Source organism: Phenylobacterium zucineum HLK1 (assembly GCF_000017265.1).
In the GTDB taxonomy this organism is placed as follows: Bacteria; Pseudomonadota; Alphaproteobacteria; order Caulobacterales; family Caulobacteraceae; genus Phenylobacterium; species Phenylobacterium zucineum.
On record NC_011144.1, the window covers coordinates 709095 to 820556 of the forward strand.

106 protein-coding genes and 1 tRNA gene (2 of these 107 running past the window's edge) are annotated in these 111462 nt (G+C 72.6%); 67 read left to right on the top strand and 40 right to left on the bottom strand.

The annotated features are described in order from the left end of the window. The 10 genes in view from gspE to gspN are tightly spaced (at most 11 nt apart) and all read left to right on the top strand, a layout consistent with a single transcriptional unit that may run on beyond the window. Positions 1–260, top strand: the 3' end of a protein-coding gene (gene gspE / locus PHZ_RS03540) for a type II secretion system ATPase GspE (protein WP_012521217.1). Its footprint begins 1222 nt before the window's first position; the window shows 260 of its 1482 coding nt (coding positions 1223–1482); its start codon lies off the left edge, out of view; it ends in the stop codon at positions 258–260. Further along, positions 247–1455 carry a type II secretion system inner membrane protein GspF gene (gspF, locus tag PHZ_RS03545; RefSeq protein ID WP_012521218.1) on the top strand — a complete coding sequence of 403 codons (1209 nt, stop codon included), beginning with the start codon at positions 247–249 and terminating at the stop codon, positions 1453–1455. The genes gspE and gspF overlap by 14 nt, the downstream gene beginning before the upstream one ends. 11 nt (positions 1456–1466) lie before the next feature. Beyond that, on the top strand, positions 1467–1931 hold the full coding sequence (gene gspG, locus PHZ_RS03550) for a type II secretion system major pseudopilin GspG (protein ID WP_012521219.1): 465 nt from the start codon (positions 1467–1469) through the stop codon (positions 1929–1931). Then, positions 1903–2397 carry a GspH/FimT family pseudopilin gene (locus tag PHZ_RS03555; protein ID WP_012521220.1) on the top strand — a complete coding sequence of 165 codons (495 nt, stop codon included), beginning with the start codon at positions 1903–1905 and terminating at the stop codon, positions 2395–2397. The genes gspG and PHZ_RS03555 overlap by 29 nt, the downstream gene beginning before the upstream one ends. After that, positions 2381–2743, top strand: coding sequence for a type II secretion system minor pseudopilin GspI (gene gspI / locus PHZ_RS03560; RefSeq protein WP_012521221.1), 363 nt, complete (start codon positions 2381–2383; stop codon positions 2741–2743). The genes PHZ_RS03555 and gspI overlap by 17 nt, the downstream gene beginning before the upstream one ends. Then, positions 2740–3327, top strand: a complete 588-nt coding sequence (gene gspJ / locus PHZ_RS03565; RefSeq protein ID WP_012521222.1) for a type II secretion system minor pseudopilin GspJ — start codon at positions 2740–2742, stop codon at positions 3325–3327. The genes gspI and gspJ overlap by 4 nt, the downstream gene beginning before the upstream one ends. Continuing rightward, positions 3324–4274, top strand: a complete 951-nt coding sequence (gene gspK, locus PHZ_RS03570; protein ID WP_012521223.1) for a type II secretion system minor pseudopilin GspK — start codon at positions 3324–3326, stop codon at positions 4272–4274. Before gspJ ends, gspK begins: the two co-directional genes overlap by 4 nt. After that, positions 4271–5386 carry a type II secretion system protein GspL gene (gene gspL, locus PHZ_RS03575; RefSeq protein ID WP_049758125.1) on the top strand — a complete coding sequence of 372 codons (1116 nt, stop codon included), beginning with the start codon at positions 4271–4273 and terminating at the stop codon, positions 5384–5386. Before gspK ends, gspL begins: the two co-directional genes overlap by 4 nt. Beyond that, a complete protein-coding gene (gspM, locus tag PHZ_RS21465) occupies positions 5383–5871 on the top strand; it encodes a type II secretion system protein GspM (protein ID WP_049758126.1) in 489 nt (162 codons plus the stop codon). The genes gspL and gspM overlap by 4 nt, the downstream gene beginning before the upstream one ends. Then, a complete protein-coding gene (gene gspN / locus PHZ_RS03585; protein ID WP_041373102.1) occupies positions 5871–6539 on the top strand; it encodes a type II secretion system protein N in 669 nt (222 codons plus the stop codon). Before gspM ends, gspN begins: the two co-directional genes overlap by 1 nt. Here the strand turns inward: gspN and PHZ_RS03590 are convergent. Continuing rightward, entirely contained in the window at positions 6536–7165 is a 630-nt protein-coding gene (locus tag PHZ_RS03590) for a prepilin peptidase (RefSeq protein ID WP_012521226.1), read from the bottom strand. The genes gspN and PHZ_RS03590 overlap by 4 nt on opposite strands. Continuing rightward, positions 7162–7698 carry a recombinase family protein gene (locus tag PHZ_RS03595; protein ID WP_012521227.1) on the bottom strand — a complete coding sequence of 179 codons (537 nt, stop codon included), beginning with the start codon at positions 7696–7698 and terminating at the stop codon, positions 7162–7164. Before PHZ_RS03595 ends, PHZ_RS03590 begins: the two co-directional genes overlap by 4 nt. A 245-nt stretch (positions 7699–7943) precedes the next feature. Between PHZ_RS03595 and PHZ_RS03600 the strand changes: the two genes are divergently transcribed. Together PHZ_RS03600 and PHZ_RS03605 are read left to right on the top strand one after the other, a co-directional pair. Further along, on the top strand, positions 7944–8255 hold the full coding sequence (locus PHZ_RS03600; protein WP_041373103.1) for a hypothetical protein: 312 nt from the start codon (positions 7944–7946) through the stop codon (positions 8253–8255). Positions 8256–8435: 180 nt separating this feature from the next. Beyond that, positions 8436–8660 carry a hypothetical protein gene (locus PHZ_RS03605; protein WP_041373104.1) on the top strand — a complete coding sequence of 75 codons (225 nt, stop codon included), beginning with the start codon at positions 8436–8438 and terminating at the stop codon, positions 8658–8660. Here the strand turns inward: PHZ_RS03605 and PHZ_RS03610 are convergent. Further along, positions 8647–10263, bottom strand: a complete 1617-nt coding sequence (locus tag PHZ_RS03610) for an ATP-binding protein (RefSeq protein ID WP_012521228.1) — start codon at positions 10261–10263, stop codon at positions 8647–8649. The two genes, PHZ_RS03605 and PHZ_RS03610, sit on opposite strands and share 14 nt — an antisense overlap. Positions 10264–10494: 231 nt before the next feature. Here PHZ_RS03610 and PHZ_RS03615 point away from each other — a divergent pair, with 231 nt between their 5' ends. Then, the gene (locus PHZ_RS03615; protein ID WP_041373105.1) at positions 10495–10845 is read left to right on the top strand and encodes a hypothetical protein; all 351 of its coding nucleotides are present in this window, start codon (positions 10495–10497) and stop codon (positions 10843–10845) included. Between the two features lie 15 nt (positions 10846–10860). Here PHZ_RS03615 and PHZ_RS03620 read toward each other — a convergent pair whose 3' ends face one another. Continuing rightward, positions 10861–11862, bottom strand: a complete 1002-nt coding sequence (locus PHZ_RS03620; RefSeq protein ID WP_012521229.1) for an endonuclease/exonuclease/phosphatase family protein — start codon at positions 11860–11862, stop codon at positions 10861–10863. Positions 11863–12053: 191 nt separating this feature from the next. On the opposite strand from PHZ_RS03620, the gene PHZ_RS03625 reads away from it, so the two are divergent. The 6 genes from PHZ_RS03625 (at position 12054) to PHZ_RS03650 (ending at position 22834) form a co-directional block, all read left to right on the top strand. Further along, complete coding sequence (locus tag PHZ_RS03625; RefSeq protein WP_012521230.1) at positions 12054–14330, top strand: TonB-dependent receptor; 2277 nt, start codon at positions 12054–12056, stop codon at positions 14328–14330. A gap of 3 nt (positions 14331–14333) precedes the next feature. Continuing rightward, positions 14334–15662 (top strand): spinster family MFS transporter, encoded by a 1329-nt coding sequence (locus PHZ_RS03630; protein WP_012521231.1) that lies wholly within the window; start codon positions 14334–14336, stop codon positions 15660–15662. After that, entirely contained in the window at positions 15659–17338 is a 1680-nt protein-coding gene (locus tag PHZ_RS03635) for a carboxylesterase/lipase family protein (protein ID WP_012521232.1), read from the top strand. The genes PHZ_RS03630 and PHZ_RS03635 overlap by 4 nt, the downstream gene beginning before the upstream one ends. Next, positions 17335–18918 (top strand): AMP-binding protein, encoded by a 1584-nt coding sequence (locus PHZ_RS03640; protein WP_012521233.1) that lies wholly within the window; start codon positions 17335–17337, stop codon positions 18916–18918. Before PHZ_RS03635 ends, PHZ_RS03640 begins: the two co-directional genes overlap by 4 nt. 32 nt (positions 18919–18950) lie before the next feature. Next, positions 18951–19646 (top strand): TetR/AcrR family transcriptional regulator, encoded by a 696-nt coding sequence (locus PHZ_RS03645; protein ID WP_041373859.1) that lies wholly within the window; start codon positions 18951–18953, stop codon positions 19644–19646. 164 nt (positions 19647–19810) lie between these two features. Next, complete coding sequence (locus PHZ_RS03650; RefSeq protein WP_012521235.1) at positions 19811–22834, top strand: TonB-dependent receptor domain-containing protein; 3024 nt, start codon at positions 19811–19813, stop codon at positions 22832–22834. A 73-nt stretch (positions 22835–22907) separates the two neighbouring features. Here PHZ_RS03650 and PHZ_RS03655 read toward each other — a convergent pair whose 3' ends face one another. Beyond that, positions 22908–23945, bottom strand: coding sequence for a serine hydrolase domain-containing protein (locus PHZ_RS03655; RefSeq protein WP_012521236.1), 1038 nt, complete (start codon positions 23943–23945; stop codon positions 22908–22910). A 104-nt stretch (positions 23946–24049) separates the two neighbouring features. Here PHZ_RS03655 and PHZ_RS03660 point away from each other — a divergent pair, with 104 nt between their 5' ends. The 3 genes from PHZ_RS03660 (at position 24050) to PHZ_RS21470 (ending at position 27253) form a co-directional block, all read left to right on the top strand. After that, entirely contained in the window at positions 24050–25399 is a 1350-nt protein-coding gene (locus PHZ_RS03660; protein WP_012521237.1) for a M28 family peptidase, read from the top strand. Positions 25400–25484: 85 nt separating this feature from the next. Then, positions 25485–26378 (top strand): SDR family NAD(P)-dependent oxidoreductase, encoded by an 894-nt coding sequence (locus PHZ_RS03665; RefSeq protein ID WP_012521238.1) that lies wholly within the window; start codon positions 25485–25487, stop codon positions 26376–26378. A gap of 221 nt (positions 26379–26599) precedes the next feature. Then, complete coding sequence (locus tag PHZ_RS21470; protein ID WP_012521239.1) at positions 26600–27253, top strand: TetR/AcrR family transcriptional regulator; 654 nt, start codon at positions 26600–26602, stop codon at positions 27251–27253. On the opposite strand, the gene PHZ_RS03675 is transcribed toward PHZ_RS21470, so the two are convergent. From PHZ_RS03675 to PHZ_RS03700, 6 genes are all read right to left on the bottom strand, one after another. Further along, positions 27205–28341: an NAD(P)/FAD-dependent oxidoreductase gene (locus tag PHZ_RS03675; protein ID WP_041373106.1), complete on the bottom strand. Its 1137-nt coding sequence runs from the start codon at positions 28339–28341 to the stop codon at positions 27205–27207. The two genes, PHZ_RS21470 and PHZ_RS03675, sit on opposite strands and share 49 nt — an antisense overlap. Then, the gene (ubiV, locus tag PHZ_RS03680) at positions 28341–29255 is read right to left on the bottom strand and encodes a ubiquinone anaerobic biosynthesis protein UbiV (RefSeq protein ID WP_012521241.1); all 915 of its coding nucleotides are present in this window, start codon (positions 29253–29255) and stop codon (positions 28341–28343) included. The genes PHZ_RS03675 and ubiV overlap by 1 nt, the downstream gene beginning before the upstream one ends. Further along, positions 29252–30244, bottom strand: a complete 993-nt coding sequence (gene ubiU / locus PHZ_RS03685) for a ubiquinone anaerobic biosynthesis protein UbiU (protein ID WP_012521242.1) — start codon at positions 30242–30244, stop codon at positions 29252–29254. The genes ubiV and ubiU overlap by 4 nt, the downstream gene beginning before the upstream one ends. Position 30245: 1 nt before the next feature. Next, positions 30246–30779, bottom strand: a complete 534-nt coding sequence (ubiT, locus tag PHZ_RS03690) for a ubiquinone anaerobic biosynthesis accessory factor UbiT (RefSeq protein WP_012521243.1) — start codon at positions 30777–30779, stop codon at positions 30246–30248. A 115-nt stretch (positions 30780–30894) separates the two neighbouring features. Continuing rightward, positions 30895–31470: a molybdenum cofactor biosynthesis protein B gene (moaB, locus tag PHZ_RS03695; RefSeq protein WP_012521244.1), complete on the bottom strand. Its 576-nt coding sequence runs from the start codon at positions 31468–31470 to the stop codon at positions 30895–30897. 85 nt (positions 31471–31555) lie between these two features. Next, positions 31556–32923: an FAD-binding oxidoreductase gene (locus PHZ_RS03700; RefSeq protein ID WP_012521245.1), complete on the bottom strand. Its 1368-nt coding sequence runs from the start codon at positions 32921–32923 to the stop codon at positions 31556–31558. Between the two features lie 200 nt (positions 32924–33123). Between PHZ_RS03700 and PHZ_RS03705 the strand changes: the two genes are divergently transcribed. Genes PHZ_RS03705 through PHZ_RS03780 form a run of 16 tightly spaced genes read left to right on the top strand, consistent with a single transcriptional unit; the run spans position 33124 to position 55129 of the window. After that, the gene (locus tag PHZ_RS03705; protein WP_012521246.1) at positions 33124–35871 is read left to right on the top strand and encodes a nitrate/nitrite transporter; all 2748 of its coding nucleotides are present in this window, start codon (positions 33124–33126) and stop codon (positions 35869–35871) included. Beyond that, a complete protein-coding gene (locus PHZ_RS03710; RefSeq protein ID WP_012521247.1) occupies positions 35868–39605 on the top strand; it encodes a nitrate reductase subunit alpha in 3738 nt (1245 codons plus the stop codon). The genes PHZ_RS03705 and PHZ_RS03710 overlap by 4 nt, the downstream gene beginning before the upstream one ends. Further along, a complete protein-coding gene (gene narH, locus PHZ_RS03715; RefSeq protein WP_012521248.1) occupies positions 39605–41131 on the top strand; it encodes a nitrate reductase subunit beta in 1527 nt (508 codons plus the stop codon). Before PHZ_RS03710 ends, narH begins: the two co-directional genes overlap by 1 nt. Then, the gene (narJ, locus tag PHZ_RS03720) at positions 41128–41826 is read left to right on the top strand and encodes a nitrate reductase molybdenum cofactor assembly chaperone (RefSeq protein ID WP_012521249.1); all 699 of its coding nucleotides are present in this window, start codon (positions 41128–41130) and stop codon (positions 41824–41826) included. The genes narH and narJ overlap by 4 nt, the downstream gene beginning before the upstream one ends. 12 nt (positions 41827–41838) lie before the next feature. Then, complete coding sequence (gene narI / locus PHZ_RS03725) at positions 41839–42630, top strand: respiratory nitrate reductase subunit gamma (protein ID WP_012521250.1); 792 nt, start codon at positions 41839–41841, stop codon at positions 42628–42630. Then, positions 42627–43625 carry a peptidylprolyl isomerase gene (locus PHZ_RS03730; RefSeq protein ID WP_049758127.1) on the top strand — a complete coding sequence of 333 codons (999 nt, stop codon included), beginning with the start codon at positions 42627–42629 and terminating at the stop codon, positions 43623–43625. Before narI ends, PHZ_RS03730 begins: the two co-directional genes overlap by 4 nt. Beyond that, entirely contained in the window at positions 43619–43924 is a 306-nt protein-coding gene (locus PHZ_RS03735) for a hypothetical protein (protein ID WP_041373107.1), read from the top strand. Before PHZ_RS03730 ends, PHZ_RS03735 begins: the two co-directional genes overlap by 7 nt. Further along, positions 43917–44132, top strand: coding sequence for a hypothetical protein (locus PHZ_RS03740; RefSeq protein WP_041373108.1), 216 nt, complete (start codon positions 43917–43919; stop codon positions 44130–44132). The genes PHZ_RS03735 and PHZ_RS03740 overlap by 8 nt, the downstream gene beginning before the upstream one ends. A gap of 43 nt (positions 44133–44175) precedes the next feature. Continuing rightward, positions 44176–44721: a chemotaxis protein CheW gene (locus PHZ_RS03745; protein WP_012521252.1), complete on the top strand. Its 546-nt coding sequence runs from the start codon at positions 44176–44178 to the stop codon at positions 44719–44721. Continuing rightward, on the top strand, positions 44718–46127 hold the full coding sequence (locus PHZ_RS03750) for a CheR family methyltransferase (protein ID WP_012521253.1): 1410 nt from the start codon (positions 44718–44720) through the stop codon (positions 46125–46127). The genes PHZ_RS03745 and PHZ_RS03750 overlap by 4 nt, the downstream gene beginning before the upstream one ends. Positions 46128–46145: 18 nt before the next feature. After that, positions 46146–46745 (top strand): chemotaxis protein CheW, encoded by a 600-nt coding sequence (locus PHZ_RS21475; RefSeq protein WP_012521254.1) that lies wholly within the window; start codon positions 46146–46148, stop codon positions 46743–46745. Beyond that, on the top strand, positions 46742–48397 hold the full coding sequence (locus PHZ_RS03760) for a methyl-accepting chemotaxis protein (protein WP_012521255.1): 1656 nt from the start codon (positions 46742–46744) through the stop codon (positions 48395–48397). Before PHZ_RS21475 ends, PHZ_RS03760 begins: the two co-directional genes overlap by 4 nt. Before the next feature lie 9 nt (positions 48398–48406). Further along, positions 48407–50551 carry a hybrid sensor histidine kinase/response regulator gene (locus tag PHZ_RS03765; protein ID WP_012521256.1) on the top strand — a complete coding sequence of 715 codons (2145 nt, stop codon included), beginning with the start codon at positions 48407–48409 and terminating at the stop codon, positions 50549–50551. A gap of 26 nt (positions 50552–50577) precedes the next feature. Then, positions 50578–51618, top strand: coding sequence for a chemotaxis-specific protein-glutamate methyltransferase CheB (gene cheB, locus PHZ_RS03770; RefSeq protein WP_041373110.1), 1041 nt, complete (start codon positions 50578–50580; stop codon positions 51616–51618). Further along, positions 51615–53237, top strand: a complete 1623-nt coding sequence (locus PHZ_RS03775; protein WP_012521258.1) for a response regulator — start codon at positions 51615–51617, stop codon at positions 53235–53237. Before cheB ends, PHZ_RS03775 begins: the two co-directional genes overlap by 4 nt. Continuing rightward, entirely contained in the window at positions 53234–55129 is a 1896-nt protein-coding gene (locus tag PHZ_RS03780) for a response regulator (RefSeq protein ID WP_012521259.1), read from the top strand. Before PHZ_RS03775 ends, PHZ_RS03780 begins: the two co-directional genes overlap by 4 nt. Here the strand turns inward: PHZ_RS03780 and PHZ_RS03785 are convergent. After that, positions 55126–56883: a pyridoxal phosphate-dependent decarboxylase family protein gene (locus PHZ_RS03785; protein WP_012521260.1), complete on the bottom strand. Its 1758-nt coding sequence runs from the start codon at positions 56881–56883 to the stop codon at positions 55126–55128. The genes PHZ_RS03780 and PHZ_RS03785 overlap by 4 nt on opposite strands. A gap of 155 nt (positions 56884–57038) precedes the next feature. On the opposite strand from PHZ_RS03785, the gene PHZ_RS03790 reads away from it, so the two are divergent. From PHZ_RS03790 to PHZ_RS03805, 4 genes are all read left to right on the top strand, one after another. Further along, a complete protein-coding gene (locus PHZ_RS03790) occupies positions 57039–57395 on the top strand; it encodes a hypothetical protein (RefSeq protein ID WP_041373111.1) in 357 nt (118 codons plus the stop codon). 81 nt (positions 57396–57476) lie between these two features. Continuing rightward, positions 57477–57734: a DUF2249 domain-containing protein gene (locus PHZ_RS03795; RefSeq protein WP_012521261.1), complete on the top strand. Its 258-nt coding sequence runs from the start codon at positions 57477–57479 to the stop codon at positions 57732–57734. A gap of 13 nt (positions 57735–57747) precedes the next feature. After that, entirely contained in the window at positions 57748–58260 is a 513-nt protein-coding gene (locus PHZ_RS03800) for a 6-pyruvoyl trahydropterin synthase family protein (RefSeq protein ID WP_012521262.1), read from the top strand. A gap of 33 nt (positions 58261–58293) precedes the next feature. Continuing rightward, positions 58294–58770, top strand: a complete 477-nt coding sequence (locus tag PHZ_RS03805; protein ID WP_012521263.1) for a membrane protein — start codon at positions 58294–58296, stop codon at positions 58768–58770. 157 nt (positions 58771–58927) lie between these two features. On the opposite strand, the gene mobA is transcribed toward PHZ_RS03805, so the two are convergent. After that, positions 58928–59509 (bottom strand): molybdenum cofactor guanylyltransferase, encoded by a 582-nt coding sequence (gene mobA / locus PHZ_RS03810; RefSeq protein WP_012521264.1) that lies wholly within the window; start codon positions 59507–59509, stop codon positions 58928–58930. A 24-nt stretch (positions 59510–59533) separates the two neighbouring features. Further along, positions 59534–60082 carry a hemerythrin domain-containing protein gene (locus tag PHZ_RS03815; RefSeq protein ID WP_012521265.1) on the bottom strand — a complete coding sequence of 183 codons (549 nt, stop codon included), beginning with the start codon at positions 60080–60082 and terminating at the stop codon, positions 59534–59536. Between the two features lie 344 nt (positions 60083–60426). Between PHZ_RS03815 and ftrB the strand changes: the two genes are divergently transcribed. Next, complete coding sequence (ftrB, locus tag PHZ_RS03820) at positions 60427–61194, top strand: transcriptional activator FtrB (RefSeq protein ID WP_012521266.1); 768 nt, start codon at positions 60427–60429, stop codon at positions 61192–61194. 37 nt (positions 61195–61231) lie between these two features. On the opposite strand, the gene PHZ_RS03825 is transcribed toward ftrB, so the two are convergent. The 8 genes from PHZ_RS03825 to PHZ_RS03855 form a co-directional block, all read right to left on the bottom strand. Continuing rightward, positions 61232–63487: a TonB-dependent receptor gene (locus PHZ_RS03825; protein ID WP_012521267.1), complete on the bottom strand. Its 2256-nt coding sequence runs from the start codon at positions 63485–63487 to the stop codon at positions 61232–61234. Between the two features lie 302 nt (positions 63488–63789). Beyond that, a complete protein-coding gene (locus PHZ_RS03830; RefSeq protein WP_049758129.1) occupies positions 63790–65352 on the bottom strand; it encodes a flavin-containing monooxygenase in 1563 nt (520 codons plus the stop codon). 318 nt (positions 65353–65670) lie between these two features. Continuing rightward, positions 65671–65747, bottom strand: a tRNA-Arg gene (locus PHZ_RS03835). A gap of 71 nt (positions 65748–65818) precedes the next feature. Next, complete coding sequence (locus PHZ_RS22980; RefSeq protein WP_187149097.1) at positions 65819–65959, bottom strand: hypothetical protein; 141 nt, start codon at positions 65957–65959, stop codon at positions 65819–65821. A 116-nt stretch (positions 65960–66075) separates the two neighbouring features. Beyond that, positions 66076–66591, bottom strand: a complete 516-nt coding sequence (locus PHZ_RS03840) for a CarD family transcriptional regulator (protein ID WP_012521269.1) — start codon at positions 66589–66591, stop codon at positions 66076–66078. A 296-nt stretch (positions 66592–66887) separates the two neighbouring features. After that, positions 66888–67229: a ferredoxin FdxA gene (fdxA, locus tag PHZ_RS03845; RefSeq protein ID WP_012521270.1), complete on the bottom strand. Its 342-nt coding sequence runs from the start codon at positions 67227–67229 to the stop codon at positions 66888–66890. Positions 67230–67357: 128 nt separating this feature from the next. Then, positions 67358–67663, bottom strand: coding sequence for an RNA-binding S4 domain-containing protein (locus PHZ_RS03850; RefSeq protein ID WP_012521271.1), 306 nt, complete (start codon positions 67661–67663; stop codon positions 67358–67360). Beyond that, entirely contained in the window at positions 67660–70212 is a 2553-nt protein-coding gene (locus PHZ_RS03855) for a helicase-related protein (RefSeq protein ID WP_012521272.1), read from the bottom strand. The genes PHZ_RS03850 and PHZ_RS03855 overlap by 4 nt, the downstream gene beginning before the upstream one ends. Before the next feature lie 271 nt (positions 70213–70483). Between PHZ_RS03855 and PHZ_RS03860 the strand changes: the two genes are divergently transcribed. The 3 genes from PHZ_RS03860 (at position 70484) to PHZ_RS22985 (ending at position 72092) form a co-directional block, all read left to right on the top strand. Further along, on the top strand, positions 70484–70843 hold the full coding sequence (locus PHZ_RS03860) for a UrcA family protein (RefSeq protein WP_041373114.1): 360 nt from the start codon (positions 70484–70486) through the stop codon (positions 70841–70843). 74 nt (positions 70844–70917) lie between these two features. Next, positions 70918–71613: a Crp/Fnr family transcriptional regulator gene (locus PHZ_RS03865; RefSeq protein WP_012521273.1), complete on the top strand. Its 696-nt coding sequence runs from the start codon at positions 70918–70920 to the stop codon at positions 71611–71613. Between the two features lie 80 nt (positions 71614–71693). After that, positions 71694–72092 carry a hypothetical protein gene (locus PHZ_RS22985; protein ID WP_041373117.1) on the top strand — a complete coding sequence of 133 codons (399 nt, stop codon included), beginning with the start codon at positions 71694–71696 and terminating at the stop codon, positions 72090–72092. On the opposite strand, the gene PHZ_RS03875 is transcribed toward PHZ_RS22985, so the two are convergent. Beyond that, the gene (locus PHZ_RS03875) at positions 72089–73870 is read right to left on the bottom strand and encodes an adenylate/guanylate cyclase domain-containing protein (protein WP_049758131.1); all 1782 of its coding nucleotides are present in this window, start codon (positions 73868–73870) and stop codon (positions 72089–72091) included. The genes PHZ_RS22985 and PHZ_RS03875 overlap by 4 nt on opposite strands. Positions 73871–74356: 486 nt before the next feature. Between PHZ_RS03875 and PHZ_RS03880 the strand changes: the two genes are divergently transcribed. The 3 genes from PHZ_RS03880 to PHZ_RS03890 all read left to right on the top strand — a co-directional run bounded on the left by PHZ_RS03880 (position 74357) and on the right by PHZ_RS03890 (position 77324). Further along, a complete protein-coding gene (locus PHZ_RS03880) occupies positions 74357–74725 on the top strand; it encodes a hypothetical protein (RefSeq protein ID WP_041373119.1) in 369 nt (122 codons plus the stop codon). Between the two features lie 72 nt (positions 74726–74797). Beyond that, positions 74798–75415, top strand: a complete 618-nt coding sequence (locus tag PHZ_RS03885; RefSeq protein WP_041373120.1) for a hypothetical protein — start codon at positions 74798–74800, stop codon at positions 75413–75415. Positions 75416–75497: 82 nt separating this feature from the next. Next, positions 75498–77324 carry a DUF885 domain-containing protein gene (locus PHZ_RS03890; RefSeq protein WP_012521275.1) on the top strand — a complete coding sequence of 609 codons (1827 nt, stop codon included), beginning with the start codon at positions 75498–75500 and terminating at the stop codon, positions 77322–77324. Between the two features lie 22 nt (positions 77325–77346). Here the strand turns inward: PHZ_RS03890 and mtnN are convergent, their stop codons facing one another. The 5 genes from mtnN to PHZ_RS03915 are packed head-to-tail and all read right to left on the bottom strand — an operon-like array spanning position 77347 to position 81720. Beyond that, positions 77347–78057: a 5'-methylthioadenosine/S-adenosylhomocysteine nucleosidase gene (mtnN, locus tag PHZ_RS03895; protein WP_012521276.1), complete on the bottom strand. Its 711-nt coding sequence runs from the start codon at positions 78055–78057 to the stop codon at positions 77347–77349. 15 nt (positions 78058–78072) lie between these two features. Next, on the bottom strand, positions 78073–79206 hold the full coding sequence (locus PHZ_RS03900) for an ABC transporter permease (RefSeq protein ID WP_012521277.1): 1134 nt from the start codon (positions 79204–79206) through the stop codon (positions 78073–78075). Then, positions 79203–80120 carry an ABC transporter ATP-binding protein gene (locus PHZ_RS03905; RefSeq protein WP_012521278.1) on the bottom strand — a complete coding sequence of 306 codons (918 nt, stop codon included), beginning with the start codon at positions 80118–80120 and terminating at the stop codon, positions 79203–79205. Before PHZ_RS03905 ends, PHZ_RS03900 begins: the two co-directional genes overlap by 4 nt. Beyond that, entirely contained in the window at positions 80117–81082 is a 966-nt protein-coding gene (locus PHZ_RS23355; RefSeq protein WP_012521279.1) for an HlyD family secretion protein, read from the bottom strand. Before PHZ_RS23355 ends, PHZ_RS03905 begins: the two co-directional genes overlap by 4 nt. After that, the gene (locus PHZ_RS03915; RefSeq protein ID WP_012521280.1) at positions 81079–81720 is read right to left on the bottom strand and encodes a TetR/AcrR family transcriptional regulator; all 642 of its coding nucleotides are present in this window, start codon (positions 81718–81720) and stop codon (positions 81079–81081) included. The genes PHZ_RS23355 and PHZ_RS03915 overlap by 4 nt, the downstream gene beginning before the upstream one ends. 212 nt (positions 81721–81932) lie before the next feature. Between PHZ_RS03915 and PHZ_RS22555 the strand changes: the two genes are divergently transcribed. The 4 genes from PHZ_RS22555 to rpmB all read left to right on the top strand — a co-directional run bounded on the left by PHZ_RS22555 (position 81933) and on the right by rpmB (position 84523). Next, positions 81933–82628, top strand: coding sequence for a M23 family metallopeptidase (locus PHZ_RS22555; protein WP_236611866.1), 696 nt, complete (start codon positions 81933–81935; stop codon positions 82626–82628). Positions 82629–82697: 69 nt separating this feature from the next. Further along, on the top strand, positions 82698–83066 hold the full coding sequence (locus PHZ_RS03925) for a BlaI/MecI/CopY family transcriptional regulator (RefSeq protein ID WP_041373874.1): 369 nt from the start codon (positions 82698–82700) through the stop codon (positions 83064–83066). Beyond that, positions 83056–83964, top strand: coding sequence for a M56 family metallopeptidase (locus PHZ_RS03930; RefSeq protein ID WP_012521283.1), 909 nt, complete (start codon positions 83056–83058; stop codon positions 83962–83964). Before PHZ_RS03925 ends, PHZ_RS03930 begins: the two co-directional genes overlap by 11 nt. 262 nt (positions 83965–84226) lie before the next feature. Continuing rightward, positions 84227–84523: a 50S ribosomal protein L28 gene (gene rpmB, locus PHZ_RS03935; protein ID WP_012521284.1), complete on the top strand. Its 297-nt coding sequence runs from the start codon at positions 84227–84229 to the stop codon at positions 84521–84523. Between the two features lie 51 nt (positions 84524–84574). Here rpmB and PHZ_RS03940 read toward each other — a convergent pair whose 3' ends face one another. Both PHZ_RS03940 and cobT read right to left on the bottom strand, forming a co-directional pair. Then, positions 84575–85555 (bottom strand): esterase-like activity of phytase family protein, encoded by a 981-nt coding sequence (locus PHZ_RS03940; protein ID WP_012521285.1) that lies wholly within the window; start codon positions 85553–85555, stop codon positions 84575–84577. Next, entirely contained in the window at positions 85552–87501 is a 1950-nt protein-coding gene (cobT, locus tag PHZ_RS03945) for a cobaltochelatase subunit CobT (protein ID WP_012521286.1), read from the bottom strand. Before cobT ends, PHZ_RS03940 begins: the two co-directional genes overlap by 4 nt. A gap of 141 nt (positions 87502–87642) precedes the next feature. On the opposite strand from cobT, the gene PHZ_RS22030 reads away from it, so the two are divergent. Further along, positions 87643–87819 (top strand): DUF1328 family protein, encoded by a 177-nt coding sequence (locus tag PHZ_RS22030; protein ID WP_012521287.1) that lies wholly within the window; start codon positions 87643–87645, stop codon positions 87817–87819. 61 nt (positions 87820–87880) lie between these two features. On the opposite strand, the gene PHZ_RS03955 is transcribed toward PHZ_RS22030, so the two are convergent. Together PHZ_RS03955 and cobS are read right to left on the bottom strand one after the other, a co-directional pair. Then, a complete protein-coding gene (locus PHZ_RS03955; protein ID WP_012521288.1) occupies positions 87881–89083 on the bottom strand; it encodes a DUF3089 domain-containing protein in 1203 nt (400 codons plus the stop codon). 74 nt (positions 89084–89157) lie between these two features. Next, positions 89158–90159, bottom strand: a complete 1002-nt coding sequence (gene cobS, locus PHZ_RS03960; RefSeq protein ID WP_012521289.1) for a cobaltochelatase subunit CobS — start codon at positions 90157–90159, stop codon at positions 89158–89160. A 102-nt stretch (positions 90160–90261) separates the two neighbouring features. Between cobS and PHZ_RS03965 the strand changes: the two genes are divergently transcribed. Continuing rightward, complete coding sequence (locus PHZ_RS03965; RefSeq protein WP_041373124.1) at positions 90262–90654, top strand: SgcJ/EcaC family oxidoreductase; 393 nt, start codon at positions 90262–90264, stop codon at positions 90652–90654. Continuing rightward, the gene (locus tag PHZ_RS03970) at positions 90651–91511 is read left to right on the top strand and encodes a TauD/TfdA dioxygenase family protein (protein ID WP_012521291.1); all 861 of its coding nucleotides are present in this window, start codon (positions 90651–90653) and stop codon (positions 91509–91511) included. Before PHZ_RS03965 ends, PHZ_RS03970 begins: the two co-directional genes overlap by 4 nt. A 129-nt stretch (positions 91512–91640) precedes the next feature. On the opposite strand, the gene PHZ_RS03975 is transcribed toward PHZ_RS03970, so the two are convergent. Then, positions 91641–92921 (bottom strand): MFS transporter, encoded by a 1281-nt coding sequence (locus PHZ_RS03975; protein ID WP_012521292.1) that lies wholly within the window; start codon positions 92919–92921, stop codon positions 91641–91643. 92 nt (positions 92922–93013) lie between these two features. Here PHZ_RS03975 and PHZ_RS03980 point away from each other — a divergent pair, with 92 nt between their 5' ends. After that, a complete protein-coding gene (locus PHZ_RS03980; protein WP_012521293.1) occupies positions 93014–94159 on the top strand; it encodes an aminotransferase class I/II-fold pyridoxal phosphate-dependent enzyme in 1146 nt (381 codons plus the stop codon). Between the two features lie 129 nt (positions 94160–94288). Continuing rightward, entirely contained in the window at positions 94289–95785 is a 1497-nt protein-coding gene (locus PHZ_RS03985) for a globin-coupled sensor protein (RefSeq protein ID WP_012521294.1), read from the top strand. A 22-nt stretch (positions 95786–95807) separates the two neighbouring features. Here PHZ_RS03985 and PHZ_RS03990 read toward each other — a convergent pair whose 3' ends face one another. Next, positions 95808–97538, bottom strand: coding sequence for an acyl-CoA synthetase (locus PHZ_RS03990; protein ID WP_083770813.1), 1731 nt, complete (start codon positions 97536–97538; stop codon positions 95808–95810). On the opposite strand from PHZ_RS03990, the gene PHZ_RS03995 reads away from it, so the two are divergent. Further along, positions 97537–98397 (top strand): MBL fold metallo-hydrolase, encoded by an 861-nt coding sequence (locus PHZ_RS03995; protein WP_012521296.1) that lies wholly within the window; start codon positions 97537–97539, stop codon positions 98395–98397. The two genes, PHZ_RS03990 and PHZ_RS03995, sit on opposite strands and share 2 nt — an antisense overlap. Before the next feature lies 1 nt (position 98398). Beyond that, the gene (locus tag PHZ_RS04000; protein WP_012521297.1) at positions 98399–99175 is read left to right on the top strand and encodes a sulfite exporter TauE/SafE family protein; all 777 of its coding nucleotides are present in this window, start codon (positions 98399–98401) and stop codon (positions 99173–99175) included. On the opposite strand, the gene PHZ_RS04005 is transcribed toward PHZ_RS04000, so the two are convergent. Next, on the bottom strand, positions 99172–99840 hold the full coding sequence (locus tag PHZ_RS04005) for a J domain-containing protein (RefSeq protein ID WP_012521298.1): 669 nt from the start codon (positions 99838–99840) through the stop codon (positions 99172–99174). The genes PHZ_RS04000 and PHZ_RS04005 overlap by 4 nt on opposite strands. Before the next feature lie 52 nt (positions 99841–99892). Between PHZ_RS04005 and PHZ_RS04010 the strand changes: the two genes are divergently transcribed. From PHZ_RS04010 to PHZ_RS04025, 4 genes are all read left to right on the top strand, one after another. Continuing rightward, complete coding sequence (locus PHZ_RS04010) at positions 99893–100171, top strand: BolA family protein (protein ID WP_012521299.1); 279 nt, start codon at positions 99893–99895, stop codon at positions 100169–100171. Positions 100172–100294: 123 nt separating this feature from the next. Further along, positions 100295–100792 (top strand): 2Fe-2S iron-sulfur cluster-binding protein, encoded by a 498-nt coding sequence (locus tag PHZ_RS04015; RefSeq protein WP_012521300.1) that lies wholly within the window; start codon positions 100295–100297, stop codon positions 100790–100792. Further along, on the top strand, positions 100789–101739 hold the full coding sequence (locus PHZ_RS04020; RefSeq protein ID WP_012521301.1) for an FAD binding domain-containing protein: 951 nt from the start codon (positions 100789–100791) through the stop codon (positions 101737–101739). The genes PHZ_RS04015 and PHZ_RS04020 overlap by 4 nt, the downstream gene beginning before the upstream one ends. Beyond that, positions 101736–104000 (top strand): xanthine dehydrogenase family protein molybdopterin-binding subunit, encoded by a 2265-nt coding sequence (locus PHZ_RS04025; RefSeq protein ID WP_012521302.1) that lies wholly within the window; start codon positions 101736–101738, stop codon positions 103998–104000. The genes PHZ_RS04020 and PHZ_RS04025 overlap by 4 nt, the downstream gene beginning before the upstream one ends. A 167-nt stretch (positions 104001–104167) precedes the next feature. Here PHZ_RS04025 and PHZ_RS04030 read toward each other — a convergent pair whose 3' ends face one another. From PHZ_RS04030 to PHZ_RS04045, 4 genes are all read right to left on the bottom strand, one after another. Next, positions 104168–104545: a response regulator gene (locus tag PHZ_RS04030; RefSeq protein WP_012521303.1), complete on the bottom strand. Its 378-nt coding sequence runs from the start codon at positions 104543–104545 to the stop codon at positions 104168–104170. Positions 104546–104738: 193 nt separating this feature from the next. After that, positions 104739–106025: an HlyC/CorC family transporter gene (locus PHZ_RS04035; protein WP_012521304.1), complete on the bottom strand. Its 1287-nt coding sequence runs from the start codon at positions 106023–106025 to the stop codon at positions 104739–104741. After that, positions 106022–107134 carry a 3-dehydroquinate synthase gene (gene aroB / locus PHZ_RS04040; protein ID WP_012521305.1) on the bottom strand — a complete coding sequence of 371 codons (1113 nt, stop codon included), beginning with the start codon at positions 107132–107134 and terminating at the stop codon, positions 106022–106024. Before aroB ends, PHZ_RS04035 begins: the two co-directional genes overlap by 4 nt. Then, positions 107131–107748 (bottom strand): shikimate kinase, encoded by a 618-nt coding sequence (locus tag PHZ_RS04045; protein WP_407946747.1) that lies wholly within the window; start codon positions 107746–107748, stop codon positions 107131–107133. Before PHZ_RS04045 ends, aroB begins: the two co-directional genes overlap by 4 nt. Here PHZ_RS04045 and PHZ_RS04050 point away from each other — a divergent pair. After that, the gene (locus PHZ_RS04050; protein WP_148216778.1) at positions 107747–108943 is read left to right on the top strand and encodes a hypothetical protein; all 1197 of its coding nucleotides are present in this window, start codon (positions 107747–107749) and stop codon (positions 108941–108943) included. The two genes, PHZ_RS04045 and PHZ_RS04050, sit on opposite strands and share 2 nt — an antisense overlap. After that, complete coding sequence (locus PHZ_RS04055; RefSeq protein WP_012521308.1) at positions 108940–109857, top strand: site-specific tyrosine recombinase XerD; 918 nt, start codon at positions 108940–108942, stop codon at positions 109855–109857. The genes PHZ_RS04050 and PHZ_RS04055 overlap by 4 nt, the downstream gene beginning before the upstream one ends. A gap of 33 nt (positions 109858–109890) precedes the next feature. On the opposite strand, the gene PHZ_RS04060 is transcribed toward PHZ_RS04055, so the two are convergent. Beyond that, positions 109891–110637: a glycine zipper 2TM domain-containing protein gene (locus PHZ_RS04060; protein WP_012521309.1), complete on the bottom strand. Its 747-nt coding sequence runs from the start codon at positions 110635–110637 to the stop codon at positions 109891–109893. Between the two features lie 306 nt (positions 110638–110943). Here PHZ_RS04060 and PHZ_RS04065 point away from each other — a divergent pair, with 306 nt between their 5' ends. Continuing rightward, a protein-coding gene (locus PHZ_RS04065; RefSeq protein ID WP_012521310.1) for an acetyl-CoA carboxylase carboxyltransferase subunit alpha crosses the window boundary here: on the top strand, positions 110944–111462 show its 5' portion. It continues 444 nt past the right edge of the window; only the first 519 of its 963 coding nucleotides appear in the window; the start codon lies at positions 110944–110946; its stop codon lies off the right edge, out of view.

The following is a 111462-nucleotide window of genomic DNA, read 5'->3' on the forward strand; positions in this document are numbered from 1 at the left end:
TCCGCCCCGGGGGCTGCCCGGCGTGCGGGAACACCGGCTACGTCGGCCGGGTCGGGATCTACGAGGCGTTGCGCGTGGACGAGCGCATCCGCCGGCTGATCGCCGAGGACGCGGGCGAGGACGCCATCGCGCGGGCCGCGTTCCCGGGCGGCGGCACGCTGCAGGCCGAGGCCCGGCGCTACGTGGCCGAGGGGATCACCTCGGTCGAGGAGGCGATCCGGGTCAGCCGCCAGGAAGGCGCCGAGCATGCCGGCGTTTGAATATGTCGCCCTCGACGGCGGCGGGCGCGCCCGCCGCGGCCTCGTCCAGGCGGCCAGCGAGCGCGCGGCCCGCGACCAGCTTCAGGGCCGCAGGCTCACGCCCCTGAAGCTGGCCCCGGCGGCGGAGCGGACGGGCCTGCGCCAGCGGCTGCTGCCCGACCGGGTGGGGCCGCGCCAGCTCGCCCTCGTCACCCGCCAGCTCGCCACCCTGATCGCGGTCGCCCCGCTGGAAGAGGCCCTGCGGACCCTGGCCCTGCAGGCCGAGCGTCCGGGCGTCCGCCGCGTGCTGCTGGCCACCCACGCCGCCGTGCTGGAGGGCTATCGGCTGTCGGACGCGATGGCGCGCCAGGGCGAGGCGTTCCCCCGGCTCTACCGGGCGATGGTGGCGGCGGGCGAGAGCTCGGGCGCGCTGCCCGAGATCCTGGAGCGGCTGGCCGACCTGCTGGAGCGGGACGAGGCCGCGCGCAGCCGGCTGCTGGTCGCGCTGATCTATCCCATGGCGCTGGCCGCCACGGCGCTCGCGGTGATCGCCGCGCTGATCGCGTTCGTGGTGCCGAAGGTGGTCGAGCAGTTCGACAGCATGGGCCAGCGGCTGCCCTGGCTGACCCGGGCGATCATCGGCCTGTCGGACGCGGTGCGAGACTGGGGCTGGCTGATCCTGGTGCTGGCCGTGCTGGCGGCCGCCGGCGCCGTCCAGGCGCTGCGCCGGCCGGACCTGCGGCTGAGGTTCGACGCCGCGCTCCTGAAGGCGCCCCTCCTGGGGCGGCTGATCCGGGACCTGCACGCCGCCCGGCTCGCCCGCACGCTGTCGACCATGATCGCCAGCGGCGTGCCGGTGCTGGAGGGCCTGCTGCTGACCGCCCCCACCGTGCACAACCGCGCCCAGCGGGCGGCGGTGGCCGAGATGGCCACCGTCGTGCGCGAGGGCGGCAGCCTGTCGGGCGCCATGCGCAGGGCCGGGCTGTTCCCGCCGATCCTCGTCTACATGGCCGCCAGCGGCGAGAACGCCGGCCGGGTGGACGTCATGCTGGGCCGCGCCGCCGAGTACCTGGAGCGCGAGTTCAACGCCGTGGTCGCCGTGGCGCTGAGCCTGCTCGAGCCGGCCATCATCATCGTCATGGGCCTGATCGTGACCGTGATCGTGCTCTCGATCCTCCTGCCCATCCTGCAGATCAACACCCTCGCCTACCGCTGAAGAGACCCGCGATGACCGACTCCGTCCAGGACCAGACCCGCCCGCGCCCGCGCCGCCGCCGCGCCGAGGCCGGCTTCACCCTCGTCGAGGTGATGGTGGTGATCGTCATCATCGGCCTGCTGGCCACGGTGGTGATGATCAACGTCCTGCCCAGCCAGGACCGGGCCATGAAGGAGAAGGCCCGCGCCGACGTGGCCGTGCTGGAGCAGGCGGTGGAGACCTTCCGGCTGGAGAACCTCTCGTTCCCGACGAGCGAGCAGGGCCTGCAGGCGCTGGTCAGCCCGCCGCCGGGCCTGTCGCGTCCGGACCGCTACCGCGACGGCGGCTACGTGCGCCGCCTGCCGCAGGACCCCTGGGGCAACCCCTACCAGTACCGCTATCCCGGCGAGCACGGACGCTTCGACGTCTGGTCGTTCGGGGCCGACGGCCGACAGGGCGGCGAGGGCGATGACGCCGACATCGGCAACTGGAGCTAGGCGGCCAGGCCACCTCCGGGCCGAGCGCGGCTTCTCGCTGGTCGAGATGATGGTCGCGCTGGCGGTCCTGGGGCTGCTCACGGGGGCGATCCTGATGACCCTGCCCGATCCCGGCCCCCGCCTGTCCGACGAGGCCGAGCGCCTGGCCGCGCGGCTGGAGCACGCCCGCGAGGAGGCGCTGGCGACCAACCGTCCGGTGGAGGTGGCGATCGCGCCCGACGGCTACCGCTTCCGGGTGCTGCGCAAGGGCGCCTGGACGGCGCTGGACGAGGGGCCGTTCGCGCCCCGGGCATGGCCCGAAGGGCTGACCGTCAGCGTGGCGGCGGCGGATGGCCGCGAGGCTGTCCGCTTCGACGTCACCGGCGCGGCCGGGCCCACCGAGATCCGACTGTCGAACGGGACGCGCAGCGTGCGCGTCGTGGTGGACGCTGCGGGCGAGAGCCAGATCCATGCCGGCGCGCGCTGAACAGGGCTTCACCCTGCTGGAGATGCTGGTCGCCATGGCGGTGCTGAGCCTCGGCGCGCTCGCCCTGCTGAACCTCGCCGGGGAGAACACGCGGACGGCGGGGGCGCTGGAGCAGCGCTTCTTCGCCTCTGTGGTGGCCGAGAACCGGGCCGTCGAGGCCCTGACGGCGCCCGCCCCGCCGGCGCTGGGCGAGGAGCGCGGGGCCGACCGGGCGGGACGCGAGACCTGGCGCTGGACACGGCGGGTGAGCGCGGCGGGGGAGGGGATGCTGCGGGTGGACGTCCGCGTCGCAGGTCCCGGCGACCGCACGGCGGGCGAGGTCACCGCCTTCCGGGGGCCGCCATGAAGGGCTTCACCCTTGTCGAGATGATGGTCGCGCTGCTGATCTTCGGCCTGGTCGCGGCGGCGGGCGTCGCGATCATGCGTTTCAGCGTCGACAACCAGCAGGTCGTCCGCGCCCACACGCACCGGCTGGCCGAGCTGCAGCGCGCGCGGGCGATGCTGAAGGCCGACCTCGCCCAGGCGGCGCAGCGGCCGGTGCGCGATGCGGCCGGCCGGCCGGCCCTGCGCAGCTTCTCGGGCGGCGAGCAGCGGACGGGCGGGCCCCTCCTGGCGCTGGTCCGGCGCGGCTGGGACAATCCCGACGCCGATCCGCGCGCCTCGCTGCAGACGGTCGAGTACCGGCTGAACGGCGGCCGGCTGGAACGCCGCGCGCGGCCGGCCCTGGACGGCGCCGAGCTCGGCCCGCCGCAGGTCCTGCTGAGCGGGGTGCGGGACGCCCGGGTGGCGTTCCTCGTCCGCGGACAGTGGATCGAGGCCCTGCCGAACGGGCCGCGCCAGCCGCTGCCCCAGGCGGTGCGCCTGGACCTGACGCTGGAGGACTACGGCGAGCTCTCGCAGCTCTTCCTGGTGACGGGAGAGCCGGCATGAGGCGGCGGAGTGAGGAGCGGGGCGTGGCGCTGCTGTCGGTGCTGCTGCTGGTGGCGGTGATGTCGGTGATGGCGGTGACGGTGCTGGACGAGATCCGCTTCGGCGTACGCCGTGCGGCCAACGCCGAGGCGGTCGGGCAGGCGCGCTGGTACGCCCTGGGGGCCGAGGCCCTGGCGCGCTCGCGCATCGGCGCCCTCGTCCGCTCGGACGCGGTCCTGACGGGCTGGAGCGGGCGGGCCGTCAGCTACCCGGTCGAGGGCGGGCTGATCCAGGCGCGCCTGACCGACGCCGGCAACTGCCTCAACCTCAACAGCCTGGTGCAGGGGCCGCCCGAAGGGCTGCGCCGCAGCGACGCGGGCGTCGAGCAGTTCCTGGCCCTGGCGCAGGCGCTGGGCCTCGCCCCCCGCGAGGCCGAAATGCTGGCCGCGGCCCTGGTGGACTGGATGGACGCCGATCCCCTGCGCGAGAGCGGCGGCGCCGAGGACGAGGCCTATGACGGCTACCGCACGGGCGGAACGCTGCTGGCCGAGCCCAGCGAGCTGCGGGCGATCCAGGGCTTCACGCCGCAGGTCTACGCTCGCCTGCGGCCCTACGTCTGCGCGCTGCCGACGGCGGACCCCGCTGCGATCAACATCAACACCCTGACCGAGGACCAGGCGCCCCTGCTGGCCATGCTGGCGCGCGAGCCGCTGTCGGCGGCGGCGGCGCGGCGGGTGATCGCGGCCCGGCCCGCGACGGGCTGGGCCGAGGTGGCCGACTTCGCCGCGCTGCCGGCGGTGCAGGCGGCGGACATCGATACCGGGCGACTGAGCGTGCGTCCGCGCTACTTCGGCCTGCAGACCGAGGTGACGTTCGGCGAGGCCGAGGCCTTCGCCAGCGCGCTCATGGAAACGGATTCCGCCGGCCGGGTGCGGCTCGCGGCGCGGCGATGGGGACCCGAGGAATGAGACGCACACGCCTGGTCTTCGCGCCGAGTGATCCGCAGGCGCCGCCCGCCTATCTGCTGCTGGACGCGTTCGGCGAGGTGGTCGGCCGCGGCGAGCAGCCGCTGCGGGCCGAGGCCCCGGCCGCACCGACCACGGTCGTGCTGGTGGTCCCGGGCGTGGAGGCGACCGCCCGCTGGCTGCGCCTGCCGGCCCGCGGCGAGGCCCAGGCCCGCGCCGCCGCGGCCCTGCTGCTGGAGGGCGAGCAGGCGTTGGAGGACGAGCCCGTCCACCTGGCGCTCGGGCCGCTCGAGGCGGACGGCTGCCGGCTGGCGGTCACCGTCGCCCGCTCACGGATGCAGGGGTGGCTGGACCTCGCTCGCCTGCACGGGATCTCGCCCGACGTGGTCGCGCCGGACTGCCTGCTCCTTCCCGAGCCCGAGGGCGAGCGGCCGGTGGCGGCGCGGATCGGCGGGGCGCTGGCGGTGCGCGGGCGGCGGCTGGCCTTCGCCTGCGATCCCGACCTCGCGCCGGTCCTGCTGCAGGACCGCGATCCCGAGCTGGCCTCGGACGCCGAGGCGGTCGAGCGGCTGCTGGCGCAGGGCGCCGGCCGGCCGGCGATCAACCTGCTGCAGGGCGAGTTCGCTCCCGCCGACGGGCGGCGGATCGCCCCGCGCGACCTGCGCCGGGCGGGCGTGCTCGCCGCGCTGCTGCTGGCGAGCCCCATGGCGCTGGAGGGCGCCGAGGCGCTGCGGCTGTCGTTCGCCGCCGACAGGGCCGAGGCCGCCGCGCGGCAGGACGCCGCCGCGGTCCTGCCGAAGGGGACCGTGGTGCGCGATCCGGCGGCCCAGGTCGCCGCCCGGCTGGAGCGCCTGGAGCTGGCGGCCGGCGGCGGGCCCGCCGGTCTCGCGGCCCGGCTGTTCGCGGCGCTGTCCGGGATCGAGGGCGCCCAGGTGGAAAGCCTGATCGTCTCGCCCGACGGCGCCCTGCGCGCCTCCATCACCCACGCCAACTACTCAGACATGGAGCTGCTGGGCGGGGCGCTGCGCGGGGACGGGATCGCCTTCAAGGAGGAGGGGACCCGCGACGAGGCCGGAGGGATCGTGAGCGAAGTGATGCTGGGGGTGCGCCGATGATCGCTTCACCGGTGATCGCCTGGTGGGAGGCGCGCACGCGCCGCGAGCAGGTCCTGCTGGCCGTCCTGGCGGCGGGGCTGGGGCTCTTCATCCTGTGGTTCGGCGTCCACCGGCCGCTCGCCCAGGCGCGGGCGGACGCCGCGCTGCGCTACGACCGGGCGCTGCGGGACGAGGCCGTAGTGCGCGCGGCCGCCCTCGGCATCCGGGCGCTGGAGCGCGGGGCGCCGGCCCCCAAGGCGGCGGCCTCGCCGGCCGAGGCGGTGAGCGCGTCGGCCGCCGCCGCGGGCCTCACCTTGGGCCGGGTCGAGCCCGACCCCGGCGGCGGGGTGCGGGTGGCGGTCGGCGGCGTCTCGCCTGGGCAGCTCTTCCCATGGCTCGCGGCCCTTCAGCAGGACTACGGCGTGACGCCGGCGCACCTTGCGGTCGTCAAGGACGCGCAGGGGACGCTGTCGGCGGACGCCACCTTCGGCGGGACCGGACGCTGATGGGTCGGATCCTCACGGCCGGGGCCCTGGTCTTTCTGGCGGCCCTCGTCCTGCTGGCGCCGCTGAGGGTGGCGCTGGGCTGGATGGACCTGGACAGCCTGTCGGCCCGACGCGCGGAGGGGACCATCTGGTCCGGCCGGCTGACGGCGGCGAGCTGGAGAGGGCTCGGACTTGGCGATCCGCAGGTCGGCCTCGATCCGCTGCGCGGCGGCGTTCGGGTGCGGGCGGACGGGGAGGTGCGCGGAACCGCCGTGCTGCGGCCGGGCGGCCTGGCCGACGCCGACGCCGTGCTGCCCCTGGCGCGGATCGCGCCGGGCCTGCCGCTGCGAGGCGAGCTGGCCCTGGCGGACGCCGATGTCCGGATGGACGCGGGGCGGTGCGGGTCGGCCCGCGGGCGGGTCGAGGTGCGGGGCGCCCGGTTCGGCCCCGCGGCCGTAACCCTGGCCGGGCCGCTGGCGTGCCGGGAGGGGCGGCTGGTCGCGCCGCTCGCGGGCGAGGCGGCGGGCGTGGTCGTCGAGGTGACGCTGAGCCTCGACGGGGCGGGCCGCTATGAGGCGGTCACGCGGCTGCGGGCGACCGATCCGGCCGTGCTGGCGGCGGCGGGCGCGGCGGGGTTCGAGCGGGGGCTGGACGGCTTCGCCCGCACCGACCGCGGCGTCCTGCGCTAGATCCGGCCGATCGGTCCGTAGAGCCAGGCGAGCCAGACGCCGAGCGCGAGGGCGACGCCGAACGGCAGCTCGCGGGTGCGGGCCACGGGCCGTCCCGCAAAGGCGAGGACGGCGACGGCGGAGAGGCCCGCCAGCGCCGCCCAGACGAGGATGGTGGGCAGGGCCGCCCAGCCGGCCCAGGCGCCCCCGCCGGCCAGCAGCACGGCGTCGCCGCCGCCCAGCCCCTCCCGGCCGCGGAGCCGGCGGTAGGCGGCCGCGAGGCCCGCGAGCGCGATCCACCCGAGCCCGGCGCCGGCCGCGCGCGCGGCAAGCTCGTCCGGGCCCAGCGCCGCCGCCGCCAGCAGCCCGGTGGCGATCAGCGAGAGGGTGGCCGGCAGGGGCAGCCACAGGTGCTCGGCGTCGAGAACGGCGAGCAGCAGGAGCTGCCAGGCCAGCAGGGCGCCCAGGACGCCCGCAGCGCCCGGGTGGGCCGCCTGCGCCCAGACGGCGAGCGCCGGGGCGGCGAGCGCGAAGGCCGCCAGACGCCGCGGCGTCGGCGCCTCATCGCCCGCGCGGGCCGAGAGCCGGGCCAGGAGGAGGCCGACGGGGATCCCCAGCGCGACGGCCGCGAGGCCCAGCAGGTTCACGCCTGGTCGCCGATCGCGGCCCAGACCTCGTTGGGCGAGACCTGGAACAGCAGGCCGATCGAGCGCAGGGACGCGCCCTCGCGGTAGAGCTTGCGGGCGTAGTCGACCTGGTACTTCGAGAGGGCGTTGCGGCTGCCGCTGTTGAAGCGGGAGCCGGCGCCCGGCGGAGTGCGGCTGGGCCTGCGGCTCTCGTGCTCCGCCAGCAGGGAGAGCACCTTCAGCACGTTCTGCTCCGGCTTCAGCGCCTCGCCCTCGGCGCGGTCGCCGACGATGCGCAGGCTCACGCCCACCTCGAGGAAGTTGCGGATGAGCTGGGCCAGCTCGCCGGTGGAGCGCTGGAAGACGTCCAGGCTGTGCACCAGCACCTCGTCGCCGGGCTTCAGGCCGAAGAGCAGGCGGGCCAGGCGACGCTGGGCCTCCGGTGTCGGCTGCCCCTCCTGGAGGACCACGTCGCAGGCGGCCCCGTCGAGGAGTCGTCGCTGGACCGCAGGCGGGGGCAGGCTCGGGCTCTCCCGGACGACGCCATAGCGCACTGCTGGCCTTCCCCCCTCGATCCGCAACGCAGGGCCGCGGTCGCCCGCCCCTGTCTCGGGCGGGACTATCGGCGGGGCGTGCGACATCCGGGTGACGCTTCGATGATGTAACCGCGAACCCGGCGCGGGCGCGCGAAGGTGCGTGTGGCGAATATTGTCATAAAACTTTCGCAGAGCCCGGCTATACGATAAGGTTCTCCTCCAATCGGCGGCGGGAGTCCGCCGAGACTTGAGGAGGAAGATCCATGCGCATCGCGATCTGCGCCGCCGCCCTTGTCGCTCTCGGCGCCGGCGCCGCCCTGGCCAAGGAGCCGCCGAACGCCCGATCGGCGGCGAAGGATGCTGTCGCCACCGAGACGTCGGGCGCGCCGAAAACCCTTTATGTCTGCGAGGATAACGCCCTGACGCGGCGGGGTTTCGCCCGCGAGTTCGGGCAGGTGGAGTTCGTCACGGCGAAGGACGCCCGCGCCGACGGGGAGGCCTGGTCCGCGCCCAAGTGCATCACCGGCGCCGAGGCGCGTAAGCTGAAGGCGCTGCGCCTCTCCAACACGCGGTAGAATATTCGTTCGGATGCGGACGAATAACGAATCATCCGTACAAGGACAAATTGACTGAGGGAAAGCTCAGTCTTGCGTGAATACGCTTCTCTGAGTTAGCAGTCGGCTCCGTGGCGGCGGGGGCCTGGCGGGCGACGATGCGCGCCCGCGTTCCCGCGCGGAAGACAGCCGAGGTGTCGTTTGCTGACCTCTGAAGGCCTGGCCCTGCTGCGGGACGTGGAGCGTGAAGGCGTGCTGACCGTCGCGCGCGCCTCTCCCGAGGACGCCCTGGCCGAACGACTGGAAGGCGAGGGGCTGGTGCGGCGCGCCGGACCTGCCGAGGGCGCCGCGGGCCGCCGCTACGTGCTGTCGGGCCGCGGCGTGCGGCTGATCCGCAACGGCGGGGCGCTCGTCAGCACGCGGTGACGGCGTCCGACTCGGCGGCGACCAGGTTCAGCACCGCCGTCATGGCGGCCAGCAGGCGATCGGGCCGGATGGGCTTTTCCACCACTCCGTTTACGCCGCAGCGGCGGTAGAAGGCCGCGTCCGCCGGATCGGCGTTGGCGGTCAGCGCCAGGATCGGCGTCCGCGAGCCCGCCCCGGCGCCCGAGCGGATTCGGCGGGTCGCTTCGGCGCCGTCCATCACCGGCATCTTGATGTCCATGAGGATCAGGTCGAAGCGGCCGGAGGCGGCGGCCTCGACGGCGGCCGCGCCGTCCTCGACGCATTCGCTGGTGCAGCCGAAGGTCTCGCAGAGGCTGGCCGCGACCAGCCGGTTGGTCGCGTTGTCGTCGGCGATCAGCACGTGGACGCGGCCCTCGACGCCGGGCGGCGGCTCGGCCGTCGCTCCGCCAACGGAGCTTGGCGCCGGCACGCGGAAGAGCGGCGTCTCGAACGCGAACTCCGCGCCGCCTTCCGGCCGGTTGCGGGCCTGGATGGTTCCGTCCATCCGCTGGACGATTTGGCGGCAGACCGCCAGGCCGAGGCCCGCGCCGCCCCGTCGGACGCCCTCCTCCGTCTGCTGGAAGGGCTGGAAGATGGTCTCCAGCCGCTCGGGGGGAACGCCTGGCCCTGAGTCCGATACAGCGCCGGCCAGCCGCACGCAGTCGCCCTCGGTCCGCGCCGTCAGGCGCACGTGGACGCCGCCGGCGCCGGTGAACTTCAGCCCGTTCCCCACCAGGTTGTTGAGGATCTGGCGCAGGCGGACCCGGTCTCCGAGAACCCAGAGGTCCTGCGGGCCGTCGTAGGCGCCGGTGAGCGGAACGCCCCTGATGTCGGCCTGCGGCGTCCAGAGCGCGAGCACGTCGTCCAGGAGTTCGGCGACGGGCAGCGGCGCCTCGTCCAGTTCCAGCCCCGCCGCCTCGGCGCGCGAGAGGTCGAGCGCATCGTTCAGCAGGCGGAGCAGCACGCCGCCGGACTCGATGATGGTGTTGACCAGGGGCGCGAGCTCGGCGTCCGGCAGCTTGCGCCGCAGGATCTCGGCGACGCCAAGCACGCCGTTCAGCGGCGTGCGGATCTCGTGGCTCATCACCGCCAGGAAGCGGGCCTTGGCGGCCAGCGCCTCGTGGGCCTGGGCGCTGGACGCCCGGGCGGCCTCGGCCAGGCGGGTCATCTCTCCGGCGTGGGACGCGGTCTCGGCGGCGGACGCCTGCAACAGGGCCAGCATGGTGCCGACTCCGGCGTAGCGCCCGCCGCAGGTGACGATGAAGCCGTGCAGCAGCTCGGACGGGCGCTCCTCGAGGATCCGGCCGCAGAACTCCGAGACCGTGACGTCGCCGTCGGCCACCAGCGGGTCGGTCTTCATCCAGCCGGCGATCGGCCGCCGCGACCACAGGGCGTGGCCGTACTGGGCGGCCATGCGGACCAGGAAGCTGTTGCGCTCGACGATGCCGATCGGCCGGCCCGCGGCGTCCACGACCGCGATGGCCAGGGTGTCCGGCTCGGACTCGAAGCGCCGGTAGAGCTCGCCGCCGGTGGCGGTGGAGAAGACCGGCGGGACGCAGGGGGCGATGTCGAGCAGCAGGGCCATGGGGAGCGCGTTCGGGAAAGCCCCGCCGTTCTCCCCGGGCGCGGCTAACGAGCGGTTAGGGCCGGGCCCCGATTTCATGAATGTTTTGCGAAACTTATGTGTCCGCAGGGGCGGCCGGCCCCGCCTCGGGTCGCCGTCAAGAAACTGACGCCGGACGGTGACGCGGCCGACGTCAGTCCCGCGTATCCGGCCCCCAAGAAAGATTCGGGGAGAGATTGGGGAGTGATTCGGATGCGTGTCGTCTGGATCGCGGCCACGGGCTTCGGCGCCGCCGGGCTGGCCGTCGCAGGGCCCGCCGCCGGCCAGGGGCCTGGGGAACGGCAGGGGCTGACCTACCGGCCGTCCGAGCGGCTGATCTCGGAGGCGCCGCCTCTGCGGCTGGAGCTCGCCCGCGACCGCTCGGAACGCTCCCGCTCGGCGAAGATCAGCTATGCCGTGGGCGGCGGGCTGGAGCTGTTCGTGGACCTGCAGAGGGCCCGGGGCCGCTTCCACCGGGACGCCGACGGCGCTGTCCGCGACTGGACCGCCTTCCAGGACCGCAACCGCAAGGCCTATGCGGTGGGTTTCAGCAAGCGCTGGTGAGCGCCGGCGGGCGGATCAGCGATCGGCCGCGGCCATCACCTGCGCCCCCGTCTCGCGCGGCGTCCGCCCCCTGAAGCTCAGCCTGTAGCGGACGAGGTAGCCGGCGTGATCCGACAGCGACGGGGTCTCGCCGCCGTCGAACAGCGTCTCCACCCCGACCGGCCGCAGGTCGATGCCCGCGGGGCTCGCGAAGGCCTGTAGATCCTGCGACTTCAGCCAGGGCTGGTTTTGCGCGGCGTGCGGCGAGGCGCACTGGGCGGCGTGCCGATGGCAGAACTCGGCGACGACGACATAGGGCCGCGCCTCGGCCCGGTATTTGTAGCGGTCGGGGGCGTTCCGGACGTTGAAGTCGCCGCCGACCACCAGCGGGCGGTCCGGCGCGGCGTGGTCGGCGATGAAGGCCAGCAGCTCGTCCGTCTGCCGGTGGTGCGCCTGGAGCGTGCGGGGCTTGGGGGCGCGGCTGGCGCGGCGCGCGTTCAGGTGCGTGTTGATCACGTCGACCTCGGTCCCGTCGTCCAGTCGCACCCGGACCAGCATCACGCCCTTGGCCGCGAGGCAGTCGAGACCCGCGCAGGCGCTGTAGGCCGCCGCGCGCACGTCACGGATCGGCAGGTCCGACAGCACGTGCAGGCCCCCGCCCGCGAGCGTCCCCCATCCCTCGCCGCGGAGCAGGCCGGGAAGGGCGGGAAGGCCGCCGGCGCGCCGGTCGCCTCGGCCGGGCCCGCGCGCCCAGTGGGCGTAGCCGCTGGCGCGGACCAGGTCCTCCACCTCGCCGCGGAAGCCTTCCTGGATCAGCACCAGGTCCGGCTCGCGGCCCGCCCGGCGCAGCGCCGCCAGCTCCTCGCCGATGGCGCGCAGGGCCGCGCCCCGCCCGCGGGCGACCGGCCAGGGCAGCCCGCGCACATTGTAGGTGAGGACGCTGATCTCCCGCTCCCGCGGCCCTTGGGACGGCGGCTCGACGGGCGGCGCCTGCGGCGCGCCCGCGACCACGGAAGCAGCGAGAATCGCCAGCAGCATGACGGCGCTCCAGCCCCTGAGCGCCGCCGGGATGCCTTGCTTCGGTGACCCGCCCGTGACCGCACTGCGACGGTTCGGCCACAGATATTCACGCGCGTGAGAGTGAGTATTGACATGGCGAGGCGGCCCGACGCATCGTCCGCCCAGACGCCCGGCGTGAATGACCGGGCATGCAAGGGAGGGAAGGGAACATGAGGTCGCTTCTATTGGGGTCGGCTTGCGCCGCGACCCTCGCCGCCGCTTCGCCGGCGCTGGCCCAGACCGCGCCGCAGGCCACGCAGGCCACGGACGTGGGCGAGGTGATCGTCACGGCCACCCGCCGCGCCGAGCGCCTGCAGGACGTGCCGCTGAGCGTCACCGCCTATTCGCAGGAGGCGCTCACCGCCAAGGGCATCGTGGGCTACGAGGGCCTGGCGGTGGAGACGCCCGGCGTGGTGCTGAACCGGCCGACGGCCAACTTCAACAACTTCACCGCGCGCGGGATCGCCACCAACGGCTACGGCGCGAACCTGCAGAGCACGGTGGCGGTCTATATCGACGAGCTGCCGATCTCGACCATCGGCAACACGACGGTGCTCGATCCCAACCTCTATGACGTCGAGCGCGTGGAGTTCCTGCGCGGTCCCCAGGGCACGCTGTTCGGCTCGGGCTCGCTGTCGGGCGCCCTGCGCATCCTCACCAAGAAGCCGGATTCGTCGGCCTTCGACGCCTCGGTTCTCGTCGACTACGGCATGGTGGGGTCGGACTCGCTGCGCCAGCGCTACAACGCCATGGTCAACGTGCCGCTCGTCCAGGACAAGCTGGCGATCCGCGCGGTCGGCTTCCTCCGCAAGGAGGAGGGCTACGTCGACAACGTGGGCCTGGCCAACCGGAAGAACTCGAACGATCTCGACTATGCGGGCGGGCGGGTCAGCCTGCTGTGGGAGCCGACCGACCGGACGTCGGTCAAACTCCTGGTCTCGCGCGAGGTCAGCAAGCCCAGGGATTCCTCGACGGTCAGCCCCGCGCTGGGCCACGACCGGCGGGTGTCGGACCGGCCCGACCTCTTCCAGGGCTGGCTGACGAGCTACAACGCCACCATCGAGCACCAGTTCGACGGCGCCCAGTTCACCAGCTCGACGACCTGGTCCGAGTTCGACCAGAAGTTCTACGTCGACCTCGCGGGCACGTTCCTGCCGCAGGGCGCGGTTCCCGGCCCCACCAGCATCGCCTTCGGCCTCGACGCCGACGCCTACCAGGACACCTTCGTGCAGGAAGCGCGGCTGGCTTCGGATCCCGGGGGCCGGTGGGACTGGGTGGTCGGCGGCTTCTTCCTCGATCGCCGCTGGGACGTGGACTACAACTACCGCTCCCGGCCGGACTACCTCGCCTTCCGCGGCTTCACCGGGCTGTCGGACGAGTACTACCAGCGCCAGTTCAACCACACGAACTCGCAGGAGCTCGCCGGCTTCGGCAACGTGACCTACCGGTTCAGCGAGAACTTCTGGGTCACCGGCGGGCTGCGTTACGGCGGCTTCGAAGCGCAGTCCCACGTCGAGGGCGGCTACAACAGCAACTACCTGGCCGCGGCCCTGACCCCCGGCTTCAGCGGACCGCTGACGATCGTCCCCATCGCCCCCGTCACCGGGGTGAAGGCCAAGGAGACGGGACCGTCCTACAAGATCAGCCTCTCCTACAAGCCGACGCCGAACCTCACCACCTACGCCACGGTGTCGACGGGCTTCCGGACGCCGATCGTCAACGGCTTCGCGGGCCGTCCGAGCGTGGTCGATCCGACCGACATCATCATCCCGCCCGGCGCCGACTCCGACGACCTGACCAACTACGAGATCGGCCTGAAGGGACGTTGGCTGAACGGCCGGCTGACCACCAACCTGGCCGCCTACTGGATCGACTGGAAGAACATCCAGGTGCAGGCCAACCGCGTGTCGGACTCGGTGCAGTTCGCCACCAACATCGGCCAGGCGTACAGCCGCGGCCTGGAATTCGAGATCATCGCCCTGCCCATGGAAGGGCTGACGGTGGGGGCCAACGGCGCCTTCAACGAGGCCGAGGTGAGCAAGCTGTCTCCCACCGAGGCGGCCATCTCGGGCGCCGGCGAGGGCGTGCGGCTGGCCTCGCCCCGGTTCCAGGGCGCGGCCTACGTCAACTACGGCTTCGACCTGACGCCGGAGGCGCGGGCGAACTTCTCGGCCGTGGTCCAGCGGGTCGGCAAGTATCCGGGGCTGTTCCCGTACATCCCGGGCCGGCCGGGCGTGCTGCAGCCGACCTACGACTACACCGAGGCCTACACCAACGTGAACGCCACGTTCGCGGTCGCCTTCGACACCTGGACGGTCGCGGCCTACGTCGAGAACCTCTTCGACAGCCGCAAGATCACCTACGTGCATCCGGAGGCGTTCCTCGCCAGCCGGTACGCCGAGCAGCGTCCGCGCACCTTCGGGGTGCGGGTCGGCTACGACTTCTAGGCCATGGCGTCCTCCTCCCCGACGCCGGCCGCGGCCGACTCCTCCGCGAGTCCGGCCGCGGCCCTGCGGCCCGCCAAGGGCGCCTGGCCCGTCCTGGCGATCCTCTGCTTCGTCTACGTGCTGAACTTCCTGGACCGGCAGCTGCTGTCGATCCTGGCCAAGCCGATCCAGGACGACCTCGGGGTCACCGACGGCCAGCTCGGGCTGATCAGCGGCCTCTACTTCGCGCTGTTCTACTGCCTGATCTCGATCCCGGTGGGCTGGCTGGCCGACCGGACCAACCGAGTGCGGGTGCTGGCCTTCGCCTGCGGCCTGTGGAGCGCGGCCACCGTGGCCTGCGGCCTGTCGGCGAACTATCCGCAGCTCGTCCTCGCCCGGATGACGGTCGGCGTCGGCGAAGCGGGCGGGGTGCCGCCGTCCTACGCCATCATCACCGACTACTTCCCGCCCGGGCAGCGGGGCACGGCGCTCGGCCTGTTCAACCTCGGACCGCCCATCGGCCAGGCCCTGGGCGTGGCCTTCGGCGCGGCCATCGCGGCGGCCTACAGCTGGCGGATGGCCTTCATCCTGCTGGGCGCCGTCGGCATCGTCACGGCCATCGCCGTCCTGGCGGGCGTGCGCGAGCCCGAGCGGGGCGCCCTGGACCGTGCGGCGGGGCAGGCGCCCAAGCTGCAGGCCGGGCCGGCGAAGTTCTGGCCCACGGTGCGGATGTTCTTCTCGACGCCCGCCCTGGCCCTCGTCGCCTCGGCCAGCGCGGCGACCCAGATCATCACCTACGGCGCGGGCAACTTCACCGTCCTGTTCCTGATGCGCGAGAAGGGCATGACTCTCGAGGACGTGTCGCTCTGGTACGCCCTGGTGGTCGCCGTCGGCATGGGCGGCGGGATCTTCGTCTCGGGCCGGGTGATCGACAAGTACACCCGTCGCACGAAGGCGGCCTACGCCCTGGCGCCGGCGGTGTCGCTGGCGCTCGCGGTGCCGGCGTACCTGGCCTTCGTCTGGGCGCCGTCGTGGCCGCTGGCCCTGGCGTTCCTGCTGTTCCCGACGTTCCTGAACTACTTCTACCTGTCATCCGCCGTGGCGCTGGTGCAGGAGGAGGTGGCGCCCGAGCAGCGCGTGCTGTCCGGCGCCCTGCTGCTGCTGGTGATGAACCTGATCGGGATGGGCGTGGGCCCGACGTTCGTCGGGGCGGTGAGCGACCTCGTCCGGGCCGCCCATCCGGAGAATTCGCTTCAGATCGCGTTCTATGCGCTGGCGCCGATGTACCTCGTCGCCGTGGGGCTGTTCGTGGCGCTGGCGCGGGTGCTGAGGCGCGAGGAGACCGGCGCGTGAGGGCCCGGGTCGGCACGCTGCGGGGTCTGGGCCTGGCTCTGGGCCTGGCTCTGGGCCTCGCCCTGGCGCTGGGCGCCGGGCCGGCCCTGGCGCGGTCGGCGCCGGTGGTCGAGGCGCCCGCCGGCGCGGTGCGGGGCGAGGCCTTGGGCGAGGTGGCCGCCTTCCGGGGCATCCCCTACGCCGCCCCGCCGGTCGGCCAGAGGCGCTGGCGCCCGCCCGCGCCGCTCGCCCCCTGGGCGGGGGTGCGCGAGGCCAAGGACTTCGGACCCGCCTGCCTGCAGCCGCGCATGCCGCCGGGCTTCATCTATGCGAGCGAGCTGCCGCAGCTCAGCGAGGACTGCCTGACGCTGAACGTCTGGGCGCCGAAGGACGCGGCCAGGACGCCCAGCGGCGCGCCGGTCATGGTCTGGATCCACGGCGGTTCGCTGACGACCGGCTCCAGCCGCGAGGCGATGTACGACGGCGCGGCGCTGGCGCGGCGCGGGATCGTGGTGGTCTCGATCAACTACCGGCTGGGCGTGCTGGGCTGGCTGGCCCATCCCGCGCTGACCGCCGAGAGCCCGGACAAGGTCTCGGGCAACTACGGGCTGCTGGACCAGATCGCAGCCCTGACCTGGGTGAAGCGCAACATCGCCGCGTTCGGCGGCGACCCCGCGAACGTCACCGTCGCCGGCGAGTCCGCCGGTGGGTTGAGCGTCCTGTACCTGATGGCCTCGCCGCTGGCGCGCGGCCTGTTCCACAAGGCGATCTTGCAGAGCGCCTACATGGTTTCGACGCCCGAACTGGGGGAGAACAGGTTCGGGCACGAGGGGGCGGAGGCCGCCGGCGCCCGGCTTGCCGAGAGGCTCGGCGCCGGCGGCCTCGCGGACCTGCGGGCCATGGACGCCGCGGCGCTGGTGGACAAGGCGCCCAAGGCAGGCTTCGCCCCGTTCGGCGCCATCGACGGCAAGGTGCTGCCGCGCCAGATCGTGGAGGTGTTCGACCGCGGCGAGCAGGCGCCCGTTCCGGTGCTGGCCGGGTTCAACGAGGGCGAGATCCGCTCGCTGCGCCGGCTGGCGCCGCCGAAGCCCGCGAGCGCGGCGGCCTACGAGGCGGCGATCCGCGAGCGCTACGGCGACCTCGCCGACGACTTCCTTAGGCTCTATCCGTCGAGCGACCTGGGTGAGAGCGTGATCGCCACGACCCGGGACGCGCTCTACGGCTGGACGGCCGAACGGCTGGCGCGCAAGCAGACCGAGCTGGGCCAGCCGGCCTTCCTCTACCTGTTCGACCACGGCTATCCGGCGGCCGATGCGCTGGACCTGCACGCCTTCCACGCCAGCGAGATCCCCTATGTGTTCGGCACGCGCGACCGCACGCCGGCGGGCTGGCCGAAGCCGCCGCTCTCCAGCCTGGAGACCCGGCTGGGCCAGGCGATCCAGGGCTACTGGGCCGCGTTCGTGAAGACGGGCCGGCCGGCCGCGGCGGACCAGCCGGCGTGGCCGCCCTATGGCGAGAGCCGCGCCTACATGGCCTTCGAGGACGCCCCGCGCCCCAAGACCGGCCTGATGCCCGGCATGTACGAGCTGCACGAGGACGTCGTCGGCCGCCGCCGGGCGCAAGGCGACACCCCCTGGAACTGGAACGTCGGCGTGGTTTCGCCGGTCCTGCCGCCCAAGAGTACGGAGCGCCGATGATCGACGGAGCCATGCAGCCTTTCGCGCTGACGCTCGACAAGTTCCTGGAGCACGCCGCCAAGTGGCGTCCGACTTCGGAAGTGGTCACGGCCCGGGAAGGCGGAAAGGTCGACCGGATCGGCTATGCGGACCTGAAGGCGCGCAGCCAGAAGGTCTCGGCCGTGCTGGCCGGGCTGGGCGTCGGCCTCGGCTGCCGGGTGGCCACGCTCGCCTGGAACACCCAGGCCCACGTGGAGGCCTGGTACGGGGTCATGGGCATGGGGGCGGTCTGCCACACGCTGAACCCGCGCCTGACGCCCAACGACCTGGCGGCCATGGTGGAGCGCTCGGCCGCGCGGATCCTGATCGCCAGCGCCGACCTGCTGCCGCTGGCCCGCGAGATCGCCGAGCGCGTCTCGGCCCCGCCACGGCTGCTGGTCATCGACGGGGAGGGCGAGGGCGACGCGGCCGCCCTGGAGCCGATGATCGCCGGTGCGGCCGAGGGGCTGGCCTGGGGCGGCTTCGACGAGACCGCGCCGTGCGGCCTGTGCTTCACCTCGGGGACGACGGGCGCCCCCAAGGGCGTGACCTACACCCACCGCGCCAGCTACCTGCACACCCTGCGCTCGCTGCAGGTGGACACCATGGCCCTGGCGGGGGGCGATGCGGTGCTGACCGTGGTGCCGATGTTCCACGCCAACGCCTGGGGCCTGCCGTTCGCCGCCCCGGCGGTGGGGGCCAAGCTGGTCCTGCCGGGCCGGAACGCCGACGGCGCCAGCCTCGCCCGGCTGATCCGGGCCGAGGACGTGACGGTGGCGGTGGGCGTGCCGACCGTCTGGCTGGGCCTTCTGGAGCACCTAGAGGCCGAGGGCGGCGAGGTCCCGAGCCTGAAGCGGATCCTGGTGGGCGGGGCGCCCATGCCCCCGGCCCTGATGGCCCGGCTGGAGGCGCGGCTGGGCGTGGTCGTCCAGACCAGCTGGGGGATGACCGAGCTGTCGCCGTCGGGGACGGTGATGTCGGCCGCCGACCCCGGGCGCACCGCCGCCCAGGCCGGCCGTCCGGCGGTGGGCGTGGACCTGATGGTCGCCGATTCCGAGGGCCGGCCGCTGCCCGAGCAGCGCAACGTCGAGGGCCACCTGCACGTGCGCGGCGCGGCGGTGATCGAGCGCTACTTCGGCGAGACGAAGCCGGCCGTGGACGCCGAGGGATGGTTCGCCACGGGCGACCTTGCGCGTATCGACGAGGCCGGCAACCTCTACATCACCGGCCGGGCCAAGGACCTCATCAAATCGGGCGGCGAGTGGATCAACCCCGCAGAGATCGAGGCGGTGGTCAGCGCGCTGCCCGAGGTGTCCCTGGCGGCGGTCATCGGGCGCCAGGATCCGAAGTGGGGCGAGCGGCCGATCCTGCTGGTCGAGCTGCGCGAGCCGAAGGCGAGCGACGCGGCCCTGCTGGAGCCGCTGAAGGGCAAGGTGGCGAGCTGGTGGATTCCCGACGAGGTTGTCCGCCTGAAGAGCATGCCGCTGGCCGCGACGGGCAAGATCGACAAGCTGAAGCTCAGGGCCGAGTACGGCGCGGGCGCCGCGGAGGCGGCGACTTGACGGCGCCGGCGGGCGGCCCGAAACAGCCCGGCATGCCGGAGAGCGCCAAACCGCGTCGACGCACGAAGAAGGCCGAGCAGCGCGCCGAGTCGATGGAGCAGATCCTCGACGCGGCCGAGGAGCTGTTCTCGAAGCACGGCCTCTACGGCGTGACGCTGAAGGACGTGGCCAAGCAGGTGGGCGTGCACCACACGCTGCTGAACTACTACTTCGAGGACAAGAAGAAGCTCTTCGACGCGGTGTTCGCCCGCCGGGCGGCGGTGACCAGCGAGCGGCGGATCAAGGCGCTCGACGAATACGACGCGCAGTCGAACGGCAAGCCCACGGTGGAAGGGGCGCTGCGCGCCTTCCTCGACACCGACCTCGACCTCTACATCCAGGGCGGCGAGGGCTGGAAGAACTACGGGGCCCTGGGGGCGCTGGTCTCGAACACCCCCGAGTGGGGCGCCGAGCTGATGGACCAGCACTTCGATCCCGTGGTGCTCCGGCTGATCGAGCTCCTGAAGAAGGCCCTGCCGGACTGCGCCGAAGAGGATATCTTCTGGGGCTATCACTTCGTGACCGGCGCCCTGATGGTGACGCTGGCGCGCACGGGCCGGATCGACAAGCTGTCGGGCGGCATGTGCCGCTCGGACGATTTCGTGGCCATCAAACAGCGCATGGCCCGGTTCATGGCGGCCGGATTCCTCGAAATCTGCGAGGCGCGGACGGCGGCCCGCCGCGGCTGAGGCCGGGCGTCCCTTCGATCCCTCCCTGACCTGAAGGCGGCGCCCGAAGCGCCTGCGCAATTATGTTCACTCGCGTGCGCGTGAACATCTTGACGAACCCCGTTCGGCGGCGCCAACATTCACTCACACAAGAGTGAGCATCCAAGCTCATACGGGAGGAAGCCATGAAATCCGCGTTCAACGGCGCGTCAGCCGCTGCGATTCTCGCGTGCCTGGCGGCGTCGCCCGCCTGGAGCCAGCAACCCGCGCAGGTCGAGGAGGTGGTGGTCACAGGCTCCCACATCCGCGGCACGCCGGAGGACGCCGCCCTGCCGGTCGAGGTGTTCACCCAGGCGGACCTGGAGGCGCGGGGCGCGCCGACCGCCCTGGAGTTCGCCAAGAGCCTGACCATCTCGGGCCCGACGACCGGCGAGTCCTACTATTTCGGCGGCCCGGCCCTCACCGGCTCGGTGACCTACAACCTGCGCGGCCTCGGGTCGGACAAGACGCTGGTCCTGCTGAACGGCCGGCGGATGGACATCAACACCGCGAACATCCCGTCCATCGCCCTGTCCCGGACCGAGGTGCTGAAGGACGGCGCGGCGGTGATCTACGGCGCCGACGCCACCGGCGGGGTGGTCAACTTCATCACCCGCGAGCGGTTCGTCGGCCTCGAGGCCCAGGCCCAGTACAAGTACATCGACGGCTCGAAGGGCGACTATTCGGTCGGCGTGATGGGCGGCGTCGGCGAGGGCGACGTCAACTTCCTCTGGTCGGCCGAGTACGAGCACCGCTCGCGGCTGCACGCCCTGGAGCGCGGGTTCACCCACGACTCGCTGGACCCCATGCGGACCGGCTACAACCCCGCCCCCTGGTCGACGCTGACGAACCTGGCCGGATGGCAGCCGCGTGGCGCCCTGCCGGCGATCCCCACCGCCACGGCGAACGGCGAGTTCGGGGCGCCGGTGGGCGGCATCGTCTCGGACTTCACGCCCGCCAGCTGCGCGGCGGTGGGCGGCCGCTACGACAACAATTTCACCTGCGCCTACAACTACATCCCCTACTACAACCTGGTCGAGAACACCGACACCTACCGGGTCTACGCCCAGCTGAACGCCCGCCTCACCGAGGACATGGAGTTCCACGCGGACTTCTCGTACGGCCAGGTGACCGTGCCGCAGGTGTTCGGCTCGCCCGCCCAGCCGATGGTGCGCGGGCCGGCGATGGCGACCGGTTCGGTGTTCCAGTTCTACGTGCCGATCTCCAACCCCCATGCGGCGGCCTTCGCCGCGCGGAACGGGATCGTGGGCGCGGAAGGCTTCACGCCCGTCACCTGGCGGCTGCTGGGCCACGGCGGCAACCTGGCCCTGGGCGACGGCGAAGGCTTCGGCGTCCCGGACAAGATCGACAACCAGGTCTGGCGCGTCTCGGCGGGCCTGAAGGGCGAGTTCGGCGACTGGGCGGGCCCGGCCAGCGGGATCGGCTACGACTTCGCCGTCACCTACAACCAGTCGACCCTCTTCAACACCCACCCGGACACCATCGGCTACCGGGTGCAGCAGGCGCTGAACGGCTTCGGCGGCCCGGGCTGCAACGCGCCGGACCTCGACCCGGCCCGCTTCGGCACCCAGAACCCCGGCGCCGCCGGCCAGAACGGCTGCATGTGGTGGAACCCCTTCTCCACCGGCTTCGCCGAGCAGCCGGTGCGGGGCTTGGCCAATCCCAACCACGTCGCCGGGACCGAGAACCCCGCCGAGCTGGTCCGCTGGATGTTCGATCCGCGGGCGGCCGAGACGGTGAACCACAGCGTGACGGCGGACCTGGTGTTCAACGGCCGCACCGGGATCAGCCTGCCGGGCGGCGAGATCGGCTGGGCGGCCGGCGCGCAGCTGCGGTACTTCGAGACCCGCCAGACGATCGACAGCCCGCTGTTCAACGGCTCCACCCCCTGCGAGTGGCCGAGCGGGACCACCAGCGCCAACGGCCCGGGCTCGCCCAACCTGGAAGCCAATCCGCTGCCGACCACGGACCCGAACTTCCGCGGCTGCACGCCGGACAGCCCGGGGCCGTTCGTGCTGTTCGCGCCCGACCTGCCGGATTATGCGGACCGCCAGCAGTACTCGTTCTTCGGCGAGGTGGACCTGCCGCTGCTCGACACCCTGAACATCCAGGCCGCCGTGCGGCACGAGGAGTTCTCGGGCGGCCTGGGGGCGACGGTCTACAAGGTGGCCGGCAAGTGGGACGTCTTTGGCCCGCTGTCGGTGCGCGGCTCGTACGGCACCAACTACCAGACCCCGCCGATCACGGCGGTGCCGGGCCAGGTCTCGATCGCCGCGCGGAACTACACCGTCGCCGGCAGCAACTGGCTGGCGGCCCAGTTCATCACCGACGACAACCTCAAGCCCGAGACCGCCAAGGCCTGGAACGCCGGCGCCATCTGGCAGAGCCGCGGCTTTTCGCCGGACCACGACTTCCGCCTGATCGTCGACTACTTCGACATCCGCACGAAGGACCAGATCGGCCAGATCGCCGACCCCAACCAGATCGCCAACCTGGTGTTCAACGGGCCGGGCGGCACGATCACCACCTGCGATCCGGCCGCCCAGCCGCTGCTGCAGCGGGTGACCTTCAACGGGACCTGCGCGGTGGGCATGAGCGCGGTCGGGGCGTTCTCCTCGATCTCCACCCGCTTCGGCAACGGCCCGGGCCAGACGACCAACGGCTTCGACATCCAGGCCGACTACAACATGCCGGTGGGCGCGGGCGACCTGACGCTGAGCCTGACCGCGACCAAGATCACCGAACTGAAGACCGGCTCCACCGAGCTGGACGGGGTGGTGGTCTCCACCGGCGACGACCGCCTGGGGACGCTGAACTTCGCCACCTTCGCCCAGGCGGCGCCGGAATGGCGGGCGAACCTGGCGGCCAACTACCGGATGGACCGGCAGAACTTCCGCCTGGGCGTGAACTTCGTCTCGGCCGTCACGGACGAGCGACCGGGGATCCAGTACGGCGAGGAGGGCGAGGACTGGATCACGGTGGACTTCACCTACCGCCTCGAGCTGGACGACGGCATGGCGCTCACCGCCACCGTGGCCAACATCCTCGACCGCGACCCGCCGCCCGCCCAGGAGGAGTTCGGCTACGACCCGTGGACGGGCAATCCGCTGGGCCGGACCATCGAGGTCGGCGTGCGCAAGGCCTTCTAGTTCCTCCCCGAGACTTCACAGGCGGCTTCGGCCGCCTGTCTTCTTGGAGGGGGGATTGTTGGAGGGACGGGCGTCAGTTCAGCGCGGCGGAGAGCAGGCGCCAGAGGGTGGTGTCGAAGGCCGGATCGGGCGCATCCTGCCCGAGGCGGACGACCACCAGCCGGCGCGAGGGCGAGACATAGAGCTTGCGGTCGAGCGCCCCGAACGCCGCGACCAGGTCGGCCGGCGCGGTGGGGATCAGCGGACCCTCGGCGCGGCCCCCCGCCGCCCGGACCGCGTAGGCGCCGCCGTTCAGCCACCACAGGCGTCCGTAGGCGGGATTGACCGCAGAGCGGCGGAAGAGGTCCGACAGGCCGGCCCGGGAGACCACCTGCGTCCCGTTGGCCGCCCGTCCGCCGTCCAGCACGAGCTGGCCCAGCCGGGCGAGGTCGCCGGGCGAAGTGACCAGGCCGACCGGATTGCCGACGTCGCCGAACCCGGCCGGACGGGGCCGCCAGGCCGTGTCGGCCATGCCGGCGGGCTCCGTCAGCCAGTCGCGCGTGATCTCGGCGAGGGGTCGGCCGGCGGCGGCCTCCAGCACCCGCTGGGCCGCCGCATAGACGGGGGTGTTGTAGAGGAAGACCGTCCCGGGCGCGGCGGCGTAGGCGAAGCCCTCGGTCAGGCCCGAGCTCATGGTCAGGATGTCGACGACGCGGATCTGCGCCTCCTTCTCCGGCGGCGCCTTCGACCAGCCGGAACCGAGGTAGTCCGAGACGGGCCGATCCACGTCGAGCAGACCCCGGTCGACGGCGATGGCGGCGAGCACGGCCACGACGCTCTTCTGCAGCGAGGCCACGTCCTCCAGCGGCTCGCCCGCCGGCGTGGTCCCATGGGCGAACAGGGCGCGGAACCGCTGGGCCTCACCCGGCAGGGGCCAGTTGGCGCGGGCCAGCACCTCGCCGTCGCGGATCACCAGGAAGCCGGTGGTCTTCTGGGCGCGGGCGTAGTCCAGCACCGCCTGCAGCGCGGGGGCGTGGGCGGAGGCCGGCGGGGCGGCGGGCGCCGCGAGGAGGACGGCGGGCGCGAGCGTCAGGCCGGCCGCCAGCAAGGCGGCGACGTGGAATCGCGTCATGTCCGCAGGCTCCCCCCGTACGGCCCGCAACGGTTCGGCGGGCGTGACAATCCTAACTCTCCGGCGAATGAATACCGTTCCCCCGACCTGACCGCGACTGGAAGATGACCGACGCAACCCAAGCCCCCGGCGGCGTGCGCCGCGCCTATCCCTCGCGCCGCGACCTCGTGGCCGGCTCCGGAACCCTGGGCCTTGCGGCGGCGACGCCGGCGGGCGCCGCGATCGGAAGGGCCGACGAGTCGCTGGACTCCGCCTGGCTGCAGGCGGTGCTGGAGCGCTATGCGGCTTTCGAGGGCAAGGCGTCGGGCGGACCGGGGGACGAGGCCTGCGGCGCCTGGCTGGAGGGCGAACTCCGGCGCGCCGGCTACGCCTGCCGGCGGCAGGTCTTCGACGCGCCGTTCCTGGACCTGCGCGCGGCCAACCTGGCGGCGGGCGCTGCGAGCGCCGGACTGACGGCCAATCCCCTGGCGCCGGTGACGGGGCCCGGCGGCGTTTCCGGCCCGCTGCGGCTGGCGTCCGTTCCGGGCGACCTTCAGGGGGCCATCGCCCTGGTCGTCCTGCCGCACAAGCGATGGGTGACGCTGGTCGATCCCATGGCCGCCCGCCCGCTGGAGGACGCCCTGGCCCGCGGCGCGGCCGCGGCGGTCCTGGTGACGACGGGACCCACGGGCGAGGCCATCGCGCTCAACGTCAGCCCGCACCGGCCGGCGCCGGCGCGGCCGGTGGCGATCCTGGCCCCCAAGGATGCGGGCCCGTTCCTGGCGGCCGCCGCCGAAGGCCGACCCGCGACGCTGACCCTCGACGGGACCGCAGGCCGGCGGCCGGCCTACAACCTGATCGCCCGGCTGGACCGCGGCGCGGCCCGGACCCTCGTCGTCTCGACGCCAAGGTCCGGCTGGTTCGACTGCGCCGCCGAGCGGGGCTCGGGACTGGCGGTCTGGCTGTCGCTGGCCCGCTGGCTGGCCCAGGCGGACCTCGGCGTGGACGTCGAATTGGCGGCCAACAGCGGCCACGAGTTCGAATACCTCGGCGGCGAGCACTACCTGGAAGAGGCCGCGCCGCCGCCCGAGCGTACGGCCATGTGGGTGCATGTGGGCGCCAGCACGGCGGCGCGCGACTGGCACGCCTTCGGCCCGCTGCGACCGCTGCCCAGCGCCGACCCGCAGCGCGTCCTGACCGCGACGGCGGACATCATCGACCGCGTGCGCCCGGCCTTCGCCGGCCTCGCGGGCCTGGAGGCGGTGCTCGAGGCCACGGCCCTGACCGCAGGGGGCGAGATGACCAACGTGCTGAAGGCCGGCTACCGGACGGCCATCGGCCAGTACGGCGTCCACCGCTACTTCCACACCGCCGCCGACGACCTGCGCTGCACCTCGGGCGAGCTGGTCCGGCCGGCGGCCCAGGCGTTCCGCGCGGCCATCGCCGCCGCCCTCGGCCGCCCCGCCGCCGGCTAGGAGACCGCGCCTTCACGGCCCCGCTTCACCCCTCCGAGGATATTCGCTAACGTGTGAGTGAAGAATCTTTCGGGGGAGGTTTCCGATGTCGCTTGAAGGTCGTGTCGCCGTCGTCACCGGTTCGGGAGGAGGCCTGGGCCGCGCCCACGCGCTCTACCTGGCCTCGAAGGGCGCGAAGGTGGTGGTCAACGACCTGAGCCAGGAGGCCGCCGACCGGGTCTGCGCCGAGATCGCGGCCGCCGGCGGGAGCGCCATCGCCGCCGCCGCTTCGGTGACCGACGAGGCCGGCGTCGCGGCCATGGTGCGGCGGACGCTGGACGCCTGGGGCCGCGTGGACATCCTGGTGAACAACGCCGGCATCCTGCGCGACAAGAGCTTCGCCAAGATGACCATCGAGGACTTCCGCCTCGTCGTGGACGTCCACCTGATCGGGGCCGCGATCTGCAGCAAGGCGGTTTGGGACGTGATGCGCGAGCAGGCCTACGGCCGCATCGTGATGACCACCTCCTCGTCGGGGCTCTACGGCAACTTCGGCCAAGCCAACTACGGCGCGGCCAAGATGGCGCTGGTCGGGCTGATGCAGACCCTGGCCATCGAGGGGGCCAAGTACGACATCCGGGTCAACTGCCTGGCGCCGACCGCGGCGACCCAGATGACCCACGGCGTGCTCTCGGACGAGAGCCTGCAGCTGCTGGACCCGGCACTGGTCAGCCCCGGCCTCCTCGCCCTGGTGTCGGACGAGGCGCCGAGCCGCGCGGTGCTCTGCGCCGGCGCCGGCCACTTCGCCGCCGCCCATGTGACCCTGACCGAGGGCGCACAGGTCGGCGCGCGCCCCGACGCAGGCGAGCAGGTGATCGCCCGCTGGGCGGAGGTCGCGGACCGGCGGGGCGAGATCGTCCCCGCCTACGGCTTCACCCAGGCCGAACGCGAGCTGGCCGCCGCCGGGCTGGCCCCCCAGACCGCGGTGGTCGCCCGCTGAGGACGCGCCGTCCCGCCGGAGCCGACAGGCGTCAACCGCCCACTTGACGGGCGGCAAGGCGCTCCGGCCGAAGCAGGCGCAGGCTGCAGGGGTCCGAAACGAGGGAGACGCTTTTCCGCAGCAACGTTCCACCTGGACTTCAGCCCCCCGGCTCCCCGGCGGGGCCGTTTCTTTCGCCCGGCGCCGCCGGGCGCGGCTGCGGATCGCCCCGGAGACCTGCCATGCCGCCCATCGCCGCCATCCGCGCCGAGCCCCGGTCTGCCGCCTTCCCCCGGCTGCTGGAGACGCGCCTCGCTGGCCGCGCCCGCCGCAAGGGCCGGCGCACGCGCGCCGCGCTGAGGATCGCCGCCGCCCGCCTGATCCACCTCAACGGCTACGACCGCGTCCATACCGCCGACATCGCCGACGCCGCGGGCCTGTCGAAGGCGGCGTTCTACGTCTACTTCCGCGACAAGGCGGACGTGGCGGTGTCGGTCCTGCGCCCGTTCGTGGCCGTCGCCTTCCCGGCCCGCAGCCCGTGCTTCGAGGCTGTCGATCCGGTGCGCAGCGCCTTCGCCCGGCTCGCGCCGCTGATCGGCGAGAACCGGCGGCTCATCCAGGCGCTGGAGCCGCTGCGGGACGACGCCCCCGACTTCGCCGCCCGGTGCGAGGCCCGGATCCTGCGGTGGCATGAGGGCCTGCTGTCGTCGGCGGGCCTCGATCCGCGTCTCGCGCCGCTGCTCGCCGCGACCAGCCTCGGCCTCGCCTGGCGATCGCCGGACGCCGCGGCCGGCGGCGTGGCCGAGGAGGTTTCGCGCCTGTGGCGGCCCGCGGGCGCCGCCCCGCGTCAGGCGGTCCGCGCGGCCCCCGTGCTCGTCAGCCTGGTCGGTGCGTAGAGCTCGGGCCGGACGCCCGCGTCCAACAGGTCGCCCGGGATTCGCCGGCCCAGCAGCAGCGATGCGGCCAGGCTTCCGGCCGCCGGCGACGTCTGCACGCCGAAGCCGCCGAGCCCGGCGAACCAGAAGAAGCCCGGCGTCGAGGACCAGCCGATGACCGGCGCGCGGTCGGGGGCGAAGGTCCTCAGGCCGGCCCAGGCGCGGATCGGGCGCGGCTCGGGCTGGCGCGACAGGCGGCTGAACAGCGCCGCCGCGTGGGCCACGTCGAGCGTCTCGGGCTGGGCGTCGCAGGGCGGGCTCGGCGTCTCGTCGCAGGCGGTGAAGAGCAGGGCCTTCGAGCAGGGGCGGAAGTAGAACCGCTCGTCCACGTCCTTGACCGTCGGCCAGCCGGCGGTCTCGGGCGGTCTGGGAAACAGCAGGACCGTCCGCCGCTTCGGCTGCAGGCCCAGCGCCGCCGCGCCGGCGGCGCGGGCGACCTCGTCGGCCCAGGCGCCGGCGGCGTTGACGATCACCGGCGCGGCCCAGGTGACACCGCCGGCGGAGACCCGCCAGACCGAGCCCCGGCGGGCGAAGGTCAGGTCCCCCACGCCCACGTGGACCTGCCCGCCCGACCGGCGGCAGGCCGCCAGGAAGCCGGCGTGCAGCCGGGCGACGTCGATGTCGCCGCCCTCGGCCTCCAGCAGGGCGCCGGCCAGGCGCCCGGCCCGCAGCAGCGGCGCCCGGCGCGCCGCTTCGGTGGGGCCGAAGAGGCGCGCGCCGGGCAGCTCGCCGGCCAGGGCGGCGAGGGCGGCGATCTGCGAGGGGCCGGCCACGTGCAGGGTGGGGCGCGGGGTCAGGAGGTCGCCGCCGAAGATCCCGGGCGGCTCGGCGAAGAACCGCAGGCTGGCCCGGCTCAGCGGCCGCGCGGCCTCGCCGCCGTAGGACGGCAGCAGCATGCCGGACGAGCGGCCGGTGGCGTGACGCCCCGCCGGCGCCTCCCGCTCCAGCACCACCACGCGCCGCCAGGGGGCCAGGAAGGCGGCGATCGCCGCGCCCGCGACGCCGCCGCCGATCACCACGACGTCGCAGGGATGCAGGGTGGTGGTCATCAAGCGTCCAGGAGCTCGAGGCCGCGCGCGCCGTGGACGTAGCCGTTGACGAGCGGACCGGGCGGCCCTGCCGCGGCGAGCGCGGCCCGCAGTTCGGGCGGCGAGGAGCGCCCGTCGGCGAAGCGGCGGAAGGCGGCCGAGACCGCGGCCATGTCGCCGGTGTGAGGGGAGAGGCGCAGCGCGCCGACGCCGGCCTCCCGCAGCCGCGCCGGCTCGACATCGACCACGTGCACCCCGTGGGACAGCGTCTGGACGCCGTTCATCGCCAGGAAGGGCGTGGCCTCCACCGTGGCGACGGCGAGGCCGTCCGGGTCGCGCTCGCAGACGAACTGGCAGGCGTCCTTGTGCAGCCCGTGCAGGCGGGCGTGGTAGCAGCGCCCGGACAGGGCGAGCGGCAGGCGGCCGTAGGCGAACAGCTCCACCTCCAGCCCGGGGCAGCCGCGGGCGATGGCGGCCACCGCGCCGAGCGAGAGCTCGATGTTGGCGCACAGCCGCACGCAGCCGCGCCGCATCAGCTCGCGCGCCGCCGCCTCGTTGTAGACGTTGAGGAACGGCCCGGCGACGAACGGCGTCCCGGCGGGCGCCCCGGTGGAGGCACGGGCCAGGGCCGAGATGTCGTTGATCTCAACGGGACCGCCCGCCTCCACGAGCGCGGCGCTGGCCCGCAGTTCGCGCCGATTGGCGGGCAGGGCGAGGGTCGACCAGACCACGGTCTTGCCGCCGGCCTCCAGCGCCTCGGCCGACTCGGCCAGGGCGTCGGCCAGCAGCGGCCCGCGTTTTCCGCAGACCACCTCGCCCAGGTAGACGCGGTCGACGGCCGGATCGTCCGCGACGCGGCGGTAGAACGTCCGCACCGCCTCGGCCGGCCAGTTGAACAGCAGGGGGCCGACGGTGATCTCCAGGCGCCCGCTCATCGCCAGCGCTTCCGGTAGGCGCCGGCCGTCTCGCGGCCGCCCTCGGCGAGATCGGCGAGACGGCCTTCCCAGGGCGCGAGGTCCTCGCCGCGCTCGAGGGCGTCGATCGCCCCGCGGAACGCCGCGGCGACGCGCGCGACGTAGGCGCGTCCGCGCTGGCGGCCCTCCACCTTCACGGCCGTCACGCCCGCGTCGCGCAGCGACGTCAGCAGGCTCATGGCGTTCAGGCTGACCGGCTCCTCGAACAGGTAGCCGGTCGCCCCGCCGGCCTCGAAGCGGCCCTTGCAGAGGGTGGGATAGCCGGCCGGCTCCTCGGGCCCCAGGCGGTCGATGGCCAGGCCCGACAGGCGCGGCGTGAGCGCCTGGGACGTCCTATCGAAGGCGACGGCCTCGGCCGGCGAGCAGACGCCGGCGAGGTTGGGCGAGCGGCCGGTGGCGTACGAGGAGAGGGCGCAGCGCCCCTCGGCCATGACGCAGAGCCCGCCGAACACGAACGCCTCGATCTCGACCGGCGAGCCGCGGCAGACCTCGGCCACCTCGGCGGCGGAGAGCACGCGCGGCAGGACGACCCGCCGGACGCCGTACGCCTCGGCGTAGAAGCCGATCGCCTCGGCCGTGCCGGCGGCCGCCTGGACCGACAGGTGCAGGCGAAGGCCCGGATGGCGCTCGCGGGCGTAGGCGAGGACGCCCAGGTCGGCCACGATCACCGCGTAGACGCCGGCCGCGGCGGCGGCGTCGATGGCCGCCCGCCAGGGGTCGATCCCGCCGGCCGTGGCGAAGGTGTTGATGGCGACGAGCACGCGCGCGCCGCGGCCGTGGGCCCACTCGATCTCGCGGGCGAGCTCGTCGGGCGAGAAGTTCAGGCCCGGGAAGTTGCGCGCGTTCGTGGCGTCCCGCAGGCCGCAGTAGACGCTGTCGGCGCCCGCCTCCACGGCGGCCCGCAGCATGGCGGGCGACCCGGCGGGACAGACGAGTTCGAGCGGCGGCATGTCAGGCGACCGTCGCCGGGCGGCGGCTGCGCAGCAGGCGGCCGAGGCCCAGGGCCGCGAGGCGCCGCGCGGGCGCCGGGCCGGGCAGCAGGTCGGCGAGCCCGAGGTCGGCGGCCTCCAGGGCGTTGTGGAGGGCGACGGCCGCCTCCACCGACCCCTCGACGGCGAGGCCGCGGCCGAAGAACGCCGCGTCGGCGTCGAGTTCGCCGGCGACCAGCGCCAGGAAGTCCGTCATGCGTCCCCGGATGCGCGCCGTGGCGGCCGGTCCCCCAGCTGCCCCTGTGGCCGGCTCGAGCGTCACGCGGCCCCGGCGGGGGTCCGGCTCGAGGCGGAAGGCGAGCGGAGAGCCCAGCGGCTCCAGGACGAAGGCCGCCGAGCGGAACTCGCCCAGGCGCTCGAACGCCGCCGGATCGCGCCGGCCGGCTCGCCTCAGAACCGCGGTGAGTCCGGCGTTCAGGGGCAGGGCGGCGAGCGCGAGGGCCGCGTCTCGCAGGGGCGCATCCCGGCCCCGCGTCGAATGTCCACGTCTACGCACCGCGTCCTCCTGGGAGGCCTGGATAGACTCATCGGCGGCGGATCCGCTTGTCGCGCGTCAAGGCCAGGCTTGATGGGCGTCGCCGGCTGGCCAGCGAGCGGATCAGGAGGGCGGATCAGGGACAGACGCCGCGGTAGCGCGGCACCTGGCCGACCAGCGAGCAGGGGCGGAAACGGCTGTCCAGCTCCTGCGCCAGCACCAGGTCCCAGGCGTCGCGGCAGGCGCCCGTCGAGCCGGGCACGCAGAAGACGAAGGTGTCCTCGACCTGGCCGGCGAGCGCCCGCGACTGGAGGGTGGAGACGCCGACGGTCCCGTAGCTCGCCTGGTGGAAGACCACCGCGAAGCCGTCCATCTCCCGGCGCAGCAGGGGGCGCACCGCCTCGGGCGTGACGTCCCGCGGGGAAAAGCCCGTCCCGCCGGTGACCAGGATCACGTCCACATCGGGATCGGCCGCCCAGGCCAGCACCCGCGCGCGGATCGCCTCGACCTCGTCGGGCACGATGGCCTTGCCGGCGAGGACATGGCCGGCGCCCGTCAGCCGCTGGGCGAGCAGGCCGCCCGAGGTGTCGGTGGCCTCGTCGCGGGTGTCGGACACCGTCAGCACGGCGATCCCGAGGGGATGGAACGGCAGGTCGGGGTCGATGCGCGCCTTGCCGGCCTCGGGCCGGCGCGCCTGCAGGGTCGCGGTCACGGAAGGGGCTCCCAGTTGCCCAGCCTGACTACCGCGGCCGCGGGCGATCGCGGTTGTCCGACATCAAGCCCCCGGGCGGCGGCGGTCAGCCGACGATCTTGCCGGGGTTGAGCTGGCCGCGCGGATCGAGCGCGCCCTTCAGGGTGCGCATCAGGGCGATCTCGGCCGGGGCGCGGGACAGGCCCAGCAGCTCGCGCTTGCGCAGGCCGATGCCGTGCTCGGCCGACACCGACCCGCCCAGGGGCGCGAGCGGCTCGTGGACGATCCGGTCGATCTCGGCGTGGGCGTCCGCGGGGACCGCGCCCACGATCAGGTGCAGGTTGCCGTCGCCCAGGTGTCCGAACACCCACAGCGGCGAGTCCGGCCAGCGGGCGGCGAGCTCCGCGCGCACGCCCTCCACATAGGCTGGCATGTGACGGATCGGCAGGCTGACGTCGAACGCCGCCGGCGGGCCGAAGCGGCCGGTCTGCATGACGTCGTCGCGCAGCGCCCACATCCGCTCGGCCTCGGCGTGGGACCGGGCGATGGCCGCGTCGGCGATCAGCCCCTCCTCCAGCAGCCCGGTCAGGGCGGCCTCGAAGCGGGCCGGGTCGTGCTCGGGATCGCCGCCCAGCATCTCGGCGAGGACATAGAACGCATGGCCCGCGGGCACGGGCGGGCGGCCCTGCGCCGGGGGCGTAGTGACCAGCTCGTAGAAGCCGGGCCACATCACCTCGAAGGCGGACAGCAGCCCGCCGAGGTCGGCGTCGAGCCGCCGGAGCAGCTTCGGCAGGGCCTCGAAGCTGTCCACGGCCAGGAAGGCGGTTCCCCGCGCGGCCGGGCGCGGGCGCAGGCGCAGCACCGCCCGGGTCACGACGCCGAGCGTGCCCTCGGCCCCGATGAACAGCTGCTTGAGGTCGTAGCCGGTGTTGTTCTTCAGCAGGCGGTTGAGGCCGGGCACGAGCGTCCCGTCGGGCAGCACCACCTCGAGCCCCAGCACCTGGTCGCGGGTCATGCCGTAGCGCAGCACGCGGTTGCCCCCGGCGTTGGTCGAGACCATGCCGCCGATCGTGGCCGAGCCCCGCGCGCCGAGGTCCAGGGGCAGGAAGAGGCCGGCCGCTTCAACCGCGTCGCAGGCCTTGGCCAGGGGGCAGCCGGCCTGCACCACCATCAGCGACTCGTCGGCGTCGATCTCCTCGACGGCGTCCAGGCGCTCCAGGCTCAGCGCCAGGGCGCCCTCCGCGTAGGCCCCGCCCGCCAGGCCCGTGCGCCCGCCCCAGGGCACGACCGGAACGCCCGCTTCGGCCGCGGCCCGCACGACGTCGGCGACCTGCTCCGGGGTCCGCGGTCGGGCCACCGCGAGCGGCGTTCCCAGCGAGCCCCAGAAGCTGAACGCCGCCTCGGCGGCGGCCGGGCCGGTCAGGAGGTCGGCGGGGGGCAGGAAGGTTTCCAGGCGTCGGACGAGATCGGGCATGCGGGTCTCCGTCGCGGAGTGTGGAGGCGTCGGCCGGCCGGTCGCATGACGGATGTCAATCGCCGGCCTGTACGGGGTCCTTGCCTGCCCAGGCGCCCCGACGCACAGTGTTACGCAAAGTCGTCCGCTGGCGACAGCCGGCGTTCGGGGAACCGCGGCGTGACTCGCGAGTTGCCCAATCGAGGGAAGGCGGGACGGGGATGGCGGTGACCCCAACGACGGAAGCGTCGCCCGGCGCAGGCCGGGCCCTTTGGGTCAGTACGGCCGCGTTCACGGTCTGCTTCGCCGTCTGGACGATCTTCTCCATCATCGGCCTTGGGATGAAGGACGAACTCGGGCTCAGCGAGACCCAGTTCGGCCTGCTCGTCGGCACCCCGATCCTGACCGGTTCGCTCAGCCGCCTCGTGCTCGGCATCTGGGCCGACCAGTACGGCGGGCGGCGGGTGTTCGCCATCGTGATGGCCCTGGGGGCCGCCGCGACCTTCCTGCTGTCGTTCGCCGACACCTACCTCGAGCTGCTGCTGGCGGCCCTGGGCGTGGGGATCGCGGGCGGGTCCTTCGCCGTGGGCGTCGCCTACGTCTCCAAGTTCTACCCGCAGGAGCGGCAGGGGACGGCGCTGGGGATCTTCGGGGCCGGCAACGTGGGCTCGGCCGTCACCAAGTTCCTGGCGCCGTTCGTGATGGTCGCCATGGGCTGGCAGACGGTCGCCCAGCTCTGGGCCGCCGCCCTCCTGGTGATGGCGGTGATCTTCTGGTTCACGACCCGCGAGGACCCGGACCTCGCCCGCCGGCGGGCGGAAGGGGTCAAGCCGGCCTCCTTCGCCGAACAGCTGCGCCCCCTGGCCAACGTCCAGGTCTGGCGCTTCTCGCTCTACTACTTCTTCGTCTTCGGCGCCTTCGTGGCCCTGGCGCTGTGGCTGCCGCGCTACCTCGTCGGCGTCTACGGGCTCGACGTGAAGGCGGCGGGCATGCTGGCGGCCTTCTACTCCATCCCGGCCAGCCTGTTCCGGATCTACGGCGGGCGCCTCTCGGACCGCTTCGGCGCGCGCAAGGTCCTCTACTGGACGTTCGGCGTCTCGGCGCTGTGCACCTTCATGCTCTCGTACCCGCCGACCGACTACGTGATCCACGGCATCCAGGGCCCGATCGCGTTCTCGACCTCGATGGGGCTGGTCCCGTTCGTCGTGACCATCTTCGTGCTGGGCTTCTTCATGAGCCTGGGCAAGGCGGCCGTGTTCCGGCACATCCCGGTCTACTACCCGCAGCGCGTCGGAGCAGTGGGCGGGGTGGTCGGGATGGTCGGCGGCGTGGGCGGCTTCGTCCTGCCGCTCGTCTTCGGCGTGCTCAACGACCTGACCGGCGTCTGGACGAGCTGCTTCTTCCTGCTCTTCCTCCTCGTTTCCCTGGCGCTCGCCTGGATGCACTTCGCGGTGCGGCGCATGGAGGCGGCGGCGACCGCGCCGCGCGAGACCCTTCCCGAGCTGCCGGAGATGGCGCCGATCCACGACGCCGCGCGCGTGGCGCCGGGGCCGCAGCCCGCGGGCAAGGTCGTCCCCGTCCGGCGGCCGGCGATCGCCGACTGGCGGCCCGAGGACCCCGTGTTCTGGCAGGCGAGCGGCCGGCGCATCGCCCGCCGCAACCTGTGGATCTCCACCTACTGTCTGCTGCTCGCCTTCGCGGTCTGGATGGTCTGGAGCGTGGTCGTCGCGCGCCTGCCGGCCGTCGGATTCCAGTTCACGCCCGACCAGCTGTTCTGGCTGGCGGCGCTGCCGGGGATCTCCGGCGCGGCGCTGCGGATCTTCTACGCCTTCCTCGTGCCGGTGTTCGGCGGCCGGCTCTGGACGGCGATGTCGACGGCCTCGCTGCTGATCCCGGCGTTCGGCATCGGCTACGCCGTGCAGGATCCTTCGACGCCGTACCTGATCTTCGTGGTCCTGGCGCTGCTGTGCGGCCTGGGCGGCGGCAACTTCGCCTCGTCGATGGCCAACATCAGCTTCTTCTTCCCGAAGGCGGAGAAGGGCTCGGCCCTGGCCCTCAACGCCGGCCTCGGCAACCTGGGCGTCAGCGTCATGCAGTTCGTGGTGCCGGTCGCCGTCACCATGAGCATCTTCGGCATCCTGGGCGGCGAGCCGCAGACCACCGTCGAGGGCGACCGGCTGTGGATGCAGAACGCCGGCTTCCTGTGGGTTCCGTTCGTGATCGCGGGCGCAGTGCTCGCCTGGCTCGGCATGGACGACCTGGCCAGCGCCAAGTCCTCATTCGCCGAGCAGGCCAGCATCTTCCAGCGCCGGCACACCTGGCTGATGTGCTGGCTCTACACCGGCACCTTCGGCTCGTTCATCGGCTTCTCGGCGGGCTTCCCGCTGCTGGCGCGGCTCGCTTTCCCGGACGTGGATTCCCTGCGCTACGTGTTCCTCGGCCCGCTGGTCGGGGCGGCCTCGCGCGCGGCCACCGGCTGGCTGGCCGACCGGTACGGCGGGGCGCGCATCACCTTCCTCGTGTTCCTCGGCATGATCGCGGCCGTGGGGGGGATGCTCTGGTTCCTGAACGCCGGTTCGTTCTGGGGCTTCTTCGCCATGGTGATGCTGCTGTTCTTCTTCAGCGGCGTCGGCAACGCCTCGACCTTCCAGATGATCCCGGCCATCTGGCGCGAGACGGTGGGACGCGCCGCCGGCGCCGCCCAGGCCGACCGCGAGGCGGCGGCGGTGATTGGCTTCACCTCCGCCATCGCCGCCTTCGGCGCCTTCTTCATCCCCAAGGCCTACGGCGCGTCCATCGCCGGGACCGGGGCGGCCGACGCGGCCCTGTGGGGCTTCCTCGCCTTCTACGCGGTCTGCGCCGTCCTGACCTTCGCGATCTACTCCCGTCCCGGCGGCCTGCTGCACGCCGTCGAGCGCCGCCAAGGCGCAGCCCCCGCAGGACCCACAGCCCTGGAAGGAAGCCGATGAGCCATCTCCTGGACCGCCTGACCTATTTCCGCAGAGAGAAGGAGACGTTCTCGGACGGGCACGGCGTGACGGTCCGGGAGGACCGCGGCTGGGAGGACGCCTACCGGAAGCGCTGGGCGGCGGACAAGATCGTGCGCTCGACGCACGGGGTGAACTGCACCGGCTCGTGCTCGTGGAAGATCTACGTCAAGGGCGGGATCGTCGCCTGGGAGACCCAGCAGACCGACTATCCCCGCACCCGGCCCGACCTGCCGAACCACGAGCCGCGCGGGTGCCCGCGGGGGGCGAGCTACAGCTGGTACCTCTACTCCGGCGCACGGCTGAAGTACCCGCTGGTGCGCGGCCGGCTGCTGCGCCACTGGCGCGAGGCGCGCAAGTCGATGTCGCCGGTGGCCGCCTGGAAGTCGATCGTCGAGGCTCCCGACAAGCGCAAGGACTGGGTCAGCCGCCGCGGGCGCGGCGGGTTCGTGCGGGTCGGCTGGGACGAGGCCAACGAGATCATCGCCGCGGCCAACGCCTACACCATCCGCACCTACGGCCCCGACCGGGTCGCCGGCTTCTCGCCGATCCCGGCCATGTCGATGATCTCCTACGCCGCGGGCAGCCGCTACCTGTCGCTGATCGGCGGCGTGCCGCTGAGCTTCTACGACTGGTACTGCGACCTGCCGCCGTCCTCGCCGCAGACCTGGGGCGAGCAGACCGACGTGCCGGAGTCGGCCGACTGGTACAATTCCAGCTTCCTGATGGTCTGGGGTTCGAACATCCCCATGACCCGCTCGCCCGACGCGCACTTCTACACCGAGGTCCGCTACCGCGGGGCGCGCAGCGTGGTCGTGGCCCCCGACTTCAACGAGGCGGCCAAGTTCGCCGACCTGTGGCTGCACCCCAAGCAGGGGACCGACGCGGCCCTGGCCCTGGCGCTGGGCCACGTGATCCTGCGCGAGTTCCACCTCGACCAGACCACGCCCTACTTCGACGACTATGTCCGCAAGTACTCGGACCTGCCGCTGCTCGTGCGGCTCGTGAAGCGCGGCGACCGCTACGTGGCCGACCGGATGCTGCGCGCCGCCGACTTCGCGGACGGCCTGGGCGAGGCCAACAACCCGGACTGGAAGACGGTGGGGATCGACGAGGCCGGCGGCCAGCCGGTCTGTCCCAACGGCTCGGTGGGCTTCCGCTGGGGCGACAAGGGCAAGTGGAACCTGGAGCAGAAGGACGGGCAGGGGCGCGACGTGCGCCTGCGCCTCAGCCTGGACGAGGCGCACGACGAGATCGTCTCGGTGGACTTCCCCTACTTCGGGGGCGACGCGCCCATGACCTTCGTGGCCACGGACCATCCCGAGGTCCTGCCGCGGAACGTTCCGGCCCGGCGCCTTGCGCTGAAGGACGGCGAGGCCCTGGTGGCCACGGTGTTCGACCTGTTCTGCGCCAACTACGGCCTCGACCGCGGGTTCGGCGGCGAGAACGTGGCCCGCAGCTACGACGACGACGTGCCGTTCACCCCGGCCTGGGCCGAGCGGATCACCGGCGTGCCCCGCGGGCACATCATCTCGGTGGCGCAGCAGTTCGCCGAGAACGCCGCCAAGACCCGCGGCCGCTCTATGGTCATCGTGGGGGCCGGGCTGAACCACTGGTACCACATGGACATGAGCTACCGGGGCATCATCAACATGCTGGTGCTCTGCGGCTGCGTGGGCCAGTCCGGCGGCGGCTGGGCGCACTACGTGGGCCAGGAGAAGCTGCGGCCGGCGACCGGCTGGCTGCCGCTGGCCTTCGCCCTCGACTGGATCCGCCCGGTCCGGCAGCAGAACGCGACCTCGTTCTGGTACGCCCACACCGACCAGTGGCGCTACGACACGCTGCGCATGACTGACATGCTCTCGCCGACCGCGCCCGAGGGGGCGTATCCGACGAGCGCCATCGACTGGAACGTGCGGGCCGAGCGGATGGGCTGGCTGCCGTCCACGCCCGCGCTGCAGGCCAACTCGCTCGACATCGGCCGGCAGCTGCACGAGCGGGGCGAGGACGCCGGCGCCTGGACCGCCGCGGCGCTGAAGTCGGGCGAGCTGAAGATGGCCTGCCACGACCCGGACCACCCGCAGAACTGGCCGCGCAACATCTTCTTCTGGCGCTCCAACGTCCTGGGCGCGAGCGGCAAGGGCCACGAGTACTTCCTCAAGCACCTGGTCGGATCGCTGCACGGGGTGATCGGGGAGGACCTCGCCAAGACGGGCGGCGAGAAGCCCGAGGAGGTCGTCTGGCATGAGGAGGCGCCGACCGGGAAGATGGACCTGATGGTCAGCATCGACTTCCGGCTGTCGACCACCGCCCTCTACGCCGACATCGTGCTGGCCTCGTCCACCTGGTACGAGAAGCACGACCTCAACACCTCGGACATGCACCCCTTCATCCACCCGCTGACCGCGGCCGTGGACCCTCTGTGGGACTCCAAGACCGACTGGGAGATCTTCCGGTCGATCGCCAAGAAGTTCTCCGAGGTCTGCCCCGAGGTGCTGGGGGTCGAGCACGACCTGATGCTCACGCCGATCCAGCACGACGCGGCCGAGGAGATGGCCCAGGCCTACGACGTGAAGGACTGGGGCAAGGGCGAGTGCGAGCCGATCCCGGGCGTGACCATGCCGAAGGTCAGCCTGGTCGAGCGGGACTATCCCAACACCTACGCGCGCTTTACCGCCATCGGCCCGCTGCTGGAGAGCAAGGGCAACGGCAGCAAGGGGCTGGTGTGGGACGCCAAGCGCGAGGTCGAGGACCTCGCCCACCTGAACGGCACGGTCCCCGAGGGGCCGACGAAGGGGCGGCCGCGGGTCCTGACCGACATCGACGCCTGCGAGACCATCCTGATGCTGGCTCCCGAGACGAACGGCCAGGTGGCGATCAAGGCCTGGGACGCGCTGAGCGCCTTCACCGGCCGCGAGCACCACCACCTGGCCGAGGGCAAGGAGGACGAGAAGATCCGCTTCCGCGACGTGGCCGCCCAGCCGCGGAAGATCATCTCCTCGCCCACCTGGTCGGGGATCGAGTCCGAGGAGGTCTGCTACAACTCGGGCTGGACCAATGTGCACGAGCTGATCCCCTGGCGCACGCTCAGCGGCCGCCAGCAGCTCTACCAGGACCACCCGTGGATGCGGGCCTTCGGCGAGGAGCTCGTCACCTGGCGCCCGCCGGTCGAGACGCGGTCTTACCAGTCGGTGGTCGGCAAGCTGCCCAACGGCAACGACGAGATCGTGCTCAACCTCGTCACGCCGCACCAGAAATGGGGGATCCACTCCACCTACTGCGAGAACCTGATCATGCTCTCGCTGAGCCGCGGCGGGCCGACCGTCTGGATCAGCGAGGTTGACGCCGGCAAGGCCGGGATCTGCGACAACGACTGGATCGAGGCGTTCAACGTCAACGGCGCGCTCACCGCCCGGGCGATCGTCTCCCAGCGCGTCCCCGAGGGCCTGGCAATCATGTACCACGCCCAGGAGAAGCTGGTGGGAACGGTGGGCTCCGAGATCACCGGCCAGCGCGGCGGGATCCACAACTCGGTCACCCGCATCAACATGAAGCCGACCCACATGATCGGCGGCTACGCCCAGCTGGCCTACGGCTTCAACTACTACGGCACCGTCGGCGCCAACCGGGACGAGTTCATCATCGTGCGGAAGATGAACCAGCTGAACTGGTTCGACAAAGCCGCCGCCCAGGTCGAGCAGGAGGCGAAGGTCTGATGAAGGTCCGCGCGCAAATCTGCATGGTGCTGAACCTCGACAAGTGCATCGGGTGCCACACCTGCTCGATCACCTGCAAGAACGTGTGGACCAACCGCGAAGGCGTCGAATACGTCTGGTTCAACAACGTCGAGAGCAAGCCGGGCGTCGGCTATCCGAAGGACTGGGAGAACCAGTCCCGCTGGAAGGGCGGCTGGGTCCGCAAGCCCAATGGCCGGCTGGAGCCCCGCATCGGCGCCAAATGGCGGATCCTGGCGAAGATCTTCGCCAACCCCGACCTGCCCGAGATCGACGACTTCTACGAGCCCTACACCTTCGAATACGAGTGGCTGGAGAAGGCCCCCGAGCTGCAGGCCCAGCCGACCGCCAAGCCGCGCTCGCTGATCACCGGCGAGGTGATCAAGAAGGTGGAGTGGAGCGGGAACTGGGAGGACGACCTCGGCGGCGAGTTCTCCAAGCGCTCCCAGGACTACAATTTCGAGGGCGTCCAGAAGGAGATCTACGGCCAGTTCGAGAACACCTTCCTGATGTACCTGCCCAGGCTGTGCGAGCACTGCCTGAACCCCTCGTGCCTGGCCGCATGTCCCTCGGGGGCGATCTACAAGCGGGCCGAGGACGGCATTGTCCTCATCGACCAGGAACGCTGCCGCGGCTGGCGGATGTGCGTCTCGGGATGCCCGTACAAGAAGGTCTATTACAACTGGTCGTCGGGTAAGTCGGAGAAGTGCATCTTCTGCTTCCCGCGGATCGAGGCGGGCCAGCCGACGGTGTGCTCCGAGACCTGCGTCGGCCGCATCCGCTACCTGGGCGTGATCCTCTACGACGCCGACCGCATCAGCGAGGCGGCGAGCGTGGAGCGGGAGGAGGACCTCTATCCCGCGCAGTTGTCGGTGTTCCTCGACCCCAACGACCCGGCGGTGCAGGAGCAGGCCCGCCGGGACGGCGTGCCCGAGACCTGGATCGAGGCGGCGACCCGCTCGCCGGTCTGGAAGATGGCGTGCGAGTGGAAGGTCGCCTTCCCGCTGCACCCCGAGTACCGGACCCTGCCGATGGTCTGGTACGTGCCGCCGCTGTCGCCGATCCAGTCCGCGGCCGAGGCCGGCAAGATGACGGTCAACAACGGCATGCCGGACGTGCGCTCGCTGCGCATCCCGCTTCGGTACCTCGCCAACCTGCTCACCGCCGGCGCCGAGGAGCCGGTGGCCCAGGCGCTGGAGCGGATGCTGGCCATGCGGGCCTACATGCGGGCCAAGACGGTCGACGGCGTCGTCGACGAGGGCATCGCCCAGCAGGTCGGCCTGACCGGCGCGGTGATCGAGGAGATGTACCGCTACATGGGGCTGGCGGCCTACGAGGACCGCTACGTCATCCCGACCGCCCACCGGGAGGACACCGAGGACGCCTACATGCTGCGCGGCGCCGCCGGCTTCGCGTTCCGGGAAGGCACCAACGGCACGACCAAGGCCGACCTGTTCGGCCGCCGCGACCGCACGCCCCGCAAGAAGTACATGGACATCCCGACATGAGACGGACGCTGAAGGCTCTCTCGCTCCTGCTGTCGTATCCGACCGAGGAGCTGAAGGCGGGCGCGGGCGAGTTGCGCGCGGCGCTGGCCGACGAGGCCCTGCTGAAGCCGCAGACGCGGGCGGCGATGGCGGTGCTGCTCGACAGCTTCGAACGGGACGAGCTGCTCGACCTGCAGGGGCGCTACGTGGACCTCTTCGACCGGACGCGCTCGCTGTCGCTGCACCTCTTCGAGCACGTCCACGGCGAGAGCCGGGAGCGGGGCCAGGCGATGATCGACCTGCGGGCGACCTACGCCGAGCACGGCTTCGAGATGACCCCGGCCGAACTGCCCGACTACCTGCCGGCGTTCCTGGAGTTCGCCTCGCTGCTGCCGCCGCGCGAGGCCCGGCAGCTGCTGCGCGAGCCGGCCCACGTGCTGCAGGCGCTTCACGAGCGGCTGGCCAAGCGCGGCTCGCCCTACGCGGCGGTCTTCACGGCGCTCCTGGAGGCGGCCCGCACGCGGCCCAGCCCCGAGGCGCTGGAGGACCTGCGCCGCCAGCCCGACGCCGCGGCCGACGACTTCGAGGCGGTGGACGCCGCCTGGGAGGAGGCGCCCGTGCGCTTCGGGCCCGAGGCGCCCCAGCCCACGGGCTTCGTCGCCAAACTCCGGGCCTGGAAACGGCCCGCCGAGCCGGCCCCGCCGGCCGCATCCTGAGGGAGCCGCGTCATGGAGTCCTTCATCAATCAGCTCGCCTTCGGCTGGTTTCCCTACCTGGCGGTGACGGTGCTGATCGTCGGCAGCATCTTCCGCTTCGACAAGGCGCAGTACACTTGGCGCTCGCAGTCCAGCCAGTTCCTGCGGCGACGCCAGATGCTGATCGGCTCGAACCTGTTCCACATGGGCGTGCTGGTGCTGCTGGGCGGCCACTTCGTGGGGCTGCTCACGCCGATCAACGTGTTCGACGCCCTGGGCGTGCAGCACGGCTTCAAGCAGATGGCGGCGCTGGTGGTCGGCGGCATCGCCGGGATCCTGGCCTGGGTCGGGGCCAGCCTGCTGCTGCATCGCCGGCTGTTCGACTCCCGAATCCGCCGCAGCTCGCACTGGACCGACATCGCCGTCCTGGTGCTGCTCTGGCTGCAGCTCACCCTGGGCCTGGCCACCACCTGGTGGACCATGAAGCACCTCGACGGCGAGGAGATGCTGCTCTTCATGGGCTGGGCCAACGGCCTGCTCACCTTCAACCCGCAGGCGGCCGACCTGATCGTGGACGCCGCCCTGGTCTACAAGCTGCACATCATCCTGGGCCTGACGCTGTTCCTCGTGACCCCGTTCAGCCGGCTGGTCCACATCTGGAGCATCCCGCTCTTCTTCCTGCTGCGGCCGGGCTACCAGATCGTGCGGACCCGCGGACCGGTGCGCCGGCCGCAGCCCGCGTCGCTGTCGCACGGCCCCGCCGGCGCGGCGCCGACCTATGGCGGCCCGGCGCCGCAGCGCGCCGCCGCCGAGGAATTCCAGTGAGCGAGGCCCGCTTCGTCGTCACGCGCTCGGCCGGGCGCGGCGCCGCCCGGCCGGCGCCTCCGCCTGCTCCCGAGGCCGTTTCCCAGGCCGTTCCCCAGGCCGCGCCCGAGCCGCCGCCGGCCGAGGCCGGCGGATGCGGCTGCGGGTCGACCGCGGCGGCCCGGCCGCGCCCGGCCCGCACGCCTGCCGTCCGGGTGGACGGCGTGGAGATAGACTCCCGGCTGATCGCGCAGGAAAGCCAGAACCATCCGTCCGGCGATCCCATGGAGACTTGGACGGCCGCGGCCCGCGCCCTGGTGGTGCGCCAGCTGCTGCTGACCGAGGCCCGGCGGCGGGGGCTCAGCCCCGACCCCGAGGCGGTCGGCGAGAACCAGTACGAGACCGACGAGGAGAGCCTCGTGCGACAGGTGCTGGAGGTCGCCGTCGAGCCCCAGCCGCCCTCCGAGACGGAATGCCGGCGCGTCTACGAGGGGATGAAGGGCAAGTTCGTCACGCCCACCCTGTTCGAGGCCTCGCACATCCTCATAGAGCCGGCGGGCGAGGCCGAGGCCGACTGGTCCGAAGCCGAGGCCGAGGCCCGCGCCCTCATCGGGGTCGTCGGCGACAGCCCGCAGGCGTTCGCCGAGGCCGCGGCGGCCCGCTCGTCCTGTCCCACCGCGCACCAGGGCGGCTCGCTCGGCCAGGTGCGCCGCGGCGAGCTGGTCGACAGCGTCCAGGCGGCGATCGAGGCCCTGGCGGACGGCGAGACCGGCACGGCCCCCGTGCGCTCGCCGTTCGGCTGGCACGTCGTGCGCCTGGAGCGGCGGATCGAGGGCCGCGTCCTGCCCTACGAGATCGTGGAGGGGCGCATCCGCGACATGCTGGAGGCGCGCGCCTGGGCGATCGGCGCTTCGCAGTTCGTGGCCGATCTGGCGGCGAAATCGGCCGTCGAGGGCGTGACCCTGGCCCCGCCGGACGGCGGGTTCGCGGCCTGCGAGGACGGCAGCGGATGCTGACGCTCGGCGAGGTCCTCAGCCTGTCCCGCCGCTCGGCCGACGCGCTGGACGGGCTGGCGCTTGAACCGGACCTGCGGTCGGGCCTCGCCCGGGCCGCCGCCGACGAGGGGGTCGAGCCGCGCGACATCGTGCTGGAGGCGGTGGCGGACTTCGCGGCCTCGGCCGACGCCGGCGAGTGGACGGCCCTGATCGGCCGGGCGCAGGCGGCGCAGGATCCCGGCCGGGCCTGCCTCGAGATCATGATCCGGCGGCTGCTTCCCGCGGCGCGGCCGGCCGATGAGGAGACCTCCCATGGGTGAGCCCGTTCCTGGCGATCGCGACACCGCCCCGGCCGGCCTGAATCCGGACCTGCGGCGCACCCGCGACGAGAGTTTCTCGGACGCCCAGCACGGCAGCGAGCCGATGGCGAGCGTCTCGGTGAAGGGCGGCCGCCCGGCCGTCTGGCCCGTCATCTGGGCCGTGGTGACCATCGGCCTGATCCTCCTGACCATCTGGCTGATCCTTTGAGTGACGCCGCCTGGGCTGAGGCCGGGCCCGTCGCCCGGACGCCTTGCCGCTTCCCGTCGCGGCCGGGATGGTGTTCAACCGCGGCATGACCGCGGCCCCTCAGCGTTTCGTCCTGTTCCGCGCCGCCGAGGGCGAGTGGGCGATGTCGGCCTCCGGCGTCGCCGAGGTGCTGCCGACGGCGCCGATGCAGCGGCCGGCCGGGTCCCCGGCGGTGCTGGCGGGGTTCCTGAACCTCGGTGGGCGACCGCTGCCGGTGGTGCGGCTGGATGCGCTGTTCGGCCCGGAGGCCGGCCGGGCCGACGACCTCTACCACCACGTTCTGCGGCTGACCTCGTCCGAAGCCGGCGGCGAACTGGGGCTGCTGGTGGAGCGGGTCACCGACGTGGACGCCAAGGCCGAAGGCGTCGCGCCGCTGGAGCCGGACCAGAGCGTCAACGGCGCGCTGGTCGGCAATCTGGTGATCGGCGAGCGGCTGGTCCCCCTGCTGGACCGCGGGCGCCTGCTGCTGGTCGAGGAGCAGCGCCGCATCGACGACCTCGCCGCCGCCGCCCGCGCGCGGCTGGACCAGCTGGACCAAGCCGGCGCTTGAGGGCTCCCGCGCCGCTGCCCATGGGCGAGGCGTTCGCGCGCCTGAAGCAGCAGGTCATCGAGCGCACCGGCCACTTCTACTACGAGGACAAGGACGAGGTGCTCTGGGAGCGGGTGCGCAAGCGCCTGGCCGCCGCCCGCAGCCCGAGCCTGGATCAGTATCTCGAGCGCCTGGCCGATCCCGACCGCGGCGAGGCGGAATGGGCCGCGCTCGAGGCCGAGCTGACCATCGGCGAGACCTACTTCTTCCGCTATCCGGAGCAGTTCGAGGCGCTGCGCCGGACCATCCTGCCCGACATCTTCGAGCGCCGAGCCGAGAGCCGGCGGGTGCGGATCTGGAGCGCCGGCTGCGCCACCGGCGCCGAGGCCTATTCGGTGGCCATCCTGCTGCACGAGATGCTGGGCGAGGCGCTCGCCGGCTGGCGGATCACGATCCTGGGCTCGGACATCAACGAGACCTTCCTGGCCCAGGCGCGCGAGGCGCGCTTCGGCCGCTGGGCGCTGCGCTCGCTGCCCCCCGAGCAGAGGGACGCCTGGTTCACGCCCGAGGAGGGCGCCTGGCGCCTGCGGCCGCAGTACCGCAGCCTGGTGCGCTTTGAGCGCGGCAACCTGCTAGACCTCCTGGGGCCCTCGCCGCCGCTGGAGCTGGTCGATTTCGACCTCATCCTGTGCCGCAACGTGATGATCTACTTCCACCCGGCCAAGATGGCCGAGGTGGCCGCCGCCCTGGTGGCGCGCCTGACGCCCGAGGGCTGGCTGCTGGTCGGCCACGCCGAGCCCAATCCCGAGTTCGCCCGCTTCGCGGCCGCGGTCAGCCTGCCGGGCACCGTGGCCTATCGTCCGCCGGACGCCGAAACGCCGGCCGCGCCGCCGCCGGCCTGGACCCCGCCGGTCCTGCCGCCCGCCGCCGAGCTGGTGATCCCCGCGCCCGCCTTTGCGCCGGCGCCCCTCGCGCCCCTGGCGGGTCAGCCGCCGCAAACGCCGACCGCCACCCCGCGGGAGCCGGCCCGCGCGCCGGCGTCGGGCGACATAGTGGAGGAGGTGCGCCGCCGCGCCGACGTGGGCGACTTCCGGGCCGCGGAGCTGAGCTGCCGCGAGGCGCTGGAGGCCGATCCCGAGAACCCGGTCCTCCACTTCTACGCGGGGCTCGTCGAGCAGGCGCTGGGGCGGCTGGCGTCCGCGGAGGACTCGCTGCGCAAGGCCGCCTACCTCGATCCCGGCTTCGTGCTGGCGCACTATCACCTCGGCGTCGTGCGCCTGGCCCGCGGGCGGCGCGAGGCCGGCCGCCGCGCGGTCGCCGCCGCCGCGCAGCTGGCCGGAACCTTGACCAGGGATGCGCGTTTGCCCGAAGGGGCGGGCCTGACCGCAGGTGAACTGCGGGAGCTGGCGCGCGTCCAGCTCGAATAGGCGCCGGGGGGCGTAGTGATGGCTGAAAAGGCGCGCAAGCGCGCACCGCCGGACAAGAGGGGGCCGGACAGAGCGGGGCCGGACCTCGCCCGCGTCTCGCCCGCGCGCCGTCGCGCGATCCTGCGCGAGCGGGAGCGGGCCCTGGCGAGCCGGTCCGAGACGCGCGCCGAGGCCGCGCGCGGGCGGCGGGTGCTCGTCTGCGCTGTCGGCGCCAACCTCTACGGCCTGCCGATGGAGCAGGTGGCCCGCATCAAGCCGTTCACGCGCTGGGGCGCGGCGGCGGCCCGCCATCCTGCGCTCGTGGGCCTCGTGGCTGACGGCGGCCGCGTCGCGCCGGTCTTCGACTTGGCCCGCCTCGTCGGCGCCGGCGGCGCGGAGGCGGCGCAGGGCGGCTGGCTCGTGCTCCTCGGGCCGCCGCACCGGGCGGCGCTGCGGATCGCCGACCTGCCGGCCGCCGCCGAAGTGGAGGCCCTGGACGGCGCCGGGGAGGACCGGGCAAGGGTCCTCTCGGGGGACCACGCCGACAAGATCCTCGTCATGCTCTCCGTCGAGGCGCTGCTGGCCCCGACCCACACGACTTCCCACCGCTCGACTTCCAGTGGAGTCCACGCCCCGTGACCATCGCCAACCGGATCCTCCTGGGCTTCGCCGCCGTCATCGTGCTGATGATCGCGGTGGGGCTGCTCGCGCTGAACCAGATCGGCGACATCCGCCGCGAGACGGAGACGATCATCACCCGGGACCTGGGCTTCGTGCGCCTGGTCAGCGAAATCCGCGTCTCCCGCCAGCAGATGCAGGCCGCGGCCGAAACCGGGTTCAGCGACCGGATGGCCCGCCAGGCGGTCGGCGGCGGCGAGGGCCCCGACTGGCGCGAGCGCAGCGCCGCGGTGGAACAGGCCCTGCAGCAGGCCCGGAGCCTGGCCGGGCAGTACGAGAGCAACGCCCTGAGCGCCGACCGCCAGCAGGCGTGGCGGAAGGTCGGCGAGTCCCTCGCGGCGGCCGCCCCGATCCTGCAGGCGTCCAAGACCGACAACGAAACCGTCGAAGCGGCGATCGCCCGCGGCGACTTCGCCGAGGCCGCCGACGTGCGCCAGCGGCTGGCCGGCCGCCGGGGCGATTTCGAGCGCCAGATGCAGAGCATCCTGAAAGAGATGGACGGGGTGCTGGAGGCCGGCCAGGCCCGGCTGACCGACGCCTACGAGCTGAGCCGCAACATCCTGCTGACGGGGCTGTTCATCGCCGTCCTGCTGGGGATCGGCGCCGCCTACTACATCCGCAACTCCATCGTCGGACCGCTGAGCGCGTTCATGGCGTTCGTGGAGCGGGTCGGGCAGGGCGACCTGGCGGGCCAGACGGCGGCGACCTCCAAGGACGAGATCGGCCAGCTCGGCTCGACCCTCAACGCCATGGTGGACGGGTTGAAGGAGCTGGCGCGCCAGAGCCGCGACGCCACCGAGAACCTCAATGCGGCGACGGCGGAGATCCGCGCCTCGACCCAGGAGCAGGCGGCCGGGGTCGAGGAGCAGCTGGCCGCGGTGCAGGAGACCGCCGCCACGGTCGACGAGATCACCCACTCGGGGGCTCAGATCAGCAAGCGGGCCCAGGAGGTGATCGCCTCGGCCCAGGCGACCGCCCAGACCAGCACCGAGGGCCTGCGGGCCGTGGACGAGACCACCCGAGCGATGGACGCCATCCGCGACCAGGCCGAGGCCGTGGCCGAGAACATCGTGGCGCTGAGCGAGAAGACGCAGGCGATCGGCGACATCATCGCCACCGTCAACGACATCTCCGAGCGCTCGCACCTGCTGGCGCTGAACGCCGCCATCGAGGCGGCCGCGGCGGGCGAGCACGGCCGCAGCTTCTCGGTGGTCGCCTCGGAGATGAAGATGCTGGCCGACCAGGCCAAGGACGCCACCGGCCAGGTCCGCTCGATCCTGGGGGACATCCAGCGGGGCATCAACGCCTCGGTGATGCTGACCGAGGAGGCGGTGAAGCGGGTCGCCGCCGGCAAGGAGCGCACCGACACCACCCACCGGACGATCACCGAGATCACCGGCCGGGTGCAGGAGAGCGTGCAGACGTTCCAGCAGATCGTCGCCTCGACGAACCAGCAGCAACTCGGCATCGAGCAGGTGATGAGCGCGCTGCAGAACATCCGGCAGGCCAGCCAGCAGACCGCCGCCGGCACGCGCCAGCTGGACGAGGCCGCCGCCAACCTGACGCGCCTCTCGCAACAGCTGCTCGCGCTCGCCGAACGCTACCGGCTCTAGGGCCTGGCCTTGGCCGACATCCGCGCCCAGCTGCTGGCCGCCTTCGAGGTCGAGCACCGCGAGCACCTCGAAGCGATCCGTCGCGCCCTGACCGCGCCGGAGCAGGCCGACCTGCGCGAGGTGTTCCGGCGCGCGCACAGCCTGAAGGGCGCGGCCCGGGCCGTGGACCTGCCGCGCATCGAGGAGCTGGCGCACGGGCTGGAGGACCTGATCGCGGGGGTGGGCGAGGGAGCCGGCGCGCTCGACCGTCCGACCCTGGACGCCATCCACCTGCTCCTGGACCGCATCGAGGCCGAGGCCGAGGCGGCGCGTACGGGCGTCCCCCCCGACGGTCCGGACCAGGCGCCTTCGGAGGGCGAGCCGCCCGCCGAGGCGGCGGCTTCGGCGGTCGAGGGTGAGGCGGGGCTCGAGTATGTGCGCATCGACGCCCAGGCGCTCCGCGAGCTGGCCCAGGCCGCGCACCAGCTGGCCAACGACGTGCGGGCCGAACAGTCGGCGCCGCAGCAGCTTCGCCGCCTCCACCGCGAGAGCCGCCGGCTCGAGCAGCTGTGGAGCGAGCTGCGCCTGCGGCTGGGCGAAGGCCGGGACGGGGCGCGGGCGCGCGATTTCGAGCACGCCCTCAAGACGCTGACGCGCGACCTGGCGGACCTGGGACAGACGCAGCATCGCACGAGCTGGAGCCTGCAGACCGACCTGGGAGTGCTGCGCGAGCAGGTGGACCGCATCGCCCTGACGCCGGCCGCCACGGTGTTCGGGGACCTGGGCCGGATGGTCCGCGAGCTCGCCCGCGCGGAGGGGGTCGAAGTGGACGTCCGCGTCGAGGGCCTGGACGTGCGCGCCGAACGGCGGGTGCTGCAGGCGCTGCGCGATCCCGTCATCCACCTGCTGCGCAATGCGCTCAGCCACGGCGCGGAGCCTGCCGAGGCGCGCCGGCGGGCCGGCAAGCCCGAGGCGCTGGCGGTGGGCCTGCAAATCTCGGCGCGGGGCGATCGCCTGCAGGCCAGAGTCTACGACGACGGCGCTGGTCCCGACCTGGCGCGCATCGAGCAGGCGGCGATCGACCGGGGTTTGCTTCCGAAGCGCAGCCCGGCGACCCCGCCGCCGAGCCCGGAGGAGGTCCTCGCCCTGGCGTTCGAACCGGGCGTCTCGTCGGCCGAGGCGGTGGACCGCCTGGCGGGACGCGGCATGGGCCTGTCGATCGTGCTGCAGTCGGTGCGCGGCCTCGGTGGCGGCGCGAGGCTCGGCGCGCGCCGGCCCTACGGCGCCGAAGTGGTCGTCTCGGCGCCGCTGTCGCTGGCGCGCCAGACCGTGATCCTGATCGAGACGGGCGGCGGGACGTTCGGCCTGCCGAGCTTCGGCGTCGTGCGGCTGCTGCGCCTGGCGCAGGATCGGCTGGAAACCGTCGAAGGGGCGCTGACGGCCCGGATAGGAATCGGCGAGGCGGACGTTGTCGTCCCGGTGGTGTCGATGGCGGCGGTCCTGGGAAATGCCGAGTCCGAGATCCCCGCCTCGGGCGGGACGGTGAGCGCCGTGCTGCTGTCGCGCGGCGAGCGGCACGTGGCCTTCGCGGTCGACGCCTTCTCGGACGTGCGGGAGATGGCGGTGGAGGCCGCGCCGGGCGAGGGGCTCGATGCGCCGCTGGCCCTCGGCGTGGCCCTGCTGGAAGGCGAGACCCCGCTCATGGTGCTCGATCCCGACGGGCTGGTGGACCGCTGGCTGCGCGACGAGCGGCGGCTGGCGGCGGCGGGTCTGGGCCTGGCCTCGCGGGCGGCCGAGCGCCCGCGCCAGCGGACCGTGCTGGTGGTGGACGATTCCATCACCACGCGCACGCTGGAGAAGAGCATCCTGGAGGGGCAGGGCTACCGCGTGCTGCTGGCGGTCGACGGGGTGGACGCGTTGCACGTCCTTCGCTCGGGCGAGGCGATCGTCGACGTGGTGGTGGCCGACGTCGAGATGCCGCGCATGGACGGCTTCTCGCTGCTGCAGGCGGTCAAGGCCGACGCCAGCCTTGCGGCCCTGCCGGTCATCCTGATGACCTCGCGCAACGACCCGACCGACGTGCGGCGGGGCATGGACCTGGGCGCCGAGGCCTACATCACCAAGCAGAAGTTCGACCAGCGCGAGCTGCTGGCCACCATCGGACGGATCCTGTGAAGTCGCCCGAGCGCCCTGTCCGCGTCATGATCGTCGAGGACTCTCTGGTCGTGCGCCAGCTCCTCGCCCACCTGATCGGCCGCGATCCCCGGTTCGTGGTCGCCGCCGCCGTGGCCTCGGCCGAGGAGGCGCTGGCCGAGATCGGCCGGGTGAAGCCCGACGTCATCTCGATGGACATCCGGCTGCCCGGCATCGACGGCCTCGAGGCCACCCGCCGGATCATGAGCGAGCACCCGACCCCGATCGTGGTGATCGCCGACTCCGTCGAGGACCGCTCGCTCAGCATCTCGATGAACGCGCTTCGGGCCGGCGCCCTGAGCGTGGTGGAGAAGCCCGTGGGCGTCGCCTCGGCCGCCTACGAGCGCATCGCCGAGACCATCACCACCCAGCTCTTCATCATGAGCAGCGTGCCGGTGATCCGCCGGCGCAGCTTCGCCGCCGGACCTGCGGCGGCCGAGCCGCCGCCCCCGCCGCGAGGCGATGCGGCCTTCCGGCGGCCGGCCTTCGTGGCCCTGGCCGCCTCGACGGGCGGACCGCCCGCCCTGGCCAAGGTGCTGGAGGGCCTGCCGAAGACGCTGGAGGCTTCGGTCTTCGTCGTCCAGCACATGGGCGAGGCGTTCATGGAGGGCTTCGCGACCTGGCTGGCCGGGCTCTCGCCGCTTCCGGTGGCGCTGGCCGAGGATGGGGCGACGGCCCAGCCGGGGCGGGTCTATGTGGCGCCGGGCGGACGGCACCTGTCGGTCGAGGGCGGCGGGCGGATGCGGCTCGTCGCCAGCGAGCCCGTGTCCAGCCAGCGGCCGTCGGCCAACGTGCTCTTCTCATCCCTGGCGCGCAGCGCCGCGCCGCAGACGGTGGGCGTGCTGCTGACCGGCATGGGGGAAGACGGCGCCCAGGGGCTGCTCGAACTTCGCCGCGCCGGGGGCTACACCATCGCCGAGCACCAGAGCAGCGCGGTCGTCTACGGCATGCCCGCCGCGGCGGTGCGGCTGAAGGCGGCCAAGGAGATCCTGCCGCTCGACATGATCGGACCGCGGCTCGTCCATCTGGCGCAGAGGGCCCGCCCGTGAGCGAGGCGCCCCGCATCCTCGTGGTCGAGGACTCCGAGACCCAGGCCCTCGCCCTGCGCGGCGTGCTCGAGCAGGAGGGGTTCGAGGTGGACGTCGCCGCCACCGCCGAGGCCGCCCTGGACCGGCTGAACGGCGAGCTGCCCGACCTGGTCGTGGCGGACTTCCACCTGCCGGGCATGGACGGGCGCGAGCTGTCGCGCCAGATCCGCCTGAACGGCCGCACCCGAGCGCTTCCCGTTCTGATGCTGACCAGCGCCCGGGAGGTGGACCTGGAGCGTCAGGGCCTCGAGAGCGGCGTCGACGCCTACCTGCCGAAGTCGGCCAACGTCGAGGTGATGCTGGCGCGGCTCCGGGCCCTGCTGCGCCGTCCGCAGGCCGCTGGGGCCGAGCGCGGGCGGGCCTTCCGCCGGGCGCGGGTCCTGCTCGCCCACGACAGCGCGACCGCGCGGCTGCGCCTGCGGCACTTGCTCGATCAGGAGGGATATGAGGTCGTCGAAGCCTCGACGGAGCGGGAGGCGGTCCAGTCCCTGGATGAGGAGACCGACTGCGTGGTCCTGCCGATCGCCGCCGCCGCCTGGGACGGCCTGCTGCTGGCGCGCGATCTGAACGCCCAGCGGCAGCGGCTGGGATTCCCGTTCCAGATCGTGGTGATCGGGCCGGGGCCGGACCAGCCGGCCGAACTGGCGGCCGCCTTCGAGGCCGGCGCCGACGAGGTGGTCCGCACGCTCGAGAGCGACGACGTGGTGCTCGTTCGCCTCCGCGCCCTGCTGCGCCGCAAGCTGCTGCAGGACGAGGCCCGCCGCGCCCAGGCGGCCGAGGCGCGCGCCGCCGCGGCCGACCAGCTGGCCCGCGCCAACGCCGACCTGCAGGCCGCCAACCGCCAGCTGCGCGACGCCCAGGCCCAGCTCGTCCAGTCGGCGAAGATGGCCTCGCTCGGCGAGCTGGTCGCGGGGATCGCCCACGAGATCAACAATCCGCTGGCCTTCATCCTCGGCCATCAGGACACCGTCGAGCGGCTCGTGGGCGAAGCGCTGGCGGCGCCGGACTTGGCGACCGCCGGGCCGGCGCTGACCAAGGCCCAGGACCGTCTGCGATCCATGCGGCTGGGGCTCCAGCGCATCCAGACGCTGGTGCTGAACCTGCGCAAGTTCTCGCGCCTGGACGAGGCCGAGAAGCAGCTGCTGGACGTGCCGGATGCGATCGAGACCGTGCTCGCGCTGCTGAAGCCCAAGCTGGCCGACATCGAGGTCCGCCGACGGTTCGAGGCGGGCCCCGCGCTCTACGGCTCGCCGGCTCTGCTGAACCAGGTGGTGATGAACATCGTCTCGAACGCCGCCGACGCGCTGGGCGGGACCGGCGTCATCGAGGTCGCCACCCACGAGGCGGACGGCCGCTACCGCATCGAGATCAGCGACTCCGGCCCGGGCGTGCCGCCCGAGCTCCGCGACAGGATCTTCGATCCGTTCTTCACGACCAAGCCGGTGGGGGCCGGGACCGGTCTGGGCCTGGCGATCGCTTTTTCCGTCGTGCGGGCCCATGACGGCGCGATCTCGGTGGACGAGGGGCCGCTGGGCGGCGCACGCTTCGTCATCGACCTGCCGGCGGGAGGCGCCGCATGACCGCCCAGCGCGCCCGGCTGATGATGGTGGACGACGAGGCCGACATCCTCGTCGCCCTGCAGGATCTGTTCGAGACGACCTACGACGTCAGCGCCTTCACCTCGCCCGCCGAGGCGCTGGAAGCCCTGGCCGGCGGCCTCGACCCCGCGGTGATCGTCTCGGACCAGCGGATGCCGGGCATGCCGGGCGACCGGTTCCTGGCCGAGGCCCGCAGGCTGTGCGACGCCGGGGCCATCCTGCTCACCGGCTACGCCGACCTGAGCGCGGTCACCGCCGCCCTGAACGGCGGCGGGATCGTCGGCTACGTGCCCAAGCCCTGGGAGCCCGACGCCCTGAAGGCCATGGTGGCCGGGGCGGTCGAACAGCACCACCTGCGCCGCGCTCTAGGGCAGGAGCAGGCGCTGCTGCACGGCCTGATGGACCATCTGCCCTACGCCGTGGCGTTCAAGGACGCGCAGGGCCGCTTCGTCCATCTCAACGAGCGCAAGGCGGGCGAGTTCGGCCGCGCCGCCGCGGCCTGCGTCGGCCTGACGGAGGCCGAGCTCGGCGGCGTCGTCCGCGCCGAGGAGCGGCAGGCGATCGCCGAGCGCCGGGCTCTGCAGGTTGTCGAGGAACGGCCCGGACCGGCGGGCCCGTCCTGGATCCAGGTCGAGTACGTGCCGCTCCTGGGGCGTGCGGGCGAGGTCGAGACGCTCGTGGTGATGGAGCGCGACATCACCGAGCAGCGCCTGGCCGAGCAGCAGCTGCGCCAGTCGGACAAGCTGCGCGCGCTGGGCACGCTGGCCGGCGGCGTGGCCCACGACTTCAACAACCTGCTGACCGCCATCGTCGGCAGCCTGGAGCTGGCGAGCAAGCGGCTGGACCGCGATCCGGAGACCGTGCGCCGCTACCTCGACAACGCCGCCCTGGCGGCGCAGCGCGGCGCATCCCTGACCCAACGGCTGCTGGGCTTCAGCCGCCGGACCGACAGCCGCCTGGCGGTGGTGGATGTCGCCGCCGCCATGACCGGCATGCGCGACCTGCTGTCCCGCACGCTGGGCGGGGGCGTCGAGGTGGAATGGCGGATCGCCGCCGACCTGTGGCCGACGTCGGTGGAGCCGGACCAGCTCGAGGTCGCGATCCTGAACCTGGCGATCAACGCGCGCGACGCCATGCCGGACGGCGGCGTCATCACCATCGCGGCGCGCAACGTCAGCCTGCCTGCGGAGGCCGACCTGGAGCGGGGCCTTACGGCCGGCGACTACGTCATGCTGGTCATCGCCGACACGGGCGAGGGGATGCCGCCCGAGCTGCTGGAACGGGTGCTGGAGCCCTTCTTCACGACCAAGCCGGTGGGCAAGGGCACGGGCCTGGGCCTGCCGATGGTCTACGGCTTCGCGCAGCGTTCGGGCGGGACCCTGTCGATCCGCAGCACGCCGGGGCAGGGCACGGAGGTCGTCATGTACCTGCCGCGCGCCGGGGAGGCGGACGAGCCGCTTCCGGAGTCGGCGCCGGCCGCTGTCCGGCGGGGACCGCGCGCGCGCATCCTGGTGCTGGACGACGAGCCGGGCGTGCGGTCGGTGACCGCCGCCAGCCTGCGGGACCTGGGCCATGAGGTGGTGGAAGCCGCCGACGGGCCGGCGGCGCTGGCGATCCTGCAGGGCGGCCGGGAGGTCGACCTCGCGGTGGTGGATTTCGCCATGCCCGGCATGAACGGGCTGGAGTTCGTCGAGAAGGCCCGACGGCTGGCGGCCGGCCTGCCGGTGATCCTGCTCACCGGCTACGTCGACGTCGAGGCGGCCCCCGACGACGTCATGGTGCTGCACAAGCCGTTCACCGCCGCCACGCTCGAAGCCGCCGTTGCGGCCGCGCTCGCGACGGAGTTCGCCTCGCGGGAAGGCCTGACGCTCTAGGCCGGCGCCGCGGCCCGTCGACCCGCTGCTTCCGCGCCGGCGTCGATGGCGGACCGGAGCTCGGAGACGAGCTGCGGCAGGAGCCGCGCCCGCGCGTCGGCCTCGCCCCACAGCGGGTTCATCACCACGCAGCGGAGCAGCACCAGCCGGTCCGACTCCATCCGCCCGCGGAAGCTGCGCACGTGCCGGCGGACGAGATCGGGGGCGCTTTCGGTCCCGAGCACGGTCCGCGACAGCGAGAGGTTCGGAGAGGCCGCGAACCAGGCGTGGGCGGCGCTCGTCCGGGCGTTGGCGGCGCTGAGCGCCTCGCCCTCCGCCGCGATCGAGAAGCACAGGATGTTGGTGTCGGCGGGCTCCAGCAGGCGCACGTCCGGAAGCTGCGCCAGCGCCTCGGCGATCGCCGCGCGGCCCTCGATGGCGCCGCGCAGCACCGCGCCCAGGCCCTCGGGCCCGAAGCCGACCGAGCGGCCCATCATCCAGACCGCCGCCGCGCCCGTCGCCGGCCGCGAGCCCTCCAGCGTCCGGGTCCAAGGGGCCTCGCCGAGTTCGGCGCGTTCCACGTAGGGCGCGGCGAAGCTCGACACGGCATCGCGGCTGGAGTCCCGGACCAGGAGCGCCCCGCAGGCGTAGGGCACGTAGCCCAGCTTGTGCGGGTCCACCGTCACGCTGTCGGCGCGCCGGATGGCGGCGAGGGCGCGGCGGCGCTCGGGCGCCAGCCGCGGCTCGTCGGCCGCCAGGGTGCAGAAGAAGCCGCCGTAGGCCGCGTCCACGTGGAGCCAGATGTCGAGGTCTTCAGCCTCGCGAAGCGCTTCGAGCCGCCCGGCCACCTTGTCCACCGGGTCGATCGCGCCAAGCTCGGTGGTGCCGGCCACGCCGACCACCATCAGGATCGGCCGATGCTCGGCCCGCGCGCGGCGGATGCAGGCCATGAGGCCCTCGGCGTCCAGCCGCCCGTCCGCATCGAGCGGCGCCGTCCAGCAGGCCGCCTCGCCCAGGCCGAACACGTTGGCCGCCTTGATCCAGGAATAGTGCCGGTGGCCGGGGGCGATGATGACCGGACCGCGATAGGGGCGCCCGCTCGCGCGCCGCAGCCGTTCGGCGATCTCGTAGGGATTGTTCAGCACCCCGCTGCACGCCCGCATGGCGGCTTCCTCGCCGAGCGCCGCCAGCCGTTCCTGGAACCGGGCCTCGGTCATGTGCGCCGCCGCGAAGACGTCCAGCGGCCGGCCCTCCGCCTCGGCAAGCGCCAGGCCCAGCGCCAGCCGGTGGTCCAGCCGGAAGCGCGCCCGCCAGACGGCCTCAAGGTTGGCGACCGTGCCGCCCGAGGTGAAGTGGCCGCGCGCCGCGCTCGGGTCGTAGCCGATCATCCGCGCCAGCATGGCGATGGCCTCGGCCTCGATCGCCGTGCCGACCTTGGCGGCCTCGCGCGAGGTGTTGTTCGGATTGTGCAGCAGGGCCGCCACATGGCCGAGCAGGGCCGGCAGGGCGGGGTCCGACACCATGTGGCCGAGATATCGCGGGGTGTAGGTGGGCACCTCCTGGTCCAGCGCCGCCAGCAGCGCGTGCAGGCTTTCCGCGGTGCGGCGGCAGGTCCCGGCGTCGGTGGCGGCGAGCTGGGCGTCGTCGCCGGGGAAGCGCCGGCGGCGGCCCTCGAACCAGGCGTCGAACACGACGTCCAGCTGATCGCGAAGCCAGGCGGCGTTCTCGGACTTGGGGCCCAGGAAGCAGCCGGGCGGGACGGGAGAGGATCGCATCGGTCGACACTGCCCCAGCACGCGCGCGGGCCGATTGAGCGACATCAAGCGTAGGCGGGGCGGCGGCCAAGCGCGGGTCAAGGCGCGGCTTGACGGCCGGCAAATGCGGCGGGGCCGGCGGGGCGTAGCCTTCATCCGTGCCAAAGGAGGAGCCGATGCTTCTGAAGACATCCCTGGCGAGCTTCGCCGCCGCCGCCGCTGTCGTGATCGCCCTCCCGGCGGTCGCCTCTCCCGACATCCCCACCGTGGGCGAGGTCGCCGTCGGGCCCTCCGCGCCCACCGAAGTCCGGCTCTCCATCGCGGGCAAGGACCGCGCGGCCGTGCGGCAGGAGGTGCGCAGCGCCGCCCGCTACGTGTGCCGCAACGCCGTCCTGAACCGCGAGCTGGACGTCGGCGACAATCGCTGGTGCAGCCACCGTTCGGCCGTCAAGGCGATGGTCCGCTACGACGCGATGCGCGAGGGCGCGGCCGCCTACGCCGACGCCCAGGTCCTCGTTCTCTCCGCCCGCTGAGCGCAGCGGCGGCGGGAGTTGTCGTAGCGCAACGTCGGGGGCTTCAGGGCGCACGAGAGTGCGGTGAAAAAGGAGCCTACGATGAGCCACGAGATCCCCGCCGCCGAGGCGGCCGTCTACCCGTTCGACGCCCGCGGCGTCGCCAAGCGCTTCCGCCACGCCGCCATCTTCGGCGCGCTCGATGCGCTGGCGCCCGGCGAGACCATGCGGTTCGTGAACGACCACGATCCCCTGCCGCTGCTGCGGCAGCTCGAGACCCGCTTCGGCGAGACCCTGTCCGTGGAATACCGCCTGCGCGCGGACGAGGGCGTGGTCATCGACTTCAAGCGGACGGCGTAGCGCCCGCCGCCCCGTGAGCTGGATATCGACCAAGACCTACGGCGCGGAGCGCGGGCTCACCTGCGCGCTGCGCCAGTGGGCCGCGGACAGCCACTGCGCCCTCCTGCACGGCTACTCGCTGGGCTTCCGGTTCACCTTCGCCGCCGAGCAACTCGACCGCCGCGGATGGGTGGTGGATTTCGGCTCCGGCGGTTTCGGGAAGATCCGCGAATGGCTGCACGGGACCTTCGACCACGCGCTGCTCGTGGCCGAGGACGATCCCGGCCGTCCCGAGCTCGCGCGGCTGGCGGACCTGGGCCTGGCCCGGGTCCAGGTCGTGCCGGGGACCAGTTGCGAGGCCCTGGCGCGGTTCGTCTTCGAGGCGGCGCAGCCGATGGTGGCGGCGGCGACCCAGGGACGCTGCTGGATCGCCGAGGTCGAATGCTTCGAGCACGGCGCCAACAGCGCCATCTACCGCAACCCGGAGGGCGTGCTGCGGGAGGTCTCGGCCGAGGCGCTGACGGCGCTCGCGGCGGCCGTGGCCTGAGCCGGTCGCCGGCCCCGGAGAGGGAGCAAGGCGATGGATGACCTGACGCTGGCGCGGGCCCTGCATGTGCTGGGGGTGGTCGTCTGGATCGGCGGCGTCTCCATGGTCACGACGGTGCTGTTCCCGGCGATCCGCCGCGGCCGGCTGGGCGCGGACCGGCTGGCTGCGTTCGAGGCGGTCGAGCACCGGTTCGTTTGGCAGGCGCGGGCGGCGGTCCTCGTCGTCGGCGCCAGCGGCCTGCACATGACGGCGCGGCTGGACGCGTGGGACCGGTTCCTGTCGCCGTCGGACTGGTGGATGCCGGCCATGGCGCTCGTCTGGCTGCTGTTCTTCCTGGTCCTGTTCGTGGGCGAGCCGCTGGTGCTGCGCCGCCGGCTGGCCGCCTGGGCGGTCCGCGACCCCGACCGGGTCCTGGCCTGGCTGCATCGTGCGCACGTGGTCCTGCTGGCCGTCAGCCTGACGACCGTGGCGGGGGCGATGCTGGGCGCCCACGGCTGGGTGTTCGGCTAGGGCCGCCGATTGACGACCGTCAAGCGGCCGCGCCCCGCCCGACATTCGCTCCGGCTCCTGTTCCGGCCATGTTGCGAGCGCTCCGCCCGACCGCCGTCCCCGGCGTGATCTCCCCGGTCACGGGCGGAGCAACCCATCCCAGGACCGACAGGACGCATCAGCCGCGAGGCTGCAGGGCGGCCAGGTCGTCGGGCGTGTTGGCGTTGGCGAAGGGGTCGTCGAGGCCGTCCGGCCAGGCCGCCTCCACGTGTCCCACCTCGGCGGCGAAGCCGCGCAACGAGGCGCGGCCCGAGGCCAGATAGGCCGGCAAGCGCTCGCCTGCCTCGGTTCGCCACAAGGCGCAGACGGGGTGCAGCCGCCCCCCGCTGGCCGCGACCGCCACGTTCGCATCCGGCGTCAGCGCCTCGGCCAGGCGCCGGAGAAGGTCGCCCGGCAGCCGGGGCATGTCGCAGGGCAGGGTCAGCAGCCGCTCGGCGCCGCGTTCCCGTGCATAGGCGAAGGCCGAGGCCAGACCCGCCGCCGGACCGCCGATCGCGGGCTCGTCCACCAGTAGCGGAAGGTCCACCGCACCGGCCACCTGGGCGGGGTCGCGCACGGCGACCGCGACGTCCGGCGACCAGCGCCTCGCCAGGCCGGCGGCGTGGGCGACGAGGGTGCTCGTCCCGAAGCGTCGCAGCGGCTTGCCGCCGCCCATGCGCCGGCCCTCGCCGCCGGCCAGGATGACGACGGCCAAGCTCATCCGAGAGGGCTCATCCGGTCGGACTCACGGACAGGAGCTCCGGGCGACGAGCCGCCGGCCGAGGGCGGCCAGGTCGTCGGGCGTCAGGCGCAGCCGGGCGATCGGCAGGACCACGGCGTTCTCCAGCGCCAGGTGCTGCAGCTCCTGGGCGGCGAAGGCCCGCAGAACGCCCTGCGCCTCGGGGTCCTTGGCGGGAGACTGGCCCGCAGCGAGCCGCTCGGCGAGGATGTCCTGCACCCGCCGGGCCAGGTCGGCCTCGCTGCGGTGCTCGGCGGTCAGCTGGCCGAGCGCCGTCTCGAACTCATCCTCGGGCAGGGCGCGGAACCGCAGCAGGGGGAACAGCTCCTCTTCCTCCTCGGCCACATGACGGGCGAGGTCCGTGCGGATGAAGGCCGCCAGCCGCGACATGGTCTCCCCGTGGAAGCCCGGATCCTCGGCCAGCTCGGCGATCAGGCGGCAGACCTGCCGGTGCCGGGCGTGCTCGGCGGCGAACCACTCGAGCGGATCGGCCCGGAGGGTTTCGTCGGGGGCGTCGATCTCCCAGTCGAGGGCTTGGTGGAGCATGGTCGCCATGGCGTCGGTCCCTGCAGTCTAGGCCGATCCGTGGCTCGGCGCGATCCGGATCGGCGGCGATCTGAGCGCGTTCACGGGCGCTCCAGCGAGCCATTCTTGAGATGAATGGGGAAATGCCTGCTTGACGCAGGTCAATCGATCCCGCCTGCAGGCCAGAATTCGGGCGCGCCGGCGCGGGTTTTCGGCGGCGTTTCACATCGCTCTATTTGGGCCTTGCCGATCGTCATTTCAGCGGTTGATCGACGTCAGGCGGAAGATCCGCGGCCCGCGGAGATTGACGCAAGTCAAGGCAAGCTCCGCGGCCCTCGGGCAGAAGCGCAGCGACCGACAGCCGGGAGTGCGGGATGCCGATTCGCGAGGCGGACCTGGAACGTGTGCGGGCGCTGCCGTTGTTCGCCGGCTGCTCCCAGGACAGTTTCCGCCGCCTGACCGCCGGGGCCTTCCTCCAGCGCTTTCCCGCGGGCACCACCCTGCTGCTCGAGGGCGACCAGGTGGACTTCCTCTATGTGCTCCTCGACGGCCTCGTCGAGCTGGAGGGCACATGGAACGACAAGGAGACCACCCTGGCCGTGCTCCGGCCGGTCTCCACCTTCATCCTGGCGGCGGTGGTGCTGGACGCCGATGCGCTGATGAGCGCGCGGACGCTGGAGCGGTCCGACATCCTCATGCTGTCGGGCGAGGCCTTGCGGCGCGGGATGCGGGAGGATCCGGTGTTCGGCCTCGCCGTCGCCCAGGAACTGTCCGGCTGCTACCGCGGCCTCGTGCGCGCGCTGAAGAACCAGAAGCTGCGGGGCGGGCTGGAGCGGCTCGCCAACTACCTGATCACCCAGCGCCTGCGCCAGGGCGGGGAGCCGACCTTCACCCTGCCGCACGAGAAGCGGGTGCTGGCCTCGCTCCTGGGCATGACGCCCGAGAACCTGTCGCGCGCCTTCGCCGCCCTCGGCGACTACGGGGTGGAGGTGCAGGGGGCCCAGGTCACCATCGGCCGCCCCGTGGTGCTGGAGCGTCTGGCCAAGCCCAACCCCCTGATCGACAACCACCAGCCCGTCACGCCCGGCCCTACCGGCAAGGCGCAGCGCGAGCGCTGGCCGGCCCCCGAACGCGCCGCCTAAGAGGCGATCGCGCCGGGGTCCTTGAGCGGGTCGTCGATCAGAAGAACCTGAACGTGCCCTCGATCGCGATGGAGCGGTACTCGTCCATCCAGTTGATCGAGCGGCTGGTCGTGGTGATCGGCGCCGGCAGGCGGATCGCCTGGCCCACGGTCTTCTCGTCGGTGAGGTTGCGGCCCACGAGGGCCACGTTCCAGCGGCCGTCGACCGGCCCCACCTGGATCCGCGCGTCCCACTTGGTCCAGCCGTCCTGCACGCCCCAGATGGGCGAGTAGCCGTCGGCGATGAAGTACTTGCTGCGGAACAGCGCCGTCAGGCTGCTGGTGACCCGCAGGTCGCCGCCCAGGTCGAGGGTGTGGCGCACGCCCGCATTGCCGCTCCACTTCGGCGCGAAGAGCAGCGGCTGGCCGGCGATGTTGTGGTTCGCCAGGCTGGCGGGGTCGGCGGAATTGCACTGCGCGACCGTCTCGAACGCCAGGCAGGGCGCGCCCGGATAGTCGTCGAACTTGGCGTCGAGATAGGCCAGGCCCAGCGAGACCTGCAGGTTATCGACGGGCAGCCACTGCACGTCGAGTTCCACCCCTTCCGAGCTCGCCTTGGCGGCGTTGCGGGTGAAGAAGGTCCGCACGTCGGGATCGTAGGTGGACTGCTGCAGGTCCTCGAACTTCATGTGGAAGATCGCGGCGTTGACCGTCAGCCGCCCGTCCAGCCAGGTGGACTTCACCCCGGCCTCGTAGTTCGTCGACCGCTCGGGCCGGAACTGGAACGAGGCGTCCGTCGTCGTCGAGGTGTTGCTGACGAAGCCGCCCGACTTGGACCCCCGCGCCAGGGTGGCGTACAGCATAACCCGCTCGGCCGCGTCGAACTGCACGGTGACCGACGGGTCGGTGTAGTCCTCCTCCAGCTTGCCGTAGGCGGCGCCCTGGGCGTTCAGCCGCGACCCGCTCACCAGCCGGCTCTTGAAGTCGCCCTTCTTGTTGGTCTGCGACCAGCGCAGGCTGCCCACGACCCGCAGCGCGTCGGTGGCGTGGAAGGTCGCCTGGCCGAACGCCGAATAGGTGCGGCCGATCTGGTAGAAGTCGTTCCGGTGCGAGCCCGTGATCGTCCCCGCGACCCGCTCGTAGTAGGTCGTGTTGATCAGGTGGTAGTCGGAATAGTCGTAGTAGAGGCCCAGGATGTACTCGAGCCGCCGGCCGGTCGGCGAGGCGATCCGCAGCTCCTGGGAATACTGCTCGAAGTCCTCGGGGAAGCCGTTGGCGAACAGCGCGTTGCCGCCGTTGGGCTGCACCGTGCGGTCCGGGTTGAACTCGTCGAAGGCGGTCAGCCGGTTCGTCCGGAAGGCGGAATAGCCGGTCACCGAGGTCAGGGTGTGCTCGCCCAGCCGGTAGTTGGCGGTCGCCGCCAGGTTCCAGCTGGTGATGCCGCTGCCGTCCGACAGCGGCGCCGGCCCGTAGGGGTCCGAGACGTAGTGGGTGTCGGTGAAGCGCGTCGGGCCGGTCAGCGAGCCGGAGTGGGTGACGCCGCCGTCCAGGTCGTGCTTGCCGTACTCGGCCTTGGCCGTCAGGTCGAAATCCGCGTTCGGCCGCCAGGCGACCGTCAGCCGGGCGAGGGTCTGCTGCAGCTGCGGGTCGTCCCGGCCCGTGGCCAGGTTCTTCAGGAAGCCGTCCTGGTCGACGACCTTGACGGCCAGGCGCGCGCCGAGGGTGTCGCTGATCGGGCCCGACACGAAGGCCGAGCCTTCCCAGCCGTCACGGTCGAAGTTGTAGGCCGCGGTCGCCGAGCCCTGCAGCTCGTTGGTGGGGCCGGCCGAGACCAGGCTGATCGCGCCGGCGGCGGTGTTCTTGCCGAACAGCGCCCCCTGCGGCCCGCGGAGCACCTCCATCCGCTCCAGGTCGAAGAAGGGCGCGGTGAACTGGGCGCTGCGGCCGCCGTAGATGCCGTCCAGATAGACGCTGACCTCCTGGTCGAACGCCACGTTGTTGGGCCCCGAGCCGAACCCGCGGATGTAGACGATCGGATTCACGCCGCTGTTCAGGATGGCGAGGTTCGGGATGTAGCCCTGCAGCGACCGCAGGTCGGTGATCTGCATGTCCTGGATGCGCTGGCCCGAGATCACGCTGATCGAGACCGGCACGTCCTGCAGGCTCTGCTCGCGCTTCTGGGCGGTGACGATCACCTCCTCGAGCGCGGCGGGCTGCTCCGCCGCGGCGGCGACCGAGGTTGCGCCGGCGGTGGCCAGCAGCACGGTGGCGATCAGGCGCGATCCGGTAATGGAGTCGCAGCGACGGCTGGTCATCATTTCCCCCTGGTGTTCGCGACATCTGCGGTGTCGCCGTTGAGCCTCGATCCGAGCCTCCCCCGAGGCGGTCGCATCTCCGCATTGCGAGACAATTGCAGAATTGCATTCACATGGCAATCGTCTCTCTGAGCCTCGTGACGGCGGCGCGCGGCCAGGCTGGCGGTCAAAACACTGTAAAAACAGCGCTTCAGACGGCTAATCGCGGCGCGCCAAAGACCCGCCCGCGCTCACGTGTCGGTCAGTCGATTGCATGCATGTCTGGCTGAGATCCGGCGATCTCACCCAAGAGATTCGAGTCCTCAGCCCTTGCGGGCGAAGGCGTAGCTCGACAGGCGGAAGGTCTGCTGCTCCAGCCACGAGGCGAGGCTGTTGCGCGGGCGCAGGCCGCCGCGCGGCGCCTTGAGCGTGTCGGCGGGCAGGGCGCCCGCGCACTGCCCGTGCAGGAAGATGTTCCGCGTGCTGAGGCGGGTCATCAGCTCCTGGTCGCGAGCCTGCGCCTCGGGCGTCACCTCCACATAGTTGGCCCTGCGGGCGCGGGCGGCCCGCATCACCCGGGCGATGTGGAAGGCCGAGGCCTCCATCATCCGGATGAAGGACAGGCTGTTCACGCTGTAGGGGCCGAACGTGAGGAAGAGGTTGGGGAAGCCGGTGATCGAGACGCCCTTGAAGGCCTGCCGGCCCTGCGCGTCCCAGAAATCCTCGAGCTCCTGGCCGCCCTTTCCGAAGATGGGGATCGTCGGCTGGGTGTGCCGCTCGCCGCGCCGGAAGCCGGTCGCGAGGATGATCGCGTCGATCTTCCGCTCCTCGCCGTCGGCCGTGACGATCGAGTCCTCCGTCACCCGCGCGATGCGGTCGGTGACGAGGCGCACGTTCGGCCGCCGGAAGGCCTTGTAGTACTTGTTGCTCCAGGTGGGGCGGCGGCAGCCGAAGTCGAAGGTGGGGATCATCTTCGCCTGCAGCTCCGGATCGGGAAGCTCGCGGCGGATGTGCTCCACGCACACCCTCTCCAGGCGCTTGGCCAGCCAGCGGAAGCGCGGATGGTCGATCAGGATGCCGTACAGCGGGATGTCGATGACAAGGAAGGCGAGCTGCCGCAGCAGGTAGGCGAAGCCCGGCACGTGCTTCAGCGCCCACTTCATGCGCGGGCTGAGCGGCTTGTCCGGCTTGGGCAGCACCCAGGTGGGCGTGCGCTGGTAGACGTCGAGCCGGTCGACCACCTCGGCCACCTCCGGGATGATCTGCACGCCCGTGGCGCCGTTGCCGATCACCGCCGCGGTCTTGCTCCGCAAGTCGTAGCTGTGATCCCAGGCCGTGGAGTGGAAGACCTTGCCGCGAAAGCGCTCGACGCCTTCGATATCCGGCAGGTTCGGCGTCGAGAAGAGCCCCGTGGCGACCGTCAGGTAGCGGGAAACGAACCGCCGGCCGTCCGCGAGCTCGGTGATCCACACGTTGGCGGCGGCGTCATAGCGGCAGGCGCTGACCAGGCTGTCGCAGCGGATCTTCCCGGTCAGCCCGTGCTTGTCCGCGATCATCCGGCAGTAGGAGAACAGCTCCGACTGCGGCGCGTAGAAGGTCGACCAGTCGAACAGCGGCGCGAAGGAGAACGAGTAGTAGATGGTGGGCAGATCCACCGTGCAGCCGGGATAGGTGTTGTCCCGCCAGGTGCCGCCCAGGGTGTGCGAGCGCTCCAGGAGGAGGACGTCGTCGATCCCGCTCTTCTGCAGATAGACCGCGGTGGCCAGGCCCGAGAGCCCGGCGCCGACGATCAGGACCTCGCAGTCCAGTTGCGGATCGGCCCGTGCGGGCGCCGGATCGCCGCGTCCCGCCGCCGCTTCGGTCGCCCGCTCGCGCACCTCAGACATGGGCGACCGCCGCCTGCTGGCGGCCGTCGCGGGCTTCCGCCCGTCCGCAGCCCGTCTCCCGCCCGGCGAGGACACCTGCCATCCGCCCCTCCCGTTCACCGCGGCGCCCGCGCGCCGCCTGCCGCCGCTTCTTCGCGCCGCCGTGCGGGCGGCCGTCCCCGTGCTAGCTCAAAGCCGGCCCGTCCGCAAATATTGGATGCAATATGGCTGCCTTCGAAGCCGAACGCCGGAGGCGTCGCAGCGATTCTAGCCCCTGGACGGCGCCGGCGCAGTGTTAATGCATGCACTTGCTGTTCGGCCTGCGCCAGACAATCCGCGTGGCGGCCCGGGAGGGACTCGAACCCCCGACCTTGGCTTTAGGAAAGCCCTGCTCTATCCGGCTGAGCTACCGGGCCGCACGCGGGGCGGGTCTTAAGCCATGCGGGGCGGGGCGCCTAGAGCGTCGGGCGGCCAGGCCGCGGGAGCGTCAGGCGGCGAGGATCAGCAGGCCCGCGACGCCGATCAGCGCGAGCACGATCACGACGATGAGGGTGGTCTTCTCGATCCCGCGGGTCTGGCTGCGGGGTTCGGCCGTTTCGTCCTCGCGGCGTCCGTCGACCTTGGCCATGGCGGGTCCTCCCTGACGTCCCGCCAGGAAAACCGCCGCCGCGCCGCGACGTTCCGTACAGACGAAAACGCCCGGCGCTGGGGCCGGGCGTCTCGGGTCGGTTCGCCAGGCTCGGCTCAGGCCGCGGCGGCGGTGGCCTTCACCAGCGACTTGTTCAGCATGGCGATGGCGGCTTCGCGGTCGATCCGCTCGATGGCGGCGACTTCCCGGGCCATCCGGTCGAGGGCGCTCTCGTAGAGCTGGCGCTCGGAGTAGGACTGCTCGGGCTGGTTCTCGGCGCGGTGCAGGTCGCGCACCACTTCGGCGATCGAGATCAGGTCGCCCGAGTTGATCTTGGCCTCGTACTCCTGGGCGCGGCGCGACCACATGGTGCGCTTCACCCGGGCGCGGCCCTTCAGGGTGGTGAGGGCCTTGGACACCAGGCCCGTGTCGGCCAGCGGGCGCAGGCCCGCGGTCTTCGCCTTGGCGGTCGGCACGCGCAGCGTCATCTTCTCGTGGTCGAAGGTGATGACGTAGACCTCAAGCTTCAGACCGGCGACTTCCTGGGTTTCGATCCCCTGCACCTGGCCCACGCCGTGGGCCGGGTAGACGACGTGATCGCCAACCGAGAAATCGTGACCGTTCTTGCTCATCGAGAAATCCTCTCAAAAACTGTCCGGGGCGTGAAGCCGGATCACCGACGCAGGCGACCGCCGAGCGAAAAACCACCCTGTCCGCGAAAGGGCCGCGGCGGCTTCGTCACTCTGGAGCGGAAGTAGACCTCTTAAGACACCCTTCGCCCTTTCGCGGGTCCTGACCGGCGAAGAGCTGTTCCGTGTTGAGACAGGCAGGGTGCAAGGCGCACCGCCACGTCAGCTGTGACAGTATCACAAAATTCAGCGGAATGAAAGGCTTGCGCCGGCGGGCCCAGGAACCCGCGCCGTAGCGGTCAGGAGCCGCGGCCAGGCTTCTCGGAGAAGTACTTCTCGAACTTGCCGCTCTCGCGCTCGAATTGCTCGGCGTCGGCGGGCGGCGTGCCCTTGACCGTGATGTTCGGCCAGACGCGCGAGTATTCGGAGTTCACCTTCAGCCACTTGCCGTCGGGATCGTCCTCGGTGTCGGGCTTGATGGCGTCGACCGGGCACTCGGGTTCGCAGACCCCGCAGTCGATGCATTCGTCCGGGTTGATGACCAGGAAGTTCTCGCCCTCGTAGAAGCAGTCGACGGGGCACACCTCCACGCAGTCCATGAACTTACATTTGATGCAGGGATCCATCACGATGTAGGTCATGGCGTCGCGGTACTCCGGGCTGTCCCCCACGGGCGCGCGGGTTTTCGCGGCGCCGCAGCACGATGTCAATGCGGCGGGGCGCCAGGATTTCTGGAAGCCGGATCAGGCCCCTCGGTCAGGCCCCTCGGTCAGGCCTGGGGCAGCGTGTCCGGGTCGGCCGCCAGGGTCGAGTAGAGCGTGCGCGCTTCGGCTGGCGGGCCCCGGCGCTCTCCCATGGCCTCCACCGTGACCGCGATCAGCCGCCCGCCCAGGGCGAACACCAGCTGGTCGCCCACCTTCACCGGGCGCGCGGGCTTGTCGAGCCGGGTCTCATGACCAAGACGGGTGAGGCGGACGCGACCCTCGTCCACGAACTTCGCCGCCAGCGAGCGGGTCTTGAAGAAGCGGGCGCGCCAGAGCCAGACGTCGGCGCGGCAGGCGGTCTCGTCGCTCATAGGGCCGCGGCCTTGGGCTTGCGGCGCCGCGACCGGCGGCTGCGGCGGGCCGGTGGCGGCTGGTCCTTCAACGCGGCCAGCGCCGCGAACGGCGAATGGACGGGCGCGGCCGCCGCCTTCTCGGCCTTGGCCGCGCTGCGGCGACGCCAGGCGGTGGGCTCGCCCGCCCTGGGCTTGCGCGCGGGGGCGAAGCCCAGGCCCCGCAGGATGGCGTCGGCCTCGGCCTTGCTCCAGCCGAGGGCCTCGCGGGCGGCCTCGGTCAGCACGGAGGCGCCGGCCGCCTGGCCCGCCTCGCGCATCAGCTCGTCCAGGCGCTCAAGCTGCGCGACGGGCACCGCCAGGCCGCGCACCGCCCTCAGCCCGTAGGCGGAGAGCGCGCGCGGAGAGACCTGGTCCTGCGGCAGCCGGCTGACGGCGTCGCTCGCCGGGGTCCAGCCGGGCGTCTCGCGCGAGGCGATCGCCTGGGCCAGCGCCCGGGCCTCGGGCTGCAGCAGGCCAGGCATGTAGAGGGAGAACGCCCCGATCCGCACGCCCAGGCCGCGCAGGACGCGCCGCTCCACCTGGGACAGGGCTCCCACGTCCTGGCGGACCTCGGCCCGGTCCAGGACGCCGCCGGCCTCGATCAGCCGGTAGGCGAGGCCGCGGGCCAGGCCCCGGATCTTCCCCTCGGCGACGGCGACCTCCAGCTTGCGCAGGGGCGAGAGCCGCCGGGCCGCCTCGGCCGCCACGAAGGCCTCCAGCCGCCGCTGGGCGCGCTGGCGGGCCGCGTCGTGGCCCAGCTCGCCCAGCAGGCGCACGCGCGGGCTGAAGGGCGCGCCGCCCGTGACGACGCCGGCGGCCTCGCCCTGCCACAGCACGGTCCCGTCGGGGGAGAGCCGGAACGCCTCGTCGGGCTCGCCGGCCAGCCGGCCGAGGCGCTTGGCGATCTCGGGCCCGACCGCGTGGTGGGCGGCGGCGCGCAGCGCCTTGGTTTCGAGCACGCTCTGGCCCTGCGCGGCCTCGAACTGCACGCCGGAGAGCCTGCCGACGAAATGGCCCTCGACCGTCACCGAGCCGTCGGCCGCCACGCCGGCCAGCATCTCCTCGCGCACCCGCAGGCCGCGCATCAGGGCGCTGGTCCGCCGGTCCACGAACCGGGCCATCAGCTTCTCGTGCAGGGTGTCGGACAGGCGGTCCTCGAGGGCGCGGGTCTTCGCCTGCCAGGCGCCGGCGTCGGCCAGCCAGTCCGGCCGGTTGGCCACGTAGGCCAGGGTGCGGACGCTCGCGAGACGGCTCGACAGCATGTCGATCTCGCCGTCCGTGCGGTCGAGGTGGGCGTACTGGCGCGCGATCCAGTCCTCTGAGAGCCGCCGCCGGCCGGCGGTGAGCTGGAAGAAGAAGTCCTTCACCAACCGCATGTGCTCCTCGGAGGCCACCTTGCGGAAGTCCGGCGTCTGGCAGACGTCCCACAGGCGCATGAGGTTGTGGCGGTCGCGGGCGCGGCGGGCGACGTCGGGGTCGTCGGCGAGCTGGCGCAGGGTGGTCTCGTCCAGCGCCTCCTTGGCGAGCTTCAGGCCCTCGCGCTCGGGCGTCTGGGCCAGCGAGCGCATCAGGGCGGGCAGGCTGGTGAAGTCGAGCTTCGAGTTGCGCCATTCCGCCCCGGCGACCGGTTCGAAGTGATGGTTCTCCACCGCCTCGATCAGGTCGGCGTCCATGTCCTCGGCCTCGCCGGTGACCCCGAACGTGCCGTTCTTCTGAAAGCGGCCGGCGCGGCCGGCGATCTGGCCGATCTCCTGGGGATGCAGGAGGCGCGCGCGCTGCCCGTCGAACTTGCGCAGGCCCGCGAAGGCCACGTGGTCGACGTCCATGTTCAGGCCCATGCCGATCGCGTCGGTGGCGACGAGGAAGTCCACCTCGCCGGACTGGTAGAGGGCGACCTGGGCGTTGCGGGTGCGCGGCGACAGCGATCCCATCACCACGGCCGCGCCGCCGCGCTGGCGGCGGATCAGCTCGGCGATGGCGTAGACCTGGTCGGCGCTGAAGGCCACCACGGCGCTGCGCCGTGGCAGGCGGGTCAGCTTCTTTGGCCCGGCGTAGGTCAGCGCGCTGAGCCGCTCGCGGGTCTGGATCTCGGCGTGCGGCAGCAGGCGGCGGACCAGCGGGGCCATCGTCCCGGCGCCCAGCAGCATGGTCTCGCGGGCGCCGCGCGCGTGCAGCAGGCGGTGGGTGAAGACGTGCCCGCGCTCGGGGTCGGCGCAGAGCTGGATCTCGTCCACCGCCAGGAACTCGACCTCGACGGACAGCGGCATCGCCTCGACGGTGCAGACGAAATACTGCGGCCGCGGCGGGACGATCTTCTCCTCGCCGGTGATCAGGGCGACGGCGCGGGCGCCCCTAAGCTTGACGATCCGGTCGTAGACCTCGCGGGCCAGCAGCCGCAGCGGCAGGCCGATCATGCCGGACTGGTGGCCGAGCATCCGCTCGACCGCCAGGTGGGTCTTGCCGGTGTTGGTGGGGCCGAGCACCGCGACCAGCCGCGGCGGCGCAACGCCCGACGGACGGTCGCTCATGGGCCTAAGGTGGGTTGTGGAGGGGAGTCGGGCAAGCATCGCCTTGCCCTGGTCTTGCGAGGTGCAGGCCTGCGCTCACGACCGGGCAACGCCTTGAACTCCTTACGCCAATACCTGCGTCACGATGGACGCGCGAGCGCGGCGAAGGTTGCGGCGTCCATCATTTGCGGGGCGCCAGGCGCTGTGACCCGGGTCACAGCCTGCCGGCCGCGCGCGGGCCTATGCCGGATACGTCGCGCCCTTGCGACGAGCCCCAGCATGGAGACGGAAGATGCCCCATCTGAAGACCACCGCCGCGGCCGCCCTCGCGATCCTCGCCCTGTCGGGCGCCGGCCCCGCCACGGCCGCAATCGCCTCGTCCGCCGCCGCCGCGCCGGACACCATGGTCGTGCGCCTGCACGGCCTGGACCTGCGGTCCGAGATCGGCGCGCAGATGGCCCTGAACCGCATCGTGCGCGCCTCGGACCGGTTCTGCGGCTGGTACGACGTCCGTGACGTGGCGCGCACCCGGGCGTACCGGGCCTGCGCCGCCGGGATGACCGAGGCGGCCGTCAAGACCCTGGACTCCCCGCGCGTCACCGCCCTGCACGGCGGCCGCTCGCAGATCCTGCTGGCCCGCCGCGGCCGCTGATCGCCACTCCGCCGGCTCCCGGGCCGTGCTATGATGGCCCGGGAGCTGGGGCCTTGCCGTTCGTGGAGGCGGGCATGGCCATTGGAGAGGGTGAGCCGCTGGAGCGGATCGCCGCGGCGCTGGCGCGCGGCGAGGTGTTGGGCCTGCTCCCGGAAGAGGCCCGGCGGCGGCTGGCCCGGACCGGCGCGCCCGTCGATCTCATCCCCGGCGAGTTGCTCTGCCAAGCCGGCGATCCCGGCGATGCGGTCTATGTGATCCTCGACGGCGAACTGGAGGTCCGGCGCCTTTCGGCCGCCGGCCGCGAGCTGCGGCTCGTGGCCCTTGGCCCCGGCGCGCTGGCGGGCGAGATGGCGGTGCTGGACGGGGGCGCGCGCTCGGCGGACATCGTCGCCAGCCGGCGCGCGCATCTGTGGCGCGTGCCCCGCCAGGCCCTGCTGGAGGCGCTGGAGGCCGAGCCCCGCGCGCTGCTCGCGCTGGTGGCCGAGCTCAGCCGCCGGCTCCGCGCCGTCAACGCCGCCCTCGAGGCGCGCAGCACCCTCGATCTCGGCGGCCGCCTGGCCGGACTCCTGATGGCCGAACAGACCGGCCGGGGCCTCGTGCCGCTCAGCCAGGGCGAGCTGGCGCGCCGCCTGGGCGCCTCGCGCGAGAAGGTGAACCGCAAGCTCAGGGAATGGAGCGCCTCCGGCTGGGTGGAGACGACGCCGGCCGGCCTGCGCATCCTGGGCGAGACGCGGCTGCGCGCGCTCTCGGCGGGTCCGTGGTCGGCCTGATCGCGTCCCGAGCACCCAATGTTAAGCGGGGTCGGCGGCAAGCGGCGCCATGATGGACCAGTGCATCCAGGAGCCCGCCCATGCCCATGTACGAGGCCTACTTCGCCGAGCTCAATCGCGAGTTCGCGCCCGACCGCATCAAGGACTTCGCCGCCCGGCGGCGCGACCACTTCGCCCCCGGCCGTCCCCTCGACCTCGGCTTCCTCAAGGAAGAGGGCTCGCCGCTGCAGCGCGCCTTCACCAGCCATCTGGACGAGGCGCCCGGCAGCCTGCGCGAGGCGCTGCGCGGGGTGATCCACCACGCCCTGTCGACCGACCCGCCGACGCCGGTGACCCTCGCCTGGGCGCCGGGCTACGACTACGAGATGACCGTCTGGCAGTCGGCCGACGGCGAGCTGACCCGCGGCGGCGTCACCGTCCTGCTCAGGAGCCGCTATCCGGTCGACCCGCGGCCGAAGCCCAACGAGCGGCGGCCCTAGCCGACGGCCGAGAGCACGTCCTCGCCGACCCCGGCCAGGCGTAGGGCCGAGACCAGGTCCTCCCGGTCGGCGGCGCGGGCGTAGGGCGCCAGGCGGCCCTTCCACCCCTGCTCGAAGGTCTGCAGCGCCGGAGGGAAGACCGCGCGCGCCTGGTCCAGCCAGCCCATCCTGACGAGGCTCGCCGCCTGGATCGCCCGGGCGCGGGGGGCGAGGCGCTCGGCGGCCTCCTCGGCGTGGCGGGCGGCCTCGGCGTAGGCGCCGGCGTGGAAGTGGGCGAGCGCCAGCACCGACAGCATCGATCCCAGCTGCGGATCGTACGGGCTGTGGCGCAGGCTGCGTTCCAGGGGGCCGATCGCCTCCTGCGGCCGACCGGCGTAGAGCAGCACCTGGCCGAGCCGGAAATGCCCGAGGGCGAAGTTGGGGTTGAGGGCGATGGTGGTCTTCGCCTCGTCCAGCGCCTCGCGGTGCCGGTGCAGGTAGAGCGCCGCGCCGGAGGCGGCGAAGTGGCCGTAGGCGTCCCGCGGGTCCAGCCGGATGGCCTCGGCCGCCGCCGCCCGGGCCGCCTGCAGCTCGGCCTTCGGATCCGGCGACCAGCCGTACACCGCCAGCCCGTAGCGCGCCCGCGCCAGGCCGACATGGCCCAGCGCCAGCTCGGGATCGCGGGCGACCGCCTGGCCGAACAGGTCTAGGGCCGTGCGGCAGCCCTCCTCGGTCACCTTGTTGAGGTGCCACATGCCGCGCTGGAAGCAGTCCAGGGCGTCGAAGTCGGCCAGGTCCTTGCGGCCGGCCCGCGCGCCCTCGGTGTGCAGCATGGCCGGCTCGAGGGCGCCCACCAGCTGTTCCGTCATCCGGTCCTGCAGGGCGAGGACATCGCTCACCTCGCCGTCGAAGCGCTCGGTCCAGAGGTTGGCGGCGGTGGCCGCGTCGACGAGTTCGGCGGTCAGCCGCAGCCGGTCGTTCAGGCGCCGGACCGCGCCCTGCAGGATGTAGCGGACCCCCAGATCGTGGCCGACCTGGGCCGCCTGCACCGTGCGGCCCTTGTAGGCGAAGCTCGTGTTGCGCCCGATCACGAAGAACCAGCGCCAGCGGGAGAGGGCGGTGATGATGTCCTCGGTGATGGCGTCGGCCAGGTATTCCTGCGCCGGGTCGCCGCCGCGGTTCTCGAACGGCAGCACGACGATCGACGGCTTGGAGGGCAACGGCAGGGACTGCGGCGGCTCGGCGCCCAGGCCCGGCCGCACGCGGTAGGCCCGCACCGGCCGGGGGATGTTCTTCAGCTTCTGGAGCCCGAGGTCGACGAAGTGGGCGGGCAGCCGGCCCTGGGCGTCCTCCTGCACCCGCGCCGAGGCGCAGATGCCGCCCGGCTCGGCCAGGGCCTCCAGGCGGGCGGCGACATTGACCCCGTCGCCGAACACATCCTCGCCGTCGATCACCACGTCGGCGGCGTGGAGGCCGATGCGGAAGGCCAGCGGCTCGGCCGCCCCCGCCTCGCCTTCGGCCAGGGCGCCCTGCAGTGCGAGCGCGCACTGCACGGCCGAGACGACGCTCGGGAAGACGCTGAGCAGCCCGTCGCCGGTGGTCTTGATGATCCGCCCGCCGTGGCTCTGGATCGTGGGCCGCATCACCCCTGCGAGGCGGTCGGCGAACCGCGCGAGCGTGCCTTCCTCGTCCAGGGACACGAGCCGGCTGTAGCCGACGGCGTCGGCCGCCAGGATGGCCATCAGCCGCCGCTCGACCTTCCGGCTCCTGGAGGCGTGACGCACGCTGGTGGCCTCCACGGCCCACGCTCCCATACCCGCGACTGGCCCATACTCACGACTGGCCCGTACCTGCGACCGGGTCTCCGGCCGGGCCGGAGCCGGCCTTCCGGAACGGCTATCGGGCCTGTGACCCGCGTCACAGACCGCCGCCCCGAGAAGGCGGACAACAGAACGGTCACGGGGCGGCCCGGGGCGCCACATCAAAGGAGAATCCCATGTCGTCGTTCACCAGCTTCGCCTTCATTTTCATGGCCGCGATCCCGATGGTGTCGGTGATCGCCGAGGTCCTGGCCCATGCGTCCACGACCGTCTGAGGCCCGGCCCCCGCGGCCGCCCCAGGCCGCCCCAGGTCGCCCCAGGCCGACCTGAGCCCCGGGCTCCCGCCGAGCCCGGGGCTTTGGTTTGCGCGGCGCGCCGCGCTCACGGCTCGTTGATCGGGCTGCGGTTGACCGACGCGGCGGCGTTCGCGACGCCTTGCCCGCAGGCGCCGCCCGGCGCCGGACGATGAAGGACCTTGCCGACATGCCCGAGCGGCTGCTGCTCGACGACGCCCAGTACGCCCTGCTGCGCAGCCTGGCCGATTGCGCCGGTCGCACGGGTCTCGTTCCGAAGCGGCGGCTGCTGAAGCACGCTGGGCAGGCCTATGGCCTCTCGGCCGAGCGGGCGATGCAGGCCCTGTCCGATCTCCACCGGGAAGAGCTGGTCCGGCTAGACGTGTCCCAGCGCATCTTCCTGGCCAGCGGCGTGACGCTGCGCGAGGCGGGCGATCCCGGGGCCGCCCAGTCGATGCGCGGCGACGACGGGACGGTTCACCTGGTGCTGCCCGCGCGCTCCCCCGCTCACCCGCCGCCGGACGGCGCTTCCGGCGCCTGACAGCCTTGGATTTCGCGTCGGCGTCCCCCCATGTATGGTCAAGGCGGAAGGCGAGCGAAGGAGGCGAGGTCCATGCTGCGGGTCGTGATCGGAGCCGACGGCGCCGAGGCGGAGCGGCTCGAGCGCCTGCTCGCCAACCAGCCCGGCGTCACGCACCGCCATGCGCCCGAACGCCAGGACATCCTGGAGGCGGTCGCCGCCTGGCGCCCGCACCTGCTGGTGCTGGACCCGGACCTGGACGACGGCGCGCTGGCGCCGGTCGTGGCGGACGCCGGCGCCCACGCCCTCGCCATCGCCTTCCTGCCGCCGCGCCGGCGCGAGCGGACGCCGGCGCTGCTGGTCCATGCGCCGATCGGCATCCTGCCGCCGGCCTTCGACCGGGGCGACGTGGCCTCGCTGCTCGCCGCCGCCCGCAGCGAAGCCGAGCTGCCGCCGCCGTCGCCGCCCTCGCGTTCGCGGCCGGCGGTCGAGATGCTCGCCCTCGGCAGCGTGGCCACGGCGGCGCTGATCGGCTTCAGCCTGCCCGGCGCGCCGGCCCTCCTGCAGGGTCACCACGAGGCGGGCTACTATCTGGCCGCGATCCTCAGCCTCGTGGCGCTGGTGGCGCTGCTCGGCGTGCGACGGCCGTGGGCTGCGGCGGCCCAGGTCGCCCTGGTGGGCCTCGTTACGCTCGCCCCGACCCAGGTCTAGCCGGGACGCCACGGCCAAGGCGTTGCGCCCGGCCGCGGACCGGTTAGGGTCGCCCCCAAACCGTCAGTCCCGGGGTTCCAGAATGCACGCCTCCCGTCGCCAACTGCTGCTGTCGGCGCTCGCCGCCGGCGTCTCCACCACCCTGCCGCTGCGGGCGCTCGCCGCGCCGGGCGCGGTCGCCGATCCGCGCCTCTCGGCCCTGCTCGACGCCTTCGTGGACGAGATCCTGCGGGCCAGCCCGCTGACCGCCACGAGCCTGGGTCTGGACAAGGGCGCGTACGCCGCCCTGAAGCGCCGGCTCGACGACCGCTCGGCCGAGGGGCGCCGCCGCGAGATCGCCGCCTACGCCGACCGCGCGAGGCGCCTGCGAGCCATCCCCCGCGGCGGGCTGAGCGGCCGCGACCTCACCGTCTACGACACCGTGCTCTACGCCATGGACGTGGGCGCCGAGGGCGGTCGGTTCGCCTACGGCCAGGACTACGCCAACCCCTATGTCGTCAGCCAGCAGGACGGCACGGTCGCCATCACGCCTGAGTTCCTGAACTCGCAGCACCTGATCGAGACGCGCGAGGACGCCGAGGCCTATCTGGCGCGCCTGGAGCAGATGGGCGCCGCCATCGACGCCGAGACCGCGCGCATGGCCGATGCGGCGGGGCAGGGCGTGATCCCGCCAGCGTTCATCCTGGCCACCACGCTGAAGCAGCTCACCGACGCACGCGCGCCCGAGCCGGGCTCCGCGCGGATGGTCACTTCCCTGGCCGAGCGAGCCAAGGCGAAGGGCCTGGAAGGCGACTGGCGCGGCCGCGCCACGGCCATCGTCGCCCAGAAGGTCTATCCGGCTATCGACCGCCAGATCGCCGGCGTGAAGGCCCTGCAGCCGCGGGCGACGAACGACGCCGGGGTGTGGAAGTTCAAGGACGGCGCCGACTACTACCGCTGGGCGCTGAAGTACAACACGACCACCGATCTCACCCCCGCCGAGATCCACGAGATCGGCCTGCGCCAGGGCCGCGAAATCGACGCCCTGATGGACGGCATCCTGAAGTCGCAGGGGCTGAGCCAGGGCACGGTCGGGGAGCGGATGAGCGCCCTGACTAAGGACCCGCGGTTCCTCTACCCCAATACCGAGGCGGGCAAGCGGGAGGTGGTGGAATACATCCAGGCCAAGGTGGACGAGATCCGGCCGTTCATCCCGCAGTTCTCGAAGCTGGGCCTGAAGGCGCCCGTCGAGGTGCGGCCGGTGCCGAAGGAGATCGAGGCCGGCGCGGCCCTGGGCTACATGAACTTCGCCGCCCTCGATGGCTCCCGGCCGGCGATCTACTACGTGAACCTGTCGGACACCTCGAACTGGCCGCGCTACACTCTGGCCAGCCTGACCATGCACGAGGCGCTACCCGGCCACGCCTGGCAGGGCGCCTACCTCGCCGAGCGCAACAGCGAGATCCACACGATCGCCTCGCTGACCGGCTTCGGGGCGTTCACCGAGGGCTGGGCGCTCTACGCCGAACAACTCGCCGACGAGGTGGGGCTCTACAAGGACGACCCGTTCGGCCGTCTGGGCTACCTGCAGGCGATCCGCTTCCGCTGCGCGCGGCTCGTCGTCGACACCGGCCTGCACGACAAGCGCTGGACCCGCGAGCAGGCGATCCAGGAACTCGCCGGCGCCACCGGCCGCTCGGTCGGGGCGGCCACCAGCGAGGTGGACCGCTATTGCGCCAGCCCGGGCCAGGCCTGCGCCTACAAGGTCGGCCACAACGAGATCGTCCGCCTGCGCGAGAAGGCCAAGGCCGCGCTCGGCCCGAAGTTCGACCTGCGCGATTTCAACGACGCGGTGGTGTCGACGGGCGGCACGCCGCTCGCCGTTCTGGAGACGGTGGTCGACCGCTACGTGGCCGAGGCGAAGGCCTGATCCGCAGGGGCGAGGGCGGCGGCTACAGCATCTCCAGCAGGGTCCGGACGCAGGCGGCGGAGTTCTCCGCCGCCATCGCCTCCATCTCGGTGAAGGTGACGTGGCTCTCCTCGCCGGCCAGGTCCGAGAGCGTGCGGATCACGTAGAGCGGCGCGCCCCAGGCCTCGGCCACCTGGGCGACCGCGCCGGACTCCATGTCGATGGCGTCGGCGCCCAGCCGCGCGCGCAGCTCGTCGCGCGTGGCGCCGCAGTTCAGGAAGTAGTCGGCGGTGGTGATCCCGCCCAGCCGGACCGGGTGGGCGAGGCGCGGGGCGACTTCCGCCCGCAGGCGCTCGAAGGTGTCGCGCACCGCTGCGGGCACCGGCTCCAGGTCCGCCAGCTCGGGCGCGCCGAAGGGGATGACGCCCGAGCGCGTGGCCGTGAAGCGTCCGGCGGTGACGATGCCGTAGTCGTGGATGGCCAGCCGCTCGGCCAGCAGGACCGAGCCCACCGGCAGCTCCGGATGCAGCCCGCCCGCGACCCCCGAGAAGACCAGCGTCCGGGCGCCGAACCGGTCCAGCAGCAGGGTCGCGGCCGAGGCGGCGTTGACCTTGCCGAGCCCGCTGCGGGCGAGCGCCAGGCCGTGGCCGGCCCAGACCTGGAAGGCGCCGTGCGCCTCCGGTTCGACCTCGAGGTCGAGGACGGCGCGCAAGGCGGCGAGTTCTTCGGGCGTGGCGCAGAGGATGCCGATCATCTGCGCTCTATAGGCCTAGTCGAGCGTGCGGCGGTAGCGGGCGACGGCCAGGGCCGTGACCACCAGCACGAACGCCAGGAGCGCGGCGAGCTCGCGCCACTGGTCCTCCAGCCCTTGGCCCTTCAGCAGCGAGCCGCGCACCACCCGCAGGAAATGGGTCACCGGGATGACCTCGCCGATCGCCTGCGCCCAGCCGGGCATGCCGCGGAAGGGGAACATGAAGCCGGACAGCAGGATCGAGGGCAGGATGTAGAAGAAGCTCATCTGCATCGCCTGCAGCTGCGAGCGCGCCACGGTGGAGATCAGGAAGCCCAGCGCCAGCGAGCCGACGATGAACAGGGTGACGCCCAGCACGAGGCCGGGCCAGCCGCCGGCCATCGGCACCTGGAACAGCACCTTCGACAGGATGAGGATCAGCACCGTCTGGATCAGCCCCACCAGCACGTAGGGGGCGAGCTTGCCGATCATCACCTCCAGCGGCTCGAGCGGGGTCGCGAGCAGGGTCTCCATGGTGCCGCGCTCGGTCTCACGGGTGACCGACAGCGCGGTCATCATCACCAGGGTCAGCGACAGGATCACACCGAGCAGCCCCGGCACGATGTTGTACGAGGTGACGGCCTCGGGATTGTACCGGCGGTGCACGACCACCTCGAAGGGGGGCAGGTCCTGGCCGCGGGCGGCGAGCGCCCCCTTCAGGTCCTGCGCCAGCACCCCGTCGGGCAGGGCGGCCAGGGCGGCGACCGCCCCGCCGGTGGCCGACGGGTCGGTGGCGTCGGCCTCCACCAGGATCTGGGCCGCATCGCCGCGCGCCACGCGGCGGCTGAAGTCGCCGGGGATGGTCACCGCGAACTGCACGTCGCCGCGGCGGATCATGGCGTCCAGCTCGGCCGGGCTGCGCGCCTGGGCGACGAAGTCGAAGTAGAGCGAGTTCTTCAGCCCGGCCACGATCGAGCGGGCGTAGCGGCTGTCCTCCAGCGCCAGCACCGCCGTCGGCAGGTGGCGCGGCTCGGTGTTGATGGCGTAGCCGAACAGCGCCAGCTGGATCACCGGGATCAGCAGCATCATGGCGTAGGTGATCCGGTCGCGGGTGAGCTGCTTGAACTCCTTGACCATCACCGCGATCACGCGGGTCCAGGACAGGCCGGTCATCGGAAGTTGTCCTCGGAGCGGCCCATCAGCTGGATGAAGACGTCCTCGAGCGTCGGCGGGACCTCGGTCCAACGCCAGGGCTCGCGGCGCATCGGCGCGATGGCGGCCTCCAGGGCGGCGCGGTCCGAGCCGCTGACGTGCAGGGCCGCGCCGAACGGCGCCGCCGTCTCGACGCCGGGGCTCGCCGCCACCTCGGCCGCCATCCGGTCGATCCCCGGGCCCTCGCCGCGGAAGGTCGTGAGCCCAGAGCCGGCCACCACCTCCTCGGCCGTGCCGCGGGCGATCAGCCGCCCGTAGCTGATGTAGGCGATCTCGTGGCAGCGCTCGGCCTCGTCCATGTAGTGGGTGGAAACCAGCACCGTCAGACCCTCGCCGGCGAGGGCGTGGATCTCGTCCCAGAAGGTGCGCCGGGCCTTGGGATCGACGCCCGCCGTGGGCTCGTCCAGCAGCAGCAGGCGCGGCTCGTGCAGGGTGGCCGCCGCCAGGGCCAGGCGCTGCTTCCAGCCGCCCGACAGCGTTCCGGCGAGCTGTCCCCGGCGCGCCGAGAGGCCGAGCCGCTCCAGGGCCGCGTCCACCCGCGCAGGCCGCCGGTCGAGGCCGTAGACGCGGGCGGTGAACTCCAGGTTCTCGGCGATGGTCAGGTCCTCGTAGAGCGAGAACCGCTGGGTCATGTAGCCGGTGCGCCGCTTCACCTTGTCGGCCTCGGCGATGATGTCGAAGCCCAGCGCCGTGCCCGCGCCGCTGTCAGGCGTCAGCAGGCCGCAGAGCATCCGCAGCGTGGTGGTCTTGCCCGAGCCGTTCGGCCCCAGGAAGCCGCAGATCCGGCCCTCCGCGACCTGGATCGTGACGTCCTGGACGACGTGCTTGTCGCCGAAGCTCTTGTTCAGCCCGTGGACGTCGATCGCCAGGGTCACTTGAGCGGCTCCACGTCGACCGGCTGGCCGGGGTTGAGCCGCGCGGCCGGCCGCGCCTCCACCATGTAGACCAGCCGGTCGCGGGCCTCGCGGCTGTAGATCACCGGCGGGGTGAACTCGGGCCGGGGGCTCACGTACTCGATCCGCGCCGTCAGTCCCTTGGCGCAGCCGTCGCACGAGAACCGCACCGTGCGGCCGACGCGGTATGCGGCGAGCTCGCGCTCGGGCACGAAGAACCGCACCTTGATCCGCGCGTCGGGCAGCAGGGACAGGATCGGCTGGCCCGCCGGCGCCCATTCGCCGGCGTGGAAGAAGACGTCCTCCACCCGCGCGTCGGCAGGGGCCTTGGGCGCCACGTCGGCCAGGCGGGCCTCGGCGCCCTCCACGGCGGCCGCCGCCTGGCTGACTCGGGCGTCGGCGGCGCGGATCTGGTCCTCGCGGGCGCCGAGGGCGGCGGCGTCGCGCTGGCGCCGCGCGGCGCGGACCTGGGCGTCGGCGGCCTGGGCGGCGGCGCGGGCGTCGTCCAGCCGCGCCGGCGCGTACCAGCCCTGGCGGACCAGGGGCTCGATCCGGCGCAGGGTCGCGTGGGCTTCGCGCGCCTGCGCCTCGGCGGCGGCGATGTTGGCCTCGAACACCGCCAGTTCGACGGGTCTCTGGCCCTTGCGGGCGTCCTGCGCCTGGGCCCGGGCGGCGGCCTGCTCGGCGCTGGCCTGGTCGTACTGGCTGCGCACCTGGGCGGGGTCGACGACGAAGAGCGGCTGGCCCGCCCTGACCTCCTGGCCCCGGGCGACGTGCAACGTCCGCACCGTCCCGGCCACCGGAGCGGCGAGATAGAGCGGCTCGCCCTCGATGTAGCCCGAGAGCGTCGGCGCCGGCCGGAAGCGGGGCGCGAGCACGAGGAGGGCGACGATCAGGGCCGCGGCCGCCAGGAGGGCGAGGGGCAGGATGCGCCGGCGGTTCATGGGCGTGGCTCCTCGGCCAGCATGCCGCGCAGCATGGTCTCCACGTGCTGGCGCATGATCGCGGCGATATCGAAGGCGGGCGCCCCCACGGGCACGAAGGTCTCGCGCCACAGGACGCCGACCAGCAGGGGCGCGATCAGTTGGACGGCGTAGACGCGGGGGTCGCCCGGCCGCACCTCGCCGCGGTCCTGGGCGGCGGCGATGGCGCCGGCCACCGTCGCCAGGGCCTCGCCCGCCAGTTCGTCGTGCCAGACCCGCGCCAGCTCGGGGAAGTTGCGCGCCTCGCCGATGACCATCTTGGCCACGCCGCCGACCTCGGTCTCCTGGACGATTTGCGCGATCCGCCCGGCGAGGGCGCGGACCAGGTCGGGGAAGGGACCCGGGTGGGCGGCGGCGAGCGCCTTCGCCGGGGCGAGGTTCGGGGCCACGCCCTGCGTGACCACCGCCCGGAACAGGTCTTCCTTGGTCTCGAAGTACAGATAGAGCGCGCCCTTCGAGACCCCGGCCCGCGCCGCGATCTCGTCCAGCTTGGCGGCGGCGAAGCCCTTCTCGGCGAAAACGGCCAGGGCGGCCTGCACGATCTCGGCCGGCCGGTCCGCCTTGCGGCGACGGAATTTCGGCTCGCCTGGCTGCAGCATCGCGCCCTCACATAACTGACCGGTCAGTTAGTAACAGGCGGAGATGGCGTTGGCAATCGGCGTTCGCGGAACGGGGGCGGCGAGGCGTCGCATGGCGTTTGATTGGATCGCGCCCATTTTCCGCCTTCGTCCAAGGGCTTAAAACAGGCCCTCGAAAGTCAGGCCGGCGCCAGACCGGCGACGCTCATCGGTGCAAGAACAAGGGGTTACGAGTGACGCAGGGCTTCCGCGCGCGCCTTTCCGAACGCTTTTCCGAACTGGCCAAGGACCGGCCGCTGCAGGCCGTCACCCTTGTTGCGGCGGTCGTCGCCACCGCCGCAGCGGCCGCGCCGGTGAAGCCTTCGGCGCACCACGCCCTGTTCACCAGCATCGAACGCGCCGTCGCCGAAACCGCTCCACCCCAGCCGATCGAAATGCGCCTCGTGTGGGAAGGCGCCGACGTGGACGGCGACGGCAAGGCCGACTTCGCCAACCCCACGGGCCAGGAGCCGCGCACCCACGACGCCTACGGCTCGGGCGCGTTCGGCGCCCGCCGCGACGGCGGCTCGCGCCGGCACGAGGGCGTCGACTTCATCGCCGAGGCGGGCCAGCGCGTGCTCGCCCCCATCTCGGGCTACGTCACCAAGATCGGCTACGCCTATTCGGGCGACGCCAACCTCCGCTTCGTCGAGATCAGCAATCCCGCGCTGAAGCTGGAGGCGCGGGCCTTCTACGTCGATCCGGACGTGGACGTGGGCGACACCGTCTATGTCGGCCAGCCGATCGGCGAGGTCCGCTCGCTGCAGCGGAAGTACCCCGGCGGCATGACCGACCACGTGCACCTGGAGCTGATCGACCGCCGCGGCCGGCGGATCGACGCCACCAACGTGATCACCGCCGAGTACGTGCAGACCTTCGCGGCCGACTAAGGCCCGCCTGGACACGTTTCCGACATCCGCGTTGACAGGTGGGGTTACAGGCGTAATCTCAACCGCATGCTGCGGATTTCGCCAGCCGAGAGCCAGATCATGGCCGCCCTCTGGGAGGAGGGGCCTCTGACGGCCGACGAGCTGGTGCGCAAGGTCGGCCAGCCCCAGGACTGGGGCGAGGCGACCGTCAAGACGCTGATCAACCGGCTGATGAAGAAGAAGGCGCTGGTCTCGGAGAAGTCCGAGGGCCGCACGCGCTACCGCCCGCTGGTCTCGCGCGAAGCCTATGTGACCTCCGAGAGCCAGGGGCTGCTGGACCGCCTGTTCTCCGGCCAGGTGGCGCCGCTGGTGGCCCACTTCGCCGAGCACCGGGCGCTGTCGCCCGAGGACGTCGCCCGGCTGAAGCGCCTGATCGCGGAGCTGGACGATGGCGACTGACCTGCTGGAGGCCCTGGCCCGCGCCAACCTGGCGGGCTCGCTGGTGCTCATCCTCGTCATGCTGCTGCGGGTCCCCGCGCGCCGGCTGTTCGGCGCCGAGGCGGCCTACATGCTCTGGGCGGCGCCGGTCGGCGCGGCCCTGCTCAGCCTCGCCCCCTGGCCCTTCGGCAATCCCTGGCCCGGCGCCGAGCGGATGACGCTCCGGCCGCTGGTCGAGGCCGCCGCGGGCCTGGACGCCCTCGCCGCCGTCTGGGCCGTGGGCGCGGCCGTGGGCGTGGCGCTCGCGTGGCGGGCGCAGGCGGCGTTCGAGCGCGACGCCCGCGCCGGGCGCGCCGGCCCCGCGGTCTCGGGTTTCATCAGCCCCCGGGTGATCATGCCCGCCGCCGACCCGTACTCCGACGAGGAGCGGGTGCTGATCCGGGCGCACGAGCGCGAGCACGTGCGCCGGGGCGATCCCAAGGCGAACGCCCTGGCCGCCGCCCTGCAGGTGGTGTTCTGGTTCAACCCGCTGGCGCACGCCGGCGCGCGGACGATGCGGATCGACCAGGAGCTGGCCTGCGACGCGGCCACCCTGCGCCGCTTCCCGAAGGCCCGCCGGACCTACGCCGAGGCGCTGCTGAAGACCGAGCTCGCCCGCGGCGCCCTGCCGTTCGGCTGCCGCTGGCCCGCCGCCGGGGCCCATCCGCTGGAGGTGCGCCTGGCCGCGCTGAAGGGGGGACCGCGCCATGACCTGATGGGCGCCTGGACCGCGATCGTCCTGACCCTCGCCGCCAGCACCCTGACCTGGGCGGCCAAGCCCCCGGTGCCCGAGCCGCCGGACAGGCCGCCGCCGGCCGACGACCAGCCCGCCATGTCGGTGATGCTGATCAGCGTTCCGGCCCCTGCGCCGACTCGTTAAGGGAAGCGGCGGGACGTCGCGAACACGCGCGAAACGAATCATGTCCGAATCACTGACTCGGGCCGATTCAGTCTTTGTTCCCTACGAGATATGGTGGCTGACTCGCGCCTGAGGCACAACGGCGGAGCCCGCCGGCGCGGCAATTGGGGGCGGTGCGCCCGGCTCGCCTTGACGGGCGGCGGCGCCTTCCTCTATATCGCCCGCTCCTCGCGCGGACGGTCTCGTCCGCACGTCCCTGTTTCCTCGCGAAGGTACTTTCGCCATGTCGCGTCGCTGCGAAATCACCGGTGTTGGCCCGATGGTCGGCCACAACGTGAGCCACTCGAACATCAAGACCAAGCGCCGGTTCATGCCGAACCTGACCAAGGTGACCGTGCTGTCGGACGCCCTGGGCCAGAACGTGACCCTGCGGGTCACGAACGCGGCGCTGCGCACGGTCGACGCCAAGGGCGGCCTGGACGCCGTCCTGCTGAAGGCCCGTGACGAGGTCCTCTCGCCGCGCGCCCTGAAGATCAAGCGCCAGATCAAGGCCAAGCTTGCCGAGCAACCGGCGGCCTAAGGGCCCGACACGACTGTCGTTCCGGAAAGGCCGCCCCTCGGGGCGGCCTTTTCATTTCCAGTCGTAGGCGAGCAGCAGGGTGCGCTGGCCGGTGGGCCGGCCGTCGTAGAAGCCGAAGTTGTCGTCCGAGACGAGATAGAACCGCACCCCGCCGCCGGGCCGCGGAACGGCCGCCAGCCCCTCCAGATTGTCCACGGTCAGCGGGCGGCGGATCTCGAGCGAATCCACGGTCCGGCCCGCGGCGTCCGTCAGGCGCAGCCGCACCACGTTGCCGGTCAGCGGCGAGAAGCTGCGGAAGAGGTAGGCGCGGCCGCCGCCGGGCAGGGCGTCCATCGCCACCAGCTCCGAGCCCTCCAGCGCCACCCGTCCGTCGGGGACGCAGGCGGCCGAGAGCCGGCAGAGGAAGAGCTCGCCCGTGGCCTCCAGGCCCACCCGGTAGGCGTCGGCGGCGACCTCGGGCGCGGCGATGGCCGCCTCCATGCCCTTGTTGTCGCGATAGGCGGTCTGCGGCGGGGGCGCGGGGCGGGGCGGGCCGCCGCCCGGCGGGAAGGCCAGGACCCGGTCGTGCTGCTCGAAGGCGACCACCAGGGTCCCGTCCGCCAGCACCGCGAACGCCTCGGAATCGTATTCCCTGGGGCCGCCGGCGAAGAGGTCGGCGCCCGCCGGGTCCTTCAGGGCGGAGAGCTGGGCGTCGGCGAGGCCCGCCAGGCTGCCCTCGGCGTCGAGGACGATCCGGGCCCGCAGCAGGTCGGCCTGATCGCCGAGCGCGGCGAGCCGGCCGTCGGGCGTGACCTTCAGGTCCGAGAGCCCGCCCAGGCGCGAGGTCTGGGCCGAGGACAGCACGAGCCCGCCGGCGTAGACGAAGTTGCCGATCCGGCTGCGATCGGGCGCGGTGGGATCCATCGGCACGGGCTGGGCCTCGATGGCGATGGCCGCGCCCACGGGGACCGGCGCCGGCGGCAGGCGCGGCGGCGCGGCGGGAACGCAGGCCGCCAGGAGGAGAGCGAGGCCCGCCCCCAGGGCGCGCCTCAAGCGGTGGCCCTCCGCACTTCCTTGAACGTGGACCGGCGCTGCGGCCCCTGCGGGCCCTGGGTGTTCGGCGGCGGCTGCAGCAGGCCCGCGGTCTTGCGGGTCATCAGCCGGGGCTCCTCCTCGAACAGCTCGGCGAGCTGCTCGACCATGGCGCCGGCCAGCTGCTCGACGTCCACGATGGTGACGGCGCGGCGGTAGTAGCGGGTCACGTCGTGGCCGATGCCGATGGCGATGAGCTGCACCGGGCTCTTGGTCTCGATCTCGGTGATCACCTCGCGCAGGTGCCGCTCGAGGTAGTGGCCCGAGTTCACCGACAGGGTGGAATCGTCCACCGGCGCGCCGTCCGAGATCACCACCAGGATGCGCCGCTGCTCGGGCCGGCCGATCAGGCGCTGGTGCGCCCACATCAGGGCCTCGCCGTCGATGTTCTCCTTCAGCAGCCCCTCGCGCATCATCAGGCCGAGGTTGCGGCGGGCGCGCCGCCATGGCGCGTCGGCGGCCTTGTAGATGATGTGACGGAGGTCGTTCAGCCGGCCGGGCTGCGGCGGCTTGCCGGCCTTCAGCCAGTCCTCGCGGCTGGAGCCGCCCTTCCAGGCCCGTGTGGTGAAGCCGAGGATCTCGGTCTTCACGCCGCAGCGCTCCAGCGTGCGGGCCAGGATGTCGGCGCAGACCGCCGCCACCATGATCGGCCGCCCGCGCATCGAGCCGGAATTGTCGATCAGGATGGTGACCACCGTGTCGCGGAACTCGGTGTCCTCCTCCTGCTTGAAGGAGAGCGGCGCGGTGGGGTCGATGATCACCCGCGTCAGCCGCGCGACGTCGAGGACCCCTTCCTCCAGGTCGAAGGTCCAGGAGCGGTTCTGCTGGGCCAGCAGCTTGCGCTGCAGGCGGTTCGCCAGGCGCGAGACCACGTTGGAGACAGAGGCGAGCTGCTGGTCGAGGTAGGCCCGCAGCCGGGTCAGCTCCTCGGCGTCGCACAGCTCCTCGGCGGCGACGATCTCGTCGTGGGCGGTGGTGAAGACCTTGTAGGTGACGGCCCGGGCGTCGCCCGAGGCGTCGGGACGCGCCGGCTGGTCGCCTTCGCCCATCTCGGGCGGCTCCTCGGCGTCCTCGGCGTTGGGGTCCTCCTCGGCCTCCATCAGCTGGCTGTCGGCGTCGTCGGCCTCGCGGTGCGTGGACTCGTCCTCGTCCATCGCGGTCTGCTGCGGCGACTGGCTCTCGCCTTCGCCCTCGTCCTGGTCCTCGGAGGGCTGGGCCTCGCCCTCCTCCTCGCCTTCCTCCTCCTGCTGGTCCTGCTCGGGCGCGTCCGACAGGTCCTCGCCCATGGAGAGGTCGCGGATGATGGTGCGGGCGATGCGGGCGAACGCGTTCTGGTCGTCCAGCGCCCCGGTCAGCTTGTCGAGGTCGGCCCCGGCCTTGGCCTCGATGTCGGCGCGGAACAGGTCGACCAGCGGCTTGGCCGTTGGCGGCGGCGGCTCGCCGGTCAGGCGCTCGCGCGCCATCAGGGCCACCACCTCGGCGAGCGGCGGATTGGCCACCGCCTCGGCCTCGTTGAACAGCCGGCGCGACCAGGCCTGGTCCATCACGGCCTTCAGGTTCTCGCGCACCCCGCCCATGGCGTTGGCGCCGATCGCCTCGATGCGCGCCTGCTCCAGGCTGTCGTAGATCGGCTGGCCCTGGGCCGACTGCGGCCGCGACCGGGCGTGGGTGGCGGCGTCGTGGTGGGCGATCTTCAGGGCCATCTGGTCGGCCAGGCCGCGGATGCGGGCGGCGTCCTGGGGCGTCAGGTCCCGCGGCGGATGCGGCAGGACGGCCCGGTTGCCCGACAGCTGCGGGCCCTCGCCCGAATAGACGATCTCCAGGTCCGGGGTCTCGGCCAGCGAGCGGGCGGCGTGCGCCAGCGCACGCTTGAAGGGCTCGAGGGGGCTTTCCGGGTTCTTCGCCATCGCGTCCGTCTTAGATCAGGGCTGACCCGACGGGAAACAAGGAAGTGGCGTGCGAGGGGCCGGGGAAACTGGAACCCTCACGGCCAAGCCGGGTTGATGTGGCGAGCCCGCTTGGTGGCTCAGGTCAGAGGAGAGGACGCCATGCTGAAATGGGCTCTGATCTTCGCGGTCGTCGCCATCGTGGCGGCGGCGCTGGGCTTCGGCGGCATCGCCGGCGCTGCGGCGGGCATCGCGAAGTTCCTGTTCTTCCTGTTCGTGGCCGGCTTCGTGATCTTCCTCGTGCTGGGCCTGATGGCCGGGCGCAAGTTGACGCGCTAGCGACGCGACACGTTCCGAAGACGGCGCGCCCGCCCTCCGGCCGGAGGGCGGGCGCTTCGCGTTAGCGGGCCTTGGCCAGGTAGGCCTTGGACTGCTGACCGACGACGTCCACCAGGTTGCCCATGGCGATGTTCACGTCGATCAGGTGCAGGCCCCAGTCGGCCAGGACCTGCCCGCCGTTGACCACGTCGCCGTTGATCACGTCGGTGCGCGGATCGGCCGGATCGGCGTGGATCTTCGCCGAGAGGTAGTTGAAGCCGTCCTTCGATACGCACTCGCCGGTGATCAGGCCAGGCAGGGCCACGAAGGGCGTTTCTGGGTTGGACTTGCCCTTCACCCACTCGGGCGTCGGCTGGGAGGCGGCGGCGATGTTGGCGTTGTTCGACAGATAGGCCTTCAGCTCGCCCGTGCCGCCGCCCAGGGCGGCGGGGTTGGTGCAGGCGGCTTCCATGCCCGGCTGCGGGACCTTGCCGAAGCGGCTGCCGGCGGGCGGCGGGGCGTCCGCGCGGAAGGTCACGAAGCTGATCGCGCAGCCGGTCTGGCTCGCCGACTTGCAGAGCGGGATGGTCTTGAACTGGCCGACGTCCTTGCCGGCCTCGACCGGCAGGTTCGAGCCCAGGATCAGCGCCGAGACGAGCTGCTTCTGGACGGGCTTGCCCTCGACCTCGGCGGGGATCATCCGCTGGAGCACGCCCGAGCCCTGCGAATGGCCGATCAGCACGACGCCGCGGCCCTTGTTCTCGTGCGTCAGGTAGTGGTTCCAGGCGTCCACCACGTCCTGGTAGCCGACCTGGCGGGCGGAGGGATCGGTGGAGCCCGGCAAGGGCTGGCCCAGCATCATCGAGCGCAGGGCCGCCAGGGTGAACTGCCGGTACATCGGCGCATAGATGCGGCACTTCGAACCGAAGCGGGCGAGCTGCTGCTTCACGACGTTGAGCTCGGCGGGGTCGGCCTTCAGGTCCGAGGTCACGCCCGGATCGGTCGAGACCGTCGGATAGACGTAGAAGCAGTCGATGGGGGCCTTCGGATCGGCCTTGAAGGTCTCGATGGTGCTCGACCCGTCCGCCTTGATCACCGTCGTGGTCAGGTCCACCGCGCAGGCGTCGTTCGCCTTGCCGGGGAAGCACAGCCAGTTGGCCTTGTCGGCGTAGTCGGTGCGGGCCGGCTCGGCGGCCTGAGCGGCCTGAGCGGTCTGGGCCTGCGCCGCGCCTGCGGCCAGCAGCCCCATGCCAAGCGCGGCGGCGCTCGCAAGCGTCCTGATCATCGGAAGTCCTCCCCGGTCGTTTTTCGAAAACCGGGTTTGATGATGGCGGCGCGGAGGGCCGCCGTCCAGCGGCCTTAGGCCACCCGCACCCGGGCGGTGCTTTCCGGCAGGTCCTGGCCGAAGGCGCGCTGGAAGAACTCGGCGACGGTGCCGCGCTCCAGCTCGTCGCACTTGTTCAGGAAGGTCATGCGGAAGGCCAGGGCGATGTCGCCGCCGAAGATCTCGGCGTTCTGGGCCCAGGTGATCACCGTACGCGGGCTCATGACCGTCGAGATGTCGCCGTTCATGAAGGCGTTCCGGGTCATGTCGGCCACGCGCACCATGGCCGCGATGGTCCGCTTGCCCTCGGGCGTGTCGTAGGCGGGCGCCTTGGCCAGCACGATGGCCGCCTCGACGTCGTGGCTCAGGTAGTTGAGCGTGGTGACGATGGACCAGCGGTCCATCTGCGCCTGATTGATCTGCTGGGTGCCGTGGTAGAGGCCGGTGGTGTCGCCCAGGCCGATGGTGTTGGTCGTCGAGAACAGCCGGAAGTAGGGGTTCGAGCGGATCACCCGGTTCTGGTCGAGCAGGGTGAGCTTGCCCGCGGCCTCCAGCACCCGCTGGATCACGAACATCACGTCCGGCCGGCCGGCGTCGTACTCGTCGAACACCAGGGCGATGGGCCGCTGAATGGCCCAGGGCAGGATGCCCTCGCGGAACTCGGTGACCTGCTTGCCTTCCTTCAGGACGATGGCGTCCTTGCCGACCAGGTCGATCCGGCTGATGTGGCTGTCGAGGTTGACCCGGATCATCGGCCAGTTGAGCCGCGCGGCCACCTGCTCGATGTGGGTGGACTTGCCGGTGCCGTGATAGCCCTGGACCATGACGCGGCGATCGAAGGCGAAGCCCGCCAGGATCGCTCGGGTGGTCTCGGGGTCGAACTTGTAGGCCGGATCGACGTCGGGGACGTGCGGGTCGCGCTCGGAGAACGCGGGGACCTTCATGTCGAAGTCCACGCCGAAGGTCTCGCGGGCGTCGACCTCCTTGTCCGGGACCAGGGAGATCAGCTTGTCTTCGGTGGTGTCGAAAGCGGCCATGGCGGGTCCGGATTACAGGCTTGCCGGGGCGGAAGCAAACGGGTGTTTCTAGAGCAGGCGCGCCCGCGAAGAGGCGCCGACGCAAACGGGAGGAACGACGACATGGACGCCAACGAAGCGGTCATCCGCGACTTCATCGAAGCCTGGTCGCGCCTCGATCCCGAGGAACTGGCCGGCTTCTTCGCCGAGGACGGCGTCTATCACAACATGCCCACGGGCCCCGTGAAGGGCCGCGAGCAGGTGAAGGCCTTCATCGCGGGCTTCGTCCGCGGCTGGACGGCGACCGAATGGGACCTCCTGAACATCGTCGCGCGGGGCGATGTGGTGATCGCCGAGCGCCTGGACCGGACGAAGGTCGGCGAGACGCCCATCGACCTGCCCTGCTGCGGCGTATTTGAGATGGAGGGCGGCAAGATCAAGGTCTGGCGCGACTACTTCGACCTCTCCACCTACATCAAGGCGCTGCAGCCCCCGACCGCGGGAGCGGCGGCATGACCGCCGCCGTGCGCGAGATCGAGGTCCGGCCGCAGCCGACCGGCTTCGGGGCCGAGGTGCGCGGGCTCGACCTGTCGAGGCCCCTGCCGCCGGGCGTGCTCGAGCAGGTGAAGGCCGCCTGGGCCCGGCACGCGGTCCTGGCCTTTCCCAACCAGCCGCTGAGCCTGGACGCGCTCGAGGCCTTCACCCTGCAGATCGGGCCGTTCGGCGAGGATCCCTTCATCAAGCCGATGCCGGGCCATCCGAACGTGCTGGAGTTGCGCCGCGAGCCGGACGAGAAGGCGACCAACTTCGGGGCCGGCTGGCATTCGGACTGGAGCTTCCAGGCGCGCCCGCCGGCCGCCACCATCCTGCGCTCGGAGATCGTGCCCCCGGTCGGCGGCGACACGCTCTTCTGCGACGGGGCGCGGGCCTACGAGGCGCTTTCGCCGACCTTCCAGCGGATGCTGGAGGGCCTGCGCGCGGTCCACTCGGCGACCCGCGCCTATGGGACCAAGGGCGTCTTCGCCCGCGAGACCGAGAAGCGGACGATGGAGATCATCGTCTCGCCCGAGGCGGACGCGAGCCTGACCCATCCGCTGGTCCGCACCCATCCGGTGACCGGCCGCAAGGCGCTCTACGTTTCGCCGGTCTACACGACAGGGATCGAGGGGCTGACGGTCGAGGAGAGCCAGGCGATCCTGGGCTTCCTGTTCGCGCACATGACCAAGGAGGCGTTCGTCTACCGCCACAAATGGCGGCCGGGCATGGTGCTGATGTGGGACAACCGCTGCACCGCCCACTTCGCCGAAGGCGGCTACGACGGCCACCTGCGGGTGATGCACCGCACCACGGTGGCCGGCGAGGTTCCGGTCTGAACGCCGTCCACATCATGGCGAGCGGCCATCCGGAGACGCAGGCCTGGAGGGGTTCGCGCGGACCGCCGCCCTTCCTCCAAGTGACGGTGCATCTGGATGGCCGGGACAGGCCCGGCCATGACGAGGACGTCAGTCCGCGTGCCGCACCTTGGTGGGGACGAGGCCGGCGAGGCTCAGGATCGCGGCGGCGGCCAGGTAGAAGCCGACCGGAAAGAGCCCGCCGCGGTCCGCCAGGATCTGGGCGACCATGGGCGCCATGCCCCCGCCGATGATGCCGCCGATGTTGAAGGCGATCGACGCGCCGGTGTAGCGCACGCGCGGCGGGAACAGGCTGGGCAGGTAGGCCCCGAGCGGGCCGTAGACGAAGCCCATCGCCAGCAGCGCCAGCGACAGCCACAGCCAGATCAAGAACAGCGAGCCCGAGCCCATCAGGGCGCCCATCAGCGCGCCGATCAAGATGGTCATGACGCAGCCGGCCATCAGCACCCGGCGCGGGTTGGCCGCGTCCGACCACCAGCCGGCGGCCACGATCCCGCCGGCGAGGAACAGGATGGCGACGAGCTGCACCCCCAGGAACGCCTCGCGGCTGTAGCCCAGGGTCGTGGTGCCGTAGCCGAGCGCGAACGCCGTCGCGAGGTAGAAGATGGCGAAGCAGGCCACCACCGCGAAGGTGCCGCCCACCAGCGCCCCGGCGTGGCGGCGGAACACCTCGGCCATCGGCACATGCGCCGGCGGCGCCTCGGCCAGCGCCTTCTGGAACGCCGGGGTCTCGGTGAGCTTCAGCCGCACCCACAGGCCCAGGATCACCAGCACCGCGCTCAAGAGGAACGGCAGGCGCCAGCCCCAGGCGCGGAAGTCCTCGGGGCTGAGGAACAGGCCCAGCAGCAGGAACAGGCCGTTGGCGGCGATGAAGCCCACCGGCGCCCCGAGCTGGGGGAACATGCCGAAGCGGGCGCGCCAGCCGGGCGGGGCGTTCTCCACCGCCAGCAGCGCGGCCCCGCCCCACTCGCCGCCCAGGCCGAAGCCCTGGCCGAACCGCAGCAGGCACAGCAGCGCAGGGGCCACCCAGCCGACCATGGCGTAGGTCGGCAGGAAGGCGATCAGCAGGGTCGAGCCGCCCATGGTCAGCAGCGAGGCCACCAGGGTGGACTTGCGCCCGATCCGGTCGCCGAAGTGGCCGAAGAACGCCGCCCCCACCGGCCGGGCGAAGAACGCCACGGCGAAGGTGGCGTAGGCGCTCATCAGCTGCGCCGAAGGGGATTCGCCGGGAAAGAACAGCGGCCCGAACACCAGCGAGGCGGCCGTGGCGTAGATGTAGAAGTCGTAGAACTCGACCGCCGTGCCGACCAGGCTGGCCGTCAGCACGCGCCGCGTCTCAGGCCCGCCCACGCCGGCTTCGGATGCGCTCATTCCAGGCTCCCCCTCTGGGCCCCGCATCGCGCCCCGGGGGCCGGCGGTCAAGCCGCATGGCGTTCGGCGCGGCGTTCGGCTACCCCAGCGTCATGAGCGCGCAGATCGATCCCTTCTACGCCATCTCCATCAGCGGCCTGGCCCAGAAGCTGAAGGCCGAGGGCCGCCAGGTCATCCACATGGAGTTCGGCCAGCCCTCCACCGGCGCCCCCAAGGCCGCCATCGCCCGCGCCCATGAGGTGCTGGACACCGAGGCCATGGGCTACTGGGAAAGCGCGCCGCTGAAGGCGCGCATCTGCCGCCACTACGCCGAGACCTACGGCGTGACGGTCGAGCCGGTCCAGATCACCCTGACCTGCGGCGCCTCGCCGGCCCTGGTGCTGGCGCTGTCCTCGACGTTCAAGCCGGGCGACGTGATCGCCATGGCCCGCCCGGGCTACGTCGCCTACCGCAACACGGTGAAGGCGCTGCACATGGTCCCGCTCGAGATCGCCTGCGGGGCCGAGACGCGCTACCAGCTCACCGCCGAGCTGCTGGCCGGTCTCGACCCGGCCCCGGCCGGGGTGATCCTGGCCAGCCCCGCCAACCCCACCGGCACCGTGATCCCGGGCGACGAGCTCGCCCGCATCGCCGAGGTGTGCCGGGCGCGCGGCATCCGCATCGTCTCGGACGAGATCTACCACGGCCTCAGCTACGCCGAGCCGACCCGTTCGATGCTGGAGTTCGAGCCCACCGCCATCGTCGTGAACAGCTTCTCGAAGTACTTCAGCATGGCCGGCTGGCGCCTGGGCTGGCTGCTGGTCCCGCGCGACGAGGCCGCCCGCGCCATCGCCTACATGGGCGCCCTGTTCCTGACCGCGCCGGCGCTGGCCCAGCACGCCGGCCTGGTGGCGATGGACTGCCGCGACGAGCTGGAGGGCCACGTCGCCACCTACCGCAGGAACCGCGAGCTCCTGCTGGAGGCCCTGCCGGCCCTCGGCCTGCAGAAGATCGCCCCGCCGGACGGCGCCTTCTACATCTGGGCCGACGTCGGCGCCCTGACCGACGACAGCCTGGCGTTCTGCAAGCGCCTGCTGCAGGACACGGGCGTGGCTACCGCGCCCGGCATCGACTTCGATCCCGTGGAAGGCCGCCGGTTCATCCGCATGAGCTTCGCCGTCTCCACGCCGGAGATCGAGGAGGCGATCCGCCGGATGATCCCCTGGTTCGCCGAACGGCGGGGCGCGGCGGCGGCCTGATCCCGGGAGCAGAGACCCCGGATCGCGCCTTGATTTCGGTCAAGCTTGGCTGTGGCGCATGGCCGCAGCGGGCGGCAAGGCGGCGTTAACGGACGGCCGGCTCTTAAGACCTCACAACAAGTGGGGTTTATGCTCGTGAGTGACGCGTACGCGATCGGCCAGCGCCTGGATTTCATCGGCTTGGATGCGGAGACGCGCGCCGCGCTGGCCCGGCTTCAGCCGTTCATCGGCGAGCACATCGGCCCGGCGCTCGATGCGTTCTACACGCGGGTGAAGGCGACGCCCGAGGTCCGCCGCTTCTTCCGCGACGACAGCCACATCGCCGGCGCGCACGCCCGCCAGGGCGACCACTGGCGGATCATCGCGAGCGGCAAGTTCGACGAAAGCTATGTGCGCGGCGTCCGCACCATCGGCGAGACCCACGCCCGCATCGGCCTGGAGCCGCGCTGGTACATCGCCGGCTACGCCCTGATCCTCGAGCGCCTGCTGCGGGACCTCATCGACGAGCGCTGGGGCCGCCGCGGCCTTCTGGCGGGCCGTCGGGGGGCGGAAGAGACCGGCGCCGCGGCCGGGGCCCTGGTGAAGGCCGTCCTGCTCGACATGGACTTCGCCATCTCGATCTACCTGGAGACCCTCGAGGCCGAGCGCCGGCGGCTGGAAGCCGAGCGCGAGGCGGCCCAACAGCGGCAGGCCGAGATGGTGGCGGCGCTGGAGGCGGCGCTGGCCCGCGTGTCGCGCGGCGACCTTCGCGCCCGCATCGAGGCGTCCGCCCCCGAGTTCGAGACGGTCAGCGCCGACTTCAACTCCGCAATCTCGGCGCTGGAGCAGGCGGTGGCCGGGGCGGCCGCGGCGGCGTCCGGCGTCTCGCAAGGCGTGGCGCAGATCGGCGGCGCCGCCGACCAGCTCTCGCAGCGCACCGAGCAGCAGGCCGCCAGCCTGGAGGAGACCGCCGCGGCGCTGGAGGAGATCACCGTCGCCGTCCGCCGCAGCGCCGAGGGCGCCCAGGAGGCTGCCCGCTTCGTCGCCGCCGCCAAGGGCGAGGCCGACGAGTCCGCCCAGGTCGTGCGCCAGGCCGTGGCCGCCATGGACGAGATCGACGGCTCGTCGCGCAAGATCGGCCAGATCATCGGGGTGATCGACGAGATCGCCTTCCAGACCAACCTGCTGGCCCTGAACGCCGGGGTCGAGGCCGCCCGCGCCGGCGACGCCGGCCGCGGCTTCGCCGTCGTCGCCTCGGAGGTGCGGGCCCTGGCCCAGCGCTCGGCCGACGCCGCCAAGGAGATCGAGGGGCTGATCGGGGAGTCCACCCGTCAGGTGAAGACCGGCGTGCAGCTGGTCGGCCGCACGGGCGAGGCGCTGGCCGCCATCGTCGAGCGCATCGGCTCCATCGACCGGCTGGTGGGCGAGACCGCCGCCTCGGCCCAGGAGCAGGCCCGCGGCCTCAACGAGGTGAACGTGGCCGTCGCCCAGATGGACCAGATCACCCAGCAGAACGCCGCCATGGTCGACGAGACCACGGCCGCCACCCGGGCCCTGCACGCCCAGGTGGACGATCTGGCCGGGACGATGGGCTCCTTCACCGTGGCCGGCGCCGACCCGAGGGCGCGGCTGCGGGCGGTCGCCTAGATCCGGCGCCTAGATCCGGCGCCTAGATCTGGCGCTCGAGGCCGGCCCAGTAGGGCTCGCGCAGCTTGCGCTTGAAGATCTTGCCCGAGTCCTCGCGCGGCAGCTCGGCGGCGAGCTCGACGCGCTTGGGGACCTTGTAGCCGGCGACGTGGGCGCGCAGGTAGGCCTTCACCGCCGCCTCGTCCATCTCCACGCCCGGCTGCGGCTGGACGATCGCGCAGACCGCCTCGCCGAACTCCTCGTCGGGGATGCCGAAGACGGCGCAGTCGGCGACGCCGGGCATCTTCAGCAGCTCGGCCTCGATCTCGGCCGGGTAGATGTTCACCCCGCCCGAGATGATCATGTCCTTGGCCCGGTCGCAGAGGTACAGGAAGCCGTCCTTGTCGAAGTAGCCGATGTCGCCTGGCGCGATCAGGCCCACCCGTTCGCTGGCCCGGCGCTTGGCGTCGTCGCCGTGGTAGGTGAAGTCGGCCATCCCGCGGATGCGCGCCACCACCTCGCCGACCTCGCCCGGAGGCAGGGAATTGCCTTCGGCGTCGATCACCCGCACGTCCGCCTCGGGCCAGGCCTTGCCGACCGTGCCTGGGTGCGCCAGCCAGTCCTCGGAGGTGCAGAACACCACGGCGCTGGTCTCGGTCGAGCCGTAGTACTCGTTGATGACCGGGCCCCACCACTCGATCATCGCCCGCTTGATCGGGGGCGGGCAGGGCGCGGCGGCGTGGACCACGAACCGGAGCGAGGAGAGGTCGTACTTCGCCTTCACCTCGTCGGGCAGCTTGAGCAGCCGGTGGAACATGATCGGCACCATGTGCAGGTGCGTGACCTTCTCGCGGGCGATGAGCTGCAGCAGCTCCTCGGGGTCGAAGCGCGGCTGCAGGATCACCTTGGCGCCCAGGCGGGCGGCGGCCAGGCCATAGGCGTTCGGCGCCGAGTGGTACATCGGGCCCGTCATCACGGTGACGATGTCCTGCGGATCGCCGTGGCCGATGAAGCCGAACGCGCGGCCGACGATCGTCATCGTCACCATCGCCTCTTCCGGCGTCGGCGGCGCGCGGCGGACGCCCTTGGGATGGCCGGTGGTGCCTGAGGTGTAGATGACGGTCCCCGGCGCCTCGGTCGTGGTCGCCTCGGCCGGCGGGAAGCCCTCCAGCCAGGCGCTCCAGTCGGTCATGCCGGGCGGGACCGGCGCGGCTTCCACCCCGTAAGCCTCCGCGATCTCGGCCGGGGTTGCGACCGCCAGCACCGGCACGCCGGGCGGCAGGGCCTCGCGGATCCCCTCGATGAGGTCGGCGTGGATGACGATCGCCTTGGCGCCTGAATTCTCGAACAGGTAGCGCGCTTCGTCGGCCGTGTAGTGCCAGTTCACCGGCGTCGGATAGGCGCCGATCAGGCCGGCGGCGAAACTCGCCTCGAAGAACGGAAAATCGTTGCGCAGGTAGAGCGCGACCAGATCGCCCCGGCCGACGCCCAGGCTGGCCAGGCCCGCGGCCGCGCGCGCCGCCCGTTGCTGGAGATCGCCCATCGGCAGCCGCCGTGCGCCGCTGGTAAGTTCGCCCATGTCGTCCTCCCGGGCGCTCTGCCGGCGCCTCGGGGACAGTAAACGCCAACCTCCGCGCCCTCGCCAGATGCCCCCGCGGAAGCCGGCGGTTTGCGGCGGATCAGGGCGCCGCCGGACGATCCGTCCATCCTGGGCTGCGCTTGTTATATTAGGAGGATCTAATATATTGGATCTCGAAAGGGAGCCCACGAACATGCGACCCCACGTCCAGACGTTCTTCGACCGCGCCACCTCGACCGCCACGCACCTCGTCTCGGACCCGGCGACCGGCGTCGCCGCCGTCGTCGATCCGGTGCTGGATTTCGACCCCAAGTCGGCGAAGCTCTCGACCCGCTCGGCCGACGAGGTGCTGGCCGCCGTCCGCGACCAGGGCCTGAAGCTCGCCTTCGTTCTGGAGACCCACGCCCACGCCGACCACCTCTCGGCGGGCGACTACATCCGCAAGGCGACGGGCGCCGAGCTCGTCATCGGCGCCAACATCCGCGAGGTTCAGAAGACCTTCATCCCGATGTTCGAGGCCGACGACGTCAGCCCCGACGGCCGGGTCTTCGACGTGCTGCTGGGCGAGGGCGACGTCCTGCGGATGGGCGAGATCGAGATCGGCGTGCTGCACACGCCCGGCCACACGCCCGCCTGCGTCACCTACCTGATCGGCGACGCCGCCTTCGTGGGCGACACCCTGTTCATGCCGGACTACGGCACGGCGCGGGCGGACTTCCCGGGCGGCGACGCCGCGACGCTCTTCCGCTCGATCCGCAAGATCCTGGCGCTGCCGCCGCAGACCCGGATCTTCGTCGGCCACGACTACCTGCCCGAAGGCCGCGAGACCTTCCGCTGGGAGACGACCGTGGCCGAGCAGCGGGCGGGCAACGTCCACGTCCACGACGGCGTCTCGGAGGCCGAGTTCGTGGCCATGCGGACGGCGCGCGACGCCACGCTGGCGGCGCCGACGCTGATCCTGCCCTCGCTGCAGGTGAACATCCGCGCCGGCGCCCTGCCGCCGCCCACGCCGAGGGGTCACGTGTTCCTGCGGCTGCCGGTCACCACCCCCTGACATGGAGCCCTCGGCCTACTTCGCCGCGGTCGCCAGCGGAGCCCTCGTCGGCCTGCTGCTGACGGTGTTCGGCGGCGGCGGATCGGTCCTGGCCACGCCGCTGCTGCTGTACGTCGTCGGCGTGCGCGACGCCCACGTGGCGATCGGCACCTCGGCGGCGGCGGTGGCGGTGAACGCGGCGATGGGCCTCTCGGCGCAGGCCCGGGCGGGCCGGGTGAAGTGGCCCTGCGCGCTGGCGTTCGGCCTGGCGGGCCTCGCCGGCTCCCTGGCCGGGGCCCATTTCGCCAAGCAGGTGGAGGGCGGGACGCTGCTTGTCTGGTTCGCGCTGGCCATGGCGCTGGTGGGCGGCTCCATGCTGCTGCCGAAGAAGAACGAGGGCGATCCGGCGGTGCGGCTCAATCCCCGGCTGGTGGTCCGGCTCGCGCCCGTCGGCCTGCTGACCGGCCTGGCCGCCGGCTTCTTCGGCATCGGCGGCGGCTTCCTGATCGTACCGGGGCTGATGGCCGCGACCGGCATGACCCTGGCCCACGCGGCCGCCTCCTCGCTGGTATCGGTGACGCTGTTCGGGGCGGCGACCAGCGCCAGCTACGCCGTCTCGGGCCTGGTGGACTGGGGCCTCTTCGCCGCCCTGGTGGCGGGCGGCGCGGTCGGAGCCGTGGGCGGCGCGCCGATCGCGCGCAGGCTCGCCCGCCGCGCGGACGTGGCCCGGCGCATCTTCGCCCTGATGGTGATCGCGACCGCCGCCTACGTCGCCTGGCGGGCGCTGACCGGGACCTAGACCATCCCCGCCTTGCGCAGCGCCTGGTAGGCCTTGATCACCCGCTGCAGCTTCTGCTCGCCCGAGCGGTCGCCCTGGTTCGCGTCGGGGTGCAGCCGGCGGACCAGCTCGGTGTAGCGGGTGCGGATCTTGGCGCTGTCGGCGCCGGCGTCGAGGTCGAGGTCGGCCAGGGCGTTGCGCTCGATCTTGCCCAGCCGCCGGTCCTCGGGCTCGGGCGCAGGGCCGCGCCGGGCGTTGGGTCCGAACAGGTCGTGGTAGTCGCGGTAGCCACCCTGGCTCCCGCCCTGGCCTTTCGCGAACTTGTGCACGAAGGCCGCGGACTCGCGGGACATCCGCCCGGCCTTCATCTCCCAGGTCGGCCGCCCGCCGGTCTTCAGCTCGTCCTCCTGGCGGCGGCGGATCTCGTCCTCGGAGAGGCCGGCGAAGAAGTTCCAGTTGCGATTGTATTCCGCCGCGTGCGGCTGGCAGAACCAGTAGTGCTCGTTGAGCATGTCGCGCGACTTCGGCGCCCGGGCGGTGGCCGCCCGCCGGCACCCGGGATGGTCGCAGGCCCGCTCGCCCGGCTTCAGCGCATGCACGTCCTCGGCCCGCAGATCCTCCTCCTGGGCGGGCGGGCGGACGCGGATGTCGACGAACTTGGGCCTGTATTGAAACGCGCCGGGCATGGGCCAAGTATGGGGTCCAGGAACTTCCCTTCAAGAATTGAACAGCGGGCTGATGGGCGCCATAATCGAGGCCATCCGAAACAAGCTGACCGCCGCGTTCGAGCCCACCCGGCTCGAGGTCGAGGACGACTCCGCGCGCCACCACGGCCATGCGGGGGCGAGGCCCGGCGGCGAGAGCCACTTCAACGTCGTCATCGAGGCCGCGGCCTTCGCCGGCGCGAACAAGGTCGCCCGCCAGCGGATGGTCTACCGCGCGCTCGCCGAGGAGTTGGCCGGGCCGGTGCACGCGCTGTCGGTGAAGGCCCTCGCGCCGGGCGAGGCGTCCTCCTGATTCGCGCGCTGCGCAGGGGCGCCAAGGCTTGTTCCGGACGGACATCCCGGTTCAGGTAGGCGTCACGAGAACGCCCGGGTTCGCGCATCGGCGGGATCACCGGGGAAGCGGAGGAGGGGCCAGTTGCGCACGACCATCACCGTCAATGGAGAGGCGCGTTCGGTCGACGTCGATCCCCGCACGACCCTCCTCGACCTCCTGCGCGAGACCCTGGGCCTGACGGGGACCAAGAAGGGCTGCGACCACGGCCAGTGCGGGGCGTGCACGGTGCTGGTGAACGGCGTGCGCATCAACGCCTGCCTCTCCCTGGCGGTCATGCACGACGGCGACGAGGTGGTCAGCATCGAGGGCCTCGGGACGCCGGACGCCCTGCACCCGATGCAACAGGCCTTCCTGACCCACGACGCCTTCCAGTGCGGCTACTGCACCCCCGGCCAGATCTGTTCGGCGGTCGGCATGCTGGCCGAGGTCGAGGCCGGTTGGCCCAGCCAGGAGACCGGGGACCTGACCGCGCCCGTCGACCTCACCGACGCCGAGCTGCGCGAGCGGATGAGCGGCAACCTCTGCCGCTGCTCGGCCTATCCGCAGATCGTGGCCGCCATCCGCGAGGTCGCCGGATGAGGCCGTTCACCTACGAGCGGGCCGGGAGCGCGCTGGCGGCGGTCCAGGCCGCGGCGGCGACGCCCGAGGCGAAGTTCATCGCCGGCGGCACCAACCTGCTCGACCTGATGAAGCTCGACATCGAGCGGCCGGCCCACCTGATCGACGTCGGCCGCCTGCCGCTCGCTGCGATCGAGGAGACGCCCGAGGGGGGCCTCAGGATCGGGGCGATGGCGACGAACAGCCAGGCGGCCGCCGACCCGCGGGTGCGCGCGCGCTATCCGGTCCTGGCCCAGGCGATCGTGGCCGGCGGCTCGCCCCAGCTGCGCAACAAGGCCAGCGTCGGCGGCAACCTGATGCAGCGGACCCGCTGCGCCTATTTCTACGACACGGCCAAGCCCTGCAATAAGCGCGAGCCCGGCTCCGGCTGCGGCGCGCTGGAGGGCCTGAACCGCAACGCCGCGATCCTCGGGCAGAGCCACGCGTGCATCGCCACCCACGCCTCGGACATGGCCGTCGCCCTGGCGGCCCTGGACGCCGTCGTCGAGACCCTGGCGCCGACCGGCGAGACGCGGGCGTTCCCGCTGCTGGAGCTGCACCGCCTGCCCGGCGAGACGCCGCAGGTGGACACCCACCTCATCCCGGGCGAGCTGATCACCGCGGTGGTGCTGCCGCCCCCGCCGCCGGGCGGCCAGGTCTACCGCAAGGCCCGTGACCGCGCCTCCTACGCCGGGGGCCTGGCCAGCGTCGCGGTGGCGGGCGGCGCTGTGGCGCTGGGCATGGTGGCGCACAAGCCGTGGCGGGCCGCCGACGCCGAGGCGGCGCTCGCGGCCGGCGCCTCGCCGCGCGAGGCCGCGGACATCGAACTGGCGCAGGCGGCCGCGGCCGGCCGCAACGCCTTCAAGGTGGAGCTGGTCGCCCGGCTGACGGCCGCGGCGGTCGCCGAGGCGCGGGGGAGGGGCCGATGAGCTCGGTTCGCGACTGGGAAGCGACCAATCCGATCAAGGAAGGCCGCGCCGGCGTCTTCGGCAAGGCCGTGGACCGTTATGAAGGGCCGCTCAAGGTCACCGGGACCGCCCCCTACGCCTACGAGGTGGAGCCGCCGGCCCAGCCCGCCTATGGGGTCATGGTCGGGGCCGAGATCGCCCGTGGCCGGATCGCCGATGTGGACACCGCCGAAGCCGAGGCCGCGCCGGGCGTGCGCCTCGTCTGGACCCATCGCAACGTCCCGGCCCAGGCGCCCCGCGGCACGCGGGTCCATCCGCGCAGCACCGCCGGGTCGAAGCCCGCGCTGGAGAGCGACCGGATCGTCCACTTCGGCCAGCCGGTCGCCTTCGTCGCCGCCGACACCCTGGAGCAGGCCACGGCCGCGGCGCGCCTCGTGCGGCTCGCCTACGCCGAAGAGCCGGCGGTCACCGACTTCTCGGCCAACCTCGACGCCGCGGGCGATCCGCCCGGCGAGGGCGACGTGCAGGTCGGCGACTTCGAGGCGGGCTTCTCGGCCGCGCCGGTGCAGTTCGACGCCACCTGGACGACCCCGGTGCAGAACCACTGCCAGATGGAGCCGTGCGCCACCACGGCCTGGTGGGAGGGGGGGACCTGCGTCGTCCACACCTCGGTCCAGATGGTGAAGCCGGCCCAGCATGGCCTGGCCGAAACCCTCGGGATCGGGCGCGACGACGTGCGGCTCCTGACCCGCTACATCGGCGGCGGCTTCGGCGGGAAGGGCCAGACCTACGACGACCTGACGCTGGCGGCGCTGGCTGCGCGCGCTCTGGGCCGGCCCGTGAAGGTCGCTTTCACCCGCCGGCAGATGATGCAGGCCACGGTGCACCGGCCGGCGACGGTTCAGCGGGTCCGCCTGGGCGCCCAGGCGGATGGCCGGCTCACCGCCATGTCGCTGATGACCTGGACCCACTGCGACCGGGACGGCGCGTTCACCGAGCGCGCGTCCAACTTCGCGCGCAGCCTCTACGCGGCCCCCAACCGCCTGACCGGCCACCGGCTGGTGAAGCTGGACCTGCCGGCCGCTGGCCCTATGCGGGCGCCTGGCGAGGCCTCGGGCACGCTCAGCCTGGAATGCGCCATGGACGAGCTGGCCGAACGGCTCGGCCTCGACCCCATCGAGCTGCGCATCCGCAACGAGCCGCAGGCCGATCCCGAGACCGGCCGCCCGTTCTCCATGCGCCAGCTGGTCCGCTGCATGCGCGAGGGCGCGCAGCTGTTCGGCTGGGACCGCCGCAATCCGGTTCCGGGCCAGGTCCGCGACGGCCGCTGGCTGGTCGGCGTGGGGATGGCGGCGGCGATCCGCGGCAACTTCCTGCTGCCCGCCAAGTGCAGCTTCCAGGTGGACGCCGACGGGGTGATCACCGTGCGCCAGGGCATGACCGACATCGGCACCGGGACCTATACGGTGCTGGCCCAGATCGCGGCCGAAACCCTGGGCGTGCCGCTGGCCAGCGTGCGGGTCGAGATCGGCGATTCCGAGCTGCCGCCGGCCCCCGGCTCGGGCGGCCAGTTCGGGGCGGCCTCGGCCGGTTCGGCGGCGCTGGACGCGGGCATGAACCTTCGCCGGGCCCTGGCCGAGCTGGCGGTGGGCGATCCGGCCTCGCCGCTGCACGGCGGGGATGCGGCGGCCGTGACCTTCCATGACGGGCTTGTCGCCCTGGAGAACCGGGCCGAGACGATCGCGGCCCTGGTCGCCCGCGCCGCGCCCCAGGGCCTCACCGCCGACGGCGAGATCCGCCCGGCGGCGGATGCGCGCGAGTGGAGCCAGCACACCTATGGGGCCCACTTCGTCGAGGTGGGCGTCGATCCGGTGACCGGCGAGACGCGCGTGAGGCGGATGCTGGGGGTGTTCGCCGCGGGCCGGATCATCAACGCCAAGACCGCCCGCAGCCAGCTGACCGGGGGGATGATCTGGGGCGCGGCCTCGGCTCTGCACGAGGGCAATGCGGTGGACGCGCGCTACGGCTCCTTCATCGCCCAGGACCTCGCCCAGTACGTGATCCCCGTCCAGGCCGACATCGGCGAGGTGGAGGCGATCATGCTCGACGAGGTGGACGACAAGGCCAATCCGATGGGCGTGAAGGGCGTGGGCGAGCTCGGCAACTCGGGGGCCGGCGCGGCCGTGGCCAACGCCGTCTACAACGCCTGCGGGGTGCGCGTGCGCGACTACCCGATCACGCCCGACAAGCTGCTCGCGGGCCTTGCGGCCAGGGGTTTCTGATTTCGCAGAACGGTTCTGCCGAAACGCTTATGGCGCACGGCCGCGCTCGTCCCCATCTTGCTGGCGACAAGGAGACGGGACGTGAAGATCCTACTTTCGCTGGCGGCGCTGATCGGCTCGACGGCCTTCCTGGCCCAGGGCCTGGCGGCGCGCGCGCTCGAATACCTCTAGGCGGCCGCCGCCCTCAGCTCGCCCAGCACGCGGGCCAGGTCGCCCTCGCGGAACGGCTTCTGCAGGACGGGCGAGCCGCGATCCACTTCCCGCAGACCCGCATCCCCGTAGCCGGTGGCGAAGGCGAACGGCGCGCCGCGCTCGCGCAGCAGGTCGGCGAGCGGGAAGATCGGCTGTCCGCCCAGGTTCACGTCCAGGACGGCGCAGTCCAGGTCGGCTTCCTTGGCGAGTGCGATGGCCTCGTCCAGGCGCGAGGCGGGGCCGACGACCGTGCAGCCCAGGTCCGCCAGCATGTCCTCGATCAGCATCGAGACCATCATCTCATCCTCGACGACGAGGACGCGCATGCCTTCGAGGCTGGGCTTGTCGGTCATGCTGGGGGCTCCGGCGCCAGATTCCTTGAGGTTCTGCATCGCCTAACCACATGCCACGCCGCTTGAACAGCGGCTGAACGGGGGGCGGGGCCCGGGCGCCGTGCGGCGTGTATGCGACCTCAATTCGACGGACCCCCAGCGGCGGCGAACACGGATCAAACGATAAGCTGCGCCGTGGGTTCCGCAGGGCGGCTCAATCATCCACAGCTTGTTCGGGCGGGGAGACGTCGAGCAGGGTGAGCTGGTTGCCGCGCCGCTCCACCACCCGGAAGCGATGGCGGTGGAAGGCGAAGGTCTCGTCCACCTCGGGAATGCGCTGGCATTCGTTGATCAACAGGCCGGCGACCGTCACCGCCTCGTCGTCCGGCAGCTCCCAGTTCATTGCCCGGTTCAGGTCGCGGATGGTCACCGATCCCTCGACCGACACCCAGCCGTCGGGCCGCGGATTGACGCCCGGCGCGACCACGTCGTGCTCGTCCTCGATCTCGCCGACGATCTCCTCGAGGATGTCCTCCAGAGTCACCAGACCTTGGATGGCGCCGTACTCGTCCACCACCAGGGCGAAGTGGTTCTGGCGCTTCAGGAAGGCGGCCAGCTGGTCCTTCAGGCTGGTGGTCTCGGGCACGAACCAGGGCGTCCGCAGGATGCCCGCGATCCTGACGGCGTCGATGTCGCCGTCGGCGTCGGCGATCGCCTTCAGGAGGTCCTTCACATGCAGGACCCCAACGATGTTCTCCGGTTCGTCGCGGTAGATGGGCAGGCGCGTATGGCCCTGCGCCAGCGCCTCGTTCAGGATTTCCCGAGGGGGCTTGTCGCCGTCGATCATCACGATCGAGCGGCGGTGGACCATCACCTCCGAGACGTCCATCTCGGCCAGGTCCAGCACCCCGCCCAGCATCCAGCGGTCCCGCGTCTCCACCAGCCCCTCCGAGTGGTGGTACTCCACCGCCCCGCGGATCTCCTCGTGGGCGGCGAGGACGTCGGTCTCCATCGACAGGCGGATGCCGAACGGGCGCAGCGTGCGTCGGACGATCCACTGGGCGCCGTTCGCCAGGGGGCCGAAGATCCTCACCGTCCACTGGGCCGGCAGGGACAGGGCGCGCGCGGCGTTGTCGGCCTGGGCGATGGCGACGGTCTTGGGCAGGATCTCGGCGAACACCACGACCAGCACCGTCATCACGCCGGTGGCGATCAGCGCGCCGGCCGGTCCCGGAAACGCCTGCGTCAGCACCGAGGTCGTCAGCGCCGAGGCGAAGATGTTGACGACGTTGTTGCCGATCAGGATCGCGCCGATCAGCTTCTCCTGGTCCGAGATCAGCCGGTTCACCCGCCGCGCGGCGGGATCGCCCTCGCGCTCGAGCTGGTGCATGCGCCCGCGGCTCGCCGCGGTCATCGACGTCTCGGTCGCCGACATCAGGGCCGAGAGCAGCAGCAGGACGACCAGGGAAGGGGCCAGGGCGACGATGATCGCGCCGATCACGGCCGGGCTCCCTCCGCGACCAGGAAGCGGCGCACGGCCTGCGCCTCCACGTCCTTGGCGGTGAAGGCGCTGCCGAGGCCCCGCGCCAGGATGAACGTCAGCCGTCCGGCCTCGGCCTTCTTGTCCTGGGCCATGTGGGCGACAAGCCGGTCGGCGTCGAACGGATGGCCGGGCGTCTCCGACAGCCGGACGGGCAGGCCGGCCGCGGCGATCGCGCGGGTCGCGCGCTCGGCGTCCTGGCCGGCGCACAGGTCGAGCGCGGCCGAGAAGCGGAAGGCCAGGGCCTGGCCCACGCCCACCGCCTCGCCGTGCAGCAGGGCCTCACCGTAGCCGGTTTCGGCCTCCAGGGCGTGGGCGAAGGTGTGGCCGAGGTTGAGCAGCGCCCGGCGGCCCTGCTCGCGTTCGTCCTCGGCGACGATCTCGGCCTTCATCTCCACGGAACGCGCGACGGCGTGGGTCAGCGCCTCGGGCTCACGCGCCAGGACCTTGGCGCCGTTCGCCTCCAGCCACTCGAAGAAGCCGCGGTCGCCCAGCAGGCCGTACTTGATGACCTCGGCGTAGCCCGCGCGCATCTCGCGGACCGGCAGGGTGTCCAGCACCGACAGGTCGGCCAGCACCAGCCGCGGCTGGTGGAAGGCGCCCACCAGGTTCTTGCCGCGGGGGGTGTCGATCGCCGTCTTGCCGCCCACGGACGAATCCACCTGCGCCAGGAGGGTCGTGGGGATCTGGATGAAGTCGATGCCGCGCTTGTAGATCGCCGCGGCGAAGCCGGCGAGGTCGCCTACGACGCCGCCGCCGAACGCGGTCACGAGGTCCCCCCGGTCGAGCTCCAGGCCCAGCAGGCGGTCGGTGACGTCGGCCAGTCCCGCGAAGCTCTTGCTCTGTTCGCCCGGCGGCACGAGCACGGGATGAACCTCGACCCCGGCGGTCTTGAGGGCCGCCTCCAGCCGCGCCCCGTGCAGGCGCCAGACCGTCTCGTCGCTGACCACGGCCGTGCGGCCGCGCTTGAGGAAGGGCCGCAGGTGCCGGCCGGCCTCGTCCAGCAGGTTCTCGCCCACGCGCACCTCATAGGCGCGCTCGCCCAGGCCGACGGCGATGCTGCGCGTCATTCCGCGCGCTCCTCCAGATAGGCCGACAGCGCGCGGATCACCTGGTCGACGGTGACGTGGTGCGCCACGTCCCCCGTTTCGACCGTCATGTCCGCCTCGGCGTAGACGGGATAGCGGACCTCGGCCTGGGCCCTGAGGACCTCCAGCGGGTCCTTGCCGGCCAGCAGGGGGCGGGTGTCCTTGCGGCCGACCCGGCGCGCGAGGGTCTCGAGGTCGGTCTTCAGCCAGACCGAGATCGCCTTCGACTTGATGAGCTGGCGGGTCTCGGCGTTCATGAACGCCCCGCCGCCGGTGGCCAGCACGTGCGGCGGCTGGTCCAGCAGGCGGGCGATCACCCGGCGCTCGCCGTCGCGGAATGCGGCCTCGCCCAGGTCGGCGAAGATGTCCGAGATCGACCGGCCGGCCGCCGCCTCCACCTCGGAGTCGGCGTCGCGGAACGGCAGGCCCAGCGCGCTGGCCAGGCGCCGGCCCACGCTCGACTTGCCGACGCCCATCAGGCCCACGAGGGCGATGGTCCGGCGGCGTAGCGGTTCGAAACGGTCCATGGACGGCGGAGCCATACACGAGCGCGCGCCCTCGCGCCAATCCGGGCGGGCAAGTATGCTGCCGCCCATGTCGCGTCTTGCTCTCTCCGCCGCCCTTTCCATCGCCCTCTGCACCGCCGCCCAGGCCCAGCCTGTGGAGGTCGTCCCGCTCGCCGCCCCCGACGCGTTCTCGACGCCCGGGCGGCCGACCGGCCTGCCCGGCGATCTGTGGAAGGGCGCCTCAGCCGCCACCGCCCGGACCGTCCTGCCGACGCTCGCGGCCAAGCCGCTGTCGCCTGCCGCCGCGGCGCTCGCCCGCCGCGTCCTGGCCACCGGAGCGGCGGGGCCGCCGGGGCTGGGGGACGATCCGGCGCTGATCGCGGCCCGCGCCGGCGCGCTGATCGCCCTGGGCGATCCGGCCGCCGCCGCCGCCATCCTGCAGCGGGCGCCGGGGCTGGAGCGCAACGCCGAGCTCTCCCAGGCCGCAGCCGAGAGCGCCCTGCTGGGCGGAGACGACGCCCGCGCTTGCGCCATCGAGCAGGCGCTGGGGACGGGCCGGGGCCAGCCCTACTGGCTGCGGCTGCGCGCCTACTGCCAGGCGCTGGCCGGCCAGACCGCCGAGGGCCAGCTCACCTTCGATCTCGCCCAGGGTCAGGCCCGCGACGCCGTCTTCGGCCGGCTGATGGGCGCGAAGCTCTCGGGGGGAGATCCGGGCGCCGCCTCGCTGCGCAACGGCCTGGATCTCGCGCTGTCCCGAAGCCTCGGCCTCGACCTGATGGCGGCCAAGCCCGCCCCGCCGGTGGCGGCCGCCCTGACCGGCGGCGAGCCTCTGCCGCCCACCTGGGACGTCTCGGCCATCGACGGGGCCACGGGGGGGCTCGCGGCCGCCATCGCCGTGGGTCAGGATCCGCCGCCGGGCGGCCTGTCGGCCCTGATCGCCGCGGCCGCCGAGGCCGACGCCAAGGGCCGCGCGCGGCTGCAGTCGGCCGCCCTCCTGGTGGCCGCCCTCGCGCCCGAGCTGACGGCGGCCGATCGCGGCGGCCTGGCCGCCTTCTCGGTCGATCCCGGCAAGACGCCCGCCGGCCGCGCCTTCGCCCTCACCCGCGCCGGCGAGGCGAAGCTGATGGGCGAGGCCGCCCTGCTCTCGCTGTGGGTCGCGGCCGAGGCCGGCGAGAAGGGCCCCGGCGTCGCCGACCGCGCCCGGATCGTCCGCGCGCTGGCCCAGGCGGGCCTGGCCCAGGAGGCCCGCGCCTTCGCCCTGGAAGGGCTGGCGGCGCTGCCATGAGCGGCAAGGGCGCGGCCTGGACCGAAGCCTTTCTCGAGATGATGGCCGTCGAGCGGGCGGCGGCGAGGAACACGCTCTCGGCCTACGGACGCGACCTGGCCGACGCCGCCGGCTTCCTGGCCGGGCTCGGCCGCGACCTCTCGGACGCGACGGCCGAGGACGTGGAGGCCTATTTCGCCGATCTCGGCGCGCGCGGCCTGTCGGCGGCCACCGCGGCGCGCCGACGCGCGGCCGTGCGCCAGTTCTACCGTTTCGTCCTGGGCGAGGGCTGGCGCGGCGACGATCCCTCGCGCCGGGTCGAGGCGCCGAAGAAGGGGCGCAGCCTGCCCAAGGTGCTGTCCCGCGAGGAGATGGACCGGCTGATCGCCGCCGCCGGCGCGCGCGACGGGGCGTCCCACGCCCTGCGCCTGGCCTGCATGGTCGAGCTGGCCTACGCCTCGGGCCTGCGGATTTCCGAGCTGACCGGCCTGACGCTGGCGGCCCTGGCGCGCGATCCCGCCTACCTGATCGTGAAGGGCAAGGGCGGGAAGGAGCGGCTGGCGCCCCTGAACGAGCCGGCCCGGGCGGCGGTGAAGGCCTATCTGGAGGTCCGCCCCGCCTTCCTGCCGAAGGGGGATACGGCCAATCCCTGGCTGTTCCCCTCGCGCGGCAAGGGCGGACGGCTCACGCCCCGCCGCTTCGCCCAGCTCCTGGACGAGGCCGCCGCGGACGCCGGGATCGATCCGGGGCGCGTCAGCCCGCACGTGCTGCGGCACGCCTTCGCCACCCACCTGCTGGAGGGCGGCGCCGACCTGCGGGTGGTGCAGAAGCTGCTGGGCCACGCCGACATCGCCACGACCCAGATCTACACCCACGTCGCCTCGGATCGCCTGAGCGAGGTGGTCCGTTCCAAGCACCCGCTGGCCAAGAAGTAGAAAGGCCGCCCGAAGGCGGCCTTTCCTGGTGCGTCAGCCGGTGATCCGGTAGCGCCCCTGGTCGTCCGGACAGACGCGGACGTAGCGGTAGTCCTCGCCGCGCGAGTCCACCGGGGCCGGGGCCAGGCGGCAGCGCTGGCGCGCGTAGTAGTTCGTGTCGTAGGCGCCGTAGCGCCACGAGCGGCTTTCCCGGTATGGCACGGTGTCGTTGTAGGTGAAGTAGGGACCGCGGCTGTCGCACTTGTAGCGGTCGTTGGCCCGGCCCACGGCCGCGCCGAGGCCGCCGCCGACCAGGGCGCCCAGCACGGTGCCCTCGGTGCGGGCGTTGCGGGCGGCCACGTTCGAGCCCAGCACGCCGCCGACGACCGCGCCCAGCACGCCCGCGGTGATCGTCGAGTTGTTGTTGCAGCGGACGTTCGTCGAGGCGTTCGAGCCGTAGTAGCCGGCGTAGGGCGCGCGATTGTCGGCCCAGTAGGCCTCGTCCCACACGGGTCGGGCGTAGCGCCGCTCGTAGGCGCCGCGTCCATAGCGGGCGTCGTAGCGGGCCCGCTCGCGCTCCCAGGACGCCAGGCGGCGCTCGTAGTCGCGGCGGGCCTCCCGGTAGTCCTGGCGGGCTTCGCGATAGGCCTCGCGGCTGTCGCGATACTGCTCCTGCTGGTAGCGGTAGTCCTGTTGCGCCCGCTGGTACTCGGGCGTCGGGCGATAGTATTGCGCGTAGGCAGGGGCGGCGGTCGCAAGCGCGAGCGCAGACGCCGTCCCGATCTTCAAGATGCTGTTCATTCGAATAGCTCCGTTTCTCCTCGGCGCGGCGGCGCTGTGTCAGGGCGGGGTCCGCGCGGTTCTTCGAAGACGCGCCGGTCGCCTCCGGCCCCCGAAACGGATGCAGGCCTGGCTCGACCTCGGGCTACCAAACTCCCTTCCCCGAAGGCGGTTGCACCGGCGCGGGAGCGGGAGTGGACCGGCCGAGGCCGCGGAGGCGGTTCCCGGCTTGTTAGGGCGACGGTTCACGCCTAATTTCCGGCGCTCTCTCGACGACCCCTCTCCAGACGACCCCACGACCGACGACTCAGGGAAGCGATCCTCCGCATGGCCGCCCACTATCTCGAGTTCGAGCGCCCCATCGCGGACCTCGAAGCCAAGATCGAGGAACTCTCGCGCCTTTCCGAGACCGCCAGCCCGGGCGCCTTCGACGGCGAGATCGAGTCGCTGCGGGCCCGCGCGCAGGACATGCGCCGCGAGGCCTACGCCAATCTCGACGCCTGGCAGAAGACCCAGGTGGCCCGCCATCCCGACCGGCCGCACTTCGTCGACTACGTCGCCGCGCTGATCGAGGACTTCCAGGAGCTCCGCGGCGACCGTAAGTTCGCCGACGACCAGGCGATCATGGGCGGCCTCGGCCGCTTCCGCGGCATGCCGGTGGTGGTCATGGGCCACGAGAAGGGCCGCGACACCGTCACCCGGGTGAAGCACAACTTCGGCTACGCCCGCCCCGAGGGCTACCGCAAGGCGATCCGCCTGATGGAGCTGGCCGAGCGGTTCAACCTGCCGGTCGTCAGCTTCGTGGACACCGCCGGCGCCTATCCGGGCGTCGCCTCCGAGGAGCGG

What these genes read in the sequence shown, in the direction of transcription:
- gspF (WP_012521218.1), top strand. Translation starts at nt 247, where the DNA reads ATGCCGGCGTTTGAATATGTCGCCCTCGACGGCGGCGGGCGCGCCCGC.
- gspG (WP_012521219.1), top strand. Translation starts at nt 1,467, where the DNA reads ATGACCGACTCCGTCCAGGACCAGACCCGCCCGCGCCCGCGCCGCCGC.
- PHZ_RS03555 (WP_012521220.1), top strand. Translation starts at nt 1,903, where the DNA reads ATGACGCCGACATCGGCAACTGGAGCTAGGCGGCCAGGCCACCTCCGG.
- gspI (WP_012521221.1), top strand. Translation starts at nt 2,381, where the DNA reads ATGCCGGCGCGCGCTGAACAGGGCTTCACCCTGCTGGAGATGCTGGTC.
- gspJ (WP_012521222.1), top strand. Translation starts at nt 2,740, where the DNA reads ATGAAGGGCTTCACCCTTGTCGAGATGATGGTCGCGCTGCTGATCTTC.
- gspK (WP_012521223.1), top strand. Translation starts at nt 3,324, where the DNA reads ATGAGGCGGCGGAGTGAGGAGCGGGGCGTGGCGCTGCTGTCGGTGCTG.
- gspL (WP_049758125.1), top strand. Translation starts at nt 4,271, where the DNA reads ATGAGACGCACACGCCTGGTCTTCGCGCCGAGTGATCCGCAGGCGCCG.
- gspM (WP_049758126.1), top strand. Translation starts at nt 5,383, where the DNA reads ATGATCGCTTCACCGGTGATCGCCTGGTGGGAGGCGCGCACGCGCCGC.
- gspN (WP_041373102.1), top strand. Translation starts at nt 5,871, where the DNA reads ATGGGTCGGATCCTCACGGCCGGGGCCCTGGTCTTTCTGGCGGCCCTC.
- PHZ_RS03600 (WP_041373103.1), top strand. Translation starts at nt 7,944, where the DNA reads ATGCGCATCGCGATCTGCGCCGCCGCCCTTGTCGCTCTCGGCGCCGGC.
- PHZ_RS03610 (WP_012521228.1), bottom strand. Translation starts at nt 10,263, where the DNA reads ATGGCCCTGCTGCTCGACATCGCCCCCTGCGTCCCGCCGGTCTTCTCC.
- PHZ_RS03615 (WP_041373105.1), top strand. Translation starts at nt 10,495, where the DNA reads ATGCGTGTCGTCTGGATCGCGGCCACGGGCTTCGGCGCCGCCGGGCTG.
- PHZ_RS03620 (WP_012521229.1), bottom strand. Translation starts at nt 11,862, where the DNA reads ATGCTGCTGGCGATTCTCGCTGCTTCCGTGGTCGCGGGCGCGCCGCAG.
- PHZ_RS03625 (WP_012521230.1), top strand. Translation starts at nt 12,054, where the DNA reads ATGAGGTCGCTTCTATTGGGGTCGGCTTGCGCCGCGACCCTCGCCGCC.
- PHZ_RS03630 (WP_012521231.1), top strand. Translation starts at nt 14,334, where the DNA reads ATGGCGTCCTCCTCCCCGACGCCGGCCGCGGCCGACTCCTCCGCGAGT.
- PHZ_RS03640 (WP_012521233.1), top strand. Translation starts at nt 17,335, where the DNA reads ATGATCGACGGAGCCATGCAGCCTTTCGCGCTGACGCTCGACAAGTTC.
- PHZ_RS03645 (WP_041373859.1), top strand. Translation starts at nt 18,951, where the DNA reads ATGCCGGAGAGCGCCAAACCGCGTCGACGCACGAAGAAGGCCGAGCAG.
- PHZ_RS03650 (WP_012521235.1), top strand. Translation starts at nt 19,811, where the DNA reads ATGAAATCCGCGTTCAACGGCGCGTCAGCCGCTGCGATTCTCGCGTGC.
- PHZ_RS03655 (WP_012521236.1), bottom strand. Translation starts at nt 23,945, where the DNA reads ATGACGCGATTCCACGTCGCCGCCTTGCTGGCGGCCGGCCTGACGCTC.
- PHZ_RS03660 (WP_012521237.1), top strand. Translation starts at nt 24,050, where the DNA reads ATGACCGACGCAACCCAAGCCCCCGGCGGCGTGCGCCGCGCCTATCCC.
- PHZ_RS03665 (WP_012521238.1), top strand. Translation starts at nt 25,485, where the DNA reads ATGTCGCTTGAAGGTCGTGTCGCCGTCGTCACCGGTTCGGGAGGAGGC.
- PHZ_RS21470 (WP_012521239.1), top strand. Translation starts at nt 26,600, where the DNA reads ATGCCGCCCATCGCCGCCATCCGCGCCGAGCCCCGGTCTGCCGCCTTC.
- PHZ_RS03675 (WP_041373106.1), bottom strand. Translation starts at nt 28,341, where the DNA reads ATGACCACCACCCTGCATCCCTGCGACGTCGTGGTGATCGGCGGCGGC.
- ubiV (WP_012521241.1), bottom strand. Translation starts at nt 29,255, where the DNA reads ATGAGCGGGCGCCTGGAGATCACCGTCGGCCCCCTGCTGTTCAACTGG.
- ubiU (WP_012521242.1), bottom strand. Translation starts at nt 30,244, where the DNA reads ATGCCGCCGCTCGAACTCGTCTGTCCCGCCGGGTCGCCCGCCATGCTG.
- PHZ_RS03700 (WP_012521245.1), bottom strand. Translation starts at nt 32,923, where the DNA reads ATGCCCGATCTCGTCCGACGCCTGGAAACCTTCCTGCCCCCCGCCGAC.
- PHZ_RS03705 (WP_012521246.1), top strand. Translation starts at nt 33,124, where the DNA reads ATGGCGGTGACCCCAACGACGGAAGCGTCGCCCGGCGCAGGCCGGGCC.
- PHZ_RS03710 (WP_012521247.1), top strand. Translation starts at nt 35,868, where the DNA reads ATGAGCCATCTCCTGGACCGCCTGACCTATTTCCGCAGAGAGAAGGAG.
- narH (WP_012521248.1), top strand. Translation starts at nt 39,605, where the DNA reads ATGAAGGTCCGCGCGCAAATCTGCATGGTGCTGAACCTCGACAAGTGC.
- narJ (WP_012521249.1), top strand. Translation starts at nt 41,128, where the DNA reads ATGAGACGGACGCTGAAGGCTCTCTCGCTCCTGCTGTCGTATCCGACC.
- narI (WP_012521250.1), top strand. Translation starts at nt 41,839, where the DNA reads ATGGAGTCCTTCATCAATCAGCTCGCCTTCGGCTGGTTTCCCTACCTG.
- PHZ_RS03735 (WP_041373107.1), top strand. Translation starts at nt 43,619, where the DNA reads ATGCTGACGCTCGGCGAGGTCCTCAGCCTGTCCCGCCGCTCGGCCGAC.
- PHZ_RS03740 (WP_041373108.1), top strand. Translation starts at nt 43,917, where the DNA reads ATGGGTGAGCCCGTTCCTGGCGATCGCGACACCGCCCCGGCCGGCCTG.
- PHZ_RS21475 (WP_012521254.1), top strand. Translation starts at nt 46,146, where the DNA reads ATGGCTGAAAAGGCGCGCAAGCGCGCACCGCCGGACAAGAGGGGGCCG.
- cheB (WP_041373110.1), top strand. Translation starts at nt 50,578, where the DNA reads ATGATCGTCGAGGACTCTCTGGTCGTGCGCCAGCTCCTCGCCCACCTG.
- PHZ_RS03780 (WP_012521259.1), top strand. Translation starts at nt 53,234, where the DNA reads ATGACCGCCCAGCGCGCCCGGCTGATGATGGTGGACGACGAGGCCGAC.
- PHZ_RS03785 (WP_012521260.1), bottom strand. Translation starts at nt 56,883, where the DNA reads ATGCGATCCTCTCCCGTCCCGCCCGGCTGCTTCCTGGGCCCCAAGTCC.
- PHZ_RS03790 (WP_041373111.1), top strand. Translation starts at nt 57,039, where the DNA reads ATGCTTCTGAAGACATCCCTGGCGAGCTTCGCCGCCGCCGCCGCTGTC.
- PHZ_RS03795 (WP_012521261.1), top strand. Translation starts at nt 57,477, where the DNA reads ATGAGCCACGAGATCCCCGCCGCCGAGGCGGCCGTCTACCCGTTCGAC.
- PHZ_RS03805 (WP_012521263.1), top strand. Translation starts at nt 58,294, where the DNA reads ATGGATGACCTGACGCTGGCGCGGGCCCTGCATGTGCTGGGGGTGGTC.
- mobA (WP_012521264.1), bottom strand. Translation starts at nt 59,509, where the DNA reads ATGAGCTTGGCCGTCGTCATCCTGGCCGGCGGCGAGGGCCGGCGCATG.
- PHZ_RS03815 (WP_012521265.1), bottom strand. Translation starts at nt 60,082, where the DNA reads ATGGCGACCATGCTCCACCAAGCCCTCGACTGGGAGATCGACGCCCCC.
- ftrB (WP_012521266.1), top strand. Translation starts at nt 60,427, where the DNA reads ATGCCGATTCGCGAGGCGGACCTGGAACGTGTGCGGGCGCTGCCGTTG.
- PHZ_RS03825 (WP_012521267.1), bottom strand. Translation starts at nt 63,487, where the DNA reads ATGACCAGCCGTCGCTGCGACTCCATTACCGGATCGCGCCTGATCGCC.
- PHZ_RS03830 (WP_049758129.1), bottom strand. Translation starts at nt 65,352, where the DNA reads ATGTCTGAGGTGCGCGAGCGGGCGACCGAAGCGGCGGCGGGACGCGGC.
- PHZ_RS22980 (WP_187149097.1), bottom strand. Translation starts at nt 65,959, where the DNA reads ATGGCCAAGGTCGACGGACGCCGCGAGGACGAAACGGCCGAACCCCGC.
- PHZ_RS03840 (WP_012521269.1), bottom strand. Translation starts at nt 66,591, where the DNA reads ATGAGCAAGAACGGTCACGATTTCTCGGTTGGCGATCACGTCGTCTAC.
- fdxA (WP_012521270.1), bottom strand. Translation starts at nt 67,229, where the DNA reads ATGACCTACATCGTGATGGATCCCTGCATCAAATGTAAGTTCATGGAC.
- PHZ_RS03850 (WP_012521271.1), bottom strand. Translation starts at nt 67,663, where the DNA reads ATGAGCGACGAGACCGCCTGCCGCGCCGACGTCTGGCTCTGGCGCGCC.
- PHZ_RS03855 (WP_012521272.1), bottom strand. Translation starts at nt 70,212, where the DNA reads ATGAGCGACCGTCCGTCGGGCGTTGCGCCGCCGCGGCTGGTCGCGGTG.
- PHZ_RS03860 (WP_041373114.1), top strand. Translation starts at nt 70,484, where the DNA reads ATGCCCCATCTGAAGACCACCGCCGCGGCCGCCCTCGCGATCCTCGCC.
- PHZ_RS03865 (WP_012521273.1), top strand. Translation starts at nt 70,918, where the DNA reads ATGGCCATTGGAGAGGGTGAGCCGCTGGAGCGGATCGCCGCGGCGCTG.
- PHZ_RS22985 (WP_041373117.1), top strand. Translation starts at nt 71,694, where the DNA reads ATGCCCATGTACGAGGCCTACTTCGCCGAGCTCAATCGCGAGTTCGCG.
- PHZ_RS03880 (WP_041373119.1), top strand. Translation starts at nt 74,357, where the DNA reads ATGAAGGACCTTGCCGACATGCCCGAGCGGCTGCTGCTCGACGACGCC.
- PHZ_RS03885 (WP_041373120.1), top strand. Translation starts at nt 74,798, where the DNA reads ATGCTGCGGGTCGTGATCGGAGCCGACGGCGCCGAGGCGGAGCGGCTC.
- PHZ_RS03890 (WP_012521275.1), top strand. Translation starts at nt 75,498, where the DNA reads ATGCACGCCTCCCGTCGCCAACTGCTGCTGTCGGCGCTCGCCGCCGGC.
- mtnN (WP_012521276.1), bottom strand. Translation starts at nt 78,057, where the DNA reads ATGATCGGCATCCTCTGCGCCACGCCCGAAGAACTCGCCGCCTTGCGC.
- PHZ_RS03900 (WP_012521277.1), bottom strand. Translation starts at nt 79,206, where the DNA reads ATGACCGGCCTGTCCTGGACCCGCGTGATCGCGGTGATGGTCAAGGAG.
- PHZ_RS23355 (WP_012521279.1), bottom strand. Translation starts at nt 81,082, where the DNA reads ATGAACCGCCGGCGCATCCTGCCCCTCGCCCTCCTGGCGGCCGCGGCC.
- PHZ_RS03915 (WP_012521280.1), bottom strand. Translation starts at nt 81,720, where the DNA reads ATGCTGCAGCCAGGCGAGCCGAAATTCCGTCGCCGCAAGGCGGACCGG.
- PHZ_RS03930 (WP_012521283.1), top strand. Translation starts at nt 83,056, where the DNA reads ATGGCGACTGACCTGCTGGAGGCCCTGGCCCGCGCCAACCTGGCGGGC.
- rpmB (WP_012521284.1), top strand. Translation starts at nt 84,227, where the DNA reads ATGTCGCGTCGCTGCGAAATCACCGGTGTTGGCCCGATGGTCGGCCAC.
- cobT (WP_012521286.1), bottom strand. Translation starts at nt 87,501, where the DNA reads ATGGCGAAGAACCCGGAAAGCCCCCTCGAGCCCTTCAAGCGTGCGCTG.
- PHZ_RS22030 (WP_012521287.1), top strand. Translation starts at nt 87,643, where the DNA reads ATGCTGAAATGGGCTCTGATCTTCGCGGTCGTCGCCATCGTGGCGGCG.
- PHZ_RS03955 (WP_012521288.1), bottom strand. Translation starts at nt 89,083, where the DNA reads ATGATCAGGACGCTTGCGAGCGCCGCCGCGCTTGGCATGGGGCTGCTG.
- cobS (WP_012521289.1), bottom strand. Translation starts at nt 90,159, where the DNA reads ATGGCCGCTTTCGACACCACCGAAGACAAGCTGATCTCCCTGGTCCCG.
- PHZ_RS03965 (WP_041373124.1), top strand. Translation starts at nt 90,262, where the DNA reads ATGGACGCCAACGAAGCGGTCATCCGCGACTTCATCGAAGCCTGGTCG.
- PHZ_RS03970 (WP_012521291.1), top strand. Translation starts at nt 90,651, where the DNA reads ATGACCGCCGCCGTGCGCGAGATCGAGGTCCGGCCGCAGCCGACCGGC.
- PHZ_RS03975 (WP_012521292.1), bottom strand. Translation starts at nt 92,921, where the DNA reads ATGAGCGCATCCGAAGCCGGCGTGGGCGGGCCTGAGACGCGGCGCGTG.
- PHZ_RS03980 (WP_012521293.1), top strand. Translation starts at nt 93,014, where the DNA reads ATGAGCGCGCAGATCGATCCCTTCTACGCCATCTCCATCAGCGGCCTG.
- PHZ_RS03985 (WP_012521294.1), top strand. Translation starts at nt 94,289, where the DNA reads ATGCTCGTGAGTGACGCGTACGCGATCGGCCAGCGCCTGGATTTCATC.
- PHZ_RS03995 (WP_012521296.1), top strand. Translation starts at nt 97,537, where the DNA reads ATGCGACCCCACGTCCAGACGTTCTTCGACCGCGCCACCTCGACCGCC.
- PHZ_RS03990 (WP_083770813.1), bottom strand. Translation starts at nt 97,538, where the DNA reads ATGTTCGTGGGCTCCCTTTCGAGATCCAATATATTAGATCCTCCTAAT.
- PHZ_RS04000 (WP_012521297.1), top strand. Translation starts at nt 98,399, where the DNA reads ATGGAGCCCTCGGCCTACTTCGCCGCGGTCGCCAGCGGAGCCCTCGTC.
- PHZ_RS04005 (WP_012521298.1), bottom strand. Translation starts at nt 99,840, where the DNA reads ATGCCCGGCGCGTTTCAATACAGGCCCAAGTTCGTCGACATCCGCGTC.
- PHZ_RS04010 (WP_012521299.1), top strand. Translation starts at nt 99,893, where the DNA reads ATGGGCGCCATAATCGAGGCCATCCGAAACAAGCTGACCGCCGCGTTC.
- PHZ_RS04020 (WP_012521301.1), top strand. Translation starts at nt 100,789, where the DNA reads ATGAGGCCGTTCACCTACGAGCGGGCCGGGAGCGCGCTGGCGGCGGTC.
- PHZ_RS04025 (WP_012521302.1), top strand. Translation starts at nt 101,736, where the DNA reads ATGAGCTCGGTTCGCGACTGGGAAGCGACCAATCCGATCAAGGAAGGC.
- PHZ_RS04030 (WP_012521303.1), bottom strand. Translation starts at nt 104,545, where the DNA reads ATGACCGACAAGCCCAGCCTCGAAGGCATGCGCGTCCTCGTCGTCGAG.
- aroB (WP_012521305.1), bottom strand. Translation starts at nt 107,134, where the DNA reads ATGACGCGCAGCATCGCCGTCGGCCTGGGCGAGCGCGCCTATGAGGTG.
- PHZ_RS04050 (WP_148216778.1), top strand. Translation starts at nt 107,747, where the DNA reads ATGTCGCGTCTTGCTCTCTCCGCCGCCCTTTCCATCGCCCTCTGCACC.
- PHZ_RS04045 (WP_407946747.1), bottom strand. Translation starts at nt 107,748, where the DNA reads ATGGGCGGCAGCATACTTGCCCGCCCGGATTGGCGCGAGGGCGCGCGC.
- PHZ_RS04055 (WP_012521308.1), top strand. Translation starts at nt 108,940, where the DNA reads ATGAGCGGCAAGGGCGCGGCCTGGACCGAAGCCTTTCTCGAGATGATG.
- PHZ_RS04060 (WP_012521309.1), bottom strand. Translation starts at nt 110,637, where the DNA reads ATGAACAGCATCTTGAAGATCGGGACGGCGTCTGCGCTCGCGCTTGCG.